General features: G+C 73.0%; 84 protein-coding genes and 1 pseudogene (1 of these 85 running past the window's edge). 57 read left to right on the top strand and 28 right to left on the bottom strand.

The window, feature by feature from the left end:
- The 3 genes from QOZ89_RS26515 to QOZ89_RS26505 form a co-directional block, all read left to right on the top strand.
- Window positions 1–332 carry the 3' portion of a phosphoketolase family protein gene (locus tag QOZ89_RS26515; protein ID WP_083419083.1) on the top strand. Its footprint begins 2218 nt before the window's first position, so the window shows 332 of its 2550 coding nt (coding positions 2219–2550); its start codon lies off the left edge, out of view; it ends in the stop codon at window positions 330–332.
- Between the two features lie 153 nt (window positions 333–485).
- A complete protein-coding gene (locus QOZ89_RS26510; RefSeq protein ID WP_071050634.1) occupies window positions 486–1646 on the top strand; it encodes an acetate/propionate family kinase in 1161 nt (386 codons plus the stop codon).
- A 285-nt stretch (window positions 1647–1931) separates the two neighbouring features.
- The gene (locus QOZ89_RS26505) at window positions 1932–2672 is read left to right on the top strand and encodes a hypothetical protein (protein ID WP_071050532.1); all 741 of its coding nucleotides are present in this window, start codon (window positions 1932–1934) and stop codon (window positions 2670–2672) included.
- A 202-nt stretch (window positions 2673–2874) separates the two neighbouring features.
- Here QOZ89_RS26505 and QOZ89_RS26500 read toward each other — a convergent pair whose 3' ends face one another.
- Complete coding sequence (locus QOZ89_RS26500) at window positions 2875–4545, bottom strand: hypothetical protein (protein WP_071050633.1); 1671 nt, start codon at window positions 4543–4545, stop codon at window positions 2875–2877.
- 402 nt (window positions 4546–4947) lie between these two features.
- Between QOZ89_RS26500 and QOZ89_RS26495 the strand changes: the two genes are divergently transcribed.
- The 11 genes from QOZ89_RS26495 (at window position 4948) to pspM (ending at window position 19171) form a co-directional block, all read left to right on the top strand.
- Complete coding sequence (locus QOZ89_RS26495; RefSeq protein ID WP_198543361.1) at window positions 4948–5115, top strand: hypothetical protein; 168 nt, start codon at window positions 4948–4950, stop codon at window positions 5113–5115.
- 232 nt (window positions 5116–5347) lie between these two features.
- On the top strand, window positions 5348–6289 hold the full coding sequence (gene dapA / locus QOZ89_RS26490) for a 4-hydroxy-tetrahydrodipicolinate synthase (protein WP_198543360.1): 942 nt from the start codon (window positions 5348–5350) through the stop codon (window positions 6287–6289).
- A complete protein-coding gene (locus QOZ89_RS26485) occupies window positions 6286–7971 on the top strand; it encodes a ribonuclease J (protein WP_071050530.1) in 1686 nt (561 codons plus the stop codon). Before dapA ends, QOZ89_RS26485 begins: the two co-directional genes overlap by 4 nt.
- 335 nt (window positions 7972–8306) lie before the next feature.
- Window positions 8307–10835 (top strand): DNA translocase FtsK, encoded by a 2529-nt coding sequence (locus QOZ89_RS26480; protein ID WP_241841938.1) that lies wholly within the window; start codon window positions 8307–8309, stop codon window positions 10833–10835.
- Between the two features lie 197 nt (window positions 10836–11032).
- Window positions 11033–12166, top strand: coding sequence for a helix-turn-helix domain-containing protein (locus QOZ89_RS26475; protein WP_312625990.1), 1134 nt, complete (start codon window positions 11033–11035; stop codon window positions 12164–12166).
- 183 nt (window positions 12167–12349) lie between these two features.
- Window positions 12350–14053, top strand: a complete 1704-nt coding sequence (locus QOZ89_RS26470; protein ID WP_312625988.1) for a MiaB/RimO family radical SAM methylthiotransferase — start codon at window positions 12350–12352, stop codon at window positions 14051–14053.
- Complete coding sequence (locus tag QOZ89_RS26465) at window positions 14050–14943, top strand: CDP-alcohol phosphatidyltransferase family protein (RefSeq protein ID WP_491677167.1); 894 nt, start codon at window positions 14050–14052, stop codon at window positions 14941–14943. Before QOZ89_RS26470 ends, QOZ89_RS26465 begins: the two co-directional genes overlap by 4 nt.
- Window positions 14933–16228, top strand: a complete 1296-nt coding sequence (locus QOZ89_RS26460) for a competence/damage-inducible protein A (RefSeq protein ID WP_071050630.1) — start codon at window positions 14933–14935, stop codon at window positions 16226–16228. Before QOZ89_RS26465 ends, QOZ89_RS26460 begins: the two co-directional genes overlap by 11 nt.
- A gap of 284 nt (window positions 16229–16512) precedes the next feature.
- Window positions 16513–16830, top strand: coding sequence for a helix-turn-helix domain-containing protein (locus tag QOZ89_RS26455; protein ID WP_071050528.1), 318 nt, complete (start codon window positions 16513–16515; stop codon window positions 16828–16830).
- 303 nt (window positions 16831–17133) lie between these two features.
- Window positions 17134–18012: a PspA/IM30 family protein gene (locus tag QOZ89_RS26450; RefSeq protein ID WP_071050527.1), complete on the top strand. Its 879-nt coding sequence runs from the start codon at window positions 17134–17136 to the stop codon at window positions 18010–18012.
- A 301-nt stretch (window positions 18013–18313) separates the two neighbouring features.
- Entirely contained in the window at window positions 18314–19171 is an 858-nt protein-coding gene (gene pspM / locus QOZ89_RS26445; RefSeq protein ID WP_071050526.1) for a phage shock envelope stress response protein PspM, read from the top strand.
- Here pspM and QOZ89_RS26440 read toward each other — a convergent pair.
- The 3 genes from QOZ89_RS26440 to QOZ89_RS26430 all read right to left on the bottom strand — a co-directional run bounded on the left by QOZ89_RS26440 (window position 19168) and on the right by QOZ89_RS26430 (window position 27835).
- Window positions 19168–20787 carry an MFS transporter gene (locus tag QOZ89_RS26440; RefSeq protein WP_083419081.1) on the bottom strand — a complete coding sequence of 540 codons (1620 nt, stop codon included), beginning with the start codon at window positions 20785–20787 and terminating at the stop codon, window positions 19168–19170. The genes pspM and QOZ89_RS26440 overlap by 4 nt on opposite strands.
- 129 nt (window positions 20788–20916) lie before the next feature.
- The gene (locus QOZ89_RS26435) at window positions 20917–26028 is read right to left on the bottom strand and encodes an Lhr family helicase (protein WP_312625983.1); all 5112 of its coding nucleotides are present in this window, start codon (window positions 26026–26028) and stop codon (window positions 20917–20919) included.
- A 91-nt stretch (window positions 26029–26119) separates the two neighbouring features.
- Window positions 26120–27835, bottom strand: coding sequence for an HNH endonuclease signature motif containing protein (locus QOZ89_RS26430; RefSeq protein WP_397428847.1), 1716 nt, complete (start codon window positions 27833–27835; stop codon window positions 26120–26122).
- A gap of 669 nt (window positions 27836–28504) precedes the next feature.
- Between QOZ89_RS26430 and QOZ89_RS26425 the strand changes: the two genes are divergently transcribed.
- The 12 genes and pseudogenes from QOZ89_RS26425 (at window position 28505) to QOZ89_RS26370 (ending at window position 41832) form a co-directional block, all read left to right on the top strand.
- Window positions 28505–28699, top strand: coding sequence for a DUF3046 domain-containing protein (locus QOZ89_RS26425; RefSeq protein WP_071050525.1), 195 nt, complete (start codon window positions 28505–28507; stop codon window positions 28697–28699).
- A 235-nt stretch (window positions 28700–28934) separates the two neighbouring features.
- Window positions 28935–29972, top strand: a complete 1038-nt coding sequence (gene recA / locus QOZ89_RS26420; RefSeq protein ID WP_071050524.1) for a recombinase RecA — start codon at window positions 28935–28937, stop codon at window positions 29970–29972.
- Window positions 29973–30034: 62 nt separating this feature from the next.
- Window positions 30035–30610, top strand: coding sequence for a recombination regulator RecX (recX, locus tag QOZ89_RS26415; RefSeq protein ID WP_071050523.1), 576 nt, complete (start codon window positions 30035–30037; stop codon window positions 30608–30610).
- A gap of 464 nt (window positions 30611–31074) precedes the next feature.
- Window positions 31075–32754, top strand: coding sequence for a ribonuclease Y (gene rny, locus QOZ89_RS26410; protein WP_071050522.1), 1680 nt, complete (start codon window positions 31075–31077; stop codon window positions 32752–32754).
- Window positions 32755–32930: 176 nt separating this feature from the next.
- Window positions 32931–34577 carry a tRNA (N6-isopentenyl adenosine(37)-C2)-methylthiotransferase MiaB gene (gene miaB / locus QOZ89_RS26405; protein ID WP_241841937.1) on the top strand — a complete coding sequence of 549 codons (1647 nt, stop codon included), beginning with the start codon at window positions 32931–32933 and terminating at the stop codon, window positions 34575–34577.
- Window positions 34578–34581: 4 nt separating this feature from the next.
- Entirely contained in the window at window positions 34582–35394 is an 813-nt protein-coding gene (locus QOZ89_RS26400; RefSeq protein WP_083419101.1) for a class III extradiol dioxygenase subunit B-like domain-containing protein, read from the top strand.
- Entirely contained in the window at window positions 35391–36278 is an 888-nt protein-coding gene (locus QOZ89_RS26395) for an alpha/beta fold hydrolase (protein ID WP_083419078.1), read from the top strand. Before QOZ89_RS26400 ends, QOZ89_RS26395 begins: the two co-directional genes overlap by 4 nt.
- Before the next feature lie 10 nt (window positions 36279–36288).
- Window positions 36289–36429 (top strand): annotated as a pseudogene (locus tag QOZ89_RS26390) (tRNA (adenosine(37)-N6)-dimethylallyltransferase MiaA); the annotation flags it as partial.
- A 131-nt stretch (window positions 36430–36560) separates the two neighbouring features.
- Window positions 36561–37430: an EAL domain-containing protein gene (locus QOZ89_RS26385; protein WP_083419076.1), complete on the top strand. Its 870-nt coding sequence runs from the start codon at window positions 36561–36563 to the stop codon at window positions 37428–37430.
- 38 nt (window positions 37431–37468) lie between these two features.
- Window positions 37469–38359 carry a diaminopimelate epimerase gene (dapF, locus tag QOZ89_RS26380; RefSeq protein ID WP_083419075.1) on the top strand — a complete coding sequence of 297 codons (891 nt, stop codon included), beginning with the start codon at window positions 37469–37471 and terminating at the stop codon, window positions 38357–38359.
- Window positions 38360–38724: 365 nt separating this feature from the next.
- A complete protein-coding gene (hflX, locus tag QOZ89_RS26375) occupies window positions 38725–40302 on the top strand; it encodes a GTPase HflX (protein WP_198543359.1) in 1578 nt (525 codons plus the stop codon).
- Between the two features lie 234 nt (window positions 40303–40536).
- The gene (locus QOZ89_RS26370; RefSeq protein WP_083419074.1) at window positions 40537–41832 is read left to right on the top strand and encodes a hypothetical protein; all 1296 of its coding nucleotides are present in this window, start codon (window positions 40537–40539) and stop codon (window positions 41830–41832) included.
- Between the two features lie 264 nt (window positions 41833–42096).
- Here QOZ89_RS26370 and lexA read toward each other — a convergent pair whose 3' ends face one another.
- Complete coding sequence (lexA, locus tag QOZ89_RS26365) at window positions 42097–42945, bottom strand: transcriptional repressor LexA (protein ID WP_071050519.1); 849 nt, start codon at window positions 42943–42945, stop codon at window positions 42097–42099.
- Window positions 42946–43379: 434 nt separating this feature from the next.
- Here lexA and QOZ89_RS26360 point away from each other — a divergent pair, with 434 nt between their 5' ends.
- The 4 genes from QOZ89_RS26360 (at window position 43380) to QOZ89_RS26345 (ending at window position 50144) form a co-directional block, all read left to right on the top strand.
- Entirely contained in the window at window positions 43380–43715 is a 336-nt protein-coding gene (locus QOZ89_RS26360) for a hypothetical protein (protein WP_071050518.1), read from the top strand.
- Window positions 43716–44374: 659 nt separating this feature from the next.
- Window positions 44375–44842 (top strand): ATP cone domain-containing protein, encoded by a 468-nt coding sequence (locus QOZ89_RS26355; RefSeq protein WP_241841949.1) that lies wholly within the window; start codon window positions 44375–44377, stop codon window positions 44840–44842.
- Window positions 44843–45170: 328 nt separating this feature from the next.
- Window positions 45171–49259: a vitamin B12-dependent ribonucleotide reductase gene (locus QOZ89_RS26350; RefSeq protein WP_083419073.1), complete on the top strand. Its 4089-nt coding sequence runs from the start codon at window positions 45171–45173 to the stop codon at window positions 49257–49259.
- A gap of 102 nt (window positions 49260–49361) precedes the next feature.
- Complete coding sequence (locus tag QOZ89_RS26345; protein ID WP_071050516.1) at window positions 49362–50144, top strand: DUF1883 domain-containing protein; 783 nt, start codon at window positions 49362–49364, stop codon at window positions 50142–50144.
- 180 nt (window positions 50145–50324) lie between these two features.
- Here QOZ89_RS26345 and QOZ89_RS26340 read toward each other — a convergent pair whose 3' ends face one another.
- From QOZ89_RS26340 to phnF, 3 genes are all read right to left on the bottom strand, one after another.
- On the bottom strand, window positions 50325–51113 hold the full coding sequence (locus QOZ89_RS26340) for a Fic family protein (RefSeq protein WP_071050515.1): 789 nt from the start codon (window positions 51111–51113) through the stop codon (window positions 50325–50327).
- Window positions 51114–51521: 408 nt separating this feature from the next.
- The gene (locus tag QOZ89_RS26335; RefSeq protein ID WP_157910558.1) at window positions 51522–51665 is read right to left on the bottom strand and encodes an antitoxin VbhA family protein; all 144 of its coding nucleotides are present in this window, start codon (window positions 51663–51665) and stop codon (window positions 51522–51524) included.
- 32 nt (window positions 51666–51697) lie between these two features.
- Entirely contained in the window at window positions 51698–52453 is a 756-nt protein-coding gene (gene phnF, locus QOZ89_RS26330) for a phosphonate metabolism transcriptional regulator PhnF (protein ID WP_071050514.1), read from the bottom strand.
- A gap of 152 nt (window positions 52454–52605) precedes the next feature.
- Here phnF and phnG point away from each other — a divergent pair, with 152 nt between their 5' ends.
- From phnG to QOZ89_RS26270, 12 genes are all read left to right on the top strand, one after another.
- Window positions 52606–53136: a phosphonate C-P lyase system protein PhnG gene (gene phnG, locus QOZ89_RS26325; RefSeq protein ID WP_083419072.1), complete on the top strand. Its 531-nt coding sequence runs from the start codon at window positions 52606–52608 to the stop codon at window positions 53134–53136.
- Window positions 53133–53777: a phosphonate C-P lyase system protein PhnH gene (phnH, locus tag QOZ89_RS26320; RefSeq protein ID WP_071050512.1), complete on the top strand. Its 645-nt coding sequence runs from the start codon at window positions 53133–53135 to the stop codon at window positions 53775–53777. The genes phnG and phnH overlap by 4 nt, the downstream gene beginning before the upstream one ends.
- Before the next feature lie 4 nt (window positions 53778–53781).
- On the top strand, window positions 53782–55002 hold the full coding sequence (locus QOZ89_RS26315) for a carbon-phosphorus lyase complex subunit (protein WP_083419071.1): 1221 nt from the start codon (window positions 53782–53784) through the stop codon (window positions 55000–55002).
- Window positions 54999–55964 (top strand): alpha-D-ribose 1-methylphosphonate 5-phosphate C-P-lyase PhnJ, encoded by a 966-nt coding sequence (locus tag QOZ89_RS26310; RefSeq protein WP_083419070.1) that lies wholly within the window; start codon window positions 54999–55001, stop codon window positions 55962–55964. Before QOZ89_RS26315 ends, QOZ89_RS26310 begins: the two co-directional genes overlap by 4 nt.
- On the top strand, window positions 55961–56740 hold the full coding sequence (gene phnK, locus QOZ89_RS26305; RefSeq protein WP_071050511.1) for a phosphonate C-P lyase system protein PhnK: 780 nt from the start codon (window positions 55961–55963) through the stop codon (window positions 56738–56740). Before QOZ89_RS26310 ends, phnK begins: the two co-directional genes overlap by 4 nt.
- Before the next feature lie 7 nt (window positions 56741–56747).
- Window positions 56748–57515: a phosphonate C-P lyase system protein PhnL gene (gene phnL / locus QOZ89_RS26300; RefSeq protein WP_071050510.1), complete on the top strand. Its 768-nt coding sequence runs from the start codon at window positions 56748–56750 to the stop codon at window positions 57513–57515.
- The gene (locus tag QOZ89_RS26295; RefSeq protein ID WP_116271632.1) at window positions 57512–58288 is read left to right on the top strand and encodes a DUF1045 domain-containing protein; all 777 of its coding nucleotides are present in this window, start codon (window positions 57512–57514) and stop codon (window positions 58286–58288) included. Before phnL ends, QOZ89_RS26295 begins: the two co-directional genes overlap by 4 nt.
- Window positions 58285–59460, top strand: coding sequence for an alpha-D-ribose 1-methylphosphonate 5-triphosphate diphosphatase (locus tag QOZ89_RS26290; RefSeq protein WP_071050509.1), 1176 nt, complete (start codon window positions 58285–58287; stop codon window positions 59458–59460). Before QOZ89_RS26295 ends, QOZ89_RS26290 begins: the two co-directional genes overlap by 4 nt.
- Window positions 59457–60050: a phosphonate metabolism protein/1,5-bisphosphokinase (PRPP-forming) PhnN gene (phnN, locus tag QOZ89_RS26285; protein WP_071050508.1), complete on the top strand. Its 594-nt coding sequence runs from the start codon at window positions 59457–59459 to the stop codon at window positions 60048–60050. Before QOZ89_RS26290 ends, phnN begins: the two co-directional genes overlap by 4 nt.
- A gap of 23 nt (window positions 60051–60073) precedes the next feature.
- A complete protein-coding gene (locus QOZ89_RS26280; RefSeq protein ID WP_071050507.1) occupies window positions 60074–60688 on the top strand; it encodes a GyrI-like domain-containing protein in 615 nt (204 codons plus the stop codon).
- A 120-nt stretch (window positions 60689–60808) separates the two neighbouring features.
- Entirely contained in the window at window positions 60809–62278 is a 1470-nt protein-coding gene (locus QOZ89_RS26275) for an amylo-alpha-1,6-glucosidase (RefSeq protein ID WP_071050506.1), read from the top strand.
- 493 nt (window positions 62279–62771) lie between these two features.
- Window positions 62772–64040 (top strand): RNA polymerase sigma factor, encoded by a 1269-nt coding sequence (locus QOZ89_RS26270; protein WP_083419069.1) that lies wholly within the window; start codon window positions 62772–62774, stop codon window positions 64038–64040.
- A 465-nt stretch (window positions 64041–64505) separates the two neighbouring features.
- Here the strand turns inward: QOZ89_RS26270 and QOZ89_RS26265 are convergent, their stop codons facing one another.
- Window positions 64506–66500, bottom strand: coding sequence for an acetoacetate--CoA ligase (locus tag QOZ89_RS26265; RefSeq protein ID WP_083419098.1), 1995 nt, complete (start codon window positions 66498–66500; stop codon window positions 64506–64508).
- Between the two features lie 125 nt (window positions 66501–66625).
- Here QOZ89_RS26265 and QOZ89_RS26260 point away from each other — a divergent pair, with 125 nt between their 5' ends.
- From QOZ89_RS26260 to QOZ89_RS26245, 4 genes are all read left to right on the top strand, one after another.
- A complete protein-coding gene (locus QOZ89_RS26260) occupies window positions 66626–67945 on the top strand; it encodes an acetoin utilization protein AcuC (RefSeq protein ID WP_312625934.1) in 1320 nt (439 codons plus the stop codon).
- Window positions 67946–68021: 76 nt separating this feature from the next.
- A complete protein-coding gene (locus tag QOZ89_RS26255) occupies window positions 68022–70661 on the top strand; it encodes a bifunctional acetate--CoA ligase family protein/GNAT family N-acetyltransferase (protein WP_071050505.1) in 2640 nt (879 codons plus the stop codon).
- 300 nt (window positions 70662–70961) lie between these two features.
- Window positions 70962–75518 (top strand): ATP-binding SpoIIE family protein phosphatase, encoded by a 4557-nt coding sequence (locus QOZ89_RS26250; protein ID WP_312625932.1) that lies wholly within the window; start codon window positions 70962–70964, stop codon window positions 75516–75518.
- Window positions 75519–75573: 55 nt separating this feature from the next.
- The gene (locus QOZ89_RS26245; RefSeq protein ID WP_071050619.1) at window positions 75574–76395 is read left to right on the top strand and encodes an ABC transporter ATP-binding protein; all 822 of its coding nucleotides are present in this window, start codon (window positions 75574–75576) and stop codon (window positions 76393–76395) included.
- A gap of 378 nt (window positions 76396–76773) precedes the next feature.
- Here QOZ89_RS26245 and QOZ89_RS26240 read toward each other — a convergent pair whose 3' ends face one another.
- The gene (locus QOZ89_RS26240) at window positions 76774–77283 is read right to left on the bottom strand and encodes a hypothetical protein (RefSeq protein WP_071050618.1); all 510 of its coding nucleotides are present in this window, start codon (window positions 77281–77283) and stop codon (window positions 76774–76776) included.
- Between the two features lie 979 nt (window positions 77284–78262).
- On the opposite strand from QOZ89_RS26240, the gene QOZ89_RS26235 reads away from it, so the two are divergent.
- On the top strand, window positions 78263–78607 hold the full coding sequence (locus tag QOZ89_RS26235) for a histone-like nucleoid-structuring protein Lsr2 (protein WP_071050504.1): 345 nt from the start codon (window positions 78263–78265) through the stop codon (window positions 78605–78607).
- Window positions 78608–79643: 1036 nt separating this feature from the next.
- Here the strand turns inward: QOZ89_RS26235 and QOZ89_RS26230 are convergent.
- Entirely contained in the window at window positions 79644–81059 is a 1416-nt protein-coding gene (locus QOZ89_RS26230; protein WP_071048210.1) for an aminopeptidase P family protein, read from the bottom strand.
- Window positions 81060–81696: 637 nt separating this feature from the next.
- Here QOZ89_RS26230 and QOZ89_RS26225 point away from each other — a divergent pair.
- Complete coding sequence (locus QOZ89_RS26225) at window positions 81697–83193, top strand: LCP family protein (protein ID WP_116271480.1); 1497 nt, start codon at window positions 81697–81699, stop codon at window positions 83191–83193.
- 46 nt (window positions 83194–83239) lie between these two features.
- On the opposite strand, the gene QOZ89_RS26220 is transcribed toward QOZ89_RS26225, so the two are convergent.
- The 4 genes from QOZ89_RS26220 to ppgK all read right to left on the bottom strand — a co-directional run bounded on the left by QOZ89_RS26220 (window position 83240) and on the right by ppgK (window position 89619).
- On the bottom strand, window positions 83240–84556 hold the full coding sequence (locus QOZ89_RS26220) for a YihY/virulence factor BrkB family protein (protein WP_116271481.1): 1317 nt from the start codon (window positions 84554–84556) through the stop codon (window positions 83240–83242).
- 468 nt (window positions 84557–85024) lie between these two features.
- Window positions 85025–85228 carry a DUF7455 domain-containing protein gene (locus tag QOZ89_RS26215; RefSeq protein ID WP_007518414.1) on the bottom strand — a complete coding sequence of 68 codons (204 nt, stop codon included), beginning with the start codon at window positions 85226–85228 and terminating at the stop codon, window positions 85025–85027.
- Between the two features lie 254 nt (window positions 85229–85482).
- Window positions 85483–88101 (bottom strand): septation protein SepH, encoded by a 2619-nt coding sequence (sepH, locus tag QOZ89_RS26210; protein WP_312625923.1) that lies wholly within the window; start codon window positions 88099–88101, stop codon window positions 85483–85485.
- Window positions 88102–88803: 702 nt separating this feature from the next.
- A complete protein-coding gene (ppgK, locus tag QOZ89_RS26205; RefSeq protein WP_071048212.1) occupies window positions 88804–89619 on the bottom strand; it encodes a polyphosphate--glucose phosphotransferase in 816 nt (271 codons plus the stop codon).
- Window positions 89620–90122: 503 nt separating this feature from the next.
- Between ppgK and moaA the strand changes: the two genes are divergently transcribed.
- The 3 genes from moaA to QOZ89_RS26190 all read left to right on the top strand — a co-directional run bounded on the left by moaA (window position 90123) and on the right by QOZ89_RS26190 (window position 92172).
- The gene (moaA, locus tag QOZ89_RS26200; RefSeq protein ID WP_071048213.1) at window positions 90123–91109 is read left to right on the top strand and encodes a GTP 3',8-cyclase MoaA; all 987 of its coding nucleotides are present in this window, start codon (window positions 90123–90125) and stop codon (window positions 91107–91109) included.
- Between the two features lie 142 nt (window positions 91110–91251).
- Window positions 91252–91881 (top strand): molybdenum cofactor guanylyltransferase, encoded by a 630-nt coding sequence (gene mobA, locus QOZ89_RS26195; protein WP_071048228.1) that lies wholly within the window; start codon window positions 91252–91254, stop codon window positions 91879–91881.
- A 45-nt stretch (window positions 91882–91926) separates the two neighbouring features.
- Window positions 91927–92172, top strand: coding sequence for a DUF6457 domain-containing protein (locus tag QOZ89_RS26190; protein WP_071048214.1), 246 nt, complete (start codon window positions 91927–91929; stop codon window positions 92170–92172).
- 34 nt (window positions 92173–92206) lie between these two features.
- Here the strand turns inward: QOZ89_RS26190 and QOZ89_RS26185 are convergent, their stop codons facing one another.
- On the bottom strand, window positions 92207–93460 hold the full coding sequence (locus tag QOZ89_RS26185) for a hypothetical protein (RefSeq protein WP_071048215.1): 1254 nt from the start codon (window positions 93458–93460) through the stop codon (window positions 92207–92209).
- A gap of 483 nt (window positions 93461–93943) precedes the next feature.
- Between QOZ89_RS26185 and QOZ89_RS26180 the strand changes: the two genes are divergently transcribed.
- A complete protein-coding gene (locus tag QOZ89_RS26180; protein ID WP_083418452.1) occupies window positions 93944–94666 on the top strand; it encodes a hypothetical protein in 723 nt (240 codons plus the stop codon).
- Between the two features lie 252 nt (window positions 94667–94918).
- Window positions 94919–97417, top strand: coding sequence for an AAA family ATPase (locus QOZ89_RS26175; RefSeq protein ID WP_083418453.1), 2499 nt, complete (start codon window positions 94919–94921; stop codon window positions 97415–97417).
- 183 nt (window positions 97418–97600) lie between these two features.
- Here the strand turns inward: QOZ89_RS26175 and QOZ89_RS26170 are convergent, their stop codons facing one another.
- Window positions 97601–99133: an MFS transporter gene (locus QOZ89_RS26170; protein ID WP_083418454.1), complete on the bottom strand. Its 1533-nt coding sequence runs from the start codon at window positions 99131–99133 to the stop codon at window positions 97601–97603.
- A 325-nt stretch (window positions 99134–99458) separates the two neighbouring features.
- Between QOZ89_RS26170 and QOZ89_RS26165 the strand changes: the two genes are divergently transcribed.
- Window positions 99459–100064 carry a DUF222 domain-containing protein gene (locus QOZ89_RS26165; protein WP_083418455.1) on the top strand — a complete coding sequence of 202 codons (606 nt, stop codon included), beginning with the start codon at window positions 99459–99461 and terminating at the stop codon, window positions 100062–100064.
- Between the two features lie 979 nt (window positions 100065–101043).
- Here the strand turns inward: QOZ89_RS26165 and QOZ89_RS26160 are convergent.
- The 6 genes from QOZ89_RS26160 to QOZ89_RS26135 all read right to left on the bottom strand — a co-directional run bounded on the left by QOZ89_RS26160 (window position 101044) and on the right by QOZ89_RS26135 (window position 108693).
- Window positions 101044–102447 (bottom strand): acyl-CoA carboxylase subunit beta, encoded by a 1404-nt coding sequence (locus QOZ89_RS26160; RefSeq protein ID WP_397428846.1) that lies wholly within the window; start codon window positions 102445–102447, stop codon window positions 101044–101046.
- 357 nt (window positions 102448–102804) lie between these two features.
- The gene (fabF, locus tag QOZ89_RS26155) at window positions 102805–104034 is read right to left on the bottom strand and encodes a beta-ketoacyl-ACP synthase II (RefSeq protein ID WP_312625916.1); all 1230 of its coding nucleotides are present in this window, start codon (window positions 104032–104034) and stop codon (window positions 102805–102807) included.
- Window positions 104031–104279 carry an acyl carrier protein gene (locus QOZ89_RS26150; protein ID WP_007520367.1) on the bottom strand — a complete coding sequence of 83 codons (249 nt, stop codon included), beginning with the start codon at window positions 104277–104279 and terminating at the stop codon, window positions 104031–104033. The genes fabF and QOZ89_RS26150 overlap by 4 nt, the downstream gene beginning before the upstream one ends.
- Window positions 104280–104690: 411 nt before the next feature.
- Window positions 104691–105632 (bottom strand): beta-ketoacyl-ACP synthase III, encoded by a 942-nt coding sequence (locus QOZ89_RS26145; protein ID WP_071048218.1) that lies wholly within the window; start codon window positions 105630–105632, stop codon window positions 104691–104693.
- On the bottom strand, window positions 105632–106648 hold the full coding sequence (locus QOZ89_RS26140; RefSeq protein WP_071048219.1) for an ACP S-malonyltransferase: 1017 nt from the start codon (window positions 106646–106648) through the stop codon (window positions 105632–105634). Before QOZ89_RS26140 ends, QOZ89_RS26145 begins: the two co-directional genes overlap by 1 nt.
- A gap of 395 nt (window positions 106649–107043) precedes the next feature.
- Entirely contained in the window at window positions 107044–108693 is a 1650-nt protein-coding gene (locus QOZ89_RS26135) for a helix-turn-helix domain-containing protein (protein WP_397428845.1), read from the bottom strand.
- Window positions 108694–108890: 197 nt separating this feature from the next.
- Between QOZ89_RS26135 and QOZ89_RS26130 the strand changes: the two genes are divergently transcribed.
- Together QOZ89_RS26130 and QOZ89_RS26125 are read left to right on the top strand one after the other, a co-directional pair.
- Window positions 108891–109436, top strand: a complete 546-nt coding sequence (locus tag QOZ89_RS26130; RefSeq protein WP_071048221.1) for a lytic transglycosylase domain-containing protein — start codon at window positions 108891–108893, stop codon at window positions 109434–109436.
- A gap of 146 nt (window positions 109437–109582) precedes the next feature.
- Window positions 109583–110095 (top strand): mycothiol transferase, encoded by a 513-nt coding sequence (locus tag QOZ89_RS26125; RefSeq protein ID WP_071048222.1) that lies wholly within the window; start codon window positions 109583–109585, stop codon window positions 110093–110095.
- A gap of 37 nt (window positions 110096–110132) precedes the next feature.
- Here the strand turns inward: QOZ89_RS26125 and QOZ89_RS26120 are convergent, their stop codons facing one another.
- Window positions 110133–110648, bottom strand: coding sequence for a DinB family protein (locus QOZ89_RS26120; protein ID WP_071048233.1), 516 nt, complete (start codon window positions 110646–110648; stop codon window positions 110133–110135).
- 169 nt (window positions 110649–110817) lie between these two features.
- On the opposite strand from QOZ89_RS26120, the gene bcp reads away from it, so the two are divergent.
- Window positions 110818–111309, top strand: coding sequence for a thioredoxin-dependent thiol peroxidase (gene bcp, locus QOZ89_RS26115; protein ID WP_071048223.1), 492 nt, complete (start codon window positions 110818–110820; stop codon window positions 111307–111309).
- Window positions 111310–111342: 33 nt separating this feature from the next.
- Here bcp and QOZ89_RS26110 read toward each other — a convergent pair whose 3' ends face one another.
- From QOZ89_RS26110 to QOZ89_RS26095, 4 genes are all read right to left on the bottom strand, one after another.
- Window positions 111343–112113 (bottom strand): dienelactone hydrolase family protein, encoded by a 771-nt coding sequence (locus QOZ89_RS26110; protein ID WP_071048224.1) that lies wholly within the window; start codon window positions 112111–112113, stop codon window positions 111343–111345.
- A 332-nt stretch (window positions 112114–112445) separates the two neighbouring features.
- Window positions 112446–113282, bottom strand: coding sequence for a DsbA family protein (locus QOZ89_RS26105; protein WP_312625907.1), 837 nt, complete (start codon window positions 113280–113282; stop codon window positions 112446–112448).
- The gene (locus QOZ89_RS26100) at window positions 113279–114070 is read right to left on the bottom strand and encodes a MauE/DoxX family redox-associated membrane protein (protein WP_071048226.1); all 792 of its coding nucleotides are present in this window, start codon (window positions 114068–114070) and stop codon (window positions 113279–113281) included. The genes QOZ89_RS26105 and QOZ89_RS26100 overlap by 4 nt, the downstream gene beginning before the upstream one ends.
- A complete protein-coding gene (locus tag QOZ89_RS26095) occupies window positions 114067–114843 on the bottom strand; it encodes an SCO family protein (RefSeq protein ID WP_071048227.1) in 777 nt (258 codons plus the stop codon). Before QOZ89_RS26095 ends, QOZ89_RS26100 begins: the two co-directional genes overlap by 4 nt.
- Between the last annotated feature and the right edge of the window lie 500 nt (window positions 114844–115343).

Raw genomic sequence — 115343 nt, 5'->3', positions numbered from 1 at the left:
TCTTCACCCCCGACCGGCCGGTCATCTTCGCTCACCACGGGTACCCGTGGTTGATCCACCGGCTGACGTACCGGCGGACCAACCACCACAATCTCCACGTCCGCGGCTACATCGAGGAGGGAACCACAACGACGCCGTTCGACATGGTGATGATGAACGGGCTCGACCGCTTCCATCTGGTCGCCGACGTGATCGACCGGGTGCCGTCGCTGGGCGCGCGGGCCGCGCACGTCCGCCAGGAGATGGTCGACGAGCGGCTACGGGTCCGTGCTTACACCCGCGAGCACGGCGAGGACCCGCCCGAGATCCGCGACTGGGTCTGGCCCTACTAGTGATCCTGGGGACAACGGCCGCCGGGTGTGCGAAGGAAGATCATTTTCGCACACCCTTTGGCCCTCTAGTTTTTCCGAAACAGGCCGCCGGAGGCGCGAAGGAAGAGCATTGTCGCGCCTCCTTTGGCCCTACTGACCGGGACGGGTGCCGCCGTGGATGTGCTGGTGGTCAACGCGGGCTCGGCGACGCTCAAGCTCGCGCTCGTCGCGCCCGACGACACCCTGTTCGGCGCGCGTGAGCTGGCCGCTCCCGCCGGCCGCGCGGACCTCACGGAGCTCCGCGCGGCGGTCGACGAGCTGCTCGCCCGGCGGCGCGGCGAACAGGGCGAGACGGCCGCGGGCCCGGTCGCCGTCGGCCACCGGATCGTGCACGGCGGCACCGCGTTCACCGCGCCGGTGCGTGTCGACGACGCGGTCGCCGCGCGCCTGGCCGAGCTGACGGCGCTCGCGCCGCTGCATCAGCCGGCGGCGCTGGCCGCGCTCGGCGAGGTGTGCGAGGTGCTGCCGGACGCCGTCCAGGTCGCGTGCTTCGACACCGCCTTCCACGCCACCCTGCCGCCGGCGGCCGCCACCTACGCGGTGCCGGCGGTCTGGCGGGAGCGGCACGGCATCCGCCGCTATGGCTTCCACGGGCTTTCGCACGCCTACGCGTCCCGGCGCGCGGCCGAGCTCGTGACCGCCGCGGGCGCTGCCGGCGGCGCCGGCGCTCGTCGCGTCGTGACCTGCCACCTCGGCTCGGGCGCGTCGCTCGCGGCCGTCCGTGACGGGGTGAGTGTCGACACGACCATGGGGTTCACTCCGTTGGAAGGGCTGGTCATGGCCACCCGGTCCGGTGACGTCGACCCGGGGCTGCTGCTCTGGCTGCAGACATCGGCGGGGATGAGCGCCCAGGAGCTCACCGAGGCGCTCTTTCACGCCTCCGGGCTGGCCGCGTTGGCTGGCACCTCCGACATGCGAGCCGTCGTCGAGCGCGCCGGTCGGCAGGAGGAGGCCGCGGTGCTGGCCCTGGCGGTCTACCTGCACCGGCTGCGCGCCGGGATCGCGGCGATGGCGGCCTCGCTCGGGGGCCTGGACGCCCTGGTGTTCACCGGCGGCGTCGGCGAGCGCTCAGCCCAGGTCCGCGCCGCCGCGGCCGACGGCCTGGCCTTCCTCGGCGTCGCCGTCGACCCGGCCCGCAACGCGGGCCACGATCCGGCCGCCGGCGAGGACACCGACCTCACGGCCGCCGGGGCTCCCGTCCGTACCTTCGTGATCGCCGCCCGCGAGGACCTGGAAATAGCCCGCGGCGTCCGCGAGATCCTGTCGGAAGAGTGACTGCCGGGGCGGCCCAAACGGGTGGCACCCCGGCCATGGGCATGTCGGCGGCCTGACAGCCCGTCAGCCTCCCGGTACGAGAAGACGACAAATCTCCCATTCGGGTGTAGCTTCCCCGGACGAAAGTCTGGCATCGCCGTTTTTGCTTATTTTGTTTATCGGTAGAGATCCTGGTGGGGATCGCTGTCGCGGCCGGGCTCGGTCGCGGGGGCTGGCCAGCGAGCCGGAGCGGATACGCCATGATCTTCCGGAGCCACAGGCATCCGGAGAAGAAGGGGTTGCGTCATGCCAAGAATCGGAGGTCGCGACCTCGCGACCGGCGACATCGGGGTCATGGGGGCTGGCCTCCTCATGTTCATCTTCAGTTTCCTGCCGTGGTACGGCGTGAAGGTCGGTGGTACGAGCGTCGGTGGCGCGAGCGCCAGCGCGAACGCGTGGCACATGGGGTTCGCCGCCTGGTTCTCCGTCCTGCTCTGCCTGGCTGTCGCCGGGCTCGTCGCCGCGCAGGTGTTCGCCGGCTTCCGGGTGCCCACGCTCGGCCCGGTCCAGCCGGCGCTGGCGTTCGTTGGCGCCGGTGGGCTCGCGGTGGTGCTGATCCTGCTCCGCTGGGTGACCTACGACCGGCCCGACAGTGGGGATTCTGCCTTCTTCGGCGGGTCGATCGAGGCCGGCGCGCGGGCTGGGACGTACCTCGGCCTGATCGCCGCCATCGCGCTCACCGCGTTCGCCTTCCTCCGGTTCCGCAGCGGCGCGACGACGCCGGCGGGCGGCCCTCAGCCGCCGTACGGCCAGCCGCAGGGGTGGCCGCAGGGCACGCAGCCCGGCCAGTGGCCGCAGGGGCAGCAGCAGGTCCCGCCGCCGGGCGCGTGGCCGCAGGGCCCGCCGCAGGGGCAGCCCCAGGGCGGCTGGCAGCAGCAGCCGCCGCAGGGGCGGCCACAGGGCGGCTGGCAGCAGCCGACGCCGCCTCCGCAGGGCGGCTGGCAGCAGCAGCCGCCGCAGGGCGGCTGGCCGGGCGGCCAGCAGTAGTCGGTAGGAGGCGCCGACCTGATCGGTGCCGTCTTTGGTCGAGGTGTCCCGGCGAGCGTGCGTTCGCCTCTCCGGGGCACCTCGACCCGTTTCCGGGTCCCGACCCGGAAACTCGGCGACGTTGCCCCTTGCCTGTCAGCACCCGGCGCGGATGACCGCGCCATCAGGGCCGTGCCGGCGCGATCACCCTGCCTGGCCGTGATCAGGTCGACCGCGGTGGTGTCCATCCGCCGCTGACCACGGGGGAGGGCGCCCCGGCGCCCGATGGCGGGCGCGCGGTGCCCGCCGCCGAGTCGGCCGGCCGGTGCCAGCCGAGGGCACGCAGGCCGGAGAGGATGGCGAGCGCCACCAGCAGCGCGAGCAGGGTGGCCTTGACCGGGCCGAGGACCCAGGCGGCGAGGCTGCTGCGCTCGCGGGTGAGCAGGATCGTCGCGGCGAACGACGACGGGACGGTGATGACCGCGACCGCGTCCGGGCCCAGCTCGACCGGAAGCGCCGCGAGGCCCACCGCCATCGCCATCAGGACGCCGATGGCGACAGTCACCCGGGAGACGTCCGGCGAGACCGACAGGCCGACCGCCAGGCGCGCTCGGCTCGGCCTGCGCACGTCCGTCGTGTAGTAGGCGTACACCTCGCGGTTGTCCTGCACATCCTCGACGTACGTCCGCTCGACCGGGCGGTTGTAGAGGTCGAGGACGACCGGGTGGCTGATCTCGATACTGCTGTCGTCGGTGCCGATGCTGACGTGGTAGCTGCCCACGCCGGGGTCCAGGTCGACCAGGGCCACCGGATTGGCCAGCGCCAGGCCCCCGGCCGCCGCCCGCCACCGGGACGCATGGCGGGCGGGCGGGCGGCGGACCAGCTGCGCGCGCCGCTCCTCGGCCATCTTGATCAGTGACGGCCGGTACGGGTCGAGGGTGACCTGTGCCAGCGCCTCCCAGCGCCGGCCGTACTCGGCGATCGTCGAGAGCACGGGCACCGCCCGCGACCCCGCGGCGACCAGGTCGTCGACCCAGTCGACGAAGACCGTCAGATACCGGTCGATGTCGTCGACTGTGGGCTCATCGGGCAGCTCGGGGTCGCGCCGCAGTTCGCCGGCCGCGAGCAGCAGGGTGTCGGCGCTGGACAGCGGGTCGAACGGCTCGTCCAACGCCGTGAGAAGCGCGTCCTGCACCGCCTCGACGCGCCCGGTCCAGCGGCGCAGCGTCGGCTCGGGCACCGACAGGTCGGCTTCCCTGGCCAGGTACTCCCCGAGGGCGCGCAGCGACAGCGGCCGAGGTGTTCGTCCGTCCGGCGCGCGGTGGCGGGGCGTCAGGCCCGGCCGATTGCCCGAGAGCCGGCCGGGCCGGAACCGGCTGATCGCGTCCACCATGCGCCGGGCTTCCGGCGGCGGCAGGTACCCGATCTCGTTCGCCAGCAGGGCGACCACATATCCCTGAATCACAACCGAGGTGGAATAGGGCACCAGGTGGGCGTCGGATCCGTTCGGGCCGGTCAGGTTGAACGCGACCAGCGCCCGTTTCGGCAGCGTCGAGACCGGCAGCAGCAGCGACACCTCGGCGGGTAGCCGGCCACGGGTGTCGAGCCGGTGGGTGGCCGGCACGACCGCGTTCAGCAGGCCGTCCAGCGGGCCCCAGTTGATCGAGCGGGCGAGCTCGGCCCGGTTCGCCGACAGGAGGGTGAACTGGTCGACGACCCGGCGGCGCACCCCGCGGAGCTCCGGCGGCGGCACGAGCAGCGCCGTCGTGACCTCGTGGACGTCGGTCAGGTCGAGCACCGGCGCCGCGTCCGCGTCGTCCCGGCGGCGCCAGCGGCGTCGCGGGTCGGCGCCTCGTGACCCGGCACCATTCCCCGGCGGGCTGGCTCCGGCCATCAGCGCTCCGTCAGGTTCACGGTCGTCAGGGTGATGGTCACGCAGGCACATTAGGCGCTTTCCCGCCGATTCCGCTCAAGGCGGGCCCGGCTGGCTCCGCGCCGGTCCTGAGGCGGGGCGGATCGCGGCCCCGTGGTCCTCGCGGCGGACCTTTCGCGTTCGTCGCCGACGGGCATCGCCGGTCCCGCCGGGACCCGGGATCCGGTGGCCGCGGGGGCGATCGGGACCGGTCCCGACGCCCGGCGGACCGGGTTGACGCCGCCAGGCGTGCCGACGGGCCGCGCACCGGCGCGGCGTCCGATACCCTGATCGCAGACCCAGGGCCAGTGTCACCGACGCGGTGGCCGTCGAGGCAGCGCTGCTGTCGAGGCGGCACGGTTGAGAAGCAATGGACGGTTGATCATGCCGAAGAACTTCGGTCTTGGTGTCTCTGTGCGCAGGTCCCCGGTGGTGGCCGGCCGGCCGTTGGCCCGCCTGGGCCGCCGCGAGCTGTGGCAGCGCCTCGACCGCAACATGCTCGTCCTCGGCCGCCTGGGTGCCCGCCGGTCGCGCGCCTCCGCGCAGCGGTAACGCGGGCGGCAGCCCCGCGGGCTCTTGGGCGCGACGGGGCACTGGGCGGGAGAATGACGCTGGCGGTGCGACAGGCGCGGCGCCGGCGTGACGGCTGACTTTGGCGTCGATGGCGCGAGGGGTCCCCGCCGGCCGAGCCTGGCCGGGCCGGATGTACTGACCAGCGCCGACCACCGCTTGGCGGATCGGTGGGGAAGTAGGGGTGTGGGAGGTGCCAGCTAGCGTGGCCGGTATGTCAGTGTTGCCCCCCGCGCCGTTCGGGCGCCTGATCACCGCGATGGTGACGCCGTTCCTCCCGGACGGCGCCCTCGATCTCGACGGCGCCGCGGCGCTGGCCTCCCATCTGGTGGACGCCGGCAGCGACGGCCTGGTGATCAGTGGCACTACTGGCGAGTCGCCCACCACCTCGGACGACGAGAAGGACCAGCTGCTGCGCGTGGTCCTCAAGGCTGTCGGTGACCGCGCCAGCGTGATCGCCGGGGTCGGCACCTATGACACCCGGCACACCGTCGAGCTGGCCAGGGCCGCCGAGCGGGCCGGCGCGCACGGCCTGCTGGTCGTGACGCCTTACTACAGCAAGCCGCCGCAGGCCGGTCTCGCCCGGCATTTCCGGATGGTCGCGGACGCTACCGGCCTGCCCGTAATGATCTATGACATCCCCGGCCGCTCCGGGGTGCCGGTGGCCAGCGAGACGCTGCTCGCGCTCGCCGAGCACCCGAACATCGTCGCGGTGAAGGACGCGAAGGCCGACCTGGAGAGCTCTTCGCGGGTCATAGCCAACTCGTCGCTGGCGTACTACTCCGGCGACGACGCGCTCACCCTGCCGCTGCTCTCGGTCGGTGCCGTCGGCCTCGTCAGTGTGGTCGCGCACGTCGGGGCGCCCTCCCTACGGGCCATGATCGCCGCCTTCGACGCGGGCGACCCGGTCACCGCGCGACGCCTGCACCAGGGCATGCTGCCCATCTTCAAGGGAATTTTCCGAACTCAGGGAGTGATTACGACGAAGGCCGCCCTGACCTTGCGAGGCCTACCGGCTGGGCCGGTGCGCCCACCGCTGGTCGACGCCACCGACGCGGAGATCGACCAGCTCCGCCTGGACCTGGCCGCGGCCGTGCTGGAGCCGCCCGCGGTCCCGGCGTTCGCCGCGGCGCCGGCGGGGGCGGCCGCCTCATGAGCCATCCGCACCCGGGGCTCGGGGCCCCGCCGCCGCTGCCCGTCGAGGGCCTGCGGATCATCCCGCTCGGCGGTCTCGGTGAGATCGGCCGGAACATGACCGTCTTCGAGCACGACGGCCGGCTGTTGATCGTCGACTGTGGCGTGCTGTTCCCGGAGACCGACCAGCCGGGCGTCGACCTGATCCTGCCGGACTTCACCGCGATCCGGGACCGTCTCGACGACATCGAGGCGGTCATCCTCACCCACGCGCATGAGGACCACATCGGCGCGGTCCCCTACCTTCTGCGCGAGCGGGCCGACATTCCGCTGGTCGGCACCCGCCTGACGCTGGCGCTGATGGTCGCCAAGCTGCAGGAGCACCGGATCAGGCCGGTGACGCTGCAGATCACCGAGGAGGAGCGGCACAGCTTCGGCCCGTTCGACTGCGAGTTCCTCGCCGTCAACCACTCCATCCCGGACGCGGTCGCGGTCGCGATCCGCACCTCCGCCGGGCTGGTGCTGCACACCGGCGACTTCAAGATGGACCAGCTGCCGCTCGACGGCCGGCTCACCGACCTCGGCGGCTTCGCCCGCCTCGGCCTGGAGGGCATCGACCTGCTGATGTCCGACTCGACGAACGCCGAGGTCCCCGGCTTCGTCACCTCGGAGCGGGAGATCGCCCCGGTGCTCGACGGGGTGTTCCGCGAAGCCGGCAAGCGGATCATCGTGGCCTGTTTCGCCAGCCACGTGCACCGTGTGCAGCAGGTCCTCGACGCCGCCGAGGCGCATGGCCGTTCGGTCTGCTTCATCGGCCGCTCGATGGTCCGCAACATGGGGGTCGCCCGCGACCTGGGCCTGCTGCGGGTTCCGCCGGGCCTGGTCATCGACGCCCGTGACGTCGAGTCGCTGCCCGACCGCAACATCTGCCTGATCTCGACCGGCTCGCAGGGCGAACCGCTGTCGGCGCTGTCGCGGATGGCCAACCGCGACCACGCGATCCGGATCGAGGCCGGCGACACGGTCGTGCTCGCCTCCAGCCTGATCCCCGGCAACGAGGAGTCCGTCTACCGCGTCATCAACGGCCTGACCCGCTGGGGCGCCAAGGTCGTCCACAAGGGCATCGCCAAGGTGCACACCTCCGGGCACGCGCCCGCCGGCGAGCTGCTCTACGTCCTCAACGCCACGCGGCCGTCGAACATGATGCCGATCCACGGCGAGTGGCGGCACCTCCGGGCGCACGCCGCGCTCGCCGAGCTGACCGGACTGCCCGCCGAGCGGATCGTGCTCGCCGAGGACGGCATGGTCGTCGACCTCGTCGAGGGCCAGGCGTCGATCACCGGCGCCGTGCCGTGCGGCTACGTCTACGTCGACGGCGTCGCCGTCGGCGACGTCGGCGAGTCGAGCCTGAAGGACCGGCGCATCCTCGGCGAGGAGGGCTTCATCACGATCACCGCGGTGGTGGACGCCGCGGCCGGCAAGGTCGTCGCCGGGCCGGACTTCGTCGCTCGTGGCTTCTCTGACGACAGGGCCGCCATCGAGAAGGTGCGCAAGATGGTCGCCGACGGCCTCGCCGACGGCATGCGCAACGGCATGACCGACGCGAGCGCTCTCCAGCAGCTCGTCCGTCGCATCGTCGGCCGCTGGGTCAGCGACACCTACCGCCGCCGCCCCATGATCGTCCCCGTCGTCGTCGAAGTCTGACAAGGCGCTGGGACGCCCTGTTGATCGGGCGCTGAGCGCCCTCCCGGGACCGCCGCGGCGCGCCCGGAAGGTCGGGGATGCCAGGAGTGGCTGGGGCGGGCTTGTAACGTGCTCATGTGGCCACACGCACGACCGGGGCGGGCGCGCGATCCCGGGAAGGATCGGCCACGTCCCGGGCCGCCAGCGCTCGCAGTCGGCCTGCCCGGGGACGTGGCGCGGGCGCGAGCCGTCCGTCGGGTGGGTCCGGCGGCGGGCGCGCTCGCCGCGCGTCCGGGGGGACACCCTTCTCACTTGCCGTCGCCGCGTGGCTGCTGCGGGGCGTCGCGCGGCTGTGGATGGCGCTCGCGACCGTGTTCGGTACCTCGCTGCGGCATGTTCGCCGTGGCAGCCGAGAGCTGCGGATCGACCCGGAGCACCGGCGCGACGGTGCCGGGCTCGCGACGCTTGGCGGGGCGATCCTCACGATGGCCGCGTTGTGGTTCCACGCCGCCGGGCCGGTCGGCACCGCGCTGAGTTCCCTGCTGCGCCTGCTGTTCGGTGCTGGAGCGCTGTTGTTGCCGGTGATCGGGTTCAGCGCGTCATGGCGGCTGGTACGGGCCCCGGCCGACCCGGACAGCCGCGGCCGGGTGACTATCGGCTGGGTCGCGGCGACACTCGGCGGGCTCGGCTTCTACCACGTGGTGCGTGGGATCCCCGACTTCGGCGACGGGACGAAGGAACTGCGGGCCGCCGGTGGCGCGGCTGGCTTCATCGCCTCCTCGCCGCTGGCGGCCGCGGTCACGCCGTACGTCGCCGCGCCGCTGCTGATCCTGCTCGCGCTCTTCGGCGTACTGGTCATCACGCGGACGCCGTTGAGGCAGGTCCCGATGCTGACCCGCGGTCTTGTCGACCGGCTGGCCGCCGGCGTCCGGGAAGACCGCGACAACCAGCGGGGGACGGCGGCCCGCGGCCCGCGCCGCGCTATCGGTCCCGGCGACGACCCGGACGTCTTCGACGACGCCGACGAGCTGGCCGGCGAGCCTGGCCGGGCCGGGCTCGCGGACGAGCTGCTCGCCGGCGGCGCGCCCGCGGGGGGCCGCGGCAGGGGCCGGAGCCGGCGCCGTGCCGGCGCGGCCGCCGCCGATGTGTACGACGCCGACACCGAGCTCACCGGCCCGGCGGGCCGGAGGGTTCCGCCGCCTGACGGGCACGGCGCCGGTGTGGCCTCCGGCGACATCCTCGACCTCGACCTTGGCCTGGACCTCGGCCCCGATGGCGATGTCGAGGAGCCGGCGGCGCCCGTGCGGCGCCCGCCGCGGCAGCGCAAGCCGGCTGGAGCGGGCGGCGCCACGGCCGGAGCCGCTTCGACCGCGGGGGCGGACGGCGAGATCGAGCACCTGGTGCCGGTGCCGGTCGAGGGTGACTATGTGCTTCCGTCGCCGACGTTGCTGAAGTCCGGCACCCCACCGAAGGTGCGGTCGGCCGCGACCGACACGGTGATCGCGTCATTGACGGACGTGTTCTCCCAGTTCAAGGTGGATGCCCGGGTCACCGGGTTCACTCGGGGCCCGACGGTCACCCGGTATGAGGTGGAGCTGGGCTCCGCTGTCAAGGTCGAACGGATTACCCAGCTGGCGAAGAACATTGCCTACGCGGTGAAGAGCCCGGATGTGCGGATCATCAGCCCGATCCCGGGGAAGAGCGCGGTCGGCGTCGAGATCCCGAACACCGACCGGGAGCTGGTGTCCCTCGGTGACGTCCTGCGCAGCGCCGACGCCACCGGCAACCCACACCCGCTGGTGGTCGGGCTCGGCAAGGACATCGAGGGTGGCTACGTCCTGGCGAACCTGGCGAAGATGCCGCACATCCTCATCGCCGGCGCGACCGGGGCCGGCAAGTCGACGTGCATCAACACGCTCATCACGAGCGTGCTCGCGCGCGCGACGCCGGACCAGGTGCGGATGGTGCTCGTCGACCCCAAGCGGGTCGAGCTGACCAGCTATCAGGGAATTCCTCACCTCATCACCCCCATCATCACGAACCCGAAAAAGGCGTCCGAAGCGCTGCAGTGGGTCGTGAAGGAGATGGAAAATCGCTACGAGGATCTCGCGGCCTGCGGTGTACGCCATGTGGATGACTTCAACCGCAAGGTGCGCAACGGCGAGATCGTCGCCCCGCCCGGCTCGGAGCGTGTCTACACGCCCTACCCATACATCCTGGCGATCGTCGACGAGCTCGCGGACCTGATGATGGTCGCCCCGCGCGACGTCGAGGACGCGATCTGCCGGATCACCGCGATGGCCCGGGCCGTCGGCATCCACCTGGTGCTCGCGACCCAGCGCCCGTCGGTCGACGTCGTCACCGGCCTGATCAAGGCCAACGTCCCGTCGCGGCTGGCGTTCGCCACCGCGTCGCTGGCCGACAGCCGCACCATCCTCGACCAGGCCGGTGCCGAGAAGCTCGTCGGCCTGGGAGACGCGCTGTTCCTGCCGATGGGGGCGAGCAAGCCGGCTCGCATCCAGGGCGCCTACGTCTCCGAGGACGAGATCGCCGCGATCGTCGACCACACCAAGGAGCAGGCCCCTCCGGCGTTCCGCGAGGACGTGTTCGAGGAGGATGCCGGCCCGCGCAAGGAGATCGACGAGGACATCGGCGACGACATGCAGCTGTTCCTGCAGGCCGTCGAGCTGGTCGTCAGTACCCAGTTCGGCTCGACGTCGATGCTGCAGCGCAAGTTGCGGGTGGGTTTCGCCAAGGCCGGCCGGCTCATGGACCTGATGGAGAGCCGGGGGATCGTCGGCCCGAGCGAGGGCTCGAAGGCTCGTGATGTCCTGGTGATGCCAGATGAGCTGGAAGGACTTCTTGTTACCTTGCGGAGTGGCTGACGTTGGTCAGTTGGTCCCATCGGGAGCGGCGACGGGTTTCGACGAGCGGCGTGGAATCGTAAACTCAGGCAACGTCTATTCATTGCCGTTGGCCTGGCAACCCCGCTGCCCGTTGATCGTCATTGGCCGGCCGTCGCCCCCACGCGGCCCCCGATGCGGGTCATCGGTGCCGCGGCGCGCGTCGGCCAGCGTCGGATGTGTGCGGAGGTTGGCCCGTGGTGGCTTTCGACGAACCGCGCGACCACCATCGTGACCTCAGCGCAGACCCCGTCGAGACCACTGCCCGGCTGGCCCAGGCCGCACCGGCGGCCGACGGGGCTCCTGGGAGTCGCGGGGCTCCCGGGACTCCTGAGGTTCCCGCCGATCCGGCGAGCCCTGAGGCTCCTGCCGGACCCGGGGTCCCTGCCCGATCTGGGAGGTCAGCGGTCGGGGAGGTCCGGGAGCCAGTCCGGGGGGACCGGACCGGCGGCACGCCGGCTGGCGCCGCCCGGGAGGACCGGAGCGAAGCCACGCCCGCTGGCGGCGCCCAGGAGGTCGACGACGGCGGGAGCGTTGGTGCCCGCCTGGCCAGGGCCAGGGTGGCCGCGGGCATGTCGGTCGACGAGGTCAGCGCCCGTACGCGGATCAGGGCGACGCTGATCCGCCAGATCGAGCAGGACGACTTCTCCGGCGTCGGCGGCGCCGTCTACGCCCGCGGCCACATCCGCGGCATTGCCCGCACGCTCGACATCGCCCCGGAATCCCTGATCGCCGCCTACGATGCCAGCCACGAGCGGGTGCCGGCTCCGTCACTCGCGCCGACCAGCTCGTTCGACCCGCTGCGCCACGGCGAGCGCCGTCGCGGTGGCCCCCACTGGGGCACGGCCATGGTCATTTCCGCCGCCGTACTCTGCCTGCTGGCCCTGGTCGCCTTCCTGCTCCCGGGCTCGTCGCGGCACGACACACCCACACCGACACCGGCGACCGCGGCGCCGGGCGCCTCGGCCTCGCCGACCACCTCGCCCGGTGGCGCCCCGTCCGCGACGGCCCCGCCCACCGAGGTGAACCTGCGGCTCGAGGCGGTCAGCGCGCAGAGCTGGCTGGAGGTCAGCGACGACAGCAACCACGTCGTGCTGCGCCAGATACTGGCCAAGGGCGACACCAAAACGCTCACGGCCAAGGCGCTACAGGTCAAGATGGGCAACGCGGGCGCGATGAACCTGTCCTGCAACGGCCACAAGCTGGGCACGATGGGCGCGCCCGGACAGGTCGTGACGGTGCTGGTGGCGCTCGGCGACTCGGGCGACTGCACGGTCGACGGCGCCACCGCGCCGGCGGGGCAGCGCAACTGATACCGGCGGCCCACCGGCGCCGGGCGCCCGACGCCCGACGGGCGCCGCCACTGGCGTTCGCGCTTTGCCCCAAGGTCTCCCGCCGTGTCCTGGACCACGTTCGTGTCCGCTGGGGAGCGCGTGTTTCGCGCCCCGGGAGGCCGCGCGGCGCGCCCGGCGGCCGTCGCCCGGTAGCCTGACGTGGTGTCCGCTGGTCAAGTCCGCCGCGTCGCGCTCGTCACTCTTGGTTGTTCGCGCAATGAGGTCGATTCGGAGGAGCTGGCGGCCAGGCTCGCCGATGGCGGCTGGCAGCTGGTCGACGACGCCGCCGCCGCCGACGCCGTGCTGGTGAACACCTGCGGTTTCGTCGACGTCGCCAAGAAGGACTCGATCGACGCCCTGCTCGCCGCCGACGGCCTGCGCGCCGCGCCCGACTCCGCCGGGCAGGGCCCGAAGGCGGTCGTCGCGGTCGGCTGCCTCGCCGAGCGTTACGGCGCCGAGCTCGCCGAGAGCCTGCCCGAGGCCGACGCCGTGCTCGGCTTCGACGCCTACCCGGACATCGCGGCGAGGCTGCGTGCCGTGCTCGACGGCGAGCGCCCGGCCGCCCACACCCCGCGTGACCGGCGCACCCTGCTCCCGATCACGCCAGTGGAGCGGGGCAGGGCGGCCGCGGCCGACGTCGTGGTGCCGGGGCATGGCACCGTCGCGGCCGTGGCCCCGGCGGCCTCGGCCGTCCCGGCCGTCCCGGCCGTCCCGATGATGCCGGCGGTGATCCGGCGGCGGCTCGAACGAGGGCCGGTGGCCGCCCTGAAGATCTCCAGTGGCTGCGACCGGCGGTGCAGCTTCTGCGCGATCCCGTCCTTCCGCGGGTCGCACGTCTCCCGCCCGCCGCGGGACATCCTTGCCGAGGCGGAGTGGCTCGCCGGGCAGGGCGCCCGCGAGCTGGTGCTCGTCAGCGAGAACTCCACCTCCTACGGCAAGGACCTCGGCGACCTGCGCGCTCTGGAGAAGCTGTTGCCCCAGCTCGCCGCGACACCCGGCATCGTGCGCGTCCGGACCGTCTACCTGCAGCCGGCCGAGACGCGCCCGTCCCTCCTCGAGGTGCTGCTGACCACGCCTGGGGTCGCGCCCTACCTGGACCTGTCCTTCCAGCACGCGAGCCCGGCGGTGCTGCGCCGGATGCGCCGTTTCGGCGGTTCGGTCGACTTCCTCGACCTGCTTCGCCGGGGCCGGGCGCTCGCGCCCACGCTCGGAGCCCGCTCCAATGTGATCGTCGGTTTCCCCGGCGAGACGGCCGAGGATCTCGACATCCTGGCCGACTTCCTCGAACAGGCCGATCTTGACGCGGTCGGCGTGTTCGGATACTCCGACGAAGAGGGCACCGAGGCTGTCGGGCTGTCCGGCAAGGTCGCGCCCCGGGCCATCGAGCGCCGCCGTGCTCGCATCGCCGACCTGGTCGAGCAGCTGACCGCGGCGCGCGCTGAGCGGCGCGTCGGCGAGACCGTGGAGGTGCTCGTCGAAGAGATCTCCGACGACGTGCTCGCGGGAGCCGACGCGCAGGCGGCCCGGTCTGGCGGGGACGGGGGGCCGTCAGGCCGCACGGCCCACGGCTGCGCCGCCCACCAGCAGCCCGAGGTCGACGGGGCCTGCGTCGTGCGGCTTCCCGCGGTGACCGGCACGACCGGTCGGTCCGGCGATCCCGGCGCGCCGGTCGCCGTCGGCGACCTGGTGATCGCGCGGGTGATCGACGTCGAAGGCGTCGACCTGGTCGCCGACTTCGTCGCCGTGCTGGACCGGGCAGGCACGCCGGGCGCCGGCGAGTTCGCGGCCGCCGGTGTTCCTGCTGGATCGGCGAAGCCGGTCCAGCAGGCCGGCTGGGAGGTCCAGGCCGTCGGGGCGCATCGGTGACGGTGGCGGGCCGGCCAGGCGAGGCCGGCCGGAGGGTCACGTCCGGCGTGCCCACCCAGGCCGACGAGACCCTGCCCGCGCAGGCGGCGGCATCCGCGGGCGCCGCGGGCGTCATGGCCGCGCCGCCGGGCGGCGCGCAGCCAGCGGTTCCCGCGGGCTCGGAAAGGCCGGGGGCCGCCGGCTCAACGGCCGAGCCGGTTCGGGAGGCCCGCCGGGAGGCCCACGGCCAGGCGCCGTCCGACGTTCCGGCACCGCCGCCCCCCGCGAGGCTGCTCAACATCGCCAACATTCTGACGATCATGCGGTTGGTCCTGGTGCCGGTGTTCGTCGTGTTCCTGTTCGTCGGCCCGCACGAGGACGGCTGGCGGATCGCCGCCTTCGCCGCCTATGCCGTCGCCGCGATCACCGACCAGATCGACGGGGCGGTCGCCCGCCGCCACGGTCTGGTCACCGAGTTCGGCGCGTTCGTCGACCCGGTCGCCGACAAGGCGCTGACCGGCGCGGCGCTGGTGTCGCTGTCGATCCTCGACGAGATCCCCTGGGCCGTGACGGTGGTCGTCGTCGGCCGGGAACTGGGCGTCACCCTGCTTCGGCTCTGGGTGATCCGGCACGGCGTGATCGCGGCGAGCCGGGGCGGCAAGCTCAAGACGTTGCTGCTCAACATCTCGCTCGGGCTGGCTGTGCTGCCGCTGACCGGGCCGGCGGCGGCGGTCAGCGACGCGGTGCTCGCGGCCGGGGTGGTCGTCGCCGTCGCCACCGGCGTCGACTACGTCGCCCGCGCGCTCAAGCTGCGGCGCGCCTCGGGCTCGCCCAGCACGCTCGACGAGGAGCCGGACGAGGGGCCAGGGGAGGCCGCCAGTGGCACGGGACGGAACGCCGATGCTGGCTGAGATCGTCGCGGTCGGTGACGAACTGCTCTACGGCGACATCATCAACGGCAACGCCGCCTGGCTTGGCCGCCAGCTCGCCGACGTAGGTGTCCGGGTCGGCACGTCGGTCGTGGTCGGCGACGACATCGACCGGATCGAGCGGGCGCTGCGGACGGCCGCTGAGCGCTGCGACGTCGTGGTCGTGACCGGCGGCCTCGGACCGACCCAGGACGACCTCACCCGCGAGGGGATCGCCGCGGCCGCCGGGGTGGCGCTGCGCCGGGACGAGTTCCTCGAGGCACTGCTGCGGCGCCGGTTCACCGAGCTGCGCCGCGACGTGCCCGCCATGAACTACCGACAGGCCGACCTGCCCGGGGGCGCCGAGCCGTTGCCGAACGGGCCGGGCACGGCGCCCGGCATCCGGATCGAGATCGGCCGCGCCGTGCTGTACGCGATGCCCGGCGTGCCGCGCGAGATGCACGCGATGTTCACCGCCAGCGTGCTGCCGGACCTGTCGCGCCGAGCCGGGCAGCCGTCCGTCGTCGTGCATCGGGTGCTGCGCACGGCCGGCGTCTGGGAGTCCGCCGTCGCCGAGGCGCTGTCCGACGAGGTCGAGCGCCTGCGCGACGTGGGTAACCCGACGATCGCGTTCCTCGCGAGCGAGGGGCAGACCCGGGTGCGGATCACCGCGGGGGCCGCCGACCGTGCGGAGGCGGGGCGCCTGATCGCCCCGGTCGAGGCGGCGGCGCGCGCGGCGCTGGGCCCGGCCGTCTACGGCACCGACGACGACACGCTGGCCGGCGTCGTCGGCGCCCAGCTGGCGGCCAGCCTGGGCACCGTCGCGGTGGCCGAGTCACTCACCGGTGGCCGGCTGGCGGCGGCCTTCACCGGGACCCCCGGCGCCTCGGCCTACTTCCGAGGCGGCGTCGTCGCCTACGCGACCGACGCGAAGGCATCCGTGCTCGGCGTCGACGAGGCCGTCCTCGCGACGGAGGGCGCGGTCTCGGCGCGCACCGCCGCCGCGATGGCGGCTGGCGTGCGCGAGATGTTCGGCGCCACCTGGGGGCTCGCGACCACCGGTGTGGCCGGGCCCGAGGAGCAGGAGGGCAAGCCGGTTGGCACGCTCCACCTGGGACTCGCCGGTCCGGACGGCACTGTGACCCGGTCGCTACGGCTGCCCGGGGACCGGCCGCTTATTCAGACCTTCGCGGTTGTGCAGGCGCTCGACGTGTTACGGCGTACGCTCTCGGGACTGCCGGTGGCAGGCGCCGGACCGCTGGGGAGTGCGGAGATCCCCGCCGGCTAGGGGTGAGGAGGTGCGATCATGCTTGCCCCTTGTGATCGTGCATCGACCGCGCCTATGTGCGACGTCGACGGTGGGCTCACAAGTAGGAGCGCCCGAGGGCTCCGATGGCGGATGTCGACCGTTGAAGCAGGTAGATACGCTTCCAAGACGCGTTTCGGGGCACTCCTGGGATTGTTCGCCGGACGCGCGGTGGTTACAGAGCTACGGTCCCGTCAACGGCCACTCGATGACCGTGCCGGTAGGTATACGGTGAAACCCATACCGTGGACGAAGGAGGAGGCGCGATGGTCCTGCTCCGACGCATGATCGGTGAGGCGCTCCGCCGTCGCCGCCAGGATCAGCACCGGACGCTCCGGGAGGTGTCGTCCGCGGCCCGGGTGTCGCTCGGCTACCTGTCCGAGGTCGAGCGTGGGCAGAAGGAGGCCAGCTCCGAGCTGCTCGCGTCGATCTGTGATGCGCTCGGCGTCGGCCTGGCCGATCTGCTGCGCGAGGTGAGCGACGACGTCGAGCTGGCAGAGCTCGCCGCCGAGACGCCCCGCGTCGGCGCCCCGATGGTCGTCTCCGCCCGTCCTCCGGCCCCCATGGTCAACCGCGCGGCCTGACCGCGGGCCGGCCCCGCCGGCCGGACGAGACAAATCGGGCGGAGCCCGCGAAAGCGAATGCTGGGCGCGCCGATATCGGGCGCTGGCGCACTGCGTACCAGATTGACCTGGTTGCCCCCGTCGATTCCGCGCGCAGCACCTGATCAATGCCACGCCGGCGGATCAGCTGTGAGCGCAATCGGCGGGAAGTCGCCGTTCCGGCTCACCCGGAACGGCGGGTGTCCGAAAACGGACATATGCCGTCGATCGGTGACGTTCGTACAGGGCTGTCTGCACGGGCCAGTGACGTGCGACGATCGGACTATGGCGAATGTCGTCCGGCGGGCGTTGCGCTATCTGTCCGCGTCGGCGAACCGGAAGTTCGACGAGAAGGCCGATCCGCGGGTGCAGATCGACCAGGCCATCACTGAGGGCCGTCGTCAGCACGAGGCGCTGCGCCAGCAGGCCGCCCTGGTGCTGGGCAACCAGCGCCAGCTGGAGATGCGGATGGCGCGCCAGATCGAGAACGTCACGATGCTCACGGAGTCGGCGCGCTCCGCGCTCGCCTTCGCCGACAACGCCCGCGTGAGCGGCGACGCCGCCGCCGCGGCTCAGTACGAACAGACGGCGCAGGCGTTCGCCGGCGAGCTGGTCGCGGGGGAGTCGTCGCTGGATGACATGCGGACCCTGCACCAGCAGGCGGTCGAGTCCTCCGAGCTCGCCCGGCGCGCCGTCGACGACAACACCGAGCGGCTGCGCAGGCAGCTCGCCGAGCGAGCGCGGCTGCTGACGCAGATCGAGCATGCCGCGATGCGCGAGCAGATGAGCAAGGCGATGGAGTCGATGTCGGAGCTCGCTCCGGCCGGCGACACGCCGACGCTCGCCGAGGTCCGCGAGAAGGTCGAGAAGCGCTACTCCGTCGCCATGGGCCGGCACGAGCTGGCCTCCGCCGGCGTCGAGGCGCGCATGCTGGAGGTCCGCCGGGCGACCATCGACGCGAGGGCGACCAACCGGCTCGCCGAGCTGCGCGCGGGCCTGGCCGCTGGGCCGGGCGCCGCCGGTGGCGGCGGCCAGCCGACGGGGGCGGGCCAGGTGCCGGCCGGCGACAACCGAGTCACCCTCGGCAAGAGCCAGCCGCCGACGCCCGACGCGCGCGAGGACCGCGGCGCGGACGCCACTGGCCCAGCGGCCTCGGGTCCGTGACCGGGCCGATGCCCACGATGCCCACGGGACGGCGACGGTGACCTGGCCTGGTGTGGGCGGCGGCCCGCCGGGGCCACCGAGCGGCGGGCCCGGCGGGCGCCCTGGGCAGCCGCCGCCCCCGCCGCCCCCGCCGGCCCCGCCGCCCCGGTCCTGGCCCTCGCCGCCGGGCTGGGGGCCGCCGCCCTGGCGGCCCCAGCAGGAACCGCCGCGGCGGCCTGGCGCTCAGGGACCGGACCCCTCCGGGAGGCGGCCGTGGGTCCGGGCGGAGGGCTGGGACTGGCGGCGGAGGATCCAGCCCAGGATGCCGGATGCCATGGCGGCCGAGATGGAACGGCGAGGCGCCCAGCGTGAGGCGCGGGCCGCCACCCGCTATGCCCGGCACGCCCGGTGGACAGCCGGCGGATGGGCCGCGCTCGCCGCGGTCATCACCCCGGCTGGCGTGGCTTTCGGCCACGAATGGTGGATGTGGCTCCTCGCCGGTGCCGGCTCGCTGGTCAACAGCGGGCTGTGGGCACTGCAGGCGGCCAGGGCCGACCGGCAGACGCCGGGGCCGCCGCTGCCGGTGTCCGCCGCGCCGGGCGTACGGGCGCTGACCGGCTCGGCGGCGGCCGGACCGCTGCGCCGCGGCGAGGAGGCGATCAGCGCTTTTCTCGCGCTGGCGCGGCCGGTGCCGCCTGGCCCGACGGCGGACGTGATCCGCTCCGCGATGGCGTCGGCCGCCGAGGTGGTCGACGGGCTGCGGATGCGGGCGAACCGCGTCGTGGCCTGCGAGGCGGCGGCACGGGCGCTGGCCGACCGGTCCGCGCGTGCCCAACTGGCCGGCACCGTCCAGGCCCTTGCCGAGGAGATGAACACGGCCGTGCGAGCCCTCGACGACCTCGTCGCCGCCGCGGCCGAGGTCGTCGGCGCCGGCGTCTACGCCTACTCCGGCGGCCTGGACCTCGGTGGCCCGGCGCCGCCTGGGACACCGGTCGGTGGTGCCGCGCTCGGCGTGGCGCCCGTCGACCTCGACGCGTTGGCCGAACAGGCGGAGAACCTGCGCGGCTACGCCGCCGGCCTGCGTGACGTCGGCGCGGCCGCCCGCGGCCTGCCCGCCGCGGGCCGCGGGACCGCCGCTGGCGGTGCCGCCACCTCGGATCTCGGCCCCACCGGTCGCTAGCCGGCGGTGCCGTCAGGCAGGCTGGCCGCGGGCGCCTCGGCGAGGGCGGTGGTGGGCAGCCGGCGGGCGGCAAGCAGACCGACCAGGCCGACCGCGGTCGCGAGCGCGAAGGCGCCCGCGAGACCGGCGACGGAGGCCACGTGGCCGGCGGCGTTGACCGCGCCGCCCGCCGCGTCGGCGGCGGGGTGGCTCGTCGCCGCGCCGGCGGCGACCGCGACGCCGCCCAGCCCGGCGCCGAAGGTCACCCCGAGGTTGTCCGAGAGCGAGACCGCGCTGCTCGCCATGCCCTGGCGGTCCGGCGGTGCCTCGTTCAGCGCCACGTTCATGATCGGTGAGTAGGCGACACCGATCCCGAAACCGGCCAGGCCCCAGCAGGCGATCCCCACGGCCAGCGGCACCTGGGTGCTGAGCAGCGCCGTCCCGGTGCCCGCCACGCTGAGCACCAGCGTGCCCAGGCCCACGGTGACCAGGAACCGCCCGGAACGGCGGGTCGCGAGCCTCGCCTGAGTCCACGACCCGACGGTCCAGACGACCGCCGCCGTGGAGACGGCGAGGCCCGCGACCGTGGCGGAGGCGTGCCGCACGGAGGTGATGGCGAGCGGGACGAACGTGTCCGCGCCGAAGAACGCGAACGCGAGCAGCCCACGCACCGCCACGGCCGCCGGCGCCCCCGGGCGAGCCCGCAGCGTTCCGGCGGGCAGCAGCCGGCGCAGCGGCCCGATGCCCGCGAGCAGGCCGGCGACGACGAGCGGGATGCCGAAAAGCGATCGGCTGGTCACGCCGGCGAGCAGCAGGCCCGCGCCGGCCGCGACCCGCACCGCCCGCACCAGCGGCCCCCTGCCGGCCTCGACGGCGGGCCATACCCCGGCGCGGTCCGTCGCTGGCCCACCGGGCACGTCACCCGGCCCGCCGTTCGCCGGGCCGGCGAAGACGGCCGTCCCGGCCACCCCGTCCTCACCGGGGGCGGTGATGATGCCCTCCCGCATGGGTGGTGACGTCGCGCCGGCCACCCGCAACGCCCCGACCGTGACGGCGCCGGCCACCACGACGAGGGGGATCAGGCCGCCGAACACCCACCGCCAGCCGACCTGCTCGGCGAGGAACGCCGCGGCCGCCGGGCCGCCGAGGCTCGGTACCACCCAGGCCGTCGCCAGCACGGCGAACACCTTCGGCCGCACCTGGGCCGGGTATGTCCGCCCGACCGTGCCGAAACAGACCGCGGCGATCGCGCCGTCCCCCAGCCCCTGCAGGCCGCGGCCGACGATCACGATCTCCATGTCCACGGCGGTCGCCGCCACCACGAGCCCCGCGCCGAACACCAGCAGGCCGACGACGAACGGGCGGATCGGCCCGGCCCGGTCCATCGCCGCGCCGGCGAGCACGAGACCGACCACCGTGGTCAGGAAGAACGCCCCGGTCAGCCATCCATACAGGTTCAGGCCGTGCAGATCCGCCGACACCAGCGGCGCCACCGTGACGACGGCGAGCGACTCGAACGCGAGCAGGGTGATCGTCGAGACCAGGCCCACCGTCAGGACCCGCAGCTCCGGCCCCCAGATCCTGACGGCCGGCGCTGATCGCTGTGGTTGGTCGAGCGCCGTGTCCGTCACCCCCACACCCCATACCTTCCGGCCGCCCAGGGGCAAATCGCCTCAGCCGCCCCTCGTCCGTCGCCCAGCGGCGGCCCCGCCGGTACCGGACCGCGCCGGTAGCGGACCCGCGAGTGATCCCTCAATGGGCGCGCGTCAGCCGCGCAGACGCAGGCCGCCCCGGGGCGTCGGGTGGAAGCCGGCGCGCAGCAGCGCCTCGCCCAGCGCGCTGCCGGTGACCGCCTGCCCGTCGGCTCGCTCGACGGCCAACCGGCCGAGCCAGCCATCGCGTACCGCGAGCGCCAGCGCGTCCACCGCCGGTTGCAGCGCCCGTGCCGGGTTCGGCCAGGACAGCAGCGTCTTCCCACCGCGTTCGACGTAGAGCAGCAGGTCGCCGTCGACCAGCACGACCAACGCCCCCGCCTTGCGGCCGGGGCGATGACCAGGACCATCGCCGCCCACCCCCTCCGGCCGGGAAGGCCAGGGCAGCGCCGCGCCATACGGGTTCGCCGGGTCGGTGGCCGCGAGCACCACAGCTCGTCGTTCCGCCCCGGCCCGCGCACCTCCCGCGCCCGGGATCCGGCCGAACATGTGGATATTTCCGACGGTGCCCCCGAGCCCGACCTGGCCGGCCGGGCCGGCGGGACCCGCTGGCTCGGCGGCCCAGTCGGGTTCCTCGGCCGCGGCGCGCTGCTCGCCGGCGATCACGCGGAGCCGGTCGACCGCGCCCGGCATCGCGAACTGGGCCGCGCCGAGCCCCTCGACGAAGTAGCCGCGGCGGGCCCGGCCCGCGTCCTCGAAGGCGGACAGCACCCGGTAGACGGCGGCGAACCCGCCGGGGGCGTGCTCGGCGGTGGCAGCCCCCCGGGTGACGATGCCGTGCCGGTCCAGCAGCGTCTCGGTGAGTGCGTGCGCCCGCCGCGTCGGGTCGGTGTCGCGGGCGGGCAGCAGCGACCAGCGGCCCGCGACCATGGGCGGCCCGGAACGGCGGGGCACCGCGGGGCGGCCAAGGCCCGCTCCCCGGCCGAGGCCGGCGGCCCCTGGTGGATGGTGGCCCGAGGCGAAACGGAGGCTCGTCCGGCGGGGGCGCGGCGCCGACCGGTGGGCGGTGGCCGAGCCTCCCGCGAGGCGGGCGCGCAGTGGGGCGAGCGTGTCGTTGGTGATCAGACCCGCCCAGGCGAGATCCCAGATCACGTTCGCGAGCGCCGTGTCGTCCAGGCTGCCGACCCGGTCCGACAGGGTTCGGAAGAACAGCGCCTGGTCGTCGGCGAGCGCGTCGAGAACCGCGCGGTGCAGCGGGCTCGCCACCCCGGCGGCGACGCCGCCCAGATCCACCACCTCGCCGCTCGCGGGCTCGTCCACCCTCCTCTCCGCCTCGCCGGCACCCGCGGCCATGGCCGCCGCGGTGGTGGTGTCGGTGGCGAGGTCCGGCGCGACCGGAGGAAGCAGCAAGGGGGCGGCGTCGGCGAGCACCAGGGTCAACCAGCCGTCGTCACCGGGCAGCCCGCCCGCCCCGGCCCACAGCACCTCACCGCTCGCGCACAGCTCGTCGAGCATCGCGGGCGAGTAGTCGGACACCCGGGCCGGCAGGACCAGCTGCTCCCAGGCACTGGCCGGGATCAACGCCCCCTGCAGCTGCTCGACGGCCCTGGCCACCCCGTCGACACCGCGCGAACGCCCACTGGTCACCGCCTGCCAGGCGGGCAGGAAGGCCGCGAGCGCACGCGGCGGCACCGCCTCCACCTCACGGCGCAGCGCCGCCAGGCTGCGCCGTCGCAGCCTGCGCAGCACCTCGGCGTCGCACCACTGTTCCCCCGGCCGCCCCGGCCGCAGCTCGCCCCTGACCAGCCGGCCGACCCCCACCAGACGTTCCAGGGCCGCCACGGCCACCGAGACACCCAGGCCGAACCGCGTGGCCAGCTCGTCGGCGTCGAACGGGCCGTGCGTGCGGGCGTACCTGGAGACCAGGTCACCGAGCGGGTCGCGGACCGGCTCGGTGAACGCCGCCGGCACCCCCATCGGCAGCGGCACTCCCAGCGCGTCGCGCAGCCGCCCCGCGTCCTCGACCGCGACCCAGCGTTCCTCGCCGGCGATCCGCACCCGCAGTGCCCGGCCCGCGGCGGCGAGCGCCTCGAGCCATTCCTCGGTCGCGCCCCGGGCGAGCGCCTCGGGCGTCGTCAGGTCGCCGAGCACCCGCAGGAGGTCGGCGGCCCCCTCGAGGTCGCGGGCCTGTCGCTCGGGTGCCAGCCGCGCGAGCTCCGCCTCGACGGCGGCGAGCGCCTCCGGGGCGATCAGTTCCCGCAGGTCCGCCTCGCCGAGCAGCTCGGCGAGCATCCGGCTGTCCAGCGACAGCACCTGCGCGCGCCGCTCAGCCAGCGGGGCGTCCCCGTCGTAGATGAAGGTGGCGACGTAGCCGAACAGCAGGGACCGGGCGAACGGCGACGGCGCCGGCGTCTCGACCTCGACGACCCGCAGCCGGCGGGCGTCGACGTCGCGCATGAGCGCGGTCAGGCCCGGGACGTCGAAGACGTCCTGCAGGCACTCGCGCATCGTCTCCAGCACCACCGGGAAGCTCTCGAACTCGGCGGCCACCGACAGCAGCGCCGCGCTGCGCTGGCGCTGCTGCCCCAGCGGCGTGCGCCTCCCGGGGGAGCGGCGCGGCAGCAGCAGCGCCCGCCCCGCGCACTCGCGGAACCGGCTGGCGAACAGCGCGCTGCCGCCGACCTCCGCCCGCACGAGGGCGGAGATCTCGTCGGGGTCGAAGACGGCGTCCGCCGCGGTCGGCGGCGCGTCGGCGTCGGGCACCCGGGCGACGATGCCGTCGTCGGTGTGCATGATCTGGACCTCGACGCCGTAGCGCTCGCGCAGGCGGCCGCCGATCGCCAGGGCCCACGGGGCGTTGACCCGGGCGCCGAACGGCGAGTGCACGGCCAGGCGCCAGTCGCCCAGCTCGTCGCGGAACCGCTCGACGACGAGCGTGCGGTCGTCGGACAGGCGGCCGGTGGCGGCCCGCTGCTCGTCCAGGTAGGTGAGCAGGTTGCTCGCCGCCCACTCGTCCAGGCCCGCGGCGCGAAGCCGTGCCTCGGCCTCGTCCGGCGTCTTCTTCGTGAGCTCGCGCAGGAACCCGCCGAGCGCCCGGCCGAGCTCGGCGGGGCGGCCGGGGGAGTCGCCGTGCCAGAAGGGCAGCCGGCCCGGCCGGCCCGGCGCCGGGGTGACCAGCACCCGGTCCGGGGTGATCTCCTCGACCCGCCAGCTCGACGACCCGAGCAGCACCACGTCGCCGACGCGGGACTCGTAGACCATCTCCTCGTCGAGCTCGCCGACCCGGCTCGCCTTCTCGCCCACGAGGAACACGCCGAACAGGCCACGATCGGGGATCGTGCCGCCGCTGGTCACCGCGAGCCGCTGCGCGCCCGGCCGGCCCGTCACCGTGCCCGCCGCGCGGTCCCAGACGATCCGCGGGCGCAGCTCGGCGAACGCGTCCGAGGGGTACCGGCCGGCCAGCATGTCCAGCACCGCCTCGAACGCGGACGCCGGCAGCGTCGCGAACGGCGCCGCGTGCCGGACCAGCGCTCCCAGCTCATCGACCGGCCACGTGTCGACCGCGACCATCGCGACGATCTGCTGGGCGAGGACGTCGAGCGGGTTACGCGGGTAGCGCGCCTCCTCGATCTCCCCGTCGCGCATCCGCTCGGCGACCACCGCGCACTCCAGGAGGTCGCCACGGTGGCTGGGCAGCACCACCCCGCGGCTGGCCGCGCCAACCTGGTGGCCGGCGCGGCCGACCCGCTGCATGCCGGCGGCGACGCTCGGCGGCGAGGAGATCTGGACCACCAGGTCGACGGAGCCCATGTCGATGCCCAGCTCCAGGCTGGAGGTCGCGACCACGGCGGGCAGCCGGCCGGCCTTGAGGTCCTCCTCGATCAGCAGCCGCTGCTCCCGGCTGACGCTGCCGTGGTGCGCCCGGGCCACCTCGGCGAACGGGAGCGGTTGGGCGGAACCCGCCTGGCCCATCACCTCGGCGGGCGTGCCGGTCGCCTCCGGCGCGGCCATGACCGGGCCGTCGAGATCGTCCAGGTCGATCATTCCCGAGCCGCGCTCCACACCCGCCATCTCGGCCGCCAGCAGCCGCTGCGCGTGCAGCTCGTTCAGCTTGGCGCACAGCCGTTCCGCCACCCGCCGCGAGTTGGCGAAGACGATCGTCGACGTGTGCGCCTCGATCAGGTCGAGCACTCGTGCCTCGACGGCCGGCCAGATCGACGGCCGGCTCGGCACGGCGGCGGGCGGCCCGCCGCCCAGGGTGTCCAGGCCGGGAAGCCCGGCGAGCGCCCCGGAGCTGTCGGGGCTGGCCAGCAGACCTCCCAGATCGGCTTCGCCGATCCGGGAGGGACCCCGGCCGAGGCCGGCGGGGGCGCCGGGGTCGGCCATGTCCTGGACGGGCACCACGACGTCGACCTGCAGGGTCTTCTCGGTCGGTGGGCGGACCACCGTCACCGGGCGGGCGCCGCCGAGGAAACGCGCGACCTCCTCCACCGGGCGCACCGTCGCGGACAGGCCGATCCGCCGCGCCGGGGTTTCCAGCAGGGCATCGAGGCGTTCGAGGCTGAGCGCCAGGTGGGCGCCGCGCTTCGTGCTCGCGACCGCGTGCACCTCGTCCACGATCACCGTTTCCACGCCGCGCAGCGACTCGCGCGCCTGGCTGGTCAGGATGAGGAACAGCGACTCCGGCGTGGTGATCAGAATGTCGGGCGGGGTGCGGCCGAACGCGCGCCGCTCGGTGGCCGGGGTGTCGCCGGTGCGCATCGCGACCGTCACCTCGGGCACGGTCACGCCCAGCCGGGTCGCGGCGGCCTGGATGCCCGCCAGCGGAGCCCGCAGGTTGCGAGCCACGTCCACAGCGAGCGCCTTGAGCGGGCTGACGTAGAGGACCCGGCAGCGGCGGGTGGGGTCCGGGGGCGAAACCGGCGAGGACGTCTGTGACGAGGTCCGCGGCGCGGACGCGGTTGCCCGTCGTGAGGACGCGGCCGGTGATGACGCGGAGCGCGGGCGCGCGGCGTCTGGCAGGCCGGCACGCACGAGTTCGTCCAGCGACCACAGGAACGCCGCGAGGGTCTTGCCCGAGCCGGTCGGCGCCACCACCAACGCGCTGCCGCCCGCCCGCACCGCCGTCCACGCGCCGGCCTGGGCCGCGGTCGGCGCCGGGAAGGCGGCGGAGAACCATGCCCTGGTCGGCGCCGAGAACGTCGCGAGGGGGTCGGAAGAGGACATGGAGGCCAGTCTGCATCCCACCTCCGACACAGCGCTCCGTCCGACCTGGCCGCTTGTGGCGCCAGTCCGCTACGCAGGTGCCCGTGTTCGGCTACGCGGCCGGTCTACCAGCGGGTGGCCGACGATGTTGCATGAGGACGAAGAGCGAGTCGTCCCAGCTGAGACGTCCGCCGCCGTGAGTCTGAATCGCGTCGGCGGCGACGTCTCGCGTCGCCGCGGCGAGGCGGGCGACGGGCCGGGTACCGGCGTCCAGACACGGTGCCGGGGTCACGACGAAGCCGTCGGGCAGCGTCGCGACGATCCTTCCGTCGTCACGGCGGCTCAGGGTGATGCCCTCGTCATGGATCAGCTGGTGATGGCGGCTGCACACCAGCGTCAGGTTCTCCAGATCTGTGTCGCCCTCATCGGCCAGCCACTCCAGCAGGTGATGCACCTGAAGCCAGCGGGTGTGGGTGCAGCCCGGATACCGACAGGTGCCCTGGTCACGGGCGTAGACGGCCTCCCGTAGCCGGCGGGTCGGTACCCGGCGCCGCCGCCCGAGCGCGAGCGGGTTCCCGGCCGTGTCCCGGACCAGCGCTCGCATCAGGCCGTCGCAGCCGAGCCGGCGCAGCACCGCCTGGGGCAGGCCGACCTCGGGCTCCGCGTCGCAACGCAGCAGGCCACGGGCAAGCCTGCTGACCGGATCCGAACCGGTCGTCGTCGCCCCCGAAGCCACCAGCCCTTCATGCCTGCCTCCGTCACTCCAGCCTCCGTCACCTGATCGGGCGAGCCCTTTCGCCAGGCCATCGGTGGTGTCAGCGGTGCTGACCTGGCGAGGCGCCTCCCGCGTCCGCCCTCCGGCGCTGGGCGCCGGAGCCCTGGGCGTGTTCGGCGGCCGACCGGCGCTTCGCGGGGGCTCGCCCGTCGGGGCCATCCCATCCCTCGCGAGGCCGGTCGGGCCTCCCGCCACGCCCGCGGGACTCCGGGCCCCCGCCACGCGCTGACCGGTGCTCAGCAGAGTCTCGGCGTCGACATGCACGGTGACCGTGTGGGACGGGCTCATCAGGTCTGGGACAGGCCGGTGAAGGAAGCCCTCAGCCAGCGCCACCAACGCGTCGGCGTCGGCCTTCCGGTCTCGCGGGGCGTTGACGATCTGCCCGTCCGCCGGCGACGCCTCGGCCTCGGCGCCGGTCCGGGGTGGACTGGAGTCGTCGAGGCTGGCTCTCGCGGCGTCGATCGCGACGGCCAGCCGGGCGCCCTCCTCCGCCGTCAGCACAGCCTGCAGGCGAAACAGCCCGTCCGCGCGGGTACTCCAGGTCACCTTCCGCGTCGCCCGCTGCTCGGCCGGATCCGCAGTCAGCTGGTGGTAGCGCGACGCGAGCCGCTCAAGCTGGCCTGCGGTGCAGTGCAGCGCATGCGACAGCCAGGTCTGCTCCGTCGCGGTCTCGGCCACGCGCGCCACGGCGCGCACCTTGGAGTAGGACAACCGTCCCTCGGCGAACGCCGCCCGCAGCGCGGGCAGCTCCTCCAGCGCGTGGGCGACGGCCATGTGTTCCTGTGCCGTCCGGATTCCCAGGCCACACCGCCAGGACAGCCACTGTGCGCAGGTCGCCATTCCCAGCCCCGACCAGCCTCGCCGCCGGTCGAACGCGGCCAGCATCGTCAGCAGCTGGCAGGTCGCCGCGGCGATCCGCGCCGCCCAGGCACAGATGGCGCGTTCCAGCTCCGTCAGCGGGACCGTTTCGACCTCGTCCACCACGGAGGTGGATGCACCGACGCCGGGCGACTCGGCGCCGAGGGAGCTGATATCGATCTTCGTGGTGGTCATGGGCACCGCCGGGACAGGGGTGGCGGGCCCCGCGCCCGCCGCTGCCGCCATGGTCGCGTTCGGGTACGACATTTTCGCAGGTCAGCCTGGGGGAGCGAGGCTGGTGAAGGTGGCGAGGCGAGCGCGGATCTCCGTATCTCCGCGCCTCCGTATCTCGCGCTTTCCTGTCTCCGCGCTCATCCGTGTCCCGGTGTCTGCCGTCCGCTGTCCTCCGTGTCCGCTGTCCGGCGTCGCCGCCGGGTTCTCGCTCGCCACTCGGTGCCTGGCGGGGGGCGTGCCGGACCTTGAGGCCAACGTTGGTGGCCGGCCCGCGGACGGACAGGTGGGGCTGTCGGGCGGCTTGCCGGTTCCGTGGACTGGAAAGTGATCTTCGCGTTCCGCGGAACGTGTGTTTCTCGGCGGGGCCGCGTTACCAGCCCCTGAGAGATGGCGCTGGACGTGCGCCGCGGGACTGGCGACCGGCACGTCCGGGCCGATCACCGGATGAGCGGCCCTCGGCGCGCCTCGTCGGTCCCTGGACCCGCGCTGACGTCGGCCGCGGGGCTTGCGTGGCCGCCCGGTCGCGGCCAGTCGCCACCGCCAGGCCCACGCCGCCTGGCTTCAGCCGGCTTCGACTGTCGGCCCAGGGCCGCGGGGTTCACCGGGTGGGCTGGCAGGCACACTGGGCGGGTGCGACTCACGGAGTTCTGGGCCCGGATGAACAGGCAGTTCGGCGCCGAATACGCGGAGTCCGTCGCTCGCGACCATGTGCTGGCCAGCCTCGGCGGCGTCACTGTCGAAGGTGCGTTCGCCCGGGGCGAGGACGCGAAGGCCGTCTGGCGTGCCGTGTGCGCGGAGTTCGACGTCCCCGCCAGGGAGCACTGACTCTCCGCGCTCGCCGCGGCCTGGCCCGCTCCGGCGGAGCACGGGGCGGCTCGTCGGGGAAAACCTGGCGGGGTTCGGCGTGTTGGGTTCGAAGTCGAACGCGTGTTCGGCTAAGGTTGTCCACATGCGCGCGGTTGTCCACAGATGCGAGGCGGCCCTCGAAACTGTCGGACCGACCCCCTAACGTCGCCTCGTGGCCACCAAGACTCGACGACCTCAGCCAGGAGTTGCTCCGATGGCAGGACCCGACCGCGCCAAGGCGTTGGACAACGCCCTCGCGCAGATCGACAAGCAGTTCGGCAAGGGCTCCGTCATGCGCCTCGGCGACGAGACCCGCATGCCCATCCAGGTCATTCCCACCGGGTCGATCGCGCTCGACGTGGCGCTCGGGATCGGTGGTCTGCCCCGCGGCCGGATCATCGAGATCTACGGCCCGGAGTCGTCCGGCAAGACGACGGTCGCGCTGCACGCGGTGGCGAGCGCGCAGGCGGCCGGCGGCATCGCCGCCTTCGTTGACGCCGAGCACGCGCTCGACCCGGACTACGCGTCCAAGCTCGGCGTCGACACCGACAACCTGCTGGTCTCCCAACCGGACACGGGCGAGCAGGCCCTCGAGATCGCCGACCTGCTGGTTCGCTCCGGCGCGCTGGACATCATCGTCATCGACTCGGTGGCCGCGCTGGTGCCGCGGGCCGAGATCGAGGGCGAGATGGGCGACAGCCACGTCGGCCTGCAGGCCAGGCTGATGTCCCAGGCGCTGCGCAAGATGACGGGCGCGCTGTCGAACTCCAACACCACCGCGATCTTCATCAACCAGCTCCGCGAGAAGATCGGTGTCATGTTCGGCTCGCCGGAGACGACGACCGGTGGCAAGGCGCTGAAGTTCTACGCATCCGTGCGCCTCGACGTCCGCCGGATCGAGACGCTCAAGGACGGGGCTGAGGCGGTCGGCAACCGGACCAGGGTGAAGGTCGTCAAGAACAAGGTCGCCCCGCCGTTCCGCACCGCCGAGTTCGACATCGTCTACGGCGGCGGCATCAGCCGCGAGGGCTCGCTCATCGACATGGGCGTCGAGCACGGGATCGTCCGGAAGTCCGGCGCCTGGTACACCTACGACGGCGACCAGCTCGGCCAGGGCAAGGAGAACGCCCGCAACTTCCTGCGCGACAACCCCGACCTCGCCGACGAGATCGAGAAGCGCATCAAGGAGAAGCTGGGCATCATCCCCACCCTCGACGGTGACGTCCTCGCGCCTGTCCCGGTCGATCTCTGATCTTGCTGCCCTGTCGCGCTGCCCGGTTCTCAACGTCGAGCTACTTGGTCCAGGAGGAACGCATGGCCGGGCAGGGCGGGCGGGGGGCCGTGGAGGCGGAGCGGGACCCGGTGGGGGTGGCGCGGGAGATCTGCCTGCGGCAGCTGGCGGTTCGGGCGCGCAGCAGGGCGGAGCTGGCGGGGACGTTGCGGCGGCGAGGGGTGGCCGACGATGTCGCGGAGGCGGTGCTCGACCGGCTGACGGCGGTCGGGCTGATCGACGACGACGCGTTCGCGACGGCGGTGGTCTCCTCGGCCAGGGAGAACCGCGGACTGGCCAGGCGGGGGCTCGCGGTCGAGCTGCGGCGCCGGGGCGTGGACGACGACGTCGCCGCCGCCGCGTTGGCGGATGTCGGCGGCGCGGACGAGGAGGCCACCGCTCGCGAGCTCGTCGCCCGTCGGCTGAGGACCATGGCCGGGCTGGACCGGCAGGTCCAGCTGCGCCGCCTGGTCGCCATGCTTGGTCGCAAGGGCTACCCGACGGAGCTCGCCGTCCGGGTCGTCACCGAACTGCTCGGTTCGGAGAGCGACCTCGACGATCACCCCGCGGGAGCGGCCGGCTTCGGTGACGTCGACGAGCCCGGCCACGGAGACGGCTGACCGGTCTCTGACCAGGGCCGGGGGTCCGGGCATCCGGTATTTCTTGACCTGGGAAAAGCGGTCGACCTACTCTCGGCAACGGTGCGAGGACTCCCGCGGACTACGCGGTCGCGATAGTTGGCTAACTACACACGAGGGCAACTTCGGCGCTTCGTGCGCTGTCGGGGCCCAACTACGGCGTGGAGAGACATGTTCGCGCCCCGTTGGTCCTCTGCAACGTTCAGTGAGCGCTGGCTGTGCAGGGAAGGCGTGGCCACGTCTTTTCCGCCCTGGTGGACGCCGCCGTTCGGGGTGGGTCCTTCGCCGCTCCAGTCCGGTCTACGGGAACTGGCGGGTCGGCTTCGTTTTCGCCGGCCGGTGGCTGCCTTCCTGGTGGGCTGGATGGCCCGGGGAGCAGCTTCCTCGTCGACATCCGCGCGCGGATATCGACGGAGATCCGGCTCCCCCTCCCGGGAGGAGCATCGGTGGTCGGCGTGCTCGTGGCACTCGTCGCGGTGGTGCTGGTCGCCGTCGTCACCCTCATCCTGGTCGCCGCGCGGCTGATCCGAGCGGGTGCTCGCCCCGCCGTCGAAGCGCCCCGCGTGATCTCCGCCTCGCCATCGACCAACGACGGCCAGACAGCGGCGGCATTGTTGGCCGCGCAGGCGGAGGCCGTCGCCAAGGCCGAAGCGGCCGCCACGGAGAAGACCGAAGCGGCGGCCCGGGAGAAAGCCGAGGCCCTTGCCCGCAAGCTCGCCGAGGCGGAGCGTGACCGGGCCGAGGCCGCCCGGCGCGAGGCACAGCAGGAACGAGACAAGGCCCTCGCCGAGCTGCGCGGCCGGCGTGAGGAACTGCGCGACTGGGACAACCGCCTCGCCCAGCGTGAGACGCGCGTCGAGGAACGACTGGCCGCCCTCGAGGACCAGACCCGCCGGATCGAGTCGCGCGACCGTGAGCTCGTCGAACGGGATGCCGCGCTCGCCCGCCGGGCCAAGGAGACCGAGGAACTGGACGCCCGTCGCCTGGCTGCCCTCGAACAGGCCTCCGGCATGACCTCGGCGGAGGCGAAGTCCGAGCTGCTCACCGTCGTCGAGCAGCAGTCCCGGCTGGAGGCGGCGACCCTCGCCCGCGAGATCGAAGCCCGCGCCGAGGAGGAGGCCCAGGACCGGGCGCGGCGCATCGTCACCCTGGCGATCCAGCGGGTCGCCGCGGAGCAGACCGCCGAATCGGTGGTGTCGGTGCTGCACCTGCCGGGCGACGAGATGAAGGGGCGGATCATCGGCCGGGAAGGCCGCAACATCCGCGCCTTCGAGTCGGTCACCGGCGTCAACGTCCTCATCGACGACACCCCCGAAGCGGTGCTGCTCAGCTGCTTCGACCCGGTGCGCCGTGAGGTCGGCCGGATCACACTGGCCGCGCTGGTCGCCGACGGCCGGATCCACCCCCAGCGCATCGAGGAGGAGTACGAACGCGCCCAGCGCGAGGTCGAGACCCGCTGCGTCCGCGCCGGCGAGGACGCGCTCGTCAACGTCGGCATCGGCGACATGCACCCGGAGCTGATCGTGCTGCTGGGCCGCCTGCGCTACCGCACCAGCTACGGCCAGAACGTGCTGGCCCACCTCGTCGAGTCGGCGCACCTGGCCGGCGTGATGGCGGCCGAGCTGCGCCTCCCCACGGCCATCGCGAAACGCGGCACCCTGCTGCACGACCTCGGCAAGGCGCTCACCCACGAGGTCGAGGGGTCGCACGCCCTCGTCGGCGCCGAGATCGCGCGCCGCTACGGCGAGCACGAGGACGTCGTCCACGCCATCGAGGCCCATCACAACGAGGTCGAGCCGCGCTCCGTCGAAGCGGTACTCACTCAGGCCGCCGACGCGATCTCGGGCGGACGGCCCGGCGCGCGCCGCGACAGCCTTGAGTCCTACGTCCGCCGGTTGGAGCGCATCGAACAGATCGCGAGCGACCGTCCCGGTGTCGAGCGGGTCTTCGCCATGCAGGCCGGCCGTGAGGTCCGGGTCATGGTGGTCCCCGAGGAGGTCGACGACTCCGCGGCCCATCTGCTCGCTCGCGACGTGGCCCGCCAGATCGAGGACGAACTCACCTACCCCGGCCAGATCCGGGTCACGGTCGTCCGCGAGACCCGCGCCATCGAAATCGCCCGTTAGTGATCCTGGGGACAACGGCCGCCGGGTGTGCGAAGGAAGATCATTTTCGCACACCCTTTGGCCCTCTGGTCGAGGGGGGGGGGGGGGGGGGGCCCCCCCCCCCCCCGCCCGCCCGATCGCCGTAGGCTGGGCTGGTGAGTGGCCGTAGCTATCAGGTGCGCACATTTGGGTGCCAGATGAATGTGCACGACTCCGAGCGGATCTCCGGGCTGCTGGAGTCCGCCGGGTATGTCCCGGCGACGGACGGCGAGACGCCGGATCTCGTGGTGTTCAACACGTGCGCCGTCCGGGAGAACGCCGACAACCGGCTGTACGGCAACCTCGGCCATCTCTACCCGACGAAGAAGGCCAACCCGGGCATGCAGATCGCCGTGGGTGGCTGCCTCGCGCAGAAGGACCGCGGGACGATCACCCGCAAGGCGCCCTGGGTCGACGTCGTGTTCGGCACCCACAACCTGCACCGCCTGCCGGTGCTGCTCGAGCGTGCCCGGCACAACGCCTCTGCCCAGGTCGAGATCGCCGAGGCGCTGGAGGTCTTCCCCAGCTCGCTGCCGGCGCGGCGTGCCAGCCACGCCTCCGCCTGGGTGAGCATCAGCGTCGGGTGCGACAACACGTGCACCTTCTGCATCGTCCCCAGCCTGCGCGGCACGGAGCGTGACCGCCGTCCCGGTGACGTGCTCGCCGAGGTCGAGGCCCTCGTCGCCGAGGGCGCCCTCGAGATCACCCTGCTCGGCCAGAACGTCAACTCCTACGGCCGCTCGTTCGGTGATCCGGCCGCGTTCGCCAAGCTGCTGCGCGCCTGCGGGCGGATCGACGGCCTGGAGCGGGTCCGGTTCACCTCGCCGCACCCGCGCGACTTCACCGACGACGTGATCATCGCGATGGCCGAGACCGGCAACGTCTGCCCGCAGCTGCACATGCCGTTGCAGTCCGGCTCGGACGCGGTGCTGCGCCGGATGCGCCGCTCCTACCGGCGCGACCGTTACCTCGGCATCGTCGAGCGGGTGCGCGCCGCCCTGCCAGACGCCGCGATCACTACCGACATCATCGTCGGCTTTCCCGGGGAGACCGAGGCCGACTTCGCCGACACTCTCGACGTGGTGCGCGCCGCCCGGTTCTCCGGGGCCTTCACCTTCCAGTACTCGCCGCGTCCCGGCACGCCGGCGGCCACGATGGAAGACCAGGTCCCGCCCGACGTCGTCGCCGAGCGTTACGGCCGGCTCGTCGCGCTGCAGGAAGAGATCTCGCTGGAGGAGAACCGCGCCCAGGTCGGCCGGGTCGCCGAGGTACTCATCGCCGAGGGGGAGGGCCGCAAGGACGACGCCACGGGCCGTTGCTCTGGCAGGGCCCGCGACGGCCGCCTGGTCCACCTCGGCCCCGACGCCAACGCCCGGGCCCGCTCGGGGGTGCAGGGCTCGGCGGCGGGCGACGCGGCCGTGCTCGCCGAGCTCGCGCGGCTGCGCCCCGGCGACATCGTCAACACCGTCGTGACCTACGGCGCCCCGCACCACCTGGTCGCCGACGGCGCGCCGGTCACCGCCCGCCGCACCCGCGCCGCGGACCTGTGGGAGGCCGGCCGAACGGTGCAGGCCCGCCCGTCGGTCAGCCTCGGAATGCCCAGTCTGGGCGCCCCGTCCGCCTCGCCCACGCCGACCGCGCCGTCAGCCTCGACCGCGCACGACACGCACGGCGGCGGCTGTGGCTGTTCGGCGACCGGATGCTCGGAAGATCCCGTCGGCACCGCCGCTCCGGCGGGCCGCACCGGCGAGGCCGACACGGCGGCGCCGGTCGCTGGCGCGGCGGCCACGGCCGGTGCACGGTAGCCAGGTGACGCTCGTCGCCGCGGCGATCTGCCCGCACCCGCCCCTGCTCGTACCCCGGGTCGGCGCGGGGGAGCCGGTCGGCGCGCGGGAGCCGGCGCTCGCCGCCGTCCGCCGGCTGCGCGCCGCGGACCCGGACGCCGTCCTCGTCGTCGGCGACGACCCGGAGGCGCTCGCGACCGGCTCCCGTGCGTACGGGCCGGACGCGGTCGGCGACTTCCACGGCTTCGGCGTCGACTTCCGTGTCCCCCTCGGGCCGCTGGCCGGTGCTGGGGCTGCCGCTGCCGACGTCGTTGCCGAGGCCGAGGCCGCGGCCAGCGGGGCGATCGCCGGGACGGGCGCTCCCGCGTTGCCGCTGTCGCTGGCGGTGGGCGCCTGGCTGCTCGCGGAGACCGGCTGGGAGGTGGAGCGCCGCGGGATCGGCGTGTCGCCGAAGGCCGAGCCGGCCGAGGCCGCGGCGCTTGGCGCCGGGCTGGAAGCGGAGGCCGCGGCGGCGGGGGAGCGGGTCGCGCTGCTGGTCATGGGTGACGGGAGTGCGCGGCGGACGGCGAAGGCCCCCGGTTCGCTCGACGAGCGGGCAGAGCCGTACGACGAGATCGTCGAGCGGGCGCTGGCGGACGTGGACCTCGAGGCCCTGCTCGGTCTGGAGCCCGGACTCGCCGCGGACCTGCTGGTCGCCGGCCGAGCTTCCTGGCAGGTGCTCGCCGGCGCCGTGCGCGCGGTCGGCGCCGCGGGCTGGGCCGCCGACCCGCTCTACGCCGACGCCCCATACGGCGTCGGCTACTTCGTGTGCGTGTGGGAAAGGGGAGGTGCCGCGTGACGGCGTCGGCTGACGGGCTGGGTGCGCCGCGGCGCACGACGGTGGCGGGTCTGGCGGCGCTCGTCGCCGGCCAGGACGACGCCCCCGCCGTCCTGTTGCTGCCGGGCTTCACCGGCAGCAAGGAGGACTTCGTCACCATCCTGCCGCTGCTGGCCGCCGCCGGCCTGCGCGCCGTGGCGGTCGACCTGAGGGGGCAGTACGAGTCCGTCCCCGACGCGGACGGGCCGGACAGCCAGTTCACCGTCGACGCGCTCGCCGCCGACACGGTGCTGGCCGCGGCGGAGCTGGGTGGACGGGTGCACCTCGTCGGCCACTCCTTCGGCGGGCTGGTGGCCCGGGCCGCGCTGATCGCCCATCCGACGGCGCTCGCGTCCGTCGTGCTGCTGGGGTCCGGGCCGGCGGCGATCGTCGGGCCGCGGCGGCTGGCGCTGCGCGCCCTGATCGCGCTGCACGCGCAGGCCGGGCTCGCCGCGGTCTGGGAGGGCGTACGCGCCGTCGACACCGTCGTCCGGTCGCCGGAGGAGGTCGAGTTCCTGCGCCGGCGCTTCTTCGCCAGCTCCGAGCGGGGGACGCTGGCCATGGGCGCGGCGCTGCTCGCCGAGCCCGACCGGGTCGCGGACGCGGCCGCCGTCGCCGCGGCGCACGCCATTCCGCTGCTGGTCACCCACGGCGTCGGCGACGACGCCTGGCATCCAGGGATGCAGGCCGAGATGGCGACGCGTCTCGGCGCCAGCTACGCCGTCATCCCCGACGCGTTGCACTCGCCCGCCGCCCAGAATCCCGCCGGCACGGCCGGCGTTCTCATCGCCTTTGTCCACGGCGCCATCGCCGGCCTGTCCACGCCGACGTTCCCCACCCCGGGAGCCACCGCCGAGGTCGCCTGACGAGCCAGCCGAGGACGCCAGGGTGGCGGCGGCGGTCGCGACGCGCCGGTTCGCGCGTCGCCAAAGGTCGTGGCTCAAGCGTGATCCGCGGATATTCTGGCTCGGCCAGCCCGATGTCGGCACCGTCCGCCGCCTGGTGGGCTCGCGCTGATACTTGGTAGGCCTCTGGGCGGAGCTTCGTCTCGTTGCGCGCCCTGCGGCCTGACGTGTGCCGACCGCTCGCTCGCTGTGTGCGCCAGTGGGAGTGTGGCTGGTCCATCCCGGCCCCCGGGAGAGTCTTGCGTGACCGAGCTCGACCTAGCGCTCATCCATGCCTTGTATGCCGCCTTCGATGACGGCACCCTCCGGTTCTCCTTCGAACCAGAGGTAGATCTACGCACCGGTTCCGTCCCCGGGATGACCGCCCGCCTCCAGTGGGCGCACCCCGAAAGGGGCCTGCTCGACGCGGCGGACGTCCGCGCCGTCGCCCGGTTCGCCGGCCTCGCCGATCAGCTCGACCTGTGGGCGCTGCGGGCCGCCATCACCGAGTGCCGCACCTGGCACCGGATGGCCGCCGGCACCCACATCCGCCCGCCCCGGCTATGGCTGCACGTCGGCTCCCGCCAGCTCGCCCGGCCGACGTTCGCCGCCGAGGTGACCGCGCTCGTCCGCGACCGGGGCGCCCTGCCACCGGGCGCTCTGGGGCTTGCGTTCACCGAGGAGACTCTCGGCCGGGCGGCCCCGTCGTCGCCGCGCCTGCTCGACCAGCTACGAGCCCGCGGTGTCGCGGTCTCGGTCCGGGCGTTCGGCAGCTGGATCGGCTCCCCGGCGACGCTCGACCTGCTGTCCCTTGACCTGGTCCGCATGGACGACCGTTTCGTGCGGGCCACCCTTCGCGACCTCGAAGGCGAGGCGGTCTTCGCCTCGATGGTCACCCTCGCGCACCGTCGCCGCGCCGCCGTCCTCGTCGACGGCGTCGACACCGCCCGTTTCGCCGCCCGCGCCACCGATCTTGGCTGCGACCGCGCCGCCGGCCCGGTCTTCTGCCCGCCCCTGCCCGTCGACGACGCCCGGCTCCTCGCCCTGGGCCGCGGCCGCCCCGGCCACCCCGGTCCTCGCCACGCCCACGACAACCCCCGTCCGGCCCCTCACGACATGCAACCCACCGCCTGACAGCGCCAGCCCTCGACCGGCCGCCGTAGGATCGCCGGGTGCGGTTCGTCAAGGGGCATGGGACGGGCAACGACTTCGTGATCGTGCCGGACCCGGACGGCGACCTCGACCTGACGCCGGAGCTGGTGCGCGCGGTGTGCGACCGGCGGACCGGTGTCGGAGCCGACGGCGTGCTGCGGGTGGTGCTGGCCGCGGCCGAGCCGCGGGCCTCTCAGCCGGTGGCACGGCCTGACGCGGCCCGATGGTTCATGGACTACCGCAATGCGGACGGGTCGCTGGCGGAGATGTGCGGCAACGGGCTGCGGGTCTTCGGCCGCTACCTCGTCGACGCCGGCTACGAGCGGCCCGGCCTGATTCCCGTCCTGACCCGGGCGGGGGTGCGTGGCGCGGACGTGCCCGCCGAGGGTGAGGTGACGGTCGAGATGGGGCCTCCGTCGGTCGGCTCCCTCGACGCGGTGACCGTGACGGTCGCCGGCCGGGCCTTCCGGGCCACCCAGGTGTCGATGGGCAACCCGCACGCCGTCTGTTTCGCCGACGGCCTGAGCCCGGCGGACCTCGCCGCCCTCGACCTGACCAGGCCGCCGGACGTGTCATCGGATGTCTTCCCTGACGGCGTGAACGTCGAGATCGTCATCGGTGCGCCGGACGCCGTGGCGATGCGGGTGTACGAGCGTGGCGTCGGCGAGACGCTGTCGTGTGGGACCGGGGCCTGCGCCGTCGCGGTGGCCAGTGCCACCCGGGCGGGCCTCGGGCCCGGGGTGGCGGTGCCGGTGGGGGTGCCGGGCGGGCTGCTGACGGTGCTGTGGGACGACGACCAGGTCCGGCTGCGCGGCCCGGCCGTGCTGGTCAGCGACGGCCTGCTGCGCCCCGACTGGCTGGCAGCCGCGGCGCGCGACAGCCAGCCGGCCCTGGCCGCGGGCTCCGTCTAGGCCGCCGGCCGCGGGACCTGCCAGCCCGCCGGGCCGTGGTCTTCCGCGGAAATCCCGTCGCGAGAGCAGGCGGGACGTGGCACGCTACCCTCACCGGAGGCGCGGCGGTTCCCGTGCCAGCGGGGTGAAGATGGGGATCCTGTGCCCGTGCCCGTCGTTCGGAGAGCCCGAGCGTTCGGGCCCGAATGCCGGGCCGCCAGAGAGGCCGAGAAGAGCCTGACGACCGAGGCCGGAACACCGGAGCACATCGGTCGCGGGGGAACCGGCACCGGGGCAGGCGGTCCCGAACGCACATCCCGGACAACTAGGCCGACCGGTCGCCGCGCGGAATCGAAGCACGGGCCGGTCGTGTTGGAACGGACGGTATGAGTCTTCCCGCTGAATCCGCACTGACCAACCCGGCCCGCCGGCTCAGCTCTCCAGCCGATTCCGCGAACGGGATCGACGAGGGCCGTAGCGCTGCGCGGGGCGACGGGAACACTTCCGAGGCTGTCGCCAGGGTGCTGGCGGCCAACACCGGCGCCAGCGACGCAGGCGGCGCGATCACACTGCCGGGCCTCGGTTTTTACGATGACGCCGGCGATGAGCTGGCGGTCGAGGAACGCGGCGCGCTGCGCCGGATGCCGGGGCTCGCCACCGAGCTCACCGACGTCACCGAGGTCGAGTACCGCCAGCTTCGGCTGGAGCAGGTGGTCCTGATCGGCGTGTGGACCGTCGGCACGATCAGGGACGCCACGACCTCGATGGCGGAGCTTGCCCAGCTGGCCGAGACCGCTGGTTCGGTGGTGCTCGACGCGCTCGTCCAGCGCCGGGACAAGCCGGACCCCGCGACCTACGTCGGCTCCGGCAAGGCCAAGGAGCTGGCCGAGGTCGTCCGGGCGGCCGGCGCCGACACGGTGATCTGCGACGGTGAGCTCACCCCGGGCCAGCTACGCCAGCTGGAGGACGTCGTCAAGGTCAAGGTCATCGACCGGACGGCGCTCATCCTGGACATCTTCGCCCAGCACGCCACATCCAAGGAGGGCAAGGCGCAGGTTGAGCTCGCGCAGCTGCAGTACATGCTGCCGCGGCTGCGAGGCTGGGGTGAGTCGATGTCCCGGCAGGCCGCGTCCGGTGGCCGCGCCCCGATCGGTACGCGCGGCCCCGGTGAGACGAAGATCGAGACGGACCGGCGCCGGCTGCGCGCCCGGATCGCCCGGCTGCGCCGCGAGCTGCGCGAGATGGAGACCGTCCGCCAGACCAAGCGGTCGTCCCGGCGTCGCGGGGCGGTGCCGTCGGTGGCGATCGCCGGCTACACCAACGCCGGCAAGTCGTCGCTGCTCAACCGGCTGACCGGCGCCGGGGTGCTCGTGGAGGACTCGCTGTTCGCCACCCTGGACCCGACGGTGCGCCGCGCGACGCTGCCCGACGGCCGGGTGTTCACGCTCACCGACACGGTTGGCTTCGTCCGCCACCTGCCGCACCAGATCGTCGAGGCGTTCCGCTCCACGCTCGAAGAGGTCGCCGACGCGGACCTGATCGTCCATGTGGTCGACGGCTCGCATCCGGACCCGATCGGGCAGATCTCGGCCGTGCGCGAGGTGCTGAACGACATCGACGCCGGCAACGTGCCCGAGCTGGTCGTGGTGAACAAGACCGACATCGCCGACAAGACGACGGTCGCGGGTATCAAGCGAATCGCGCCCGACGCGGTGTGTGTGTCGGCGAGGACGGGCGCCGGCCTGGCCGAGCTGGTGGAGGCCCTGGCCGCGCGGGTGCCGCATCCGCAGGTCGAGGTCGACGTCCTCGTTCCGTACAGCCGGGGGGATCTCGTCGCCCGGATCCACAAGTCCGGCGAGGTCCTCGACCAGGCCCACACCGCGGCGGGCACCGAGCTTCGCGCTCGCGTCTCCGCGGGTCTCGCCGCCGAGCTGGACTCCTTCCGCCAGCGCATCGACGCTTAGCGCGGCGTTCCGCGTCGACGCGCCGGCAGCGTCCTGACGTTCTCGGCGGTCCAGGATTACGGGGCGGTCCAGGGACACGGGTCCGTGTCCCTGGACCGCCGGCCTGGCCATGCCGAGCGGGATCAGATGACCGTGACGTCCGGTCGGATGCAGAGCTGGTCGGATGCAGAGCTCCGCCTGATCGCCCACCGACATATCGCCGAGGTTTCTCCGGGCGGCCGATAGGTTCGTGACGTGGTCGTGGAGAAACCGGGCAAGGCTGACAGGTCCGGTTCGCTCGGGCTGGCCGCTGTCATCGGCGCGGTTGCCGGGCTGTCCCTCGCCGCCCGGTGGGGCGTTCTTCCCATGATCGTGGCGGCAGTGGTCTGCGGCCTGCTGGTGACGGTCTCGGAGGCGGTCGCGCGGGCGCGACAACGTCCCGGCCAGATTCCCGCGCTGTGGTCGCGAATCGTGATGAGCACGGCGATCGCCGCGCCCCTGGCCTGGGCCCTGGGAGCGGTGACCGGGGCCGGGCCGATCGTCGTGGGCCTGGTCATCGGCGGGCTGGCCGGCGCGCTCGGGCTTCGTCCCCAGAAGGTGGTAGTCGGCCCGCTGGTGGGTCTCGCTGTCGGTTCCGGTTGCTGGCTGCTCTGGGGCGGGGTCCCGGCCGCGCTCGTCGGCAGCGCCACCGTGCTCGTCTTCCGGACCGCGTCGGCGGGGATCTTCCGCGACCCGCAGGTGGCGATGCTCGCTGAGCGGGTCAGCGCCGAGGACCTGCCGTTCGTGGTCCCGCTGGTGGCCAGGACCCGCTATGTCGGGACGGGCTATGTACGCGACCTGGCCGAGGGGCTCGGCGGCGACTACCAGGCCGCCGCGCCCGACGTCGGGATCGTCGCCTCGCTGGACGATCTGGCGGGCCCGGAGTTCGATCCCGCGGCCGTCGCCCCGCTGGTACGCGAGTTCTACGAGCACACGACGCGGTTCACGCTCGACATCGTTCCGCGGTGGCGGCTATGGGTTCGGCCTGGCTACCTGCTCTACCGCACGCTGCTGGCGCGCCCGCTCGGGCAGGCGAATGTGCCCATGAACCAGCGTGAGGCGCAGCGCGGCGTTCACAGCCGGATCGACACGATCAGCCGTGCGGGCTACGGCACGGTGAGCGTCCGGGGCTGGATCAGGTCCTACGTCGACAACGACGAGCCCCTGTTCGTCGGGATCTACACGACCTACCGCCGGGATGGCCGGGGCTACGTCAGCGTCGGGTTCCCGCTGCCGCGGGCCAGTTTCACGGCCACCCTGGCGCCGAGCGCGCGGGCCGGCGGAGGCCTGGTCCTCTCCAGTCGCGGCGACCTGGACCAGCCCGGGCACTATCTGACCTACGTGGACGCGGAGACGAAGGAGCTGACCGCCGCCGTGGTCCACGGCTTCGCCGAGCAACTCGACGTCTACGTCCAGGACGGCGAACTGCGGGCCGAACACGAGTTCTGGGTGTTCGGCCTGCCGTTCCTCGTCCTGCACTACTCGATACGCCGCAAGGCCGAACCCAACTAGCCAACTTTGGATCGTCGGCCAGCCGAGTTCGACCCCGAGACGTCACGTTGGGCGCAGGCGAAGCTGCCTGACGGGAGCGCGACTACGCAACCCAACCACCGCTGGTGACGGCGCATCAGCGCTGCACTAACCGGACCACGTCGTCGGCCCCGGACCAGACCAGCCCCCGTCATACGCTTGTACCTGGAACCAGGTGGGGAGGGCGCTCAGCGCCCGACAGGCCGCGCCCGGCGGCGGGCGCGGAGCGTCCGCCGCGGGACGGCCCTAGACCCGGCGCATGACGGCGACTACCCGTCCCAGGACGGTGGCGTCGTCGCCGGGGATGTCGTGGAAGGCTGGGTTCTCCGGCTGGAGCCAGACGTGGCCGTCGCGGCGGCGCAGCCGCTTGACGGTCGCCTCTCCGTCGATCAGCGCGGCGACGATCTCGCCGTTCTCGGCGACTGGCTGCTGGCGGACGGCCACCAGGTCACCGTCGCAGATGGCCGCGTTGATCATCGAATCACCGACGACGCGGAGCAGGAACAGCGTGCCCTCGCCGACGATCTCGCGCGGCAGCGGCAGCACGTCCTCGACCGCCTGCTCGGCGAGGATCGGCCCACCGGCGGCGATCCGGCCGACCAGCGGCACGTAGGCCGTCGCCGCCGTCAACGCGTCCTTCTCGTCGCCCTCGCGGGCAAGCGCGTCGCCGGCTGGGTCGAGCGTGTGCACCCGCAGCGGGTTCGCGCCGCCCCGGGCCCTGCTCGTGCCGGCCGCCTGACGAGTCTTCGGAATCGGCCTGACCGGCCGGCCGCCCTCGGGGGAGACCACCTCGATCGCCCGCGGCCGGTTCGGGTCGCGGCGCAGCAGGCCCTTGTCCTCGAGCATCTTGAGCTGGTGCGCGACGCTGCTGGTGCTGGTCAGGCCCACTGCCTCGCCGATCTCGCGCACGCTGGGCGGGTAGCCGCGCCGCTCGACCGCATTGCGGATCACCTCGAGCACCTTGCGCTGACGGGGAGTCAGGCCGTCGTCGTCGACGGGGCCGTCGGGGAAGTCGCGCACGGTGCCACCGCTCTCCTCATCGCGGCTCGCCGACGGGCGACCGGCCCTGCGCGGACCCCTGCCCTGCGTGGTCATGGCCTAGATTCTCCTCGCCTCGAGGTCATGCTGCTGGACCGGGCCGCCGGCTCCCGCAGGGTTTCACCTGTGGATAAGGGGAGTCGGGTTGCGCCCGATCGTGTGACGACCGTAGCCCGGCGGCGCGTGAATCTCAAACAGGCGTTCGAGCGTGTCTGCGTGTTCTGCCGGCCTTGTGCGTGTAAGAATCGACCATCAGTTCGAAGCGGGCCCTGTCCCCGTCCTGACCCCAGCTACCGGCCACTGCTGCCGGTCGCCGCCATATGTAGATCTTGGGCTAGCTTTCCGATGGCCCCAGATGTCTGCCGGGGATGACTCCCTCGGTGATCCGTCGGCTCGGCTCATCGATGGCTCCCGCCCCGGACTCCCCGACGTTGGTTGAGCTTCGCTTGACGAGCTGTGCCGGGTGACGGCCCGGCCGCTAGGAGGTTGGCGTGACGAACCCGCGTGGGGCCACCCTGGTCCCAGGGCGCCCGGCCGCGCGACAGTCGGACGGCGCCGACGTGATTGCCCTGCCCGTACCGACAACACGTCGCCGCCCGGCGAGCGCTGCCCCGCCGCCGGTGCCCAGCCCGCTCGCGCGGGCCGTGGCGGCCGAGCATCCGGTCGCCGGCGCGAGGTCCGGCCGCCGGCGGACGAGCCGGCAGACGCCCGCGCTGCGGCTGACCAGCCGCGGCCGGGCTGTGGCCGCGCTCCTGCTCGCTCTCGCCCTCTGGGGCGCCACCAGTGCTGTCTGGCTGGCCGTTCACTGGGCGCTTGCCGCCGCCTGACCGGCGGCCGCCCTCCTCTACCTGGCGCCCACGTTGGCCATATGGTCGACGCGGGCGCCAGGCTGTTGTCACCCGCCAGCGCACCGCCGCCTGATCGTCCGCCGCTGCCCGCGCGGCCTGGTCGCCCGTCGCCAGACTTGCGACCGCCGCGCTGGATACGCGCGGCGTGGGCCCTGATGTGGTCTGACCCAGAGGTGTGGGGCAGCGGAACGTCACGCCTCGTGAACGAGGTTGCGCGTGGCGCTCCGCGACCTGCGGCGACGGGTGGGACCACCGGCCGGGACGGTCACGGCCGACCGGGATCTGGCTGGGTGGGATTCGACACGCGCGTGGGGCATGCTCACGGGCGATCCGGGCATGCGCTACTGTGGTAGCACAACATCTGGTAGTTACACACCTGTAAGTCGTCCACAGCTTGTTGCCGGGAGAGCCGGCGATCCACCGGAGCCGCGGACGACCGTCCCGGTGGGCCGTCGCGGCGCGTTCGTCGGAGCTTCCAGGTCAGGTCGTCAGGTCGTGCGTCAGCCATGCACCGGGGAGGCCCGGGGCGGGGCTGAAACGGGGACGTGTTCACACGCGCCCGTGGTTGTTCCTGGTGGGCCGTAAAGAGGGGAGGAGCCGTGCGGTGTCCGTTCTGCCGGCATCCCGACAGCCGAGTGATGGACAGCCGGGAGGCCGATGAGGGCGCGGCCATCCGGCGCCGGCGGGCGTGTCCCTCCTGCGGGCGGCGGTTCACGACCATGGAAGAGGCCTCGCTGCGGGTGCGCAAGCGCAGCGGTGCCGCCGAGCCGTTCAGCAGAGCGAAGGTCGTCGCGGGCGTCCGCAAGGCCTGTCAGGGCCGCCCGGTGAGTTCGGAGGAACTCGCCAGGCTCGCCCAACGGGTGGAGGACACGGTCCGCTCGTCCGGCGCCGCCGAGGTCCCGGCCGAGGATGTGGGCCTGGCGATTCTCGGCCCGCTGCGTGAGCTCGACGAAGTCGCCTATCTGCGGTTCGCGTCCGTCTACCTGTCGTTTGAGTCGCTCGCCGACTTCGAGCGGGCGATCGCTCAGTTGCGGGCCGACCTGGCCGGGCAGGACGTGCCGGACGACGTCGTCACCGCCGTGTCGCCCGTGTCGACCAGACCCTAGGCCCCGGGCGGCCCGGCCCGAGGCCCAAGACCGGAAGCCGGCGGAGCCGCCGGCCGCAACGTGAACAGCGCGCGGAAGGCGTCCGGCGCGCGGCGGGTCACCAGCGCGTCGCACGTCGGGCGCGATCAGATCCCACACAACATCGGCAAAGGCCTTCGGGTGCGCGAGATATCATGATCACGCGTCCTTCGGTCGAAGTATCAGAGGCCTGCGGATATGCGGTAAGACGTGACCGCGCATCCTCCGGCCGGATCCGGGTCGCGTGGCCGCCGGTCCTCTTCGGCATGCCCGCGATCGGCCCCAGAGACGAGCAGAGCTGAGGAGCGTCATGACGGAGACCCGCGGCACGAAGCAGAAGGCCAGCTCCAACGGTAAGGCCGCCTCGACCGTCGGGAAGCCCGCCGTCCCTGTCGAGGCGGCGCGCAAAGCCGCGACCGTCCCCGACGCGGGCGACGGCCCGGCCAGTGGAGCGGGCACGGCCGGCGCCGGCCGGGCGACCGGCCCGCGGATCGAGCGCCGCAACACCAAGCCCGGTGTGCACCCGTACGACCAGGTGACCTGGGAAAAGCGGGACGTCGTCATGACCAACTGGCGGGACGGCTCCATCAACTTCGAGCAGCGTGGCGTCGAGTTCCCGGAGTCCTGGTCGATCAACGCGTCGAACATCGTCACCAGCAAGTACTTCCGCGGCGCGGTCGGATCCCCGCAGCGCGAGTCGTCGCTGCGCCAGCTGATCGACCGGGTCGTCGGGTCGTACGGGAAGGCCGGCCGCCAGAACGGCTATTTCGCCTCCGACGAGGACGCGGAAATCTTCGAGCACGAGCTCACCCACATGCTCCTGCACCAGATGTTCAGCTTCAACAGCCCCGTCTGGTTCAACGTCGGAACCACGGCCCCGCAGCAGGTCTCGGCGTGCCAGCCCTACGACGCGCTGGTGAGCACGCCCGAAGGCCTGATTCCGATCGGCGAGCTCGTCGAGAACAACCGGGTCGGCACCAAGGTTTTCGACGCCCACGGCCTGACGAAGGTCGTCGCCACGAAGTCCAATGGCGTCAAAGAAGTTCTGCGTATCTGGACGAAGGCCGGCCACGCTCTCGATGTGACCGGGGACCACCTCGTCTGGCGCGGACGCCCGGGCAACGGCGGTGCGTTCGTTCCCGCCGGTGGCCTGCGGGCCGGTGACCAGCTGCAGTGGCACCGGACCGTTGCTCCCGGGGAGCGCGAGATCACCTCAAGGGAGATTGCCGAGGCGGCCCTTGCCGGCTGGCTGCAGTCGGACGGCTTCGTCGGGCAGTACGAGGGAACGAACCGTTCGCTGACCATCGAGGCGATGACGGTCACCGACGCGGAGCGCGCGTGGGTGACAGCTGCCATCGACGTCGTGTTTCCGGATGTCCACCGCCACGAGCGGAGGGTGGTTACCCAGGACAACACCCTCGACTGCCGCCGTCTTCGGCTCTACGGCAGCTGCTTGGACGAGTTCGTCACCCGGTGGGGTCTGCGGACTCGCGGCGCGGACATGCGCGTGCCGGAGCGGCTGCTCGCCGCCCCGCTGCCCGTGGCCGCCGCCTACCTGCGCAGCCTCTTCCAAGCCGAGGGCTACGTCTCGGCCCGGGAGCGCTCTACCCTCGTCGGCCTCGACATGATCTGTGAGGAACTGGTCCGGGGTGTACAGGCGCTGCTCGCCCGGTTCGGGATCTTCGCGCGGGTCGGACGCAAGGCGGACCCGCGCCCCGACCGGCACGACACCTGGGGGATCCGGCTCCAGAACGCCGGCGACCGGCGGATCTTCGCTGACGAGATTGGTTTCATCGACCCGGCCAAGGCGACGAAGCTGGAGAGGTCGTTCGATCTGTCCGGCCACGGTGCGGACGAGGTCAAGACTCTGGTGATCGACCGGGTCGAGCCGCTCGGCCGTATGCCGGTGTACGACATTCAAACCGAGAGTGGCGAGTACCTCTCGAATGGCGTGCGAGTGCACAACTGCTTCATCCTCGCGGTCGACGACCACATGGAATCGATCCTGAACTGGTACCGCGAGGAAGGGCTCATCTTCAAGGGCGGGTCGGGCTCGGGGCTCAACCTGTCGCGGATCCGGTCGTCGAAGGAACTGCTGTCCTCCGGAGGGACGGCTTCCGGGCCGGTCAGCTTCATGCGCGGCGCGGACGCGTCGGCGGGCACGATCAAGTCGGGCGGGGCGACGCGGCGGGCCGCGAAGATGGTGGTACTGGACGTCGACCACCCCGACATCGTCGAGTTCGTCGAGACGAAGGCGCGCGAAGAAGACAAGATCCGCGCGCTGCGTGACGCCGGGTTCGACATGGACCTGGGTGGCAAGGACATCGCGTCGGTGCAGTACCAGAACGCGAACAACTCGGTGCGGGTGACGGACGACTTCATGCGCGCAGTCGAGGCCGGTGCCACGTTCGACCTGCGCGCGCGCCTGGATGGCCGGGTCCTCGAGGCCGTGGACGCGGGCGAGCTGATGCGAAAGATCGCCAAGGCCGCCTGGGAGTGCGCAGACCCCGGAATCCAGTACGACGGCACCATCAACGACTGGCACACCACGCCGGACGCCGGCCGGATCTCGGCCAGTAATCCGTGTAGCGAGTACATGCATCTGGACAACTCCAGCTGCAACCTGGCGTCGTTGAACCTGATGCGTTTCCTGCGCGCGGACCGCACGTTCGACGTCGAGGGGTTCGTCCACGCCGTCGAGCTGATCATCACCGCGATGGACATCTCGATCTGCTTCGCGGACTTCCCGACACCGGAGATCACCGCGGTCACCCGGGCCTACCGCCAGCTGGGCATCGGGTACGCGAACCTGGGCGCGCTGCTCATGGCCAGCGCCCGCGCCTACGACTCGGAGGGCGGCCGCACGCTCGCCGCCGCGATCACCTCACTGATGACCGCCACGGCCTACCGCCGTTCCGCCGAGCTCGCCGGCGTCGTCGGCCCGTACGACGGCTACGCCAGGGACATCGACGGCCACCGTCGGGTGATGCGCAAGCACGCCGCCGCCAACGACGCGGTGCGCAGCTCGCACGCCGAGGACGCGCGGATTCTCGCCGTCGCCTCCAAGGAATGGGAGAAGTGCCTGGCGGTCGGCGAGAAGAACGGCTGGCGCAACGCGCAGGCCAGCCTGCTCGCCCCGACGGGCACGATCGGCCTGGCGATGGACTGCGACACGACCGGCATCGAGCCGGACCTGGCGTTGGTGAAGATGAAGAAGCTGGTCGGCGGCGCCAGCATGAAGATCGTCAACCAGACGGTGCCGGCCGCGCTGCGGGCGCTGGGCTACGCGGAGGAGACGGTCGAGGCGATCGTCGAGTTCATCGCCGAGCACGGCCACGTCGTCGACGCGCCCGGCCTGCGCCCCGAGCACTACGAGGTGTTCGACTGCGCGATCGGCGAGCGGGCGATCGCGCCGATCGGCCATGTGCGGATGATGGCCGCGGTGCAGCCGTTCCTGTCCGGGGCGATCTCGAAGACGGTGAACATGCCGGAGTCGGCCACGGTCGACGAGGTCGAGGAGATCTACCTGGAGGGCTGGCGGCTCGGCCTGAAGGCGCTGGCGATCTACCGGGACAACTGCAAGGTCGGCCAGCCGCTGACCGACGTCCGGGGCGCGAAGCGGTCGGCGGACGAGGCGAAGGCGATCGCCGAGTCGATCGCGGGCACGAGCGGGACCGCCCTCGCGGCCACGCCGGCCGACCACCGGCCCGTGCGGCGACGCCTGCCGAAGATCCGGCCGTCGCAGACGGTGTCGTTCTCGGTCGGTGGGGCCGAGGGCTACATGACAGCCGGCTCCTACCCGGACAACGGCCTCGGCGAGATCTTCGTCAAGATGTCGAAGCAGGGCTCCACCCTCGCCGGCGTGATGGACGCGTTCTCGATCGCGATCTCGATAGCGCTGCAGTACGGCGTGCCGCTGGAGACCTACGTCTCGAAGTTCATCAACATGCGGTTCGAGCCGGCCGGCATGACCGACGACCCGGACGTCCGGATCGCCCAGTCGGTGCTGGACTACCTGTTCCGCAGGCTCGCGCTGGACTACCTCTCGGAGGAGCAGCGCGCCGAGCTCGGCATCCTGACCGCCTCCGAGCGCACCCGCCAGGTCTCCACCCAGTACGGCGGGGGCGCCGCCTCCGCCGACGAGGACCTGACCGTGCCGACGGCTGGCCCCGCCGGGGCCGAGGCGGCCACGCCCGCCGGCCCGGCCGCCTCGGCGGCGGCGCGCGCGCACGGGCCTGAGTTCGTCGAGCTGGAGCTCCGCGCGGCCGCGCCGGGTCAGTCGCTGCTCGCGCAGACGGCGGTAGACGCCCCACTGTGCTTCACCTGCGGCGTGACGATGCGCCCGGCCGGCAGCTGCTACGTCTGCGAACAGTGCGGCTCCACCAGCGGCTGCAGTTAGGTACAAGCAATATTGCAGCGGATGCAACAATCCCTGGGTAGGCGCTAGCGGTCGTGCCTACCCAGGGCTTATCCCATCGCCACGGCGAGAAAGATCGGCTAGATGGCGTTGAACTACTACGATCTTGGTCATCTGAAGCGCGGCTCGGTAGTTGTCATTTCTTTGCAGGGCAGTGCCGCGAATGTCCGACTCATGGACTCCAGCAACTTCCAAGCGTTCAAGAGTGGCCGCCGTCATCGCTATTCGGGTGGCCTCGCCAAGCGATCGCCGGTACGACTTCCTGTCCCGAGCAATGGTCGCTGGTACGCGACCATTGACCTGATGGGTCTACAAGGAAGGACTCGCGCAAACGTGTCCGTGGAACCGCCACCCTTGGCGCCACTCCGTCCAGTCGCCGACGCCGCTCCGTTGAGTCGGATCCGGCTCGACGACCCACCTCCCGCGGAGGTCGTCCACGACGACGAATGGTGGGATGTCTTCATCTCCCACGCGAGCGAGGACAAGGCTGCAGTTGCAACACCGCTCGCCGAGTACTTGCGTCGGGCAGGACTGAGGGTATGGCTCGACACGCTTGAACTCAAGATTGGTGACAGTTTGAGGCGCAAGATCGATGGGGGACTCGCGCGGAGTCGCTTCGGCGTTGTGGTACTTTCGGAGTCCTTCTTCAGGAAGGGCTGGCCCCAGTACGAGTTGGATGGGCTTGTCACCCGCTACGTCTCTGGGGAGCAGAGCCTGCTGCCGATCTGGCACAACATCACGAAGGACCAGGTAATGGCCGCAAGTCCTTCGCTGGTGGATAAGATCGCGAGGAGCACCGGGCAGTTTACGATCGAGGAGATCGCGACGGAGATCATCGAAGTTGTGCGGCCAGTGAAGTCTGTGTGACGGTGCGGGCATACCGACTTCGATATTGACGTCATGAGTCGTGACTACGATATCGAAGTCAACGCCCGTGACGTCGATATCAACGTCGTGGTGCACGTTCCTGCGATAACCCGAGGTGCTCCTCGACCGGTACATGTCCGGGCTGGACGGCCATGTCCTGTGCCAGCAGTCCGGAAGGCGCTAGCTGCCGCTCGGCGGTAGCACCCCATCGTCCGCGGCGAGTCGGCAGGATGTCAGGAAGCCGAACATGCCAGTGCCGTCCTTGTGGCGGAAGAAGTCCACCATCTCGGCGTTGAACTCGTGGCGGCGCGCGGCCGGGACACTGATGGCGTCCATGCCCTGGGACATGAGGTGGCCGTTCATCATGTAGCGCGCGGTGCGCTTGTTGCCGTCGTAGTAGAACTGCTGTAGTGAGCCGAAGAGAAAATAGGCGATCGCCTGCTCGAACTCTTCGTCCACGTCGGCCGTGAGGAACTCCAGCCCCTGAGAGTGGATGCGGCGCAGGTTCTGGCCGCCGCGCTCGGTCGCGGGGGGGAAGTAACGGCCGAACTCCCCAAGGCTGACACCCGGGGTGAGTGTCTCCTTGCCTTCGCCGCGGAAATGGCCCGACTCCAGTGCCTCGTCACGGGCGAGCAGGAGCTGGAGACGGTCGGAGACCTTCTTGGACAGGCGGAATTCGTGCGTCTTGACGAGCTGGGCAAGCTCGCCTGCCGCCTCGGCGAGGTTCAGGACCTGCCGTTCGTCGCTGATCTTTCGGCCGCCGACGGTGATCCCGTCCAGGAGCGTCTGGACCTCGGGGTAGGTGAACGGGTTGCCCTCGAGCACCGCAGCGTCCCATACATACTCGGGGAGCGACCGTTGGAAGCGCCAGATGGCGCGCTCGACCGAGAACCTCGGAATGTCTCGGCGCACCGCGGACCGGTCCCACGTGAACCCGAGGGCACCCAGCATGGCCTTGCTCGTCGGCATGATCGCACCTTCCGGGACCTTGCAGGACCGGCTGCGCGTCGCGACCCGGCCTGTGATCCAACGATACGGGGACGGCGGGACATCCAGGTGCTTGACCGGCGCACGCACCGCCCCAAGCGGAGTACCCAGTCGAGTGGCCGCGGCCGGGCAGTGGCTCCCACCCGCGCGCCGCGCCAAGATTCTCGTCAGGTCGATGCCGACGCCCGTGTGCTGGACACCGAGGCGCCGATCTCGCGGTGGAATCTGCGCAGGTGGTCCAGATCGCAGCTACAGGTAGACCAGGAATCGCCAGGTCCGCGAGGGCTGCCTGAGCCAGGCCCGACCCGGCCCTGCGGAGCCGCGCCGGGTCGGTGATGCCGAGGCAGTTGCGCAGGACTCCGTCGGCCGGGTTGGTGTAGGGATCATCGGTCACCGTGCCCCGTAGAGGCGGCGGACCGACTCCCGCATCTGTGTCGTGCTGATCTCGCCGCGGGCCCACCGGCCAGTGATCGCGGTGACGTCCGGGTCAGCATCGAGCCCTTCCGCGCGCAGCGAGGCGGCGGCCTCGATCACCGCCTGCGCCCGTTCGCCATGCCGTGGGTTTGTTACGCCGAGCCGTCGAGGTCGAGGTCCGGGTGGCCGACGTCCAGCTCGACGCGGGCGGCGACGAATCGGGTGATGCCGAGCTGCAGCGGCGTGCCATCCGTCAGCGTGTCGAGGGACCGTGTGACAAGCACGACCGATCCGGCCGTCAGCGACAGATCGGCCGCCTCGGCCGCGCTGGCGTGCCGCGCGCTGACCGTGGTCGCGGCCCGTATGTAGTCGTCGATCCCGACGGTCCGCAGCGCCGCGGTTATCGACCCGGTGGCGTCGAAGCGCTCCGCGAGCCCCGGCACGCGGTCGGCCGCGAACCAGTGCGTGCCGCGCGAGATGGGGAGACCGTCGACGGAGACCACGGTCTCGAGTCGCAGGCCCGCGCCGCCGCCGAGGGCGAGCCGCTCGGTGACCTCGGCGGGTGGCTCTGGCTCGACCGCTGACGCGAGGAGCCGGCGTGAGGCGTTGCCGCGGCTGCCCAGGCTGTCGCTGAGACGGGTGCGCGCGCCGATGCGGTGCACCAGCACGGTGTGCTCGGCGACGTAGGTCCCGCTGCCGCGGCGGGAGACGACGAGGTGCTCGGCGGCCAGTGCGGCCACGGCCTGGCGCACGGTGTTGCGGTGCACGCCGAAACGCTCGGCGAGCTCGCCCTCGGGTGGGAGCTTCGCGCCGGCCGCCCGCGCGCCGCCGACGATCTCCCGGCGCAGCTCCTCGGCGATGAGCCGCCAGGTGGCATATCCGCTGGGGGACCTGCTCTGTGTCGTCATGGCGTTCGGAACTCTACCCACCTCCGCCGCCGCGTTCCCCGGGCGTTCATCTGCTGTCGGACAGATCGCTACTTATGCGTCGTAGCGCCAATTCCCCGTGTTGGGGTACTGTCAAGTTGTCTAGATAGCTGGACAACTTGACGGAGGATGCTGTGACACCACAGACGCTCCCGACTGAGGCCCCCGGCGAGACTGAGGCTCCCGGTGAGGCTGAGGCTCCCGGTGAGGCAGTGGCCGCCCGGCAACGGTGGATGCGGACGCTCGCGATGGCCAGCAGGGACGCACTCTCGGCGGCCTGGCGGGGCTGGGCACCGAAGCCGGCCGTGCAGGCGGTCCGTGGTCCCGAGGCGGGGCTCGTGATGGTGCGGGCGCGCATCGACGGCGGCGGGGCGCGCTTCAACCTGGGGGAGGCCACCGTCACCCGCGCCGCCGTGCGCCTGCACGGCGAGCCGCTGGCCACCGACGCCGTCGGCACCTCCTACGTGCTCGGCACCGACCTCGAACACGCCCGGCTCGCGGCCATCTTCGACGGCCTGCTGGCCGACCCGGAGCAGCGCGAGCGGGTCCTGGCTGAGGTCATCGCGCCGCTCGAGCAGGCACACGTCGAACGTGACGGCATCCGCGGCGCCGAGGCGCGCAGCACGCACGTCGACTTCTTCTCCGTCGCCCGGGAGCACGAATGACCCCCGCGGCGGGCTTCGTGCCCGCGGTTCCTGTGCCCACGCTGCCCGCGCCCGGCTTCGCCGACCCCACGTGTGACGCGCAGCGCGCCTTCCGCGCCGTGCTCGACGCCCTCGCCCACCCCACGCGCTCGTACCCGCTGGCCGGGCCCGCCCAGGCGCCCACCGTGCTCGGTCAGGGCCTTGCCGCCGTCGCGCTGGCCCTGCTCGACGAGGACTGCGCCGTCTGGCTCGGCGGGGCGCTCGGCCGCGACGCCGAGACCGCCGCCTGGCTCGCGTTCCACACCGGCGCGCGCCGCGCCGACGGCCCGGCGGCGGCCGGCTTCGTCATTGCCGCCCCGGAGACGCTGCCGCCGCTCGCGTCGCTGGCACTCGGCACGGATGAGGCACCCCACCTGTCGGCCACGGTCGTGCTCGACATCCGCGGCTGCGCGGGGCCGGCCCGGTTCACGGCGCGGGGGCCCGGCATCGATGGGGTCGCCACGCTCGCGGCCCCCTGGGCCCCGGACGGATTCGCCGACGCGTGGCGCCGCAACGCGGAGCTCTTCCCGCGTGGCGTCGACCTGCTGCTGGTCGGCTCCGGCGCGGTCGCCGCGCTGCCGCGCACCACCCGCCTCGCCGCCGACACCGGACAGGAGGACTGAGTCGATGTACGTCGCGGTCAAGGGCGGGGAACGCGCCATCGCCAACGCCCACGCTCTGCTCGCCAAGCAGGGGCGCGGGGATCTGGGCCTGCCGCGCATCGAGCGGGCCGCCGTCGCCGGCCAGCTCGGGGTCCTGGTCGCGCGCGTCATGACGGAGGGGTCGCTGTACGACCCGGAGCTGGCGGCGCGCGCCATCCTGCAGGCGCAGGGCGACGTGCTGGAGGCCGTCACGCTGGTGCGCTCGTACCGCACGACCCTGCCGCGCTTCGGCTACACGCTGCCGGTGGACACGGCCGGGCTGCCCCCGCAGCGCCGCATCTCGGCGGCCTTCAAGGACCTGCCCGGCGGCCAGCAGCTCGGCGCCACCTTCGACTACACCCACCGGCTGTTCACCGATCGCGACACCGGGGGCCCGCGGATCGACCCGGCGGCCGGCCCGGCGGCCGGACCGCGGCCGGAGATGCCGCGCGTGACCGACCTGCTCGGCGCGAGCGCGCTCATCGAACCCGACCATGCACCCGGCACAGGCACCGGCGACCCGGAGCCGGCCGACCTCACCCGGGAGCCCCCCGTCTTCCCGATGAGCCGCGCCGGGCGGCTGCAGGCGCTCGCCCGCGCCGACGAGGGGTTCCTGCTGGCGCTCGGCTATTCGACGCAACGCGGCTTCGGGAGCACGCACCCGTTCGCGGGCGAGATCCGCGTGGGCGAGGTCGAGGTCGAGTTCGAGGCACCCGAGCTCGGGTTCGCGGTCCCTCTCGGCCGCGTCGAGGTCACCGAGTGCCAGATGATCAACCAGTTCCAGGGCAACGCCGACACCCCCGCGCAGTTCACCCGCGGCTATGGGCTGGCCTTCGGCCGCGGCGAGCGCAAGGCCATGTCGATGTCGCTGGTCGACCGGGCGCTGCGCGCCAGCGAGTTCGGCGAGCGTGTCGTCGCCCCGGCGCAGGACGAGGAGTTCGTGATCAGCCACAGCGACAACGTGCAGGCCACCGGCTTCGTGGAGCACCTGAAGCTGCCGCACTACGTCGACTTCCAGGCCGAGCTCGGGCTTGTCCGCCGCCTGCAGGCCGAGTTCCGCGAGCGTGCCGCCGCCGGGCCGGGCGCCGCCGGGCCCATCAACCCAGCGCCAGCCGGCGCGGTCGGTGTCATCTCGGGCCAAGCCAGGGCCTCGGCTGACGGGACACCCGCCGGCCGAGAGCTCACCCTCACGGAGGCACCAGCATGAGCCAGACCTCCCCGATCGCGGACCTCCCAGATGGCACGGACCCCGGGCTGCGCCGCTCCGGCGGGAACCCTGTCGCGGACCCGGCGGGGACCCCGGGACCCAGCGGCTACAACATCGGCTACCTCGACGAGCAGACGAAGAGGATGATCCGCCGGGCGCTGCTCAAGGCCGTCGCCATCCCCGGTTTCCAGGTGCCGTTCGCCTCGCGCGAGGTGCCCATGCCGCGCGGCTGGGGTACCGGCGGCGTCCAGGTGACCGCCGCGATCATCGGGCCGGACGACGTGCTCAAGGTCATCGACCAGGGCGCCGACGACACCACCAACGCCGTGTCGATCCGCTCGTTCTTCGCCGCCGTCGCAGGGGTGCGCACGACGACGCGCACCGACGAGGCGAGCATTATCCAGACCCGCCACCGCATTCCCGAGACGCCGCTGGCCGAAGGGCAGACGATCGTCTACCAGGTGCCGGGGCCCGAGCCGTTGCGGTTCCTGGAGCCGCGCGAGACCGAGACCCGCCGTCTGCACGCCCTGGCGGACTACGGGCTCATGTACGTCAAGCTGTACGAGGACATCGCCAGGTACGGCCACGTCGCGACCACCTACGACTACCCCGTCATGGTCGCGGGCCGCTATCTCATGGCGCCGTCCCCGATCCCCAGCTTCGACAACCCGAAGATGCACCGCAATCCGGCGTTGCAGCTGTTCGGCGCCGGGCGCGAGAAGCGCATCTACGCCGTGCCGCCCTACACCGACGTCGAGAGCCTCGGGTTCGAGGACCACCCCTTCGAACCGCGGCGCTTCGACGAGCCCTGCGCGATCTGCGGCTCCGTCGGCATCTACCTCGACGAGGTCATCACCGACGACGTCGGCGGATCGATGTTCGTCTGCTCCGACACCGACCACTGCGAACGCGCGGCCGCCGCCGCGATCGACGTCGACGTCGACGAAGAGGTGACCGCGTGAGCGGCGCGCAACCTCTGCTGGAGGTCCGCGACGCGGGCCACCGCTACGGCGACCGCTGGGGCTGCCGCGGCGTGGACCTCGACCTGTGGCCCGGCGAGGTGATCGCCGTGGTCGGCGAGTCAGGATCGGGGAAGTCGACGCTGCTCGGCACGCTCTCCCAGCGCCTCAGCCTGACCGAGGGCAGCATCCGCTACCGCACCGCCGACGGCTGGGCGGCGGACCTGTCCGAGATCGGCGAGAGCGCGGTGCGCCGGCTGTGGCGCACCGAGTGGGGCTTCGTCCACCAGGATCCCGCCGACGGGCTGCGCATGCATGTGAGCGCGGGCGGCAACGTGGGCGAGCCGCTGATGGCGACGGGCTGGCGCCACTACGGCCGCATCCGCGCCGCCGCGGCGGAGTGGCTGCGGCGGGTGGAGATCCCCGTCGATCGCATCGACGACGCTCCCGTCACCTTCTCCGGCGGCATGCGCCAGCGCCTGCAGATCGCCCGCAACCTCGTCGTCTCGCCACGCCTGGTGTTCATGGACGAGCCCACCAGCGGCCTTGACGTGTCGGTGCAGGCGCGCCTTCTCGACCTGATCCGCTCGCTCGTGGCCGAGCTCGGCCTGGCCGTGATCATCGTCACGCACGACCTGGCGGTGGCTCGGCTCATCTCGCACCGAACCCTGGTGATGAAGGACGGCCGCGTCATCGAGTCCGGCCTCACCGACCGGGTGCTCGACGACCCCCAGGCCGCCTACACCCAGCTCCTCGTCTCCTCGATCCTCCAGGGGTGATCCGACCATGGCTGTTCCAGCGGTTGCGGCGCCGCCGATCCTCGCCGTCTCCGGCGTCGACAAGACCTTCACCATGTATCTGCAGGGCGGCCAGCGGCTGCCCGTGCTGCGGGGGCTCACCTTCGAGGTGCGTGCCGGCGAGTGCGTCGCGCTCGGGGGAGTTTCGGGCGCGGGCAAGAGCTCGATCCTCAAGATGGTCTACGGCAACTACGCCGCCGACCGCGGCGCCATTGTTCTGAGGCGCCCGGGCGGCGATGTTGACGGTGCCGTCGACGGTGCCGTCGACAGTGTCATCGACATCGCCGCAGCGGACCCGCGCCAGGTGCTCCGCGCCCGCCGCGACACGATGGGGTACGTCAGCCAGTTCCTGCGCTGCGTGCCCCGCGTGGGCGCCCTGCGGGTCGTCGCCGAGCCGCTCGTCGAGCGCGGCGTTCCCGCGGCGGAAGCACGCGAGCGAACGGCGGAGCTGCTTACCCGGCTCGCCATCCCCGAACGGTTGTGGAGCCTGCCGCCGGCCACCTTCTCCGGTGGCGAGCAGCAGCGCGTCAACATCGCGCGTGGATTCGTGACCGAACTGCCGCTGCTGCTGCTGGACGAGCCCACCGCCTCGCTCGACGCGCGCAACCGCGACGTCGTCACCGAGCTGATCCGCGAGAAGCGCGCCCGGGGCGTCGCCATGCTCGGCATCTTCCACGACGCGGCGGTGCGCGACGCCGTCGCCGACCGCGTCGTCGGAGTCGAGATGTTCGCCCCGGCTGTCGGAGCGGCGGCGTGACCGCACGGTTCGCGATCTACGCGGCGCCGGGCACCGGTTCCATGGATGCCGTGGCCGGGGAGCTACGCGAGAAGGCCGAGCAATGGCTGGGCCGCGGCGTCTCGGGGGAGCCGGTCACACCGGGCGTCCCCGCCGGCTGGACCCGCGAGACCGTCGACGCGATGACCGTCGACGCGCGCCGATACGGCTTCCACGCCACGCTCAAGGCACCGTTCCGCCTCGCCGAGGGCCGCACGCCCGAGGACCTCGACGACGCCCTGGCGCGGTTTGCCGCGGGCCGCGCCGCAGTGATGATCCCGCGCCTGTCCCTCACCCGCCTCGGCGACTTCTTCGCCCTGGTGCCAGGAGCGGAGGCAGCGGAACTGTACGCACTCGCCGAGGCGGTGGTGACCGGCTTCGACGGGTTCCGCGCCCCGGCGACCGAGGCCGAGCTTGCCCGCCGCAGGCCGGCCTCGCTCACGCCGCGCCAGCGCGAACTGCTCAGGGCCTGGGGCTACCCGTACGTGCTCGACGAGTTCCGCTTCCACCTCACCCTCACCGACCGCATCGCGCCGGGGCGGCAGCCGGCCGTGGAACGTGCCCTGAGCGGCTGGTTCGCCGCCTCGCTCGGAGCCACCGTGCCCGTCGACGCACTCGCCCTGTTCACCGAGGCCGAGCCCGGCGCCCCATTCGCGCTGCGCGCGCTGCACCCGCTGCGGCCGGTCCGCGCACCCGCACCCAAACCCGCACCCGCACCCGCCGAAGTCTCGACAGTCAGCGAAGGAACGCGATGACGCGCGAAACTGTGCTCCGCAACGCCCACATCGTCCTGGCCGATGAGATCCTGTCCGGCTCGGTGCTGATCCGCGACGGCCTGATCGCCGACATCGGCTCCGACCCGGCCGCGGCCGGCGAGGACCTGGACGGCGACTACCTGCTGCCCGGCGTGGTCGAGCTGCACACCGACCACCTGGAGTACCACTTCTCCCCGCGGCCGGGCGTGCGGTGGGATCCCCTGCCCGCCGTGCTCGCCAGCGACGCGCAGCTGGCGGCCGGCGGCGCGACCACGGTGTTTGACGCGGTGCGCATCGGCTCCTCCGCCGATGACAAGAGGGACGCGGCCGCCGCGACCGCCCGGCACCTGGCGGACACGATCGAGCTGGCGGCCGGCGCCGGCCTGACACGCGCCGAGCACGCGATCCACGTGCGCTGTGAGGTGTCCGCGCCGAACTGCCTCGACGCGTTCGGCGAGTTCGCCGACGACCCGTACGTGAAGCTGGTCTCCCTGATGGACCACACCCCCGGCCAGCGTCAGTACGCCGACCTCGAGGTGTTCAAGCGGTTCCACGTCGGCATGGGCTACGTCGCGGAGTCCGAGTTCGACGCCTTCGTCGCCCCCCTGCTCGAGCAGTCGGCGCTCTACGCGGACAAGCACCGCCGCGCGATCGCGGGGCTCGCCGTGGAGCGCGGGATCACCCTGGCGACCCACGACGACGCGACGCCCGACCACGTCGCCGAGTCGGTCGCGCTCGGGGGATGCATCTCCGAGTTCCCGACCACCGTGCTCGCCGCCGGCGAGGCCGTAAAGCACGGCCAGCGGATCGTCATGGGCGCCCCCAACATCGTCCGCGGCGGCAGTCAGTCGGGCAACGTGGCCGCGGCCGAGCTGCTCGGACTTGGGCTCTTGCACATCCTGTCCTCCGACTACGTGCCGTCGAGCCCGCTGCAGGCCGTGTTCCAGCTGGCCGCCGACGGCGCGATCGGGCTTCCCGAGGGCGCGGCGCTGGTCAGCGGCAACCCGGCGCGGGCGGTCGGCCTCGACGACCGCGGCGAGATCACGGTCGGCAGGCGCGCCGACCTGGTGCGGGTGGGCGCGCACGACCTGCCGGGCACCGAGCACCACCCGCGCGGGCTGCGCGTGCCCGTCGTCCGCGGCGTGTACCGGGAGGGGGTGCGGGTGACGTGAGCGAGCCGATCGGCTCCGACGCCGCGCTGATCGGCCCCGGTGCCTTCGTGGCCGTCGTGGGCGCCAGCGGCGTCGGCAAGGATGCCCTGCTGTCGTTTGCCCGCGAACATTCCGGGGCCCTCGCCAGCTTCCCCCGACGCGTCATCACCCGGCCGCCGGGTCCCGGCGAGGATCACGAGCCGGTGAGCGAGGAGCAGTTCGCCCAGGCCAGCGAACGCGGTGACTTCGCCGTGTACTGGCACGCGCACGGGCTTCGCTACGGCATCCTGGCGTCGGCTGACGTTGAGGTACGCGACGGCCGCGTCGTCGTCGCCAACGTCTCCCGCGCCGTGATCGACGAGCTCGCCGGCCGCTACCGGCGGTTCGTCGTGGTCCGGGTGACCGTGTCGGAGGAGGTACGCGCGCAGCGGCTGCGCGCCCGCCGCCGCGAGCCCGAACCCGGTATCGGGCAGCGCCTGGCCCGTCCCGACCCGGCCCCAGGCCACCGGGTCGACGCGGTGATCGAGAACGACGGCTCACTCGCGGACGGCGGCGCTCAGCTGGTGCGCATCATCCGCGACGCGGCGGGCTGCCCGACGGCCGCCCTCTGAACGGCGGAAAGGCTGAGGGACGCATGACGAACGTCGATGTTCAGGTCGTTCCAGGTCGTCGACTGGCTGTCGTCCGCCGGCGCGTGGAGATCGGCTCGGTGGGTACGGCGTGGGGGCCGGCGCTCGACAAGGTGTGGGCGTTCCTCCGTGCCCGCCCGGGGCTGCGCACCGACGGGCACAACGTCTTCCCGTACCACCACCCGACAGGCACGGACGCGGCGATGGAGGTCGAGTTCGGGGTCGAGGTGATCCGGGTGTTCCACGCCGCGGGGGAGGTCGTCCCGGCGGACACGCCCGCGGGTGAGGTCGCGACTGCTGTGCATAGGGGCGGTTATGACCGGCTTCGCCGGACGCATGACGCGATCCATGCCTGGCGCGCTCGGACCGGCAGAACGTTTGCGGGAATCTCGTGGGAGGTCTATGGCGACTGGTCTGATGATCCGTCGCGGCTCGAGACGACGGTCTTCTACCTTCTCAGCGAGCGACCGCCAGTCCGCCGACGGATCGTCGGCGCGCGGACCTCGGTTGTCATCGACAGGACGATCGGGCATCAGCGGGACAGGTCGTTGGCGTGCGCCGCATATCCAGATGTGGATCAACGCGAGCGGGCGCACCACATCGGCCCGTTCGCGGACTGAATCTGCCATTTTGACCTGATAGATGCGGAACTGGTCCGGACGGGGCAGGAAACTCCGTGTCCGTCCGGCTTCTACCCGGTACGAAGCTTCGGCGCAACAGAAGGTGGATACCCTCGCACGATGCCCGCTCCGACGTCCACCGGTGCCCCCGTTCCCACGCTGTCCCCTAGCCTGCAGACCCTGCGCGCGACCGCGCTCGAGGTACTGCGCGGAAACGACCTCGGCGACGTCACCAGGCCATCTCCCACGCTCTACCCACATCAGTGGCTCTGGGACTCCTGCTTCATCGCGATCGGGCTGCGTCACATCGACCCAGCGCGGGCCGCCGCCGAGGTGCTTTCGTTGCTGCGCGGTCAATGGCCGAACGGCATGATTCCGCACGTGATCTTCGCCGAGGTCGACGACTTTTACCATGCCGGCCCGCAGCGCTGGCGCTGCGACCGGTTCGTGACGACGGCGTCCGGCGCGCAGAGCACCGGTATCACGCAGCCCCCGATGATCGCCGAGGCTGCGGTCCGGGTGGGCGAGATGCTCGACCCGCGGTCCCGCGCCGACTTCTACCGCGCCCTGCTTCCCGGCCTGATCCGCTTCCACCAGTTCCTGCACACCGAGCGTGACCCCGACGACGACGGGCTCGTGACGCTGGTGCACTCATGGGAGTCCGGGATGGACAACACGCCGCCGTGGATGGAGGCCACGCTGCCGATCACCCCGCGCCGGGTGAAGGTACTGCGCCGGCTGGGCACCGCGGAGGCTCTCGACGCACTGCGCCGCGACGCCAAGGAGGTGCCGGTCGAGGAGCGGCTCACCTCGGCGGACCTGTTCACGCTGTACCGCGTCGTCCGTGAGCTGCGCCGGTCGAGCTACTCGTTCCGCAGCATCCGCGAGACCGACGTGCCGTTGGTCCAGGACGTCGCGTTCAACGCGATCCTGGTGCGGGCCAACGACCATCTCGTCGAGATCGCCGCCGAGGTCGGGGTGAAGCTGCCGAAGCGGCTGACCCGCTCGATGCGCCGCTGCCGGGAGGCGATGGAGCGGCTCTGGGCGGAGTCGACGTACTACAGCCGGGACTTCCGCACGGGCGAGCTCCTCCAGCATGAGACCGTCGGCGGTTTCCTTCCGCTGTATGCCGGCGTCGTTCCCGAGGAACGGGTCGACGGGTTGGTGAAGGCTATGACGTCGCCGCGGTACTGGCCGCGCTACGGCGTGGCGAGCGTGCCCGCGGACGACCCCGCTTTCCTGCCCCGGTGCTACTGGCAGGGTCCTGTGTGGATCAACATCAACTGGCTGCTCGCCGACGGCCTGGAGCGTTACGGCCGGCTGGACGCCGCCCGGGAGCTGCGCGCGGGCGTGCTGAACCTGATCTCCAGCTCGGGCCAGATGTTCGAGTACTACTCGCCACTGGACGGCTCCGGCGCCGGCAGCAACAGCTTCTCCTGGACGGCGGCGCTGCTGGTCGACCTGCTGGCGCGGCCGGACCTGCCGGAGATCCAGGCGACCGCGGCGCGCGCGGCCTCCCGGTTGGGGGTGTCCGGGGTGCCGGACGCCCGGCGCGCCAGCGACGAGCTGCCCTCCTCGCCGCGCGGCTAGGCCGCGCGGCCAGGCGGGGCCGGCCGGCGTCGGCGCGGTCGGCCCCGCGCTGCTCGGCGGGCTGACGGCGTGTCGCTTAGATGTGGCGTGGGTCACGTCGATTGGCCCGATTATGCGCGGCACGCCGGGTACTCCGTCTGCGTCGGGCAACGGGATGTCCGAGGGAGGGCTGGGCCACACGGCGTGACGTAGCTTTCTGTGCCGAGGGTGTTGGCCTTGCCTCGTGGCGTTACTTAACGCTACCGAGGTGCGCTGGAGCCGTGGAAGAGCTACCTAGATAGTTGGTTGTTCTGACCACAGAAGCCGATCTGCGGGGTAGTCTTCGCGACAAGCGGGTTCAGTGTTCCGAGGGTGAGGGTCTACACTGCGGCGTAGGCCCGGCGTTCGCTGCCGTCCGGCTGTGCCTGCGCGGGGAATTGGTTCGCGTCGTCAGACGTTACCTCCACGTGCAAGGACGACGACCCACCCGCACCGACCTTCGGATCTATCACTGATGACGCTGCCTGCTCTGGAACTTCACGACGACGCCCCGCGCGCGCGTACCAGCGCGCGGCGCCCGCGTCGGTCGACTGCCGCTGCCCGCTCCTCCACCGGCCGCACGCTGACGGCGGTTGCTGAGGACATCGATGAGCTCGACGTCAGCGCGGTTGCCGACCTGATCGCGCGCGGCCGCGAGTCCGGCGAGGTCAGCCGGTCCGAGCTGCGCGAGGCTCTCGAGTCCGCCGACGTCGGCACCGAGCTTCTGCCGGCGCTGGTCGCCCGGCTGACGGCTGCCGGTGTCGACGTCCTCGAGGAGGAGGAGCGATCCTCCGAGCCCGCGGGGACGACCGGCCGGACCACGACCGAGCATGCGGGCACCGCCGACCTCGTGCGCATGTACCTGCGCGAGATCGGCCGGGTCCCGCTACTCAACGCCGCTCAGGAGGTAGAGCTCTCCAAGCGCGTCGAGGCCGGCCTGTTCGCGGAACACAAGCTGGCCACGGCCGAGGAGCTCGAGCCCGACCTGCGTCGGGATCTCAAGCGACTCGTCCGCGATGGCGAGGCCGCGAAGCAGCAGCTCGTCTCGGCGAACCTGCGCCTGGTCGTCTCGGTCGCGAAGAAGTACAGCGGCCGGGGAATGACGCTGCTCGACCTGGTGCAGGAGGGCAACCTCGGCCTGATCCGCGCGGTCGAGAAGTTCGACTACGCCAAGGGCTACAAGTTCTCCACCTACGCGACCTGGTGGATCCGGCAGGCCATCGGCCGGGCTCTCGCCGACCAGGCCCGCACCATCCGCATCCCGGTCCACGTGGTCGAGCAGATCAACAAGATCACTCGGCTGCAGCGACAGCTGGTCTCCTCGCTCGGCCGTGAGCCGACCGACGAGGAGCTCGCGCTGGAGCTGGACATGCCGCTCGAGCAGGTCGTGGAGCTGCGCCGCTACGCGCAGGACACGGTCAGCCTGGAGACGACCGTCGGCGACGACGGCGACTCCGTGCTCGGCGACTTCATCGAGGATGCCGACGCGACCTCGCCGGCGGACGCCGCCTCATACGGCGCCATGCAGGATGAGATCGACAACGTTCTCGGCAACCTGTCACCGCGCGAGCGCGAGGTGATGCGGCTGCGGTTCGGCCTGGCCGACGGCAAGCAGCACACCCTCGCGGAGGTCGGCAACCGCCTCGGTCTGACCCGCGAGCGCATCCGCCAGATCGAGCGCGACACTCTCCGGGAGCTGCGCAAGCCGGCCGTGGCCGGTCGCCTGCGCGAGTTCTTGGACTAGCAAGAACAGGTAGTAGAAGGCCCGCCCCCGAACGGGGGGCGGGCCTTCCTCGTGTAGCGGTCTGCAACGTTCAGCAGCGGACAGCCCGCGGCGTGGAGGCCCCCACGAGCGAAGCGAAGTGGTCCGCCGGCCCGGGCTTGGCTTGGTGACGCTAAATCGGCGGGTGACCGTGCGGCGCAGAGGCGCGCCTCCGCGGAGGCCTGCCTACGAGCGAAGCGATGTGGGTGGGCCGCAGCGGAGGTCGCCGTAGCGCCCGTGAGCGGAGGAGGACGGCGCGCGGAGGTCCCGTGGGAGCGAAGCGAGTACGGGGCCGGAGCGCGCCGCCCGCACGGAGCGAACCAGCAACAACCTTCCACCCCAGCCCGCTACATCGTCCGGGCCGAGAGCGAACCGAAATACTCCCCACACAGGCGTGCTGTGGTGGTCGGACCGCTCAAGCGGATCGCACCCGAACCAGCAACACACCTACCGGATGAACGGCGCGAGGGCCTCCGGGTTGGCCACGGCGGCGAGGCTGACGGCGCGGTCGAGGGGGACGCCGGTCAGGAGGCGCTTCACCGGGACCTCCAGCTTCTTGCCGGTGAGGGTGCGGGGAACGTCGAGGATCTCGATGACGGTGTCGGGGACATGCCGCGGGGAGAGCTCGGCGCGGATCTCGGCCTTGAGGGCCTCGCCCATCTCCCGGGTCAGGCTGCCGCGCCTGGTCGGGACGACGAACAGGAACAGCTGGCCGGTCTGGCTCGGGCCGGAGGTGTCGACGACCAGGCTGTCGGCGATGCCCTCGAACCGCTCGACCACCCGATACAGCTCCGCGGTGCCGAGCCGGACGCCACCCCTGTTCAGGGTCGCGTCCGAGCGGCCCTCGATGACCACGGCCCCGCTCAGGGTGAGCCGCGCGAAGTCGCCGTGCCGCCACACGCCGGGATACATCGAGTAGTAGCTCTCCCGCAGCCGGGAGCCGTCCCGGTCGCCCCAGAACAGCAGCGGCATCGACGGCATCGGCGCGGTGACCACCAGCTCGCCGACCTCGTCGACGACCGGCCTGCCCTGCTCGTCGAAGACGTCCACTGCGCAGCCGAGCGCGCGCAGCCCGATCTCGCCCGCGCGTACCGGCATGGTGGGCAACGCGGCGGCGAGCGGCCCGCACACGTCCGTACCACCGCTGATCGACGTCAGCAGCACGTCCGGCTTCACCGAGTCGTACACCCAGGCATAGCCGTCGGTGGACAGCGGCGAGCCGGTCGACCCGAGCGTCCGCAGCGTCGACAGGTCGGCGACCACGCACGGGGAGAGCCCTCGGCCCAGGCAGCTGTGCAGGAATGCGGCCGACACGCCCAGACAGGTCAGGCCGAGCGCCTCGACCAGCCGCCACAGCGTCGACAAATCGGGGAAGTTTGGACTGCCGTCGTAGAGCACGATCGTCGACCCGACGAGCAGACCGGAGACGAGGAAGTTCCACATCATCCAGCCGGTGGTGGTGAACCAGCAGAAGCGGTCGTCGGGGCCGAGATCCAGGTGCAGCGCGAGCGATTTGAGGTGCTCCAGCAGAATTCCGCCGTGGCTGTGCACGATCGGCTTGGGCAGCCCGGTGGTGCCGGAGGAGTAGAGGATCCACAGCGGCGCGGCGAACGGCATCGGCTCGAACTCGGGCACCTCCTCCAGGCCGATGACCAGCTGGTCCCACCAGGTCATCCCCGGCAGGGCCAGGCGCTCGGCGCGCTCGACGACGTCGGCGGCCACATACGGCACGACGACGGTCGCGGCGAGGCCGGGCAGCACCTCGACCAGCTCGGCGATGTTGTGCAGGATGTCGTGCTGGACTCCGTTGTAGGTGTAGCCGTCGACGGCGACCAGCACCTTCGGCGCGATCTGGCTGAACCGGTCGGCGAGCCCCGACGGGCCGAAGTCCGGCGAGCAGCTCGAGAAGACCGCGCCGATGCTCGCGGTGGCAAGCATGAGGATCACCGTGTGGGCGCAGTTCGGCAGCACCGCGGCCACCCGGTCACCGCGGTGCACCCCGAGCCGGCGCAGCCCCCCGGCGCACTTGGCCACCTGGCGGCGCAGCTCGTCCCAGGAGATCACGACGGTCGCCGCGTCCTCCCTGATGGCGATCAGCGCCGGCTCCCCGCCGCGGCGGCTCAGGGCGTTCTCGGCGTAGTTCACCTTCGCCCCGGGGAACCAGACCGCGCCGGGCATCCGCGCGTCGGCCAGCGCCGGGCCGTCGCCGCGCTGGCCGCGCACGCCGCAGAAGTTCCAGATCGTTTCCCAGAACGCGCCGGGCTCGGCGGCGGACCACCGCCACAGGTCCCGCGGGTCAGCGAACGACAGGCCGTGCTCACTGGCGAGGAAATCGAGGTAGTGCGTCACCCCGGCATCGCGCACCCGCTCGGCCGGGGGCTCCCACAGCAGCGTGCCGGCCCGCACCACCCCGGTTGTGCCCTCGTCGGAGGTCTGCGCCATCTCGTTGCCCGCCACGTGACCTGACCCTAATCAATCGGTTCCGGCATTCCACCCCGACCACCATGTGACGGTCAAAGACGGGCGATGGGCGTCGCGATGCGTGCCGGGGGGACTACCTTCGCCCTATGGAGACCATCGGCGGCGTGAGCGACGGGCCTGCCCCCATCGCCGGCCGGCCCGGTAGTGGCGGTGAGCCCCGCCACCCCGCCGGGACCGGTCAGGACACGCTGGTGGTCTGGGACGAGGCGATGCTGGGCTACGACTTCGGCCCGCATCACCCGCTGCACCCGGTGCGCCTCGCGTTGACCATGGATCTGGCGACGCGCGCGGGCGTGCTCGAGGCGCCGGGCGTCGCGACCGCCGCCGGGTCGCTCGCGTCCGACCAGCTGATCGAGCTGGTGCACGACCCCGCCTACGTCGCCGCGGTCCGCCATGTGGGTGCCCCCGGCGGGGCCAACCCGCGGCTGGCCGCGATGTTCGCGCTCGGCACCGCGGACAACCCGGTGTTCCAGCGGATGCACGAGGCGGCCGCCGCGGTGACCGGGGGCACGCTGGCCGCCGCGCGAGCGGTGTGGTCGGGCACCCATCAGCACGCGGTGGCGCTGGCGGGCGGCCTGCACCACGCGATGCGCGCCGGCGCGAGCGGATTCTGCGTCTACAACGACCCGGCGGTGGCGATCGCCTGGCTGCTGTCGGCCGGGGCCCGCCGCGTGGCCTACGTCGACATCGACGTGCACCACGGCGACGGCGTGCAGGCCGCGTTCTACGGCGACCCGCGGGTGCTCACGATCTCGCTGCACCAGACAGGCCGCAGTCTGTTCCCCGGCACCGGGTTCCCGGACGAGGTCGGGACCGGCGACGCCGAGGGGACCGCGGTCAACGTGGCGCTCCCGCCGGGCACCGACGACGCCGGCTGGCTGCGCGCGTTCTCCGGAGTGGTGCCGGTGCTGCTGCGCCAGTTCCGCCCGGACGTGCTGGTCACGCAGCACGGCTGCGACACCCACCGCCTCGACCCGCTCGCCGACCTGCGGCTGACCATCGACGGCCAGCGCGCCTCCTACCTGGCACTGCACGAGCTGGCGCACGAGGTCGCGGGCGGGCGCTGGCTCGCCTGCGGCGGCGGCGGATACGCGCTGGAGACCGTCGTTCCACGGGCCTGGACCCACCTGTTGGCGATCGCGGCGCACGCACCGCTGCCGGTGGACCGCCCGCTGCCGGAACAGTGGCGCGAGAGCGCGCCCGGCCGGGTGGACGCGGCCACGCTGCGCCCGCCCGGGCGGGGCGTGGCGATGCCGGCGGCGTTCGGCGACGGCGGCGGGCCGGTCGCCTGTCACCCATGGGACGCCGGCGAGGGTGACCCGGACGACCCGCTCGACCGGGCGGTCGCGGCCACCCGTCGCGAGGTGCTGCCACTGAACGGCCTCGACCCGCTCCGTGACCGTTAGTGATCCCGGGAACAGTGCCCTCGGGGCGTGCGAGGGAAGAACATCTTCGCACGCCCTTTGCCCTTCAGCGACGCTGGTGACTGAGCAGGCGGTCCTCCCACCGGGATACCCGGCGGGCTGGGAGGCCGACGTGATCCTCGCCGACGGCGGGACCGCGCACATCCGGCCGATCCTGCCGTCCGACGGCCCGCGGCTCCTGGCCTTCTGGGAGCGGCTGTCGGAACGCTCGATCTACTTGCGGTTCTTCGGGGTGCGCCGGGGGCTGACCCAGGCGGACGTGGATCGGTTCACGATCGTTGACCAGTCGGTGCGCGGCGCCCTCGTCGCGCTCATCGGCACCGACCTCGTCGCCCTCGCGCACTGGGAGGGCCTGCCCGCGGACGAGGCCGCTGCCGCGCCGCCCGCGGTGGCCGCCGAGACGCGCCGGGACACGCCGATCATCCGTCCGGCCCCCGCCGCCGAGGTGGCCTTCCTCGTCGAGGACGCCCAGCAGGGCCGAGGACTCGGCTCCGTGCTGCTGGAGCACCTCGCCGCCGCGGCCTGGGAACGCGGCATCCGCCGGTTCGACGCGGAGGTGCTGGCCGAGAACCAGACGATGACCCGGGTCTTCCTCGATGCCGGTTACAAGGTGTCCAGAACCTGGGAATCCGGCGCGGTGCGGCTGTCGTTCGACATCGCCCCCACCGAGAGATCGGTGGATGTGATGCGCGCCCGGGAGCACCGGGCCGAGTCGGCCTCCATCGGACGGCTGCTGCGCCCCCGCGCGGTGGCGGTGATCGGTGCCTCCCGCCGCCACGACGCGACCGGTAACGCGGTGCTGCGCAACCTGCTGCGCGCCGGGTTCGACGGCCCTGTCTACCCGGTGAACCCGGTGGCGGCCGCCGCGTCGGGCGCCGTCTCGTCGGTGCGGGCCTTCGCCAGTGTCGAGGACGTCGACGGACCGGTGGACCTCGCGGTGCTGTGCGTGCCGCCGGCGGAGGTCAGCGAGGCGGTCGCTGCCTGCGGGCGCCACGGTGTGCGTGGCCTGGTGGTGATCACGGACCTGCGCGACGAGCCGGCTGAGGCGACGCTCGCGGGCGCCGCCCGCGCCGCGGGCATGCGGGTCGTGGGACCGGCGAGCCTCGGGGTCCAGAGCCCGGCGGTGGGCCTGAACGCCTCGCTCACGACCCAGATGCCACCACCTGGACGGATTGGCTGTTACTCGCAGTCAGGGCCGCTGGGAGCCGCCATGCTGGGCGCCGCGGAGACCCGCGGCCTGGGGCTGTCGGTGTTCGTCTCCGCCGGGGACCGCGCCGACGTCAGCGGCAACGACATGCTGCAGTACTGGGAGGACGACCCGGCGACCGACGTCGCGCTGCTGCATCTGGAGACCTTCGGCAACCCGCGCAAGTTCGCGCGGCTCGCCCGCCGGGCCGGGCGTTCCCTCCCGGTCGTGGTCGTGCGCGCGGGGCGTTCCGAGCTGGAGGCGGCGCTGCTGCGGCAGGCCGGCGTGATCGCCGTCGACCGGGTCTCGGCGGGCTTCGACGTCGCGCAGCTGCTCGCCAGTCAGCCGCTGCCCCGGGGCGACCGGGTGACCGTCGTCGGCGACTCACGCGCGCTGGTCCGTCTCACGGTCGAGGCCGCCGAGGCCGTGGGCCTGTCGGTCGAGTCCGTCCTGCTCAAGCTCGGCAGCTCCCCGGAGCTGCACGCCGAGGCGATGCTGTCGGCCGCCGAGCGGTCGGACGCGCTGATGGTCACCGTCGCCCCGCTGCCGCCACTGCCGATCGCCCCGCTGGCCGCGGCGGTCGCGGCGGCGGCCGCGCGTCTCGACATTCCCGTGCTGGCAAGCGTGCTCGGCGGCGCGCGGGTTCCCGAGCTCGGCCCGGTGCCGGCCTACCCCTCGCCGGAGGGGACCGTCGCGGCGCTTCGCCGCGTCGTGGCCTACGCGGAATGGCGGTCGCGCCCGCTCGGAGCCGTTCCGGTGCTCAGCGTGCGCGTCGACGCGGCGAGGGCATTGGTGGCTGGCCGGGTGGGCCGGCTCGACGACGCGCAGGGCGCCGCCCTGCTCGGCTGCTATGGGGTGTCCGTGGAGCCGGTGATCCGGGCGGAGAACGAGGACGCCGCGGTCAGCGCCGCCCACCGGCTGGGCTGGCCCGCGGTGCTCAAGGCCAGGTCGCGGCCCTACCGGCACCGCCCCGAGCTCGGCGGCCAGCGCCTCGCGCTTCCGGACGAGACGGCGATGCGGGCGGCCTGGGCCTCCCTGCGTGCCCAGGTCGGGCCGGACGTACCGCTGGTGGTGCAGCGGATGGCGCCCGCCGGCGTGGCCGTGGTGCTCGGCTCCGAGGAGCACCCCCGCTACGGGCCGCTGGTGTCTTTCGGGCTGGCGGGACCGGCCATGGACCTGCTCGGTGACCGGGCGCACCACATCCTGCCGCTGACCGATGTCGACGCTGACCGGCTGCTCGGATCGGTACGGGGAGCTCCGCTGCTGTCCGGGTACCGCGGCTCGCGGCCGGTGGACGTCGCGGCGCTGCGGGAGACGATCCTGCGGGTCGCCCGGCTCGCCGACGACCTGCCCGACGTCGCGCGGCTCGTCCTGGATCCGGTGATCGTGTCGGCGGAGGGCGTGGCCGTCCTGTCCGCGGAGGTGGTCACCGGGCCGCCGTCGCGCCGCGCCGACGCCGGCCCGCGGCGGTACTGGACGGCTCCCATGCCGAGCGTCGGTGCCGACCGCTGACGCCGTCCGTCGACGTCGTTCGCTGACGCCATCCGGCGACATCGTCAGCAGGCTCACACTTCACCGGACCGCCTGCATCGACGACGGCATGCGGCGCGGATTGTGACGTCTGTATGTCGCCGCGGATACCAGATGGTGCGAATCGGGACCAACCGGTCGCCGATGGCGGCAGCGTGGGTGGGCTGACGGGCTGGTCGGGCGTCTTCGGCGCTCGCCGAGAACTCGTTCCCTGTCGCGCGGGGGCCGCAGGGTTCGGCCCGGTTCCACACAACATGTTCCCACCGTCGACAATCGGGACCCATGACGTCGTCCTCTGCCGCCGAGCCGTCCGGACGCCAGCCAGCGGGCCAGGGTGGCGGGTACGTCTCGCCTTGGCCGGAACACGGATTCGTCGCCCCAGAGGACGCGGACCCGCGGTCCGGCGCGGCGCCGTGGCCGCCGGCGACGCCGTCAGGTGGCCAGGAGTGGAGCGACCGGCACTGGAACGGCGGCCAGGACTGGAGCACGTCAGCGGTCTGGCCGCCGGCCGCCGCGGCCCGCCCGGAGCAGGGACACATCGCCGGGCTCGCGCAGCCGCCGAACCGGCCGGCCGGTTCCCCCTATCCCGACGCCGGCGGCGGCGCGCGGGCCGGGTACGAGGGCGCCCCCAGCAACGGCGCCCATGGTGGCGACACCGCCAGCAACGGTGGACCGAGCAACGGTGCCTACGCCCCCAACGCCTACGACCCCTACCAGAACGGGGCCTACCGCACCGGCGCGTACGGCGAGGGCCAGTACGACCACGGCTCGTATGACGCCGGCTCGTACGCCGCCGGCGGCTACGGCGGCGCCGGCCAAGGCGGCTACGGCGCCCCCGCGGCGGGCGGGAACGCCGGCGGCTACGAGTCCGCTAACTACGCCCGCGGCCCGGAGCCCGGGTACGAGCATCCTCAGGAAGCCCGCGGCCACGACCGGGGGCCGGACGCCGGGTACGCCGCCGGCTTCGACGTCGCGGCACCCGCCGGCCAGGGACAGCCCGCCGCGTCCGGCGGCTACGGCGACGTGTCCGCCGCGCGGCAGGCCTTTGGACAGGACTCGTACGGCCCGGCCGCACGGCACCCCACCTCGGCCCCCCCGGCAGCCCCGGCCGAGCCATCGGCGCGCTCGGCGGTGCCCGAGGCGGCTCGCCCGGCGTCACCTGGGCTCGCCACCACACCGCCGCCCCCGCCCAGCTACCCGCCGGGCGAGCTTCCGCCGTTCGCCGGCCAGGCGGCGTCGGCGCCCCCCGGAGCCGCGCCGTTCCCGCCTCCGCCTCCGCCTGCTCCGCCCTCGGCGCTCGCCGTGGCGTCGGCGGGAATGCCGGGCGGCGGAGCCAGCCAGATGGGCCAGCCCGGTCAGTCCGGTCCGTCATCGGGCGGCCCCGGCCAGGGCGGCGCGCAGACGGGGCCACCCGCGGTGCCGCCCGCGGGCGGCCCCGTCGGTGGCGCGCTGCCGACGTCGGCCGCGGTCGCCGAGACGCTGTTCAGCCAGGCGCCGATCGCGCTCGCGTTCCATGACGCCTCCGGCCGGTACGTACGCGTCAACGACGTGCTGGCCCGGCTCAACGGCCGGCCGGTCGCCGACCACATCGGCCGCACCGCGCCCGAACTGCTGGGAGAGATCGGCCACGAGCTGGCCACCTTGCTCGGCCGCGCGCTGCGTTCCGGTGAGGCGGTCGGTGATCTGGAAATGAGCGTCGCGACCGGCGGCGCCGGGCCGACCCAGACGTGGCAGGCCAGCTGGTACCCGGTGGCGGGGCCCGGTGGCATGCCGCTGGGCGCGGTGTTCGTCGCGATCGACGTGAGTGGCCGCCGGGAGGCCGAGCAGGAGGCGACGCGCGAGCGTGAGCGCCTGCGGCTGCTGGCCGAAGCCGTCGCGTCCGATGTACTGAGGGCCGGGCCGGACGGTGCCTTCGACGGCGACATGCCGCGCTGGCGGGCGGTGACCGGTCAGCGGCGCGCCCAGTCCGACGGGCTCGGCTGGCTTGACGCCGTCCACCCGGGTGACCGGGACACGGTTCGCCGCGCCTGGCAGAGCGCGGTGGAGCGCGGGGAGAGCTTCGAGGCCGAGTTCCGGGTGCTGGGCGCCGACGGTGCCGAGCGGGTCATGACGGCACGGGCGCTCGCGGCCGCGGGCGGCGGCGAGTGGGTGGGTGCCCTGACCGACATCACCGAGCTGCGCGCGGCCCAGGCCGCCAGCGAGTCGGCCTCCGGACGGGTGCGGGTCACCACCGACCGGGTCGAGCAGATCCAGCGGATCACCGCGGCGCTGGCCAGGGCCGTGACCAGCGACGACGTGGTCGCGGTCATCATGGACGCCGGCCGGGCGCTCGGCGCCTCCGGCCGGGGCGTCGCGCTCATCGACGACGGGCGCGAACAGCTGACCTTCCGCGCCCTGCAGGGCTACTCGGCCGAGTACGCGGCGCGCTGGTCGCGGATCAGCCTCGGCGCGGTCCACCCGGCCGCCGAGGTGGTGCGCGGCCGGCGGCCGCTCTTCCTGTCCAGCCGCGAGGAGCTGACCGCGCGCTGGCCGGTCCCCGACCTGGTCGCGGCCGTGGGCGCCTCCGACGACCGGGCCTGGGCGCTGCTGCCGCTGGCCAGCGGCGACGCCCCCACCGGCGTGCTGATGTTCGGCTTCCCGTCCGCCAGGGACTTCAGCCTGGATGAGCGGGGCTACCTGGAGCTGCTCGCCGACCAGTGCGCGCTCGCCTTCGAGCGGGCCGCGCTGTTCGAAGGGGCGCTCGCGCAGGCCGCCGCCGGCCGCGTCGCCCAGGAGCACACCGCCTCCGCGCGCGCCGACGCCGACCGGGCCGCCCGCAGGCTGGAGGTGCTGGCCGCTGTCACCACCGCCATGAACGCGGCCGCCGTCGCCGACCCGGCCGCTCAGGCGGCGCCCGCGGCGGCCGTCACTCCGGACCGGGCTCTGCGTGCCCTCGCCGAGGCTGCCGTCGGCGAGATCGCCGACCTGTGCGCGGTTTACCTGCTCGCCGACCCCGCGACCGCCGGCGACGGCCGGGACGCCGCGGTCGGCGAGCAGGGTGCCGTGCCCGGCGGCGTGCCCGGCGGCCTGCCCGGCGCCGTGCCCGGCGACGGCGGCAAGAACGGCACCAGCTCAGCCCTGCCCGCCGGATCCGTCGATCCGGCGGGAGCCCCAGCCGCGCCCGCGTTGCTGCGGGTGGCGGCCGCCGCCGCGCCGGGCATCGAAGGCCCGCCGAGCCCACGGCCCGTCCGCTGGCCAGCGGCCAGCACCGTCGCCCAGGCGTTCGCCGCCGGCGGGCCGCGGCTTAGCACCTTGCGTGACGCGGGCAGGTCTGTTCCTGGGGCCGCCGCCGGCGAGGAACCGGCCAGGCGAGCGCTGTCGGCCTCGTCGGCGGACGAGGTGCGCTGGGCGCGCAGGGCCGGGGCGCACACCGTGGCCGCGGCGCCGATCCTGCGTCGTGGCCGCCCGGTGGGGGTCGTGCTGCTGGCCGCGGTGGGGGAACGCCCACCGCTGGCCGAGCAGGACCTCGCCCTGCTCGGCGAGCTGGCCGGGCGCGCCGCCGAGGCGGTCGACCGGGCGGAACTTGCCGCGGCCGCCGCGCCGCGCGCGCTGGCGGCCAGCCGGCGGTCCGCGCCGCGGCGGGCGCTCACGCCGGCTGGTATCGCGGTCGCCGCGCGCTACCAGGCGGGCGAGGGGAACACGAGCTGGGACTGGTATGACGTGGTGGATCTCGGCGCCGGCCGGGCCGGGCTGGTGATCGGCAACATCGCGGCGAGCGGTGAGGTCGCCGCGGCGGCGATGGAGGCGCTTCGCGCCTCGGTGCGGGCCTGCGCGCGCCTGGACCTTCCGCCCCACGAGGTGATCACCCTGCTCGACGGCGTGCTCGCCGACCTCGCGGACGAGTACCAGCCGTCCGGGCGGGCGGGCCTCGCCCGCAGTGCTGTCCCGGCCGGCGGTGCCGTCGCGGCTGCTGGGGCCGAGGCGGCTGGCGGGGCCGTGGAGGACGGCGTCCCCGGTCAGCTCGCCACCTGTATCTACGCGGTCGTCGAGGCCGACAGCGGCCGGGTGACGCTCGCCAGCGCCGGGCACCCGCCGCCGCTGGTGGTCGCACCGGATGGGCTCGTCTCCCGGCTCTACATGGAGGTGGGGCCGCCGCTCGGCTCCCGGCGCGACGACGTGAAGGAGTACGTCGTCCGGCTCGGCCCCGACTGGCTGCTGGCGCTGTTCACCGACGGCCTAGTGGCCGCCGGCGGCCGTGAGCTCGACGCCGGGGTGTCCCAGCTCGCCGGCGCGCTCGCTCGTCCGGGGGCGCCGCTTCCGGAGCTCGCGGATGACGCGTTGGCCGTGCTCGGCCCGGTTGGCGGTCCCGCCGAGCCTGGCCAGCGGCCGGGCGCCTCGCCCGCGGGCGAGGCCCTCACCGCCGATGCCGCCCTGCTGCTGGCCCGCCTCCCCGCGCCGCCGCCGCCCGGCGCGACGGTGGAGATCGCGGTCGACGGCGGCGCCGCCGACGTCGCGCCGGCCCGCGCCGCGGCCCGCGCCGCGCTGTCCGACTGGTCGCTGCCGGCCGAGGCCCTGGAGACGGCGGTGCTCGTCCTGTCCGAGCTGGTCGGCAACGCGGTCGCGCATGGCCGGCAGCCGATCGACGCCCGGGTCCGTAGGCTCGCCGACCGGGTCGTGGTCGAGGTCGCGGACGGCGGCGGGCGGCTGCCCCGGCGCCGGCACGCCGGTGCCGACCAGGAGGCCGGCCGGGGCCTGGAGCTGGTCGCCACGCTCGCCGACCGCTGGGGGGTCCGCCCGACCGCGGACGGCAAGGTCGTCTGGGCCGAGATCGGCCCGGCGGCGCTCGCGTCGGCCCCGTAGGGAGGACCGGCCACCGCCGGCTGTCCGGCGCCAGATGCCCGGTAACGTGAGCGCCATGGCGGACACGATCGTGTGCCTCGAGGCTGTCACTGTGCGGCGCGACGGGGCGGCGTTGCTGTCCGAGGTCAACTGGTCGGTGTCGGCTGGTCAGCGGTGGGTGGTGCTCGGCCCGAACGGCGCGGGCAAGACGACGCTGCTGCTGGTCGCGGCGGGCCGGCTGTTCCCGACCGGCGGCGCGGTCGACCTGTTCGGCTCCCGGCTTGGCACGGTGGACATGCGTGAGCTGCGCTACCGCGTCGGTCTGGTCAGCCCCGCGCTCACCGAGACGCCGCCGGCGGACGAGCGGGTCCTGGACGCGGTGCTCACGGCGGCCTGGTCGGTGCTCGGCCGCGGCCACGAGCACTACGACGACATCGACGTGACCAGGGCCGCCGAGCTGCTGCGCCAGTTCGGCTGTGGGGCGCTGTTGGGCCGCCGGTACGGCACCCTCTCCGAGGGGGAACGCAAGCGGGTCGCGATCGCCCGCGCCCTGATGACCGACCCAGAGCTGCTGCTGCTCGACGAGCCGGCCTCCGGGCTCGACCTCGGTGCCAGGGAAGCGCTGCTGCGCCGGCTCACCCGGTTCGCCGCCGACCCCACCGCGCCGGCCATGGTGCTGGTGAGCCACCACGTCGAGGAGATCCCGGCGGGCGTGACCCACGCCCTCCTGCTGCGTGACGGCCGGATCGTGGCGGCCGGGCCGGTCGAGGAGACGCTCACCGCCGGCCCGCTCTCGGAGTGCTTCGGAATCCCGCTCGAGATCACCGCCGCGGCGGGCCGCTACGCGGCCCGGCTCGCAGCCCGCCCGCCCCGCCCGCGAGCCGCCGCCACCGCCTGAGGAACGGACCGGGAGCCGACTGGCTGCCGGCCGGCGGAGAGGACTTCGGCGTACGCATGCTGATTCCGGTATCCCGCCGGCGACTGTGGCGCGGCCGCGCGAGCCGCCACGCCGCCTTCTGCGGCGAGGTGGCGTCCGCCCGGTCTTTCTGCCGCGCCTTCCCCTGATAGGGCGCCAGCCGGCCGTATGGGCCGCTTTGGCCGCCCGTGCTCGTTGAATGCCGGGCCGCGGTGTCTCGCCTAGAGGGCCAAAGGAGGTGCGAAAATGCTCCTCCTTCGCACCTCCGGAGGCCCCCGTCCCCAGAAGCACTAAGGGGTCCCCGTGCCTCGTCGACACCGCGGGCTCGGCGGGCGGGGGAGGGAAAGGCGACGGCGCTCGCTACGTCTCGTCCAGGAGAGCCCAGAGGGAGCCGGCGCCGCGAACGCGCGCGCCGGCCTCGACGAGCCGCTCCCGTAAGGCACGGTCCGAGGTGAAGGCCAGGACCGGTGGCTCGGCATCCCCGGCCTCGGCCACGATCGCGTCGTCGCCCGCGCCAGGCGCATGAACCACGGCCAGTGTCACGCCGGCGGCGCGTGGGCCATCCGTCTCCTCGTCTGGCGAGCCGTTCCCGTCCGGATGCGCCTCATCCGGATGCGCGTCGGGCGGGCGCGCCCTGGGTGAAACGGTGCCGGGTTCGACGCCTGCCCTCGCGGCGCCTTCCAGGACCAGCACGACCCGCGCCGGCGCCTCGTCCTGCCCGGCCAGGTCCGCCGGCCAGTCGGCGGCGGCGAGGAGCCGCAGAACGCGCGCATGCAGCCGCGCCGCGGCACCCGGCCGGTCGCGCCACCATCCGTCGGGCCGGGCGCCCACCACGTTCGCCGCGTCGATCACCCAGGTTCGCGCTGCCATCACCGGGTGGCTACTCGAAGGAGCGGAATCGGACTACTCATCCGGTAGGTCATCTGGTAGCTGTTAGTAGCCCACCGGATGCGCGCGAAAGGCGCGCTGGTGTGCGGTTCAGGCGGGCGATGGGTCCAGTTTCCCATTTGTGCCATGAGGTTCCTGCCCTCCGCGAGGCAGCCAAAGCCCAGCCGATAGCGTCCACGCTGGGCCGGGAGCGCCGACAGTAGCGAGCCAAAGCCCGCTGGCACGGCCCATCGTTTGCCGCGCAATCGGACCGGACCGACCAGCCTGCGCGGTCCGTGCGGAGCACGCGGGCGGTGGCACCCATGCGCCCCTGTGGCCCATCTGCCCCCATCGCCGCGAACTTTCGGGTCTGAGATTCCGTTGACATGACCAGTCCTCTATCGTCCCCGCGTCGGCAGACTCTTTGGGTTCCGCTGACACATCCTCCTGACGGCCCGCCTTCCGTCGGTTCGGCATCGCCACCGCCATCGCGGCCGAACGAGGAAGCTGGGCATCGGGGAGCCCTGTCCCGCTTGATGGACATCACACCCAGGGCCGAAGCAGCCAAACCGCCTCGTCCACCGATTCGACGTGGTGCCGTCGGCCCGCCGGTTCGAACCATGGGCGCGGCTGAAACGGTGGACTCGGCGCAAGCGGCGGGCAGCGGGCCTCGATCATGCCTTTCCGTGCACCTGGTTGGGCTGTCCGGCTTCCCGCTGGCGTCGTTGGCGGAGTCGGGCTCTTGCACGAGGCGTGTCCGTCCGCCGTGCGAAGCTCGGCATTCGGACGAGGACAGTCCCGCCAACAGACATTGTGGCTCTTGGGAAGCAGGTCGATCGGCTCGCGCGCGAACAGGATCCACCAGCCCGGCTCGCCGGCTCGATCCAACCAGTCGTGACGCATCCGGGTGTTCTCGTGGTAATACTAGACGCGTGAGTTCTGGGATCCAGTTCTGGGATCCGCTGACCTGAAGGAGTGTGGCATGGCTCAGAAGACCATCGTCTCGTTGATTGACGATCTCAGTGGCGAAGAGGCCGACGAGACAGTCCGGTTCGGCCTGGACGGCGCGCAGTATGAGATCGACCTCTCCGAGAAGAACGCGACCAAGTTGCGTGAGTCGCTGGCCCCGTTCGTGGGTGCGGCCCGTCGTTCCGGTGGGCGTGCCTCTGGCGGCCGTCGTGTCGTGGCCCGGACGCCTTCTCGCCGTGGCGGCGGAACGGACCGTACCGCCGACATTCGTGAGTGGGCGCGCAGCAACGGCTACACCGTGAGTGACCGCGGCCGTATCGCCTCCAACATCGTCGAGGCGTACGAGAAGGCCCACTAGTCTGCTTGGGGCTACCTTGCTCGCCGCCCTTCGGGTGGTCGAGGTGGGGAGGCCTGTTCGCTGACCTCCGGTCAGCTTCCCGTGGGCCCGTGATATTGGTCCGCGGGGTGGCCCGGGCCCCGATGTCGAGCTTCGCTCGACGGAGCGGGCCCTCTACCTCTAGGGCAGTTTGTGGGAGTTGTCTTCCGGGCCGGCCGGCGAATCGGGCGGGTGGCTCGTGAGGCTTGGCCGGGACGTTGCGAAGTGGCCGATGCTCGGTCGTGATCCGGACGTCGGCCTAACTCGACTCGACTTGGCCGAGGGTCACGAGTCGGGGCGGTGGGCCATTCAGGGAGTCGGCGCGTCAGGCTTCTGCGCGTGGTGTATGGGTTGCTTGGGGTTGGGCGCCGGTGGGCCGTGAGGAATGTGGGGGGCCGGCCCCCGGGCTCCCTGGGCTTGCGGACTTGGTGTGATCGTGGCGGGCCGGCTGGTCGCGGGTGGGGCCAGCCGGCGTTGCTGTTTCTGTGCTTCTCTGGGCGTTCTGGTGGTGGCCGCGCTTTGGCCTAGAGGGCCAAAGGGTGTGCGAAAATGATCTTCCTTCGCACACCCGGCGGCCGTTGTCCCCAGGATCACTAGAGGGCCAAAGGGTGTGCGAAAATGATCTTCCTTCGCACACCCGGCGGCCGTTGTCCCCAGGATCACTGATGAGCCACCGACGCCGGCCGGCGACCTGTTCGATGTTGCCGAAGGAGTCACACCGGCTCTCCCGGTTGGCCATGCCGGCCAGATGGAGCGCCGGTCGTCGACGAGTTTGGGCCGACTTTGTCGGTTTCGTGCGGTCGCCGCGGATGTCCGGAGAGTGAAGACCAGCCGGTCGGCCGCATGCCGGGCACGATGAATCGTGGCCTGATCGATTCGTTGTCGGACGAGGCGGAAGGCCGGCCGTTCCCCAGAGAGGACCGGCCGGCCTTCTAGAGGGCCAAAGGGTGTGCGAAAATGATCTTCCTTCGCACACCCGGCGGCCGTTGTCCCCAGGATCACTGCCAGGCGGGAGCGGTCAGACCGGGCGGTGCCTGCGCATCCAGTCCTCGATGTCGGGCACCGCGCGCGGAAGGGCCGTGGACAGGTTGCGGAAGCCGTCGGTGGTCACGAGGATGTCGTCCTCGATCCGCACCCCGATGCCGCGCAGTTCTGGCGGGACCGTCAGGTCGTCGGGCTGGAAGTAGAGGCCCGGCTCGACGGTGAGGACCATGCCCGCGGCCAGCTGCGCGTCACGATAGGTCTCGTCCCTGGCCTGTGCGCAGTCGTGAACGTCGAGCCCCAGCATGTGTGAGGTGGAGTGCAGCGTGTAGCGGCGGTGGACGCCGGCGCCCGGCGCCTTTGGATCCTCCGACAGAGACTCGTCGACGCTGGCCGGTAGCAGGCCCCAGTCGTGCAGCGCGGTGGCAATGACCCGCATGGCGGCGCGGTGCGGGTCCAGGAAGACGGCGCCTGGCCGGACCGCTTCTATGCCGGCCTGCTGCGCGGCCAGCACGACCTCGTACACCTTCCGTTGCACCTCGGTGAACTCGCCGCTGATCGGCAGCGTACGGGTCACATCCGCGGTGTAGAGCGAGCTGCTTTCCACCCCCATGTCCAGCAGCGCGAGCTCACCCGGGCGTACGGGACCGTCGTCGCGCACCCAGTGCAGGGTGGTCGCGTGGTGCCCGCACGCCACGATCGAGCCATATCCGACGTCATTGCCGTCGACCCTCGCCCGCCGCCAGAAGGTGCCCTCCAGCCAGCGCTCCCCGTTCGGCAGCGCGACCGCCGCCGGCAGCTCCATCACGCATTCCGTGAAGCCGCGCGCGGTGGCGGCGACCGCCTCCTCCAGCCGGGTGATCTCGAAGTCGTCCTTGACCAGCCGAAGTTCGGACAGTGCCTGGGCAAGTTCGACATCCCGGTTCGGCTCGGACGACCTGGCTGCCCGGCCGCGCGGATAGCCCAGGACCGCGTCGTCGACTTCCGGGTCCACCCCGCGCAGGACCCGCGTATTCCCCGGGGCGAGCCGTGACAGCGCGCCCGGAAGCTCGGTGAGCGGCCGGCATTCGATCTCGAACGCGGCGGACGTCTCCTTTACTCCTGGCCGTGGGCCGACCCACAGCTCTCCGTAACGACGGTCGGTGTAGAAGGCCGACGACGACCGGTCGGACCGGTCGGCCAGGTACAGCACGGCGTCGTGTTCGCCCGCGGCATTGGGCAGCAGGAGCAGCACCGCGTCTGGCTCGTGGCAGCCAGTGAGCCAGAAGAAGTCACTGCCCGGCCGGAATGGGTAGTCGGTGTCGTTTGCCCGGACGCGCGGACCACCCGTGGGTATCACGAGGGCCTCGTTCGGGAATCGAGTCCCGAGCAGGGCGCGCCGTTTGGCGCCGTAGGGCGCCACGTCGTCGCGAGGGGGCGCGATGTCGGCGGGCGGCGCCCACCCGCCCGCCATAAACCGGCGGAAGGCCGCGTGCGGTTGCTCGTCGTGGCTCGCCAGTCTCTCCTCGCGCCCACCGGCGCTCTCCGGAACCTCCGCGGCGGCCGCGGCGGGGGCGGTCTCGCGCGGCGGCATTTCGGCGCCCTCAGGTGTTTCGGCGGTCGCGGCCGGCTCCTCGTCCGGCGCGGCGGCCGATCCCGCGGCCTCGCCCGCGAGCGCGCCGGCCGTACGCGGCGAAGGTGAGCTTTCGACGGGCTGAGCACTCATGCCGTTAACGGTAGGCCGCGCGACCGCCGCCCGCGTCGAGAACTTCCGGCTGGTCATGGAGCGTCGCGCAGTGGTCTCCTTCCGACACCGCCGTCCGACTGGTCCGTGCGCGGACGCCGCCATTTGTCGCCTATGGACGGCGAGGCATGACGTAGTCGGCTGGCCGACGCCCCGGGGTGACCCGATCCGACCCGAATCGTGGTAGGCAGGGAATGGGGAGCGGGTCCGCCGCCGGGGCGGCTGGACCGGCGGGCCCGAATACGGCGCGGACCGGGCGGCCGGAACGGTTGATCGAAATCTTGACTCGCCGTGGGATCCATGTGTCCCATGGGCGCGGAACTCACCTGGTCGGGATACTTCTGGTGGCGGCGGGGAGGCAGGCACGATGACGTGGCCACGTGAGCCTCGGCCGCCTGGCCGACGGGGACCGTCCCCGCGGCCGGACGGTCGCGACCCGCGGCGGAACAGCCCGGATCGGCCCGCCGCCGGTCCTGGCGGCCCCCGCCCACGGGCGGCCGCCGGTGGCGACGCGGGCGCGGGCCCGGCTGGCGGGTCGAGGCGGCCGGGGGACCCGCCGGCGTGGGCACCTCCGCCCGCCGACGCCGGCGACCGTCCGCCCGGTGGCGACCGCTATCGCGACTACGGCGTCGGCGGCGGGTACGGCGGTGGCGGCCAGCGCGGTGGGTACCCGTACGGCGAACCCGCCGAGGACTATCCGATCGGCGAGCCGGCCCGGCGGCCAGCCGACGGCGCGCGCCGAGCCGTGACAGTCGTCGCGGCCCTCTGCTCGCTCGTGGTCCTGGTGCTCGCCTGCACCGGCTGGGGCGTGATCCGGCACTACGACGGCAAGGTAGCTCACGTCGACCTGCGGCTGGACGCCGCCGACCGGCCGTCCGCCGCTGGGCGCGGCACCCAGAACATCCTGCTGGTCGGCTCGGACTCACGGGCTGGCACGGGCGGCGAGTTCGGCGAGGTCGACGGCCAGCGCTCGGACACCACGATCCTCGCCCACGTCGACCGAAACGGTTCGACGACGTTGGTCTCCTTCCCCCGCGACCTGTGGGTGACGATCCCCGCATACACCGGCTCCAACGGGACCGCTTACAAGGCCCAGCAGTCCAAGCTCAACGCGGCCTTCTCGCTCGGCGGTCCCGCGCTGTTGGTCCGCACCCTCGAGGGGCTCACCGGCATCCGGATCGATCACTATGTGCAGGTCGACTTCTCCGGCTTCCAGGCGATCACCGACGCGCTCGGCGGCGTCACGGTCTGCGTCAGGGAGCTGCCAGCTTCGCTGCGCGCTCGCGGGTTCGACAATCTGCACGACAAGATGTCGGGCTGGTCGGGTCAGGTCGGCGAGAACCGGCTCGACGGGGTCAGCGCCCTCGCCTTCGTCCGCCAGCGCTACGGCCTGCCTGAGGGCGACCTCGACCGGATCCGCCGCCAGCAGCAGTTCCTCGGCGCCGTGTTCCACCGGCTCACCGCCGCTTCGACACTCGCCAACCCGGTCCGCATCCGCGGCGTGCTGAACGCGGCCACCTCGGCGTTGACGCTGGACACCACGACCAGCCTGGTTGACCTCGAGCCGCTGGCGCTGCGGATGCAGGGCATCGCGGGTGGCGGCGGGCTCACGTTCGCCACGGTGCCCGCCGCGTCCGCCACCCGCGCGGGCCAGTCGGTCCTGCTGGTCGACCCGGCCAAGCTCGAGGCCTTCCTCGCCCCGTTGAAGTCCGGCGGCGCCGTCGCCGGCGGGGCTCCCGCGGCCGCCCCGCCGGCCGCGCGGCGGCCGGTGGTCGATGCGCCCCCGGTGCGCCGCGCCTGGCTGGCGGCTGGCTCGGCACAGCCGACGGCGCAGCCACCCGCCACCGCGTCCTGCACCTACTGACACTCACCGGCTGTTGGAGAGCCTGGGCGTCCTGACCCCGGAGAGCCTAGGAGCCCGACCTGTCCGACCCGTCCGGCGAACCGGCAGGGGGCGCCGACTGGGCCTCCGGAGGGGAGCCCGTCGCCGTCGGAGGCCTCTTCGCGTCCCCTGTCTCTGTGCCGGTGCCGGCACCATCGGCTGGCCTGTCGGCGTCGGCGGGGGAGTCCGCGCCGCGCTTGTCCAGTGCCGCGTTCAGCTCGGCGCCGAGGAGCACCGCGAGCGCGGTGATGTAGAAGAACAGCAACGCGGCGACCGGCGCGGCCAGCGAGCCGTAGACGAGCTCGTTACCGAAGACCAGCTCCAGGTAGAGCCGAAGCAGGTAGCTGCCGAGCAGCCAGCCGAGGAGGGCGAACACCGCGCCAGGCAGGGCGCTCAGCCACGGCCGGCGTTGTGGCAGCGACTGGTGGTAGAGCGAGGTCAGCATCGCCAGCGCCAGCAGCCCCACGGCCGGCCAGAACACCTGCTCCAGCAGCATCTTGACGACCGGGTGCCGGTTGGCCCGAAACAGGTTCGCGAGCAGGCCCGGCCCGAGCACGAGCGCGGGCAGGATGATCACCCCGGTGAGGACCTGGGCGATGTACAGCCTCAGCGCCACCAGCCGGCTGCGCACCGCGGAGCGCAGGTCCCGCTGCCCGTAGGCGATCGTGATCGTGTTGACGTACGTCGCCATCGCTGTGGACCCCGTCCACAGCGACAGCACGAACCCGATGGAGATCACGTCGGGCCGGCCGCGCGAGAGGATCTGGTCGACGGTCGGGCCCACCACGTTGTCGACCACCTCAGGCGTCAGGAGGTCGGAGGCGCCCTTCAGCAGGCTGGCGCGGATGCTGTTGACCGCGTCGGAACCGACGGCGTCGGCGATGTAACCGATCGTTCCCAGCAACGCCAGCAGCAGCGGCGGCAGCGAGAGCAGCTGCCAGAAGCCGGCTTCGGCGGCGAGCCCCAGCACCCGGTCCCGCCAGGCGTTGGACGCCGCTCGTCCCGCCACCCGCAGCGCCGCCCGCGCGCCGGCCGCCAACCGCCGTACTGGAGCCTTCCTGGCCGCGGGCTTGTCGGCCGAGCGGCGGGCACGTTTGGACGGGCCGCCCCCGGCGCCCTCCCCGTCGATCTCCCGTCGCGCCATCCCCGCGTTGCCATCGGCCCCATCGGCCGTATCGGCCGGGTCACCGGTCGCCGGGCGGGTCTTCGCCGTCTCCCTGCGACCACCGGCCCCACCAGCCTGGTCGCCCGCGGATGCGCGGCCGTTCGCGTCCTTCGCGCGGTCGGTGGAATCCGCCCGCACGGGCGCCGCCACGGCGGACGCGCGCTCGTTGGCCGTGGTCACGGCCCAACCGTACGGGGTTGGCGGCTACCCGTTGTGGACGATGCGCCCATCGGGGCGGTGCCTCCACATCTGGAGTACTAGGTGTCCACGGTGTGGGTGCATGAAGTTCCGGAGTTGTTGCCCGCGAGTGCCCACGCCCATATGCATGCCCATGTCCGCAGCCGTCACGCGACGACGGCACGGGAAGCGCTCGGGCGTCTGGGGGTTCTGGGGGTGCTCCGGGGGTTCCGGGGTGAGGAGCGCCCGCGGGCCGCTTATGCGGCCGTGACGGCGGCCCGGACGGTGCTCGCGGCGTCGGGGGGCGGGGGCGCGAAGCTGGCGAGATCGGCCCCGCGCGGAATGGCCTGTGGTAGGCCGCCGGCCTGGACGGGCCGCCTGGAAAACGACGAAGGGCACGCCCGCCGCACCGCGGGACGTGCCCTTCGAGGCATTGCCTCGCTGTTCAGTTGTCGAGCTGGTCCGTGCGGGTCAGCCGCCGACCGTGAGCTTGTCGGTCTCGTCGTGGTACTCGACGGCCATCTCGCGGAGCTTCGAGTCGTGAGACTTGGCGTGGTGCCGGCAGAACAGCAGGTCGCTACCCCCTGGAAGGACGACACGTACGTACGCCTGGGCGCCGCACCTGTCGCACCTGTCGAGGTTGGTCAGCGTCGGCTTGGTGGTAGTACCAGTCACACCCTCTCCAACTGTGTCCGGCGGCCAGACGTTCCAGCCTGGCCGTGTGATCGGTCCCTCACGTGTTGCTAGGACCGCCGGCCATGCGAAGAGGTGCATGCTCGCATGGCCTCCGGTCGTGCCGGCTGGAGTGGCGCCGTTGCGTCCAGAGCGGCCTTACCGCGTCCGTTGGGTTTCCCCGCGGGACCACCGGACCTCGCGCCCACCCTCGTGGGTCCGAGGCTGGCAGCCCACCTGGGCTCCCGTTCTCGGGCCTACGGGCGACGGGCTCCGAAGACGATGTCATCCCATGCTGGCACCGACTTGCGCCCGCGTCGACCGCCTCCGGAACGTTCCCCCGTCCGAGGGGCATTGCGTGGTCGGTTCGAGGGCTGGGCCGTGGCGCCTTCCTCACCGTCCGTCGCGGCCGATCCGGGTGCACTGTCCTGGTTCTTCCCGGTGGACTTTTCCGTCTTGTCCGGCTTTTCGGTGGATTTCGGGGTACCACGGGCCGCCGTCGCCCGGCCGCTCGCCGTGGTGGGAGTCTTCTTCGTCACGTCGGCCTTCGCCGGGGCCGGCTCGGGCGCCTCAGTGCCCTCCACCGCCGCGGCCGTGACGGCGGCCATGCCGCCTTGGGCCTCGCCCGCCGGCTCGTCGGCGGGCGGAGCGGCCGTGACGGCGGCCTGCGCGGCCGCGGCCGGCGGCTCCGGCCTCGACAGACCGGCCATCGTCGGGCCGGTGGTCGCCGTGGCCACGGCCGGCCTGGGGGCGGGTGGGGCCGGCTGTGGCGTGCGTCTGGACTCCCCGGCCCTGGTGACCTCGGCGACGGGCGTGAGGGCCTCAGCGGCCGTCTCGGCGGGCACAGCGGTGCCCTGGGCCGGTACGGCGGCGGGCGCCACCGGGGCGGCCTCGCGCGGTGCCCGGCCGACCGGTGGCTGGGCCCCCGTCGAGACCCTGGCGTCCCGGGCGGGCGCGACGGCGGGGCGCATGCGCGGCCCCGGCAGGGCCGGCCCTGCCGCCCGCTCGCGAGGCGCGACGTCCTGGCCGTCGCGTGCCGCGGCTGGCTCGCCCTGTGGGGCAGCGGTCTCCCGTGGGCTCTCGCCGGGCCGTCCGAGCGCGGGCCCGGCGTCCCGCGCGTCGGCACGCGGGGCATACTGCGCGGCCGGCTCGGTGGGCGGGGCGAAGGCGGCGGCGGAGGCCGGCACGCTCGGGGCCGGCCTTGCCGGGCCCTGGGGTGTCCCGCGGGTCTCCGGGCGCGGCGGGACCGTGGACCGGGGTGGCATCGCCCGGGGAGGTGCGCTGGCTCCGCGCGGCGGCGCGGTCGCGGGCCGCGGCAACGGCCGTGAGGCAGCCGGGGTCGGCGGATCCAGCTGGTCAGCCGGCTCGTCGAACAGGTCCGCGTCCAGGCCCATGCCGAGGTCGGGATCATCGTGCCCCGGCCAGCGGCGCGGCTCCAGTGGCCCGGTCGGCCGCGACTCAAGGGCCGGTGGCCTCGCCGGGCGGTGCGCCGGCGCGGGCCGTGCCGGCCGGCCGGCCGGCCGGTCGAAGGGCCGGCCGAGGTCGAGGTCGTCGGTCGTCGGCTGGCCGCCACGCCCGGCGAGGCGGTCCGGGAAGTGGTGTGCCGCGGCGGCGGGCGGCGCCCCCGCGGGACCGGCCGGCTCGGCCCGCCCCGTGTCGAAGGGGTCGTTGAACGCCTCGTCGAACGACGGCGGCCCTCCAAGGTCGTCCGCGTACGGCGAGCCGGGGGACGACACGTCCGGTCGCGCCGCCGGCAGGTCGCCACCGCGCGGCGACGCCGTGGGGTAGTGGGCCGGGGCGAACGTGTCGGGCGGGTAGGGGTCCGTCGAGTACCTGGTCGGCGGGTACTGCTCCGGCGGCGGCTGGGGGGGCTGGTAGGCGGGCGGAGCCTGGTAGCGGTCGGCGGGCCGGCCGGCGGCGTGGTCGAAGTCGTCGGCGCGCTGACGCGCGGCGGGCGGCTGGTGCTCGGCCGGGTGCTGGGCGGCGGGATAGCGGGCCGCCGGGTGGTGCGCCGCCGGGTAGCGCGGCTCCTGGTGCGCTGGCGCGGCCGGGAACGGCGCCGCCGGCTGACCGGGGCCGGGGAAAGGGCCGGCCGGGTCGTGGGAGTCCGGGTATCCCGGCTCGGGATAGGACGCCGGCTGGGCGTAGCGCGGCCGCTGCTCTGGCTGCGGGGCCGCCGGGTGCGCCGGTAGCGGGCGCGCGCCGGCCGGCGGCTGCGCGGGGTCCTGGACGAGCGTCAGCGCGGGTGGGCTCTGGCGGGTGGGCGGTGCGGCCGCGGCCCCCGGCGCCGTCGAGGCCGCGGGGGCGGTGTCGACCGGTTCCGGCGCGACCAGCGCGCGGGCGGCGTCGTCATGGGGACGGACCCGGCGGACGACCGGATCCCAGGTCCACCGGGCGCACCGGCTCTCGGACGTGAGCTGGACCAGCCAGATCCCGTCGACCCGCCGCCAGGCGTCCCACTGGGCGGCCTCCGGGTCGTCCTGGCCGGCCATCAGCCGCGTGTCGACCACCTCGCCGAGCGGCCGGCCGGACGCGCCGCCCGGGTCCTTCGGCAGCAGCGCCGCCCTGGCCTCCTGCACCACCCGGGCACGTTCGGCGAGCACCGGTCCCTCGTAGCGCTCGACCCGCTCGACCGGGATGCCCGCGGCGCGCGCGACGTCGGCCGCGGTCTCGCCGGCCCGCAGCCTGGCCTGGATCTCACGCGGGGTCAACGCGCTCTCGGTGCGGACCTCACTGCGCCGCGCACCGCGCAGGGCCGCGCGCAGCCGGTCGTCGACGGGCACTCGAAACTGCTCGGCGTCGGCGCGGCCGTTCGCGTCGGCGAGCACGAGATAGCCACCGTCCTCGCTGAGCGCTACCGCCCGCAGCTCACGCATGGCGCCATCTCCTCCCGTCACCGCCGTGCCGCCCGCCCCGGGCCGACGCCTCGCCTGTCACTCGCCGCCGGCCAGGTCCCCGCCGAGCAGCGGACAGGGACCGCCGCTCATCGTCCCGCGCCGCGGCCGCGCCGACTCCCGAACCCCGGACTTCCAGGCTCCGGATCCCCCGCCAGGCAGGTGGAATCCGTCGACAGGACAGAGACCCGATTCCGGTCCGTCAGATCGTTATCGCCGATCCGGCGAGAAGTCCGGGGAAGAGCGCGGTAAGCCTGGAGCCTCCGGGTACGGAAGGCACGACCGAAAAGCATGGTCGCACCTCCTTTGGCCGGCTGGCCCGCACCGGGCACCGACACGCATAGTCTGCCGTCCTGACCGGGTCGCGGCGATGTTCACCCGGCCGTCCGGGCGTGTCGCGTGGGCTCTGGGGGGCGGGTTCGCTTCGCGTCCGCGTCCCCCAGAGCCCACGCGTGACGGACGCTCCGCGCCCGCCGGGCCTGGTTTGGGGTCGGTGTATGTGGTTGTGGTCGTTCTGGTTCGGGGTCGGTGTGGTGGCTGGGTTGCGGTGTGCGTGGCTGCGGTCGTTCTGGGCTGGAGCCGGTGGGGTGGGTGAGCTGGTCGAGCAGTGCGGCCGGGTGGCGAACGGTCGGGGGCGAGGCCACCCGCGGGGCGGCAGTGGTCTGTGTGTCGACGTGGCCGAGGTCAGGGACGGCGGCCGCCGGGTGGGCGGGTGGCCGGCGGGCGGCGGCGGACAGTGCGGGACGGGACCCGGGGGCGTGTCTGGTCGATCCCGGCGGCCAGCGCCGCGCCGACGATCCCGGCGTCGTTGCGCAGCTGCGCGGGCACGACCGTCGTACGCACGGTGAGCAGGTCCAGGAACTTGTCGGCCTTGCGGCTCACCCCACCGCCGATGATGATCAGATCGGGCCACAGCAGGTTCTCGAGAGCGGTCAGATACCGGCTGACCCGCTTTGCCCAGTGCTCCCAGCTGAGGTCCTCGCGCTCGCGAGCCGCGTCGGATGCCTTCGTCTCCGCGTCGTGGCCGCCGAGTTCCAGGTGCCCGAGCTCGGTGTTCGGGATCAGCTGCCCGTGCAGGAACAGGGCGGTGCCGATGCCGGTCCCGAAGGTGGTCATCACGACCAGGCCGGGGACGTCACGGCCCGCGCCGAAGGCCATCTCGGCCACGCCGGCCGCGTCGGCATCGTTGATGACGACGACCTCCCGGCCACCGAGCGGCGCGGCGAGGGTCGCGGCCACGTCGGTGCCGACCCAGCCCTGGTCGACGTTGGCGGCCGTCTGCGCGATCCCACCGCGGATGACGGCGGGGAACGTCACGCCGATGGGACCCTGCCAGCCGAACTGCCCGACCACCTCCGCCACCACGGCGCCGACGGCGGCGGGCTCGGCCGGGCTCGGGGTCTGCAGCCGAACCCGCGGCGCGACCAGGGCGCCGTCATCGATCTCCACCGGGGCACCCTTGATACCGGATCCACCGATGTCGACCCCGAAGACCTGCATCCCGTTCCCTTCTGTACCTACGAGGTCCGTTGCTGTGGATGAGGCCGGCTCCTTGGCCTATACCCACGGGTACCCACGGGCTTCCGGCCGCGCGACCGGAAGCATGATCCATCTTGCCACCCAACAGCCAGTCCGGACTTGCTGACGGGAACCCGGGCTCCCTGGTCCGGCCCGAACCCCAGCCCTCGCCGACCCGCGGGGGCCGCGGGGCCCCTCGGCAGGAGCGGCGCGCACGAGACGCATGCGCGGTCGGCGACCAGGCCGTCGTCCAGCCGGGACCGTTCCCGGGACTGGCCCCGGCACGGCCGTGGCGCGCATCCACCCGACTGGATCCGTCGGGACGGTGCGCGGCTCCAGGTGCCGGAAGGCCGCTCGTCCCCGTCCCAACGTCCCCCGTGGCCGCCGGCCAGCGGATCCCGCCACGCGGCCGTGTCGCCATAGTCTTCCAGGCCGGATGACGACGTCGTCACCGCGTGCCGCCGCGCAGCCATACCCTGGCAGGTGTGCAACTCATTGACACGTTCGGGCGGATTGCCACCGACCTGCGGGTGTCGTTAACCGACCGTTGCACGCTGCGATGTACCTACTGCATGCCGGCCGAAGGGGTGCCGTGGCTGCCTGGTGCCGACGTGCTCACGGACGACGAGGTGGTCCGGCTGGTCCGGATCGCCGTTGAGGGCCTTGGCGTCACCGAGGTCCGGCTCACCGGCGGCGAGCCGACGCTTCGGCCGCGCCTCGCGGAGCTGGTCGGCCGGCTGGCGGCGCTGCGGCCCCGCCCCGAGCTGTCCCTGACGACCAACGGCCTCAGCCTCGCCCGCACCGCCGGCGCCCTGCGCGCGGCCGGGCTCGATCGGGTGAACGTCTCGCTGGACACGACCAGCCCCGAGCGGTTCGTCGCGATCACCCGGCGGGACCGCTGGCACGATGTGGTCGCGGGGCTCGCCGCCGCCGAGGCCGCCGGGCTTGCACCGGTCAAGGTCAACGCGGTCCTGACCCGCGGGGTCAACGATGACGAGGCCCCTGAGCTGCTGAGCTGGTGCCTCGAGCGGGGCTACGAGCTCCGTTTCATCGAGCAGATGCCGCTCGACGCCCAACATGGCTGGCAGCGCTCGACGATGGTCACCGCGAGAGAGGTGCTCGCCGCGCTGCGCGCGGAGTTCGAGCTCACCCCGGTCGGCGATCGCGGCTCCGCGCCAGCCGAGCTGTTCACCGTCGACGGCGGCCCCGCGGTGGTAGGCGTGATCGGTTCGGTGACGGCGCCGTTCTGCGCGGCATGCGACCGGGTGCGGCTCACCGCCGATGGGCACGTGCGCAACTGCCTGTTCGCGCGGGAGGAGAGCGACCTGCGCACCCCGCTGCGCTCGGGCGCGGGTGACGACGAGATCGCGCGGCGGTGGCGCGCCGCCGTCTGGGGCAAGCGCCCGGGGCACGGCATCGGCGAGCCGTCCTTCCGGCAGCCGGACCGGCCGATGTCCGCGATCGGCGGCTAGTGCTTCCGAAGCTGGGGCCGCCGGAGGTGCGAAAGAAGATCATTTTCGCACCTCCATTGGCCGTCTGTCCGAAGCTGGGGCCGCCGGAAGTGCGAAAGAAGATCATTTTCGCACTTCCTTTGGCCGTGTGTCGGGTGCCGGCATGACGTCCTGGGACGCGGTCGTGCTCGCCGGCGGCCGGGGGAGCCGTCTCGGCGGGGCGGACAAGGCCGCGGTGACGATCGGCGGGCGCAGCCTGCTGGACCGCGTGCTCTCCGTGCTGGCCACGGTCGAGCCGGCCGTCGGCCGGGTGGTGGTGGTCGGGCCGGACCGGCCGGGGCTTGCCCGCGCGGGTGTCGTACTGGCCCGGGAGGATCCGCCCGGTGGCGGCCCGGTCGCGGGGATCGCGGCCGGCCTCGTCCACGTCCGCGCGCCGCTGGTCGCGGTGTTGGCCGTCGACATGCCGTTTCTCGGCACGGCCTCGCTGGCCGAGCTGCGCGCGGCGGTGACGGCACCGCCCCGGGCGGGGGCATCCGGGCCGGGGGCACCCGGCGCGGTGGACGTCGCGCTGCTTGTCGACCCGACCGGGCGGGACCAGACGCTTGCGTCCGTCTGGCGCTCGGCGGCGCTGCGGTCGGCGGTCCCACCGCGGCCCACCGGGGCGGCGGTGCGGGCGCTGCTCACCGGCCGGACGGTGGCGCGTGTCCCGGCGGACGCGCTTAGCTGTCTGGACTGCGATGCCGAACCGGACGTGCTCGCGGCGCGCGCCGCGGCCGACAGGATGGGTCTGTGACGTGCGGGGACGTCTGAGGTTGTGGCCAGGAGGGCGAGGATACCGATGAGCGAGCTCGACAAGTGGGTGGCCAGGGCTGGCGACGCGCTCGGACTGGATCCGGCGGCGATCGACGTCCCCGAGCTCCTCGACCTGACGCGCGACGTCGCGCACGGGGTCGCCCGCCCGGCGGCGCCGCTGACCGCCTTCCTGGTCGGCCTCGCGTCCGGCCGCGCCGGCGGCGGCCCGGCCGACGTCACCGCCGCCGTAGCCACCATCCGTGCCCTGCTCGCCGAGCCCGACAACGGGTAGCCGACAGCGCCCGACGGCTGGCGCCGCGTCAGCCTTAGGGCATCCGGAAGCTGCCGGTGTCGTCCAGGTAGCCCCGCATGTCGATCGACATGGTGTGCATCATGTCCTCGTCCGGCTCCGGCTCCGGCGTGTCGTCCCAGCCCTCATCGTCCCAGACCTGATGCCGCCAGCCGCGCCGGCGCCGGTCGCCCGCGGCGCCGGCCGGCCCGCGGCCGGGCTCCCGCCCGTAGCCAGGCTCGTCCTCGGCGCGACCATGGTCCGAGTACTCGTCGTAGCCGTCGGGGCCGTGGCCATCCTGGTAGCCCTCGGCGTGGTCGTCGCCGTGCGCGCGGCGCCACTCGGCCTGGCCTCGGCCGTCGACACGCGGCGGCTGGTCAGGGTAGCGGGCGCCGGGCGCCTCATCCCGCCCCCCGGGCGCCGCGCCGTAGCGCTCCTCGGCCTCGCGGCGGCGGTCGTCCGTGTGGTGGTCGTCCGTGCCCCGGCCTGGCGCGGCCTGGCCGGCGTACCGCCCGGCGTCGTCGGCGCGGTCATAGCCGGCTGACGAGCCGCCGTGACGCTGGCCGGCTTCGCGCTGGCCGCGCGGGGGCGGAGCGAACGCGCCCCCGTCCGCCACGCCCGCGCGCCCGGGGGCGGATGGGTCGAAGCCGGCATCCGGGTCGTCGGGGTAGGCCCGTGCGTCCGGGCGGCGCCTGTCGTCGTGCCGGGCCACGGCGGCCGGGGGAGCGGGCTGGCGGTGCCTCGACTGCCGCGGCTCGCCGATGCGGTACTGCTCCGTCGCCTCGTCGGGCTCATACGGGCCGGCCTGCTGATACCGGTCCGCCGGCATCGGCGGCGTGGACGGCGCGGGCCGCCGTGTCCGGGCGGGGGGCACCCGCCGGTCGGACTCCTGGTCGTAGGGCGGGCGGTCGTCGCGCCGGGCGGGACGTGGCCGCGCGTCGCGCGCTGGCACGTCGCGCTCCGGCCGGACCGGGGCGTTCCTGGGCTGGCGCTGGCGCGGCCCGGTGGCCGCCCTGGCGGGAGCGGGCACTGGCACGGCCGCGCGGACGACCAGCGCGAGAACGACGATGACCGGAAGCGCGACGAGCACGGCGAGCGGGCGCCACAGGGTGACCCCGACGAGGGCGAAGACCGCGACCACCGAGAAGACGCCGAAGGCGTGCCGTGAACGTCCGTCGTCCGACGACCGTGGGCCGCCTCGCGTGCCACCGGCCGGCGCCCTGGGCACGGCTCGTGACGCCGGGGCGTCACGGTACGCGCCGTTGTCCTCGGCTGCCCGTGTACGCGCCATGTCGACCAGTGTGCCCTACCAGCCGTCGGCGCGGCCGCTGTGCCCTGGGCGGGTGATGTCCCGGCGGCGTCCGCTGCGTGGGCTGGCACCTCCGGGCGTCGCGCGGAGACCGGCCGTCCACGCGCCGACGGGGCGCGACCTGGCTATTTCGTCCGAAATGCCCGGTCGCGCCGGCTGGATTTTCAGGCCCGTGAAGAGACGTCAACAAGGACGACAAGTTCGTGGCCGAGAGTGCGGGCAGGTGCCGGTGCCTCGGGGTGGCCTCTCCACACGTCCGGTGGCGGCGTCGTACGCGCCGTCGCATGGTGGTGACATCGCCGTGACTATGAGTGAGTAGGAGTGTCGCGGAGGTGGGTGGAAATCGCGTTTCGCAGGCGGGTGCGCACCGATGTCGGTAGTTTTAATGTTGTGTGAAGACACTGATTGACCATGGCTCGGTGCCGCACCATGGATTTGGCCTCATCGATTGGGTGGAGGTTTGCCGTGGTCGCGCCAGGAGCGGGTCGGCGTCGTGAGACGTGGTCCGTCGTCAGGGTTGCCGTCGCCGGTCTCGTGGCCGGGGCGCTCCTGCTCATGTCCGCCTGTGGATCCGCGAGCGACAAGTACGTGACGAACAAGGCGGCTGGCGTCTACGTCAGGCTCCCCGACGGATGGAGCCAGGCGCGGGTCCAGGAGCCGTTGCTGATAGGCCTCGACGCGCGCCAGCTGAGCCCAGAGATGTACAGCCTGCTGCGCCAGATCGACTGGCTGACCGGCATCGACGCCTCGGGCAACGAGAAGCCGAACGTGTTCAATCCGGCCGCCGAGCAGCCAAACGGGTTCGTACAGGTCCGCCAGCTGCTGCCGGAGGAGGCCAAGAGCATCTCCACGAACGACCTGCGCGACCTGGTGGTGCCTATTGACCAGTCCCAGGCGGCCCAGGAGGAGCTGGTCCGCAAGGACCCGGTCTCCGCGCGGTTGCAGCCGGCCTTCCTGCTGATCCTCGAGGAGTCGGTGAAGAAGGGCAACGGCGTGCACGGGGTGCACCTCGTCTACCAGCTTTCCACCTCCACCGGGCTGGTGACGTTCGACCAGACGAGCCTGCTCGACAGTCAGCAGACCGTCCTTTACCAGCTCGTCATGACCTGCACCGCGCTGTGCTACGCGCAGTACGGGTCATCGGTGACCTCGGTGCAGCACTCCTTCACGGTCAACCCGACAACCTGACGAGCGCGGCACGCGCCGGAGCGAGCCAGGCGACGAGCGGGTGTGGCGACGAACTGCCCGGTGACGGACCTGACCCCCGTGACAGACCCACGAGAACTCACGAGACCGACGGACCCGCCAAACCGACGAGCCAAACCGACGAACTGACGAAGCGACGCGGACCTCCCAGCAGACCTCCCGGATCGGCTTCGCCGATCCGGGAGGAACCCCGGGCTTCGTCGATCTGGACAGGAATCCCGGAGGGCGACAGCCATGGACCTATCCGACCTCCCGGGCGGCCTAGCTGGCACGGCCGCCGAGGGCGCGGCCGAAGCGGCCGCGGCCGCCAACGGGCTGCCGCCCGCCGACCCGCCGCCGGTACGCAAGCCGGCGGCGATCTGGGACCGGATCAAGTTCCTGCTCCTGTTCGGCGCGCTGTTCCTGTTCGTCGTCGCCGCGCAGGTCTCCGGCAACCCGCTGATGACCTGGGGTGACGCGTTCAGCATCGAGGCGCGGAGCAGCTGGTGGCTGCTCGCGCTGATCGGTGTCGAGATGGCTCGCCAGGTGCACATGTTCATCGGTGAGCGTTCGTCGCCGTACTACGTGTTCTGGACCGACCGGGTGTTCGGTCGGGCCGAGAAGCGGATGCTGCGGCTGGACGACTGGAACCGCTTCCGGGCGAGCCGGGCCGCGAAGTGGATCATCACGCTGCTGGTCGCGCTTTTCATCTACGCGCGCGTCGTCCACCTGTCGATGTTCGACGCCGTGGTCCAGGTGCCCAGCGACCTGTGGAGCGCCATCCCGCTGCTGCTCCAGGTCGTCCTGCTGTTGGTCATCGTGGTCGGCCAGTTCGTCGCGATCTTCTGGTTCATGTCCAAGGGTGGCGTTGAGGTCTACTACCCGGACGACGTCAAGACCAGGTTCACCGACGTCTGGGGCCAGGACCACGTGGTCTCCCGGGTGAAGGAGAACGTCTTCTACCTGGAGCACCCGGAGGAGATCGAGGGCAAGGGCGGCTACGTCCCCGGTGGCATCCTGCTGTGGGGCCCACCCGGAACGGGCAAGACGCTGCTCGCCGAGGCCGTCGCCGGTGAGACCGGCAAGCCCTATGTGTTCATCGATCCAGGTGCGTTCCAGGCGATGTTCATGGGCGTTGGCATCCTGAAGGTCAAGTCGCTGTTCCGGAAGCTGCGCAAGCTCGCGCTGCGCTACGGCGGCGTCATCGCCTTCTTCGACGAGGCGGACAGCCTCGGCAACCGCGGCCAGCTCTCGCAGGGCTTCAACCGCGGGTCCGAGCGGGCGGCGTCCTCCCACCGGACCGCGCACCTTGCCAGCCACCTGGGCGCGCACGGCTGGCGAGCGCCGTCATACGCGGATGGACTCGCCGACCTGACGGGCTGCAACGGCCTGCATTACCTGACCGACCAGGCCAAGGCCGAGGTGGTCGGGCATCGCGCCTCGACGGCCGGCGGGCTGGGCTTCGGCCCTGACGGGCCGGGGCGGCCCAGCGGGCGGACCGTCAACCGGGTTGTGGCCGGCATGGGCGGCATGGGCGGCGGCGACATGGGCACCCTGCAGGCGCTGCTCGCCGAGATGTCCGGCCTGAAGAAGCCGCGCGGCTTCCTCAACCGGGTCGTGCGGCGCGCGCTCGGGATGAAGCCCAAGCCGCCGCCCAAGTACCGAATCCTGATCATGATGGCCACCAACATGCCGAACTCGCTGGACGAGGCGTTGTTGCGGCCGGGCCGCATCGACCGGCAGTACGAGGTCGGCTACCCAAGCAAGGAAGGCCGGATCAAGACCTATGAGGGCTACCTCGCCAAGGTGAAGCACGAGCTCACGGACGACCAGGTCGAGCGGCTGGCCACGATGAGCACCGAGGCGACCGGCGCCACGATCAAGGACACCGTCAACGAGGCGCTCACCCAGGCGATCAAGGACGGCCGCGAGGTGATCACCTGGGCGGACATCCTGCGCGCCCGGGTGATCAAGGAGCACGGCCTGCCCGACGACCACGAGCACATCGAGCGGGAGCGGCACAGCATCGCGCTGCACGAGGCCTGCCACGCGGTCGTCGCCTACCGGCTGCAGCGCGGCCGGGTCATCGACATGGCGACCATCGAGCGGCGCGGTGGTGTCGGCGGCTTCGTCGCGTCGGTCAACGTCGAGGACAGCATGTTCCAGTGGAAGTCCGAGGTCGAGATCCAGGTGATGGTGTCGCTCGCCTCCCTGGTCGGCGAGCGGATGTTCTTCGACGGCGACAACACCGTCGGTGTCGGCGGAGACCTGCGCAGCGCGACCTACCTGGTCTCCCGGAGCATCTCGATGGCGGCCATGGGCGACACGATCTCGTCCTGGCTGACCCTGGCCAACGACCTCCCGATCAACCCGATCGCGGTCGATGCCGACCGCCCGTTCGGCGAGCAGGTCGAGGCGAAGCTGCAGGCGCTCTACCGGCGCACCGAGGACGTGCTGGCCGCCAACCGGCACGAGGTGCTCGCCCTGACCCACGCGCTGGAGACGCACAAGACCATCACCGGCGAGGACGTCGAGGCGATCATGGAGGGCCGGGAGGGCCCGACCGTCGACGGGCGGCGTTACCACGAGCCCGAGTTCCTCGACATCGCCGAGGAGTACCACCACAGCGCGCTGCGGGCGCACCGCGGCGCGAACGGGAGCGAGCTGCACCTGCCAGAGCTCGACCGGGTCGCCGCGACCGCCACCGACCAGACGGCGTCCTCGTCCTCCTCGGCAGTGGCCGAGACCGACTAGGCCGGGCAGCGCGACGAGCCTCGCGCCTCGACGCCGGTCTGTGCTCGCCGAGCGGAGACCGGCGTCGGTGTGTTGGGCTGGCCGCGGGGCCGGCGGGCGGCGGCGACAGGTGAGGCCCGGCCGGGCCAGCCGAGACTTGCCGCGGACCAGGGCGGGCACCGCCCTGGGGCTCTCCGGCCTCGCTCAGGTGGACGGCACGGGACGCGCCGACGGCTGCCCGGCCGGGGCCGGCTCGACCGCGCGGACCGCCGAGCCGGAACCGGCGGCCGCGCCGGCCGTGGCCGCCGCGCCGGCTCGCTCCGCGCGGGCCCGCTTCACGGCGACCGGGGCCACAGCCGGGCGCGCCTCGATGCGGCGCAGCGACGCGAGGCCGATCAGGGCCGCCGCCACGGCGGCGACGCCGGCGAGCACGAGGCCGGCTCGGGCGCCGAAGACCTCGGCGATGGCGCCGGCGATCGGGCCCCCGAGCGGGGTGGTGCCGATGAAGGCCATCGACCACAGCGCCATCACCCGGCCACGCATCTGCGGCTCGGCCGACAGCTGGACGGTCGCGTTGCCGGTGGCGATGAAGGCGACGCTGGCCGCGCCGGTGACGACGAGTGCCACGACCAGGACGACCAACGACGGCGCCGCGGCGGACAGGAGCAGCAGGGCGCCGAAGACGCCCGCGACGGCGACGAGCGAGCGCACTCCGGTGAGCCGGCGGCGGGCCACGAGCAGGCCGCCGGCCACCGCGCCGGCGCCCATCGCGCCGGTCAGCAGACTGTAGGTCGCCGCCGTGCCATGGAAGGACTCCCGGGCGATCAGGGGCAGCGTCACCTGGAACTCGTAGGCGAGGGTGCCCGTCAGGACCATCATCGTCAGCGGGATCCGGATACCGGCCGTGCGCACCGCGTAGTGGAAGCCCTCGCGGATCTGGCCCGGTGCCCTGGGCACGGGCGGGTTGGGGCGCAGCGCCGAGCGGTCGAGCCGGGCGAGCGCGACCAGCACCGCGGCGAACGACAGCGCGTTGAGGATGAAACACATCCCGGTGCCGACCAGGGCGATCGTGGCTCCGGCGATCGCGGGGCCGACCACCCGAGCGGCGTTCATCGTCACCGAGTTGAGGGTGACCGCGTTGGGTAGCGTCTCCGGGCCGACCATCTCCTGTACGAAGCTCTGCCTGGCGGGATTGTCGACCGCCTGTGTGAGCCCGAGGCAGACGGCGAAGGCGACCACCATCCACAGCGTGATCACGTCGGTGATCACGAGGACCCCGAGAACGGCGGCGAGCAGGGCCTGGAGGGTGGCGGTGCAGCTCAGCAGCCGGCGGTTGTCGGTCCGGTCGGCGACTAGGCCGCCGTAGGCGCCGAAGACGAGCACTGGCAGGAACTGCGCGGCGGTGACGACGCCGAGCACCGTGCCGCTCGCGCCAAGGGAGAGCACCAGCCAGCCCAGCGCGATCGTCTGCATCCAGGTGCCGCACATGGAGATGATCTGGCCGGTGATGAAGCGGCGGTAGTTCGGCACCCGCAACGCGGCGAACGTCCCGCCGGAACGCGGCGAGGGCCGGTCGCCGGTCGTCGTGCCCGTCGCCCGTGTCTCGACGGCGCGGGGGGCAGGCAACCGCCGGGAGCCGCCGGAGGATCCGCTCTCGGTGGACGGGCGATCTGGCGAGCAGCCGCTCACCTGCTGCGTACTCGTCGCCATTTCGCGTTCCAGTCCCCGCGACAGCATCAACGCACCTCCGTCCTCCAGAACGCGGCTCGGCAAGTAGTTATTTCGCAACAGGTAAATATTTTGCCTCGGAGCGGGTCGTTCGTCGTGGGGGATGGTGATTGACCTTTGGATCACCTACAATACGAACATACGTTCGAATCCCGATCATGCCTCCAGCCAACCGGATCACCCTCGGAGCGGCATGCGGCCAGCGGCTTCCCGCGTGGGCGGCCAACCAGCCGTGCCCGAGTGGCAGGGCCCTCGGATGGCGGCATCAGGGCAAAGGCAGACGCGACCGCGCCAACCGCGGCTTCCGCGCGCCGCCAGTCGATGGAGGGGGTGCATGGTGACCGGAGTCCCCGACGACCACGCAGGGGCATCAGAGCCCGAGGTCCCGGACAAGGCCGGCGTCCCCGCCGGGCCAGCACGTCCGGAGGCGGGCGATCCAGCGCCGCCGCGGGCCGCCGACGGCGGCGGTGCCGAAGCCGGTGCCCCCGGCTCGGCGGCGGGCGGGCGGCCGGTCGACCCCGCGAGACTGTCGGACGTGGATCTCGCCACGGCGGTGATCGAGGGCCGGGCGACCGTCGACGCGACGACCGCGCGGTGGGTGCTGCTGGTCGGCGAGTTCGACCGCCGCTCGTTGTGGCTCGCCGACGGCGCGGTCTCGGCGGCCGCCTGGCTACGCAGGGAGTGCCGGATCAACGCGCCGACCTCGACGCATCTGCTGACCGTCGCCCGCGCGCTTCGCGATCTGCCGGCCACTAGGGACGCCTTCACCACCGGCACGATCAGCTTCGAGCACGTCCGGGCGATCGCGCCGTCCCTCGGCGGCGGGCGGGTCGATCTCGCTCGCCGCGCGGACCCGATCTTCGCCCGCGCCGCCGCCTGGATGACGCCCCGCCAGGTCGCCCGCGTCGTGAGCACCTGGACCGACATAGCCGACGCTTGATTTCTTGGTTCGCTGTGTTGCTGGTTCGCTCCGTGCGGGCACGGCGCTCCGGCCCCTTACTCGCTTCGCTCCCAAGGGACCTCCCCGCCGTGTCCTCCTGCGCTCACGTGCGCTCCGGCGACCTCCGCTGCGGCCCGCCTACGTCGCTTCGCTCGTAGGCAGGCCTCCGCGGAGGCGCGCCTCCGCGCCCAGCGCGGTTGCGTTCCGCTTTGGCGTCACCAGGCCGAAGCCGCAGCACTCGCGGGGCCACTTCGCTTCGCTCGTGGCAGGCCTCCGCGGAGGTGCGCCTCCGCGCCAGCTCGGTTGCGTGCCGCTCGGACGGTGCGAGATCACGGCACCCCGGTGGGGGTACATCGCTGCGGTCGGGGGACGGTCTTCGCGCCTGATCGGGACTGATCGCTTGGCCGAGCCGAGTCCGGACGTGTACGAGCGAATCTAAGTGCCCCTACGGAGGAGCCTGTCCGGATTGGTGACGTTCAGCGTCGGGCGACCGCGCTGGGCGAGGAGGCGTGGCTACACGGAGGCACCCCTACGAGCGCAGCAAGGTGCCCTGCACACGCGCCTGCTTCGGATTGGTGACGTTTCAGCGGTGGGCGACCGCGCGGCGCAGAGGCCCGGCCACGAGCGAAGCGACGCGCCAGCTATGCGAGTGCCGCGGCTTCGGGTTGGTGACGTTGCAGCGGCGGGTTACCGGGCTGGGCGCGGAGGCGCGCCTCCGCGGAGGCCCGGCCACGAGCGAAGCGATGTGGTGGCATGCGCGTGCTGCGGCTTTGGGTTGGTGACGTCACGGCGACGAGCAACCGAGCTGGCGCGGAGGCGCGCCTCCGCGGAGGCCCCCCTACGAGCGAAGCGATGTAGGGGGGCCGCAGCGGAGGTCGCCGTAGCGCACGTTCGCGGAGGAGGACGGCGCGCGGAGGTCCCTTCCGCAGCGAAGCAAGGAAGGGGCCGGAGCGCGCCGCCCGCACGGAGCGAACCAATGTTAGAGCGGGATGTTGCCGTGGATGTTCTTGTCGGGGCGGCCGGCGGCGATCGCGTCGGCGATCGCGGCGGCGACGACGCCGCGGGTCTCGGTCGGTGAGACGACCGCGTCGATCACGCCGAGCTCGACCGCCTTCTGGACGCCGCCGACGGCGACCGCGTGCTCCTCGGCCAGCTCCTTGATGACCTCGGGCTGGCGCTGTGCCGGCACGGCGGCGATCGTGCGCCGGTGAATGATCTTCACCGCCGCTTCGTGGCCCATCACGGCGACCTCGGCCGTCGGCCACGCGTAGACGGCCGTCGCGCCCAGGCAGGAGGCGTTCATCGCGATGTACGCGCCACCGTAGGCCTTGCGGGTCACGACGGTCACCCTGGGCACCGTGCACTCGGCGAAGGCGTAGAGCAGCTTGGCGCCGCGGCGGACGACACCCTCCCACTCCTGGCCGACGCCGGGCAGGTAGCCGGGGACGTCGACGAGGACAATTAGCGGCACCCCGAACGAGTCGCACATCCGCACGAAGCGGGAGGCCTTCTCCGCCGACAGCGAGTCGAGGCAGCCGCCGCGGCGCAGCGGGTTGTTCGCCACCACGCCGACCGTGCGGCCGCCGAGCCGGCCGAGTGCGGTGACGATGTTGCGGGCCCACTTCGGGTGCAGCTCGATGAAGCCGTCGTCGAGCACGCCGCCGATGAGGGGCCGGACGTCGTAGGCACGGCGCGGCGACTCCGGCAGGAGCGCGCCGAGGTCGCGGGGCTCGACCTGCCCGATGTCGCGCTGGTCGGCGAGCAGCGACACGAGCTCTCGGGTCGTCTCGACCGCCTGGTCGTCGGAGTCGCAGCTCAGGTGGACGACGCCGCTCTTCTTGGAGTGCGTGTCCGGGCCGCCGAGGCTGTCGGCGGTGCAGTCCTCGCCGGTCACCGAGCGGACGACGTCCGGTCCGGTGACGAAGACCTTGGCGTCCGGTCCCATGATCACCAGATCGGTCAGCGCCGGGCCGTAGGCGGCGCCGCCGGCGGCCGCGCCGAGCACCAGGGAGATCTGCGGGATCCGTCCGGAGGCACGCACGATCGCGGCGAAGACCCGGCCCACCCCGTCCAGCGAGGCGACACCTTCCTGCAGCCGGGCGCCGCCGGAGTGCCAGATGCCGACCACCGGCACGCTCATCCGGGCGGCCGACTCGATGGCGTGCACGATGCGCGCGCAACCGTCGCGGCCCATCGCCCCGCCTTGCACCGTCACGTCGGTAGCGAAGGCGACCACCTCGTTGCCGTTGACGAGTCCCTGCCCGGCGACGACGCCCGAGGTGTCGGGCGCGGCGAACAGGGTGACGGTGTCGTCGTCAAAGAAGTGGTTCAGCCGGGCGACGGGGGTACGCGGGTCGACGAGTTCCATCGTGGACAGACTCACCGGGAATCTCCTTGTTGCCTGGGCGGCGAACGGGCTGCTCCTGCGACCGGCCGCTGGCGCGGCGGGCCTGCTTGCACATCTGTCCGGTACACGGGTCATGGCGTACCGACGTGGCGCGCCTCGCGGCGCGCCGGGCGGCAGCGTGCGGGCAGCGCGGGATCACCGTTCTGACCGCCGAGGCATCGGCGCCATCGGCGCCGCCGCGGCCACGGGGTGGCCACCGGGCACCCGGTCAGGAACCGGGCACCCGGCGGCCAGCCGCCGTGTTTGTCCTTCCGGGAGCCGTCCTCTGGTTGCCGTCTCCCGTGTTGCTGGCCGCTGGTACCGGGGCGAGCCATGGCCCGCCCCGTCCCAACGTCATCCAGGCGTGAACGCCAGGCAGACGTCGTGTCCGCCGAACCCGAACGAGTTCGACAGCGCCGCGCCCGACTTGATGTTCCGGTTGTCGATCCGCACCACGTCCAGCTCGATCTCGTCGTCGAGAGCGTCGAGGTTGCGGGTCGCCGGGACGATGCGCTCGCGCATCGCCAGCACAGTGGCCACGGCCTCGACGGCGCCAGCCGCGCCGAGCAGGTGCCCGGTCATCGACTTGGTCGCCGTCACCACGGCCGAGCCGGCCGCCGAGCCGAGCGCCAGGTACAGCGCCTTCGACTCGGCGAGGTCGCCGACGGGGGTCGACGTCGCGTGCGCGTTCACGTGCGCGACGTCGGCCGGGGCCAGGTCGCCGGTCTCCAGCGCCTCCTGGACCGCCCGGGCCGCTCCGGCCCCGTTCGGCTCGGGCGCGGCCACATGATATGCGTCCGAGCTGATCCCGGCCCCGGCCAGGTAGCCGAGAATCCGGGCCCCGCGGGCCTTCGCGTACTCCTCCGCCTCCAGCACCAGGATCCCGGCACCCTCGCCGAGCACGAACCCGTCCCGCGCCTTGTCGAACGGCCGCGAGGCCAGCGTCGGGTCGTCCTGGCGCTTCGACAGCGCCTGCATCTGCGCGAACCCGGCGATCGGCAGCGGCGCGATGGCCGCTTCCGTCCCGCCGGCGATGATGACGTCCGCGCGGCCGAACTTGATCAGCTCGTACGCGAGCGCGATCGCCTCCGTCCCCGACGCGCAGGCGCTGACCGGGGCCCGCACGCCGCCCCTCGCGCCGAACTCCAGCCCCACGGTGGCGGCCGGGCCGTTCGGCATCAGCATCGGGACGACGTGTGGGGTCACCTTACGGGCGCCCTGCTCTCGCAGCACGTCGTGCTGCGAGAGCAGGGTCAGCACGCCGCCGATGCCGGAGCCGACGCAGACCATCAGCCGCAGCGGGTCGACGTCCGGTGTTCCGGCGTCGGCCCACGCCTCACGCGAGGCGACCAGGGCCATCTGCTGGGTCCGGTCGAGCTTGCGGGCCTCGACGCGGCCGAGCGGGGGCTCGACCGCGAGCGGGGCGGCGATGTGGACCGGCACCGTTTCGATCCAGTCCTCCGTGAGATGGCGTACGCCGGACCGGCCGGCGAGCAGCCCTTCCCACGTGGACGCCACATCGCCCCCGAGCGGAGTGGTCGCCCCGAGGCCGGTGACGACAACCCGCCTAGGGGTCCTGATCACGCCGCGACACCTGCCCGCTGGATGTAGGAGACCGCGTCACCGACGGTCTTGAGGGTCTTCACGTCGTCGTCCGGGATCTTGACGCCGAACTTCTCCTCGGCCGCGACGACGACTTCGACCATGGACAGCGAGTCGACGTCGAGGTCGTCGATGAAGGTCTTCTCGGGGGTGACGTCGGCCGGGTCCACACCGGCGACCTCCTCGAGGATCTCGGCGAGACCGGCGAGGACATCAGTCTGGGACATCGGGGACCTTTCTTGATCGGGCAGCTGTACAGGTTCTGGTGGTGATCGTCACCCACGGATCTGGGCGGCGCGCGGGCACTGGCCCGGCGACACCGTCCGATGGGTGGCGAGCAGGGTACGGCTCGCCACCCGTCAGGGGGTCAGGGGGGCAGCGGACCCTCGGGATTCCCGCCGCATCGGTGACAGGTTTCCTGCCGGATTGGCGAAGCCCGGGGTTCCTGCCGGATCGGCGAAGCCGATCCGGGAGGTCTGCTGGGAGGTCTGCTGGCAGGCCAGCGATCCAGCGGGTCCGGATCCGTGTCAGCGGATCCACGGGGAAGCCGTCCGCCTGGGCGGACACCCTGGCGAGGGTCCTGGCGAAGCCGCCGGCGGGAGGGGAGCAGGGTTCGCGCGCCCCGGCCGGCACCGCCTTCAGGGGCATCGGATGACCTGGCCACAGTAGGTCAAGCCGGCACCGAAACCGAACAGGAGGACCGGGTCGCCGCGCCGCAGTTCGCCGGCGTCGAGCAGCCGCGACAGACCCAGCGGGATGCTCGCGGCCGAGGTGTTCCCGGAGTCGACGACGTCGCGGGCGACGACCGCGTTCCGCGCGCCCAGGCCGCCCACCAGCGCCTCGATGATGCGCAGGTTGGCCTGGTGCGGCACGATCCCGGCGAGCTCCTCCGGCGCGACGCCGGCGCGTTCGCAGATCCTGCGCAGCGTCGGAACCAGGGTCAGGGCCCAGCGGAAGACCGCCTGCCCCTCCATCCGGAACAGGTTGTCGCCGTGGCCGGGGACCCTGATCACGTCCGGGCGGGAGCCGTCGTGGCCCCAGACCACCGGGCCGATCTCGTCGCTCTCGCCGGACCCGACGACCGCGGCGCCCGCGCCGTCGGCGAGCAGGATGCACGTCGTGCGGTCGTCCCAGTCGGTGTAGTCGGACAGCCTCTCGGTGGCGACCACGAGCACGTGGCGGGCCGTGCCCGAGCGGACCGTGTCCGCGGCCTGGGCGAGCGAGTAGCAGAAGCCGGCGCAGCCCGCGTTGATGTCGAACGCGCCGGCGGAGTGCACCCCGATGCGGTGCGCGATCTGCGGCGCCGCCCCCGGGATCTGCGACGGGCTCGTGCAGGTCGCGGTGATGACGAGGTCGATGTCGCCCGCGGCGACGCCGGCGGCGGCCAGTGCCTTCTCGGCGGCCGCGGCGCCCATCATGACCGTCGTCTCGTCGGCGTCGGCGATCCGGCGGGTGGCGATGCCCGTCCGGCTGCGGATCCACTCGTCGGAGGTCTCGACGCGCTGGGCGAGGTCGTCGTTGGTGACGACGCGCACCGGGCGGTACGTGCCCAGGCCAAGGACTCGAGCGGCGGCGGTCATCAGGCCTCCCCACCACGGGCGCCGGCCGGGACGGGCTCGCCGGCGGGCGCGGGAATCGTAACCGTCGCCGCTGGCGGCTGCCCGACGCCGACGAGCTCCGCCAGCAGTTCGCGCGCCGCCGGCAGGTCGTCGGGGCTTTTCACTGGCAGGATCTTCACTCCGGGCAGCTCCCGGCGGGCGATGCCGGCCAGCGTGCCGGCGGGAGGCAGCTCGATGACGGCCTTCACGCCCAGCTCGCGCAGCGTCGCCATGCACAGGTCCCAGCGCACCGGGGCGGCGACCTGGCCGACGAGCCGGGCCACCATCTCTCGCCCGTCGGTTACCACGGCGCCGTCCGCGTTCGAGACCTGGCCGAGGCCCGGCGTGCCGGGGCGGATGCCCGGGGCGACCTCGGCGAGCGCGTCGCGCCCGGAGGCCATGTAGTGGGTGTGGAACGCGCCCGCGACGGCGAGCGGGCGAACCCGGACACCGGGCGGCGGCTCGGCGGCGAGCTTCGCCAGCGCATCGAGGTCGCCCGCGGCGACGATCTGGCCGGCGCCGTTGCGATTGGCCGGCGTCAGGCCCAGGCCCTCCAGATGCGCGGCGACCTCCTCCGGGTCGCCGCCGAGCAGCGCCGACATGCCGGTCGGGGTACGAGCCGAGGCCGCCGCCATGGCCCGGCCGCGCAGCGCCACCAGCGCCAGTGCGGTCTCAGGCGAGATCGTGCCGGCGAGCGCGGCGGCGGTGATCTCGCCGACGCTGTGGCCGGCGACCAGCAGCGTCCCGGCGGCCACACCGCCCGGGACGGGCAGCCCCAGCTGCTCGGCCGCGATCAGGCCGGCGGTGACGATCAGTGGCTGCGCGACCGCCGTGTCCCTGATGGTCTCCGCCGGAGCCTCGGTGCCGAGCTCGACCAGGTCGATGCCCGCGGCTGCGGCGAACCAGCGCAGGCGCGCCGCGGCGCCCGGCAGTTCGAGCCACGGTTGGAGCATTCCTGGGGCTTGGGCGCCCTGGCCTGGCGCGAGGATGGCGAGCACGTCACTACCTAACCCTTCGCGGGCGCCCGCTGTCGCTGGCGGCCACTCACCGATGTGCCGACGGCTCGTTGTAGCAGTCCTACAAAACGCAGCGCCCGGACGGGTACGTTAGTCACCTCGCGGCACCTGGGCCGACAATCGTGTGACAGGGCCGTTAAGTCGGGCGATGTGACCGTTGTCGCACCGGCGAGGAGCCGGTGGAAGGCCATGTTCGCACCATCACGCCTGTAGGTCGTCCACGACACGACGAGTGTTCGCCGCGGGGTTCCGGCGGCCCCGATGGTCCGCCTGGCCTGGCTGCACGGCTCGGCTCGGCCGACCGGGGAGGCCCGCCGGGGGGCGTCCCCGATCCACGCCTGACTGACGGCGGAGACGCTTTCCCGGCTCGTCGGGAGCTATCCCTCGAGGCGGCCGAGGAGGAGCGCTATGTGCAGTGTGAACCGCTGGCGGTGGTCGGCCGTGTCGAGGCCGCACACCTCCGACGCCTTTCTCAGGCGGTAACGCACGGTGTTGGGGTGGAGATAGAGGGCCCTGGCGGTGGCCTCCAGGGAGGCGCCGAAGTCGAGGTAGGTGCCCGCCGTCTCCAGCAGCGGCGCGCCCGCGTCGCGCAGCGGCAGGTAGATCTCGTCGATGAGCACCCGGCGGGCCCGCTCGTCGCCGGCGAGGGCTCGCTCCGGCAGCAGCGCCCGCGCGGTCACCGGCCGCGGCGCCGCCGGCCAGGCGGCGACGACGTCGGCCGCGGCGATCGCGGCTCGCGCGGACTCGGCGGCGCCGGCGAGATCCGCGGCGACGGGGCCGACCACCACCGGACCAGGCCCGCACGCCGGCATCAGTACCCGAGCGGCCTCCACCACCGAGTCGATGCCGCTCGTGGCGGCGCGGTTGCGACGAGGGCGGCCGGGCCGGTTCGGGTCACCGGTCGCCGCCGCGACGGCGCGGGCCGCGGCCTCGCGGGGCACCGCGCTCTCCTCGGCCCGTGCCGCCCTGGACGCGCCGGCCGCGGGCACGCCGGCGGGGGAGGCGGGCGGCTCCGCGACGATGCCGGCCGTCCCGCCTGGCACCGCGTCGGTACCGGTCTCGTCGAGCCGGAAGCGGCCGCCGACGATCATGACGAGCCGCTGGTTGTGCACACCGGTCAACACCTCCAGGCCCGCCGAGCGGGCCAGCCGGTGCACCTCGTCGACGACCGCCTCCGGCGCCTGCGGCGGCGCCGCGCCTACGACGACGGTCACCGCGGGCGGGTTGCGCCAGCCGACCGCCGCCGCCCGCGACGACAGCGCCCTGTCCTGGTCGCCGCGCACGACGTGGTCGACGACGAGCGCCTCCAGCCGGGCGTCCCAGGCGCCGCGCTCCTCGGCGACACGGGCGTAGACGACCGCGCCGGCGAACGCGATGTCGCGGGAGTAGCGCAGCACGTCGGTCAGCACCCGCTGCTCGTGCTCCGGCTCGACGATGTTCGGGACCTCGGCCTCGATCGTCTCGACGGCCACCCGGACCAGGTCGACGAGCCGGCGGAAGGTGACCGCCCGGACCAGCTCGCGCGGCGCCACCCGGAACACGTCGCTGGACAGGTCGCGGGCATGCTCGGGGCGCCGGCACCATTCGACGAACGAGGCGATGCCCGCCTGCACCACGAGTTGGATGTCGGCGCGGTGCCGGGCCGACATCCCCGGATACCAGGGCAGCAGCTCGGACATCCTGGCGACGGCCTTGTTCGCCAGCAGCCCGCTGGCCCGTTCGATGCGCCGGATGACCGCGTCGTTCGTCCCGGCGTCGGCCTCGGCGCGCCCGCCGCCGGCCCGGTCCGGGCCCGTATCGCCGGTCCGGGCGGCCGGTGCCAGGGGTGGCGCGAGTAGGGCGGGCGGCGCGGGCGGATCGGCGGAGCCCGGGGTTCCCGCCGGATCGGCGGAGCCCGGGGTCCCTGCCGGATTGGCGAAGCCCGGGGTCCCTGCCGGATTGGCGAAGCCAATCTGGGAGGTCTGCTGGGAGGTCTGCTGGGAGGTTCGGCCGTGCGCGGATGCGGGTTCGGCCGATGGCGGAGTCACGGCGACCAGCATGCATCACGGGGGCTCGCCGACGTTCGCGTGCCGGTCACGGCGCCGCGTGCGACCCGCGGGCGCGTCCCGGCGCGGTGCCGGAACGCGCCGACGGCCATGGCCGCGAAGCCGCCCGGAGACCGGCTGGGCGACCGGCTGAGGGGAGATGCCGGACGCGCCGGCGGGCGCACGGCGACAATGAGCCGATGCCCCGACCCAGACCGCCCCGTGCCACGGTTTTCGTGGCGGGCCTTGTCGGCGCGCTCACCGGCCTGCTCGGCGGGTGCTCACAGGTGCTGCCGATGAAGACCGAAGGCCTGATCCCGGCCGACCTGGTGCCTGTCTTCCGGGACGCCGCCGCCACCTACGGCCTGCTGTCGGCCGCCCAGCTCGCCGCGCAGGCCCGGGTGGAGAGCCGGTTCGACTCATCGGCGATCTCCCGCGCCGGCGCGGTCGGCATGATGCAGTTCCTGCCGCGGACATGGGCCGAGTTCGGCCTCGACGGCGACGGTGACGGCGTCGCCGACCCGCTCAACCCGCTTGACGCGATCCCGTCCGCCGCGCACTACGAACAGCATCTCTCGGAGCTCGTCGGCGACCTGCCGGGCGACCAGATCTCCTTGGTCCTCGCCGCGTACAACGCGGGTCCCACCGCCGTGCGGACGGCCGGCGGCGTTCCCGACTTCGCCGAGACCAGGTCCTACATTGCGAAGATCAATTCCTGGGCGGAGACCTACGCCTCCGAGATCTGACGGTCGGCGTCGTAGGAGGGTGTGGTGAAGGGGCCGCCCACGAAGGCGTGGTCCGCCCCGGCGAGATCGGGCTTGCCGAACGGTGGCCGTCGCGGCGGTGGCCTGGGACGCTACGGGAGAGGGTCCCCGCGGCGGAAGGACTCGCGATGGCCAGCGGCGCTGATGTGCTCGTGGACGCCTTCGGGCGCGTCCGGGAAGTCGTTCACGGCGCGGTGGACGGGCTGTCCGCCGAGCAGCTCAACCACCGGCTCGACGGTAGGGCGAACTCCATCGCCTGGCTGGTGTGGCACCTGGCCCGAGTACAGGATGACCACGTCGCCGACGTCGCCGGTACGGAGCAGGTATGGACGTCGGCGGGCTGGTACGGCCGGTTCGGCCTGCCGCTCCCGCCGGAGTCCCATGGCTACGGGCACACCTCGGCCCAGGTCGACAGCGTCCGGGTCGGCGACCCGGACCTGCTCACGGGCTACTACGACGCGGTCCACGACGCGACCCTGCGTTTCGTCGCCCCGCTCACCGACCCCGACCTGGAGCGGGTCGTCGACACCAGCTGGGACCCGCCGGTGACGCTCGTCGTCCGCCTGGTCAGCGTCATCGCCGATGATCTTCAGCATGCCGGCCAGGCCGCCTTCGTCCGCGGTCTCCTCCCTGCCGGTTGACGCCGCCGCCTCACCCGCCCGCGAGCCCCGAGCGTCCTCAGTCCCCGGTGATGCCGTCGATGCGTTCGCGCAGGAGGTCGGCGTGGCCGTTGTGGCGGGCGTACTCCTCGATCATGTGGAAGTAGACCCAACGCAGGGTCAAGGTGTTGCCGCGGTGGACGAACGCGTCATCCAGCGACCGGCCGGCCGCGGCCGAGCGGGCCCCCGCGACCTCCTTCTCGAAGGCGTCGAAGGCCTCCTGGGGATCGGCGGTGTCGACGTCGTCGAAGTCCGCGTCCTGGTTGTTCTGCCTGACCCAGTAGGGCGCCAGGTCCTCACCCGCGAACCTGGTGCGGAACCAGCCCCGTTCCACCTCGGCCATATGCCGCACCAGACCCAACAACGACAGCGCCGACGGCGGGACGGCACGCTCCCGCAGCCGGTCGACGGTCAGGCCGGAGCACTTGAGCAGGAGCGTCTGGCGGTGGTAGTCGAGCCAGGCCTCGAGCTGCTCGCGCTCGCCACCGGCGGTCGGTTCGTCCATCCGGATGATGTTCGGCGCGGTCCACGTCATGCCCACATCATCGCGTCCGCCTGCGACAGGTTCGACGCCTCGCGTACCCGTGCCCGGGAGGCGGTGAGCAGGCGCCCGCCCGGAGCGAGGGCCCGGTGGTGCCGGGCGGTGCCGGCAGGCCACGGGTGGCGGTTTGCCGGGTTCGGCGGGGTGGGGCTAGGTTGCGGCCATGACCGAGAACTCGGGCAGTGCCCGGCTCACCGTCGGCGACCCGGCTCCCGACTTCACGCTCTCCGACGCCGACGGCAACCAGGTGTCGCTGGCGTCCTTCCGCGGCCGGCGGGTGATCGTCTACTTCTACCCGGCCGCGAGCACTCCCGGCTGCACCAAGCAGGCCTGCGACTTCAGGGACAGCCTGGCCCAGCTGAACGACGCGGGCCTCGACGTGCTCGGGATCTCCCCGGACAAGCCGGCGAAGCTGGTCAGGTTCCGCGACAACGAGGGCCTGACGTTCCCGCTGCTGTCCGACCCGGATCGGGCCGTGCTCGGCGCGTACGGCGCGTACGGCGAGAAGACGCTGTACGGGAAGAAGACCGTCGGCGTGATCCGTTCGACGTTCGTAGTCGACGCCGATGGAAAGATCGAGAAGGCGCTGTACAACGTCAAGGCGACCGGCCACGTCGCCAAGCTGATCCGCGACCTCGGCCTCGCCACGGCCTGAGGGGGGCGCCCCCGCGCGCCCCCCGCCACGCCCTCAGGCGGCTGGTGCCTTGAGGGTGGAGTCGAACAGCTCCGCGGTGCGCTCCCAGTGCCGCTCGGCCGCGGCCTCGTCGTACACGGGGAGGTCCTTGACCGCGAAGCCGTGCATCGCGCCGGTATAGACCTCCATCCGGTAGTCGACCTTGGCCGCGTCGAGCGCCGCGGCGAGGCGGGCCTGGTCCTCGGGGGTGCAGGAACCGTCGTTGTCGGCGACGCCGAAGTACAGCCGGGCACGCACCTCGCCGGCGTGCCTGTGCGGGCTTTCCGGGTCGTCCTCGATGGCGAGCCGACCGCCGTGGAAGGACGCGGCGGCGGTGACCCGGTCCGGGTGCGCGCCGGCCGCGGCGAACGCGAGCCGGCCGCCCATGCAGTAGCCGGTGGTGCCGACCTTGTCGCTCCTGGCGGCCGGCACGTCATCCAGGGCCGTCAGCAGCGCGCCGGTGTCACCCATCACCGCGGTGGTGGTCGCCTTCTGCATGACGCCGAACAGGCGAGCCCGGATCTCCGGGTCGGAGAAGGCCGTCGCCCCGTCGAACGGGCCGGCGTCCGGGGTGCGGTAGAAGACGTTCGGCAGCGCGACGGCGTAGCCGAGGGCGGCGAGCCGGTCGGCCATGTCCTGCGTCACCGGCCGCACGCCGAAGGCGTCCGGATACATGATCACGGTCGGCAGCGGCTCGCCGCCCTCGGCCTGGTAGGCCGGCGGGAGGTGCAGGTAGACGTCCATGACACCGTCCTCGGTGCGCACGTCGAGCTTGGACACGGTCATGCGTGACTCCCTGGAGTCTTCTTGGTGGCCGACGCGGGCACACGGAGCGGACATCCGCGCTCGCGGCGGCTGGGCCGGAAGGACCTGCCTGGTCGCGGCCGGCGGCCGGGCGACGGGCGGCTACCCCCGACCAGCGCGGTCCTGGCTCGGGCTCGGCCAGCGGGAGCCATCTCCAGCTGGTACTCCTCCGGGCCCTGGCTCGTCGGGGCACGGCATCGCCGGCGGCTGGCACTGCCGCAAAACATTATCTCGCACCCGCCCATCTCCGCTCCGGCACCCGTTCCGGAGCAGAGATGGGCGCGCCTCTGCCGGCCGCCGACCCGGCCCCGGATCTAACCGGCGGCGCTGACGGCTGCCTTGAAGGCATCGGGGACGAGCTGCTCATTGCTGAGCGTCTTGCCGTTGATCTTGACGGTGGGCGTGCCCGTCACGCCGCGCTTGGACGCGTTGTCCTCGACCTTGGCGACATAGCCGTCATACGTGCCGGAGCGCACCGCGCCCGTGAACTCCGACGACGTTAGCCCGGCCTGCGAGCCGAGCTCGATCAGCTTGTCGTTCGTGAAGGCGCCGGAGTTCTCCGTCGTGCCCTGGTTGGCGTAAAGCAGGTCGTGGTACTGCTTGAACTTGCCGGCCTGGGCCGCCGCGGCGCCCGCGTTCGCGGCGCGTACCGAGTCGGGCCCGATGAACGACATCATGTGGTACACAGCCTTGATCTTGCCGTCGTCGATGAGCGACTGGACGGTCGGCCCGGTCGTGGTCTCGAACTGCTTGCACACCGGGCACTGGAAGTCCTCGTAGAACTCGACCGTGACCGGGGCGTTCGCCTTGCCGACGACGATCCCGTTGTCCGGCCCGGTCGCGTTCGCCGGGATCACGACGGGCTTGGAGTCCTGGCGAGAGTTCTGGACGAGGATCCCGACGACGGCGGCGACGATGATGACGCCGACCACCGAGGCGAGCACGATCATCCGGCGGCGCCGCCGCTCCCGTGCCTCGACCGCCTCGCGAGCCGCGGCGGCCCGCTGCTGGCGCGCCGCGGCGCGCGGGTCCCGCCCTGGCCGGCCGTCGCCCCGCCGGGCCGCGTCGCCGGCGGCGCGCGGCGGCTGGCCGCCGTTGGCAGCACCCTGTCCTGCCCGGTCGCCAGGCCTGCTTCCCGTGCCCTTGTTCATCGGTCGCGCCCCATCCGTCGTCCCGCCCCATCTCCGCGTCGGGTCTCTCGCGGCCCGGCGGACCCGGCCCGGCCGTCCGCCGGGTGCCGGTCGGGGCCGTCCCAGCCCTCGGTGTCACCGCCGTCGCCCACCCGGCCGCGCCAGTCGCCCCCGGCCGCGTCGCCGTCATCCCAGGCTTCGTCGTGCTCGTCCCAGGTCTCGTCGTCGTACTCGCCGTCGTACTCGTACTCGTCCTCGGCCGCGCCCGGGCGCCGGCGGCCGGCGGCCGGCGCGTCCAGCAGACGGTCCAGGGCGAGATAACCGCCTGGCCAGCGAGCGAGCAGCCCGCTGGCGACCAGAAGCAGGCTGTCGCGGACAAGCTCCGACGTGTAATGGGTGGGCGCGTCCTTGGCGAGGTCACCGCCCGAGGAGAAACAGCCGCACTCGATGCGCAGGCCACGAGCCGCGGCGGACGCGATCGCCGCGATATACGCGGCGAGCATCAGCGAGGACAGCAGCGCGCAGGCGCGCACGGCGAGGCCCAGCAAGAGAAGCACGCCGAGCGCGATCTCGACGAACGGCACGGCGTAGGCGACCGGGTGGACGAGGCTCTCCGGCAGGATCCGGAACGCGCGCACCGTGCGGACCATCCCGGCCGCGTCGCCGACCTTGAGCGCTCCCGCCACCAGCCACAGCACCGCGAGCGCCAGCCGCAGCGCCGTCGAAACCGCGCGGACCCAGGCGCGCGCCCCGAAGGACCGGCCACCTGTCCGGTCTCCGGCGTCCGCGAGCGGGGGAGTGCGGGTCACCGCGTCGCCCTCTGCGCGGCCAGGACCGGAAGATCATGGATGTAGTCGGTGATCTGGGTGCCCGGCGGGTAGCGCAGGGCGAGTCGGCCGTCGCGGCCGAACGCCAGCACCTCGGCGTCCTGGTTCTGCTCGATCACGCCGTCTGCCCCCGTACGAGGTTGTTCCACGTTGACATCCAGCGCCCGAGCCGCGGCCCGCACCTCGGTGAACGGGCCGGTCAGGCCGTAGAAGCCGAATCCTGGGTCGAAGTGATGCAGCCAGGCGGCCAGCACGGCCGGTGTGTCGCGCGCCGGGTCGGTGCTGACGAACACGACGCGGATCCGCGCTCGCACCGCCGGGTCGAGCTCGCCCATCGCCTGCGCGAGGTCGGCCGTCGTCGCTGGGCACACGTCAGGGCAGTGGGTGTAACCGAAGTACAGCAGCGTCACCAGGCCGTCGGTCCTGGCGCGCAGGTCGAAGGGGAGCTCGTCGGTCCCGGTCAGGTTCAGCGCCGGCTTCGGCGCGGGTGTCGCGGGGCTGATCCCGTGCAGGCCGTCCGAGCGCCGCTCGCCGACCACCGCGGCGCGCATTCCGGGGGTGCGGTCCGCGCAGGCCGTCGCGCCCGCGAGCAGTGCCGCCAGCGTCAGGAGGGCGACCGGCGTCCCGGCCGCGGGCCCGCGCGCGTGGACCCGGCGCGGCTCTTCCCGGCCGGATGCGGAGGTGGCCTCGCTTTGTGCGCGGCGCGCCTGGGCGCGGCGGATGTCGTCGGCGAGTGCCGGCGAGGTGACGACCATGATCCTCCACGCTGAGAGCATGAGCAGGCGTGGGCGGCGTCGTCGGTGCCGATACGCGTCGGCGCGCGCTGCTACCTGCGGTAGGTCTCGGTTCATGCCGGCGCGGCGCCGTGATGGGCGTGGCCAGCCGTAACCGTAAACGAAGGATGGCGGCACAGCGTTTCCGGAGAACAGGGCGGGTCGCCGGTGTACATATATGGACGTACTGCCGTAGATACCTGATACCTCGCCGTGCCTCGTTCCGCCGGCCGGCCCGAACTCCCATCGGCGGTCCCGCTAGCGGCCCGCGTCCTCCTCGGCTCCGATGGCCCTGATTGGTTCTAGAGGGCCAAAGGGTGTGCGAAAATGATCTTCCTTCGCACACCCGGCGGCCGTTGTCCCCAGGATCACTAGAGGGCCAAAGGGTGTGCGAAAATGATCTTCCTTCGCACACCCGGCGGCCGTTGTCCCCAGGATCACTAGAGGGCCAAAGGGTGTGCGAAAATGATCTTCCTTCGCAC

The sequence above is a fragment of the Pseudofrankia coriaricola genome (assembly GCF_032027725.1).
Lineage (GTDB): Bacteria > Actinomycetota > Actinomycetes > Frankiales > Frankiaceae > Pseudofrankia.
This window is presented reverse-complemented; position numbering and strand designations above follow the sequence as displayed.

Excerpts from the sequence above, each read along its gene's own strand:
- QOZ89_RS26505 (WP_071050532.1), top strand. The coding sequence starts at position 1,932 with ATGCCAAGAATCGGAGGTCGCGACCTCGCGACCGGCGACATCGGGGTC.
- QOZ89_RS26500 (WP_071050633.1), bottom strand. The coding sequence starts at position 4,545 with ATGGCCGGAGCCAGCCCGCCGGGGAATGGTGCCGGGTCACGAGGCGCC.
- QOZ89_RS26495 (WP_198543361.1), top strand. The coding sequence starts at position 4,948 with ATGCCGAAGAACTTCGGTCTTGGTGTCTCTGTGCGCAGGTCCCCGGTG.
- dapA (WP_198543360.1), top strand. The coding sequence starts at position 5,348 with ATGTCAGTGTTGCCCCCCGCGCCGTTCGGGCGCCTGATCACCGCGATG.
- QOZ89_RS26485 (WP_071050530.1), top strand. The coding sequence starts at position 6,286 with ATGAGCCATCCGCACCCGGGGCTCGGGGCCCCGCCGCCGCTGCCCGTC.
- QOZ89_RS26480 (WP_241841938.1), top strand. The coding sequence starts at position 8,307 with ATGGCGCTCGCGACCGTGTTCGGTACCTCGCTGCGGCATGTTCGCCGT.
- QOZ89_RS26460 (WP_071050630.1), top strand. The coding sequence starts at position 14,933 with ATGCTGGCTGAGATCGTCGCGGTCGGTGACGAACTGCTCTACGGCGAC.
- QOZ89_RS26455 (WP_071050528.1), top strand. The coding sequence starts at position 16,513 with ATGGTCCTGCTCCGACGCATGATCGGTGAGGCGCTCCGCCGTCGCCGC.
- QOZ89_RS26450 (WP_071050527.1), top strand. The coding sequence starts at position 17,134 with ATGGCGAATGTCGTCCGGCGGGCGTTGCGCTATCTGTCCGCGTCGGCG.
- pspM (WP_071050526.1), top strand. The coding sequence starts at position 18,314 with ATGCCGGATGCCATGGCGGCCGAGATGGAACGGCGAGGCGCCCAGCGT.
- QOZ89_RS26435 (WP_312625983.1), bottom strand. The coding sequence starts at position 26,028 with ATGTCCTCTTCCGACCCCCTCGCGACGTTCTCGGCGCCGACCAGGGCA.
- QOZ89_RS26430 (WP_397428847.1), bottom strand. The coding sequence starts at position 27,835 with ATGACCACCACGAAGATCGATATCAGCTCCCTCGGCGCCGAGTCGCCC.
- recA (WP_071050524.1), top strand. The coding sequence starts at position 28,935 with ATGGCAGGACCCGACCGCGCCAAGGCGTTGGACAACGCCCTCGCGCAG.
- recX (WP_071050523.1), top strand. The coding sequence starts at position 30,035 with ATGGCCGGGCAGGGCGGGCGGGGGGCCGTGGAGGCGGAGCGGGACCCG.
- miaB (WP_241841937.1), top strand. The coding sequence starts at position 32,931 with ATGAATGTGCACGACTCCGAGCGGATCTCCGGGCTGCTGGAGTCCGCC.
- hflX (WP_198543359.1), top strand. The coding sequence starts at position 38,725 with ATGAGTCTTCCCGCTGAATCCGCACTGACCAACCCGGCCCGCCGGCTC.
- lexA (WP_071050519.1), bottom strand. The coding sequence starts at position 42,945 with ATGACCACGCAGGGCAGGGGTCCGCGCAGGGCCGGTCGCCCGTCGGCG.
- QOZ89_RS26355 (WP_241841949.1), top strand. The coding sequence starts at position 44,375 with ATGGACAGCCGGGAGGCCGATGAGGGCGCGGCCATCCGGCGCCGGCGG.
- QOZ89_RS26350 (WP_083419073.1), top strand. The coding sequence starts at position 45,171 with ATGACGGAGACCCGCGGCACGAAGCAGAAGGCCAGCTCCAACGGTAAG.
- QOZ89_RS26345 (WP_071050516.1), top strand. The coding sequence starts at position 49,362 with ATGGCGTTGAACTACTACGATCTTGGTCATCTGAAGCGCGGCTCGGTA.
- QOZ89_RS26340 (WP_071050515.1), bottom strand. The coding sequence starts at position 51,113 with ATGCCGACGAGCAAGGCCATGCTGGGTGCCCTCGGGTTCACGTGGGAC.
- phnF (WP_071050514.1), bottom strand. The coding sequence starts at position 52,453 with ATGACGACACAGAGCAGGTCCCCCAGCGGATATGCCACCTGGCGGCTC.
- phnH (WP_071050512.1), top strand. The coding sequence starts at position 53,133 with ATGACCCCCGCGGCGGGCTTCGTGCCCGCGGTTCCTGTGCCCACGCTG.
- QOZ89_RS26315 (WP_083419071.1), top strand. The coding sequence starts at position 53,782 with ATGTACGTCGCGGTCAAGGGCGGGGAACGCGCCATCGCCAACGCCCAC.
- QOZ89_RS26310 (WP_083419070.1), top strand. The coding sequence starts at position 54,999 with ATGAGCCAGACCTCCCCGATCGCGGACCTCCCAGATGGCACGGACCCC.
- phnL (WP_071050510.1), top strand. The coding sequence starts at position 56,748 with ATGGCTGTTCCAGCGGTTGCGGCGCCGCCGATCCTCGCCGTCTCCGGC.
- QOZ89_RS26290 (WP_071050509.1), top strand. The coding sequence starts at position 58,285 with ATGACGCGCGAAACTGTGCTCCGCAACGCCCACATCGTCCTGGCCGAT.
- QOZ89_RS26280 (WP_071050507.1), top strand. The coding sequence starts at position 60,074 with ATGACGAACGTCGATGTTCAGGTCGTTCCAGGTCGTCGACTGGCTGTC.
- QOZ89_RS26275 (WP_071050506.1), top strand. The coding sequence starts at position 60,809 with ATGCCCGCTCCGACGTCCACCGGTGCCCCCGTTCCCACGCTGTCCCCT.
- QOZ89_RS26270 (WP_083419069.1), top strand. The coding sequence starts at position 62,772 with ATGACGCTGCCTGCTCTGGAACTTCACGACGACGCCCCGCGCGCGCGT.
- QOZ89_RS26265 (WP_083419098.1), bottom strand. The coding sequence starts at position 66,500 with ATGGCGCAGACCTCCGACGAGGGCACAACCGGGGTGGTGCGGGCCGGC.
- QOZ89_RS26260 (WP_312625934.1), top strand. The coding sequence starts at position 66,626 with ATGGAGACCATCGGCGGCGTGAGCGACGGGCCTGCCCCCATCGCCGGC.
- QOZ89_RS26250 (WP_312625932.1), top strand. The coding sequence starts at position 70,962 with ATGACGTCGTCCTCTGCCGCCGAGCCGTCCGGACGCCAGCCAGCGGGC.
- QOZ89_RS26245 (WP_071050619.1), top strand. The coding sequence starts at position 75,574 with ATGGCGGACACGATCGTGTGCCTCGAGGCTGTCACTGTGCGGCGCGAC.
- QOZ89_RS26240 (WP_071050618.1), bottom strand. The coding sequence starts at position 77,283 with ATGGCAGCGCGAACCTGGGTGATCGACGCGGCGAACGTGGTGGGCGCC.
- QOZ89_RS26235 (WP_071050504.1), top strand. The coding sequence starts at position 78,263 with ATGGCTCAGAAGACCATCGTCTCGTTGATTGACGATCTCAGTGGCGAA.
- QOZ89_RS26230 (WP_071048210.1), bottom strand. The coding sequence starts at position 81,059 with ATGGCGGGCGGGTGGGCGCCGCCCGCCGACATCGCGCCCCCTCGCGAC.
- QOZ89_RS26225 (WP_116271480.1), top strand. The coding sequence starts at position 81,697 with ATGACGTGGCCACGTGAGCCTCGGCCGCCTGGCCGACGGGGACCGTCC.
- sepH (WP_312625923.1), bottom strand. The coding sequence starts at position 88,101 with ATGCGTGAGCTGCGGGCGGTAGCGCTCAGCGAGGACGGTGGCTATCTC.
- ppgK (WP_071048212.1), bottom strand. The coding sequence starts at position 89,619 with ATGCAGGTCTTCGGGGTCGACATCGGTGGATCCGGTATCAAGGGTGCC.
- mobA (WP_071048228.1), top strand. The coding sequence starts at position 91,252 with ATGACGTCCTGGGACGCGGTCGTGCTCGCCGGCGGCCGGGGGAGCCGT.
- QOZ89_RS26190 (WP_071048214.1), top strand. The coding sequence starts at position 91,927 with ATGAGCGAGCTCGACAAGTGGGTGGCCAGGGCTGGCGACGCGCTCGGA.
- QOZ89_RS26185 (WP_071048215.1), bottom strand. The coding sequence starts at position 93,460 with ATGGCGCGTACACGGGCAGCCGAGGACAACGGCGCGTACCGTGACGCC.
- QOZ89_RS26175 (WP_083418453.1), top strand. The coding sequence starts at position 94,919 with ATGGACCTATCCGACCTCCCGGGCGGCCTAGCTGGCACGGCCGCCGAG.
- QOZ89_RS26170 (WP_083418454.1), bottom strand. The coding sequence starts at position 99,133 with ATGCTGTCGCGGGGACTGGAACGCGAAATGGCGACGAGTACGCAGCAG.
- QOZ89_RS26165 (WP_083418455.1), top strand. The coding sequence starts at position 99,459 with ATGGTGACCGGAGTCCCCGACGACCACGCAGGGGCATCAGAGCCCGAG.
- QOZ89_RS26150 (WP_007520367.1), bottom strand. The coding sequence starts at position 104,279 with ATGTCCCAGACTGATGTCCTCGCCGGTCTCGCCGAGATCCTCGAGGAG.
- QOZ89_RS26145 (WP_071048218.1), bottom strand. The coding sequence starts at position 105,632 with ATGACCGCCGCCGCTCGAGTCCTTGGCCTGGGCACGTACCGCCCGGTG.
- QOZ89_RS26130 (WP_071048221.1), top strand. The coding sequence starts at position 108,891 with ATGCCCCGACCCAGACCGCCCCGTGCCACGGTTTTCGTGGCGGGCCTT.
- QOZ89_RS26125 (WP_071048222.1), top strand. The coding sequence starts at position 109,583 with ATGGCCAGCGGCGCTGATGTGCTCGTGGACGCCTTCGGGCGCGTCCGG.
- QOZ89_RS26120 (WP_071048233.1), bottom strand. The coding sequence starts at position 110,648 with ATGACGTGGACCGCGCCGAACATCATCCGGATGGACGAACCGACCGCC.
- bcp (WP_071048223.1), top strand. The coding sequence starts at position 110,818 with ATGACCGAGAACTCGGGCAGTGCCCGGCTCACCGTCGGCGACCCGGCT.
- QOZ89_RS26110 (WP_071048224.1), bottom strand. The coding sequence starts at position 112,113 with ATGACCGTGTCCAAGCTCGACGTGCGCACCGAGGACGGTGTCATGGAC.
- QOZ89_RS26105 (WP_312625907.1), bottom strand. The coding sequence starts at position 113,282 with ATGAACAAGGGCACGGGAAGCAGGCCTGGCGACCGGGCAGGACAGGGT.
- QOZ89_RS26095 (WP_071048227.1), bottom strand. The coding sequence starts at position 114,843 with ATGGTCGTCACCTCGCCGGCACTCGCCGACGACATCCGCCGCGCCCAG.